The sequence below is a fragment of the Ruegeria sp. N11 genome (genome assembly GCF_056531525.1).
Genome location: NZ_JBQFLX010000022.1, coordinates 1 through 86,341 on the forward strand (window position 1 = coordinate 1; position 86,341 = coordinate 86,341).

The 86,341-nt window shown below is 57.1% G+C and carries 67 protein-coding genes and 2 pseudogenes; 37 read left to right on the forward strand and 32 right to left on the reverse strand.

Annotated elements, in window-relative coordinates; all coding sequences use genetic code 11:
* The first annotated feature begins 226 nt into the window (after nt 1-226).
* Together ACR0J8_RS19785 and ACR0J8_RS19790 are read left to right on the forward strand one after the other, a co-directional pair.
* The gene (locus tag ACR0J8_RS19785) at nt 227-2,248 is read left to right on the forward strand and encodes an acyltransferase family protein (protein ID WP_480891786.1); all 2,022 of its coding nucleotides are present in this window, start codon (nt 227-229) and stop codon (nt 2,246-2,248) included.
* 37 nt (nt 2,249-2,285) lie between these two features.
* Nucleotides 2,286-3,959: a hypothetical protein gene (locus ACR0J8_RS19790; protein WP_480891788.1), complete on the forward strand. Its 1,674-nt coding sequence runs from the start codon at nt 2,286-2,288 to the stop codon at nt 3,957-3,959.
* Here the strand turns inward: ACR0J8_RS19790 and ACR0J8_RS19795 are convergent.
* Entirely contained in the window at nt 3,956-4,360 is a 405-nt protein-coding gene (locus ACR0J8_RS19795; protein ID WP_480891790.1) for a GtrA family protein, read from the reverse strand. The two genes, ACR0J8_RS19790 and ACR0J8_RS19795, sit on opposite strands and share 4 nt — an antisense overlap.
* A 29-nt stretch (nt 4,361-4,389) precedes the next feature.
* The gene (locus ACR0J8_RS19800; protein WP_480891793.1) at nt 4,390-5,520 is read right to left on the reverse strand and encodes a right-handed parallel beta-helix repeat-containing protein; all 1,131 of its coding nucleotides are present in this window, start codon (nt 5,518-5,520) and stop codon (nt 4,390-4,392) included.
* A gap of 585 nt (nt 5,521-6,105) precedes the next feature.
* On the opposite strand from ACR0J8_RS19800, the gene ACR0J8_RS19805 reads away from it, so the two are divergent.
* The 3 genes from ACR0J8_RS19805 to ACR0J8_RS19815 all read left to right on the forward strand — a co-directional run bounded on the left by ACR0J8_RS19805 (nt 6,106) and on the right by ACR0J8_RS19815 (nt 10,831).
* Nucleotides 6,106-8,190 (forward strand): right-handed parallel beta-helix repeat-containing protein, encoded by a 2,085-nt coding sequence (locus ACR0J8_RS19805; RefSeq protein ID WP_480891796.1) that lies wholly within the window; start codon nt 6,106-6,108, stop codon nt 8,188-8,190.
* Between the two features lie 314 nt (nt 8,191-8,504).
* The gene (locus ACR0J8_RS19810; protein WP_480891799.1) at nt 8,505-9,854 is read left to right on the forward strand and encodes an O-antigen ligase family protein; all 1,350 of its coding nucleotides are present in this window, start codon (nt 8,505-8,507) and stop codon (nt 9,852-9,854) included.
* A gap of 47 nt (nt 9,855-9,901) precedes the next feature.
* Nucleotides 9,902-10,831 carry a sulfotransferase domain-containing protein gene (locus ACR0J8_RS19815; protein WP_480891802.1) on the forward strand — a complete coding sequence of 310 codons (930 nt, stop codon included), beginning with the start codon at nt 9,902-9,904 and terminating at the stop codon, nt 10,829-10,831.
* 7 nt (nt 10,832-10,838) lie between these two features.
* Here ACR0J8_RS19815 and ACR0J8_RS19820 read toward each other — a convergent pair whose 3' ends face one another.
* The 5 genes from ACR0J8_RS19820 to ACR0J8_RS19840 are packed head-to-tail and all read right to left on the reverse strand — an operon-like array spanning nt 10,839 to nt 16,039.
* Complete coding sequence (locus ACR0J8_RS19820) at nt 10,839-11,519, reverse strand: polysaccharide deacetylase family protein (protein ID WP_480891805.1); 681 nt, start codon at nt 11,517-11,519, stop codon at nt 10,839-10,841.
* A 1-nt stretch (nt 11,520) separates the two neighbouring features.
* Nucleotides 11,521-12,543, reverse strand: a complete 1,023-nt coding sequence (locus tag ACR0J8_RS19825) for a lipid II:glycine glycyltransferase FemX (protein ID WP_480891807.1) — start codon at nt 12,541-12,543, stop codon at nt 11,521-11,523.
* The gene (locus ACR0J8_RS19830) at nt 12,543-13,487 is read right to left on the reverse strand and encodes a sulfotransferase (protein ID WP_480891810.1); all 945 of its coding nucleotides are present in this window, start codon (nt 13,485-13,487) and stop codon (nt 12,543-12,545) included. Before ACR0J8_RS19830 ends, ACR0J8_RS19825 begins: the two co-directional genes overlap by 1 nt.
* Nucleotides 13,484-14,476, reverse strand: a complete 993-nt coding sequence (locus ACR0J8_RS19835) for a glycosyltransferase family 2 protein (RefSeq protein ID WP_480891813.1) — start codon at nt 14,474-14,476, stop codon at nt 13,484-13,486. Before ACR0J8_RS19835 ends, ACR0J8_RS19830 begins: the two co-directional genes overlap by 4 nt.
* A 24-nt stretch (nt 14,477-14,500) precedes the next feature.
* On the reverse strand, nt 14,501-16,039 hold the full coding sequence (locus ACR0J8_RS19840; protein WP_480891816.1) for an oligosaccharide flippase family protein: 1,539 nt from the start codon (nt 16,037-16,039) through the stop codon (nt 14,501-14,503).
* A 354-nt stretch (nt 16,040-16,393) separates the two neighbouring features.
* On the opposite strand from ACR0J8_RS19840, the gene ACR0J8_RS19845 reads away from it, so the two are divergent.
* On the forward strand, nt 16,394-17,656 hold the full coding sequence (locus ACR0J8_RS19845) for a nucleotide sugar dehydrogenase (RefSeq protein ID WP_170682279.1): 1,263 nt from the start codon (nt 16,394-16,396) through the stop codon (nt 17,654-17,656).
* Nucleotides 17,649-18,899: a glycosyltransferase family 4 protein gene (locus ACR0J8_RS19850; protein WP_170817315.1), complete on the forward strand. Its 1,251-nt coding sequence runs from the start codon at nt 17,649-17,651 to the stop codon at nt 18,897-18,899. Before ACR0J8_RS19845 ends, ACR0J8_RS19850 begins: the two co-directional genes overlap by 8 nt.
* Nucleotides 18,900-18,912: 13 nt before the next feature.
* Here ACR0J8_RS19850 and ACR0J8_RS19855 read toward each other — a convergent pair whose 3' ends face one another.
* The 7 genes from ACR0J8_RS19855 to ACR0J8_RS19885 all read right to left on the reverse strand — a co-directional run bounded on the left by ACR0J8_RS19855 (nt 18,913) and on the right by ACR0J8_RS19885 (nt 29,122).
* A complete protein-coding gene (locus tag ACR0J8_RS19855) occupies nt 18,913-20,013 on the reverse strand; it encodes an acyltransferase family protein (RefSeq protein ID WP_480891820.1) in 1,101 nt (366 codons plus the stop codon).
* A 44-nt stretch (nt 20,014-20,057) separates the two neighbouring features.
* Nucleotides 20,058-21,650, reverse strand: coding sequence for a hypothetical protein (locus ACR0J8_RS19860; RefSeq protein ID WP_480891822.1), 1,593 nt, complete (start codon nt 21,648-21,650; stop codon nt 20,058-20,060).
* Between the two features lie 168 nt (nt 21,651-21,818).
* The gene (gene xrtD / locus ACR0J8_RS19865) at nt 21,819-23,438 is read right to left on the reverse strand and encodes a VPLPA-CTERM-specific exosortase XrtD (protein ID WP_480891825.1); all 1,620 of its coding nucleotides are present in this window, start codon (nt 23,436-23,438) and stop codon (nt 21,819-21,821) included.
* A gap of 131 nt (nt 23,439-23,569) precedes the next feature.
* Nucleotides 23,570-25,162 carry a hypothetical protein gene (locus tag ACR0J8_RS19870; protein WP_480891827.1) on the reverse strand — a complete coding sequence of 531 codons (1,593 nt, stop codon included), beginning with the start codon at nt 25,160-25,162 and terminating at the stop codon, nt 23,570-23,572.
* 12 nt (nt 25,163-25,174) lie between these two features.
* Nucleotides 25,175-25,792: a polysaccharide biosynthesis/export family protein gene (locus ACR0J8_RS19875; protein WP_480891830.1), complete on the reverse strand. Its 618-nt coding sequence runs from the start codon at nt 25,790-25,792 to the stop codon at nt 25,175-25,177.
* Between the two features lie 104 nt (nt 25,793-25,896).
* Complete coding sequence (locus ACR0J8_RS19880) at nt 25,897-28,350, reverse strand: tetratricopeptide repeat protein (RefSeq protein ID WP_480891833.1); 2,454 nt, start codon at nt 28,348-28,350, stop codon at nt 25,897-25,899.
* Between the two features lie 82 nt (nt 28,351-28,432).
* Entirely contained in the window at nt 28,433-29,122 is a 690-nt protein-coding gene (locus tag ACR0J8_RS19885; RefSeq protein WP_480891835.1) for a sugar transferase, read from the reverse strand.
* Between the two features lie 669 nt (nt 29,123-29,791).
* On the opposite strand from ACR0J8_RS19885, the gene ACR0J8_RS19890 reads away from it, so the two are divergent.
* From ACR0J8_RS19890 to ACR0J8_RS19905, 4 genes are all read left to right on the forward strand, one after another.
* Nucleotides 29,792-30,649 (forward strand): ExeA family protein, encoded by an 858-nt coding sequence (locus tag ACR0J8_RS19890; protein ID WP_480891838.1) that lies wholly within the window; start codon nt 29,792-29,794, stop codon nt 30,647-30,649.
* Nucleotides 30,650-30,710: 61 nt separating this feature from the next.
* Nucleotides 30,711-32,192 (forward strand): GumC family protein, encoded by a 1,482-nt coding sequence (locus tag ACR0J8_RS19895; protein ID WP_480891841.1) that lies wholly within the window; start codon nt 30,711-30,713, stop codon nt 32,190-32,192.
* Nucleotides 32,193-32,223: 31 nt separating this feature from the next.
* Entirely contained in the window at nt 32,224-33,060 is an 837-nt protein-coding gene (locus ACR0J8_RS19900) for a CpsD/CapB family tyrosine-protein kinase (RefSeq protein ID WP_480891843.1), read from the forward strand.
* The gene (locus ACR0J8_RS19905; RefSeq protein ID WP_480891847.1) at nt 33,041-33,925 is read left to right on the forward strand and encodes a glycosyltransferase family 2 protein; all 885 of its coding nucleotides are present in this window, start codon (nt 33,041-33,043) and stop codon (nt 33,923-33,925) included. Before ACR0J8_RS19900 ends, ACR0J8_RS19905 begins: the two co-directional genes overlap by 20 nt.
* Before the next feature lie 67 nt (nt 33,926-33,992).
* On the opposite strand, the gene ACR0J8_RS19910 is transcribed toward ACR0J8_RS19905, so the two are convergent.
* The gene (locus tag ACR0J8_RS19910) at nt 33,993-34,535 is read right to left on the reverse strand and encodes a VPLPA-CTERM sorting domain-containing protein (RefSeq protein WP_480891850.1); all 543 of its coding nucleotides are present in this window, start codon (nt 34,533-34,535) and stop codon (nt 33,993-33,995) included.
* Nucleotides 34,536-35,202: 667 nt separating this feature from the next.
* Here ACR0J8_RS19910 and ACR0J8_RS19915 point away from each other — a divergent pair.
* From ACR0J8_RS19915 to ACR0J8_RS19930, 4 genes are read left to right on the forward strand one after another with little or no spacing between them, the layout of a single operon-like run.
* Entirely contained in the window at nt 35,203-36,177 is a 975-nt protein-coding gene (locus ACR0J8_RS19915) for a UDP-glucuronic acid decarboxylase family protein (protein WP_480891957.1), read from the forward strand.
* Nucleotides 36,174-37,667, forward strand: coding sequence for a hypothetical protein (locus tag ACR0J8_RS19920; protein WP_480891853.1), 1,494 nt, complete (start codon nt 36,174-36,176; stop codon nt 37,665-37,667). The genes ACR0J8_RS19915 and ACR0J8_RS19920 overlap by 4 nt, the downstream gene beginning before the upstream one ends.
* Nucleotides 37,664-38,689 (forward strand): glycosyltransferase family 2 protein, encoded by a 1,026-nt coding sequence (locus ACR0J8_RS19925; RefSeq protein WP_480891856.1) that lies wholly within the window; start codon nt 37,664-37,666, stop codon nt 38,687-38,689. Before ACR0J8_RS19920 ends, ACR0J8_RS19925 begins: the two co-directional genes overlap by 4 nt.
* Nucleotides 38,673-39,602 (forward strand): sulfotransferase domain-containing protein, encoded by a 930-nt coding sequence (locus ACR0J8_RS19930; RefSeq protein ID WP_480891859.1) that lies wholly within the window; start codon nt 38,673-38,675, stop codon nt 39,600-39,602. The genes ACR0J8_RS19925 and ACR0J8_RS19930 overlap by 17 nt, the downstream gene beginning before the upstream one ends.
* 26 nt (nt 39,603-39,628) lie before the next feature.
* Here the strand turns inward: ACR0J8_RS19930 and ACR0J8_RS19935 are convergent, their stop codons facing one another.
* Both ACR0J8_RS19935 and ACR0J8_RS19940 read right to left on the reverse strand, forming a co-directional pair.
* Nucleotides 39,629-41,107, reverse strand: a complete 1,479-nt coding sequence (locus ACR0J8_RS19935; protein ID WP_480891861.1) for an NAD(P)/FAD-dependent oxidoreductase — start codon at nt 41,105-41,107, stop codon at nt 39,629-39,631.
* Nucleotides 41,108-41,398: 291 nt separating this feature from the next.
* Entirely contained in the window at nt 41,399-41,683 is a 285-nt protein-coding gene (locus ACR0J8_RS19940; RefSeq protein WP_480891864.1) for a hypothetical protein, read from the reverse strand.
* Between the two features lie 95 nt (nt 41,684-41,778).
* Between ACR0J8_RS19940 and rfbF the strand changes: the two genes are divergently transcribed.
* Genes rfbF through ACR0J8_RS19965 form a run of 5 tightly spaced genes read left to right on the forward strand, consistent with a single transcriptional unit; the run spans nt 41,779 to nt 46,145 of the window.
* Nucleotides 41,779-42,552, forward strand: a complete 774-nt coding sequence (rfbF, locus tag ACR0J8_RS19945) for a glucose-1-phosphate cytidylyltransferase (RefSeq protein WP_480891867.1) — start codon at nt 41,779-41,781, stop codon at nt 42,550-42,552.
* Complete coding sequence (gene rfbG / locus ACR0J8_RS19950; RefSeq protein WP_480891870.1) at nt 42,549-43,628, forward strand: CDP-glucose 4,6-dehydratase; 1,080 nt, start codon at nt 42,549-42,551, stop codon at nt 43,626-43,628. The genes rfbF and rfbG overlap by 4 nt, the downstream gene beginning before the upstream one ends.
* A gap of 5 nt (nt 43,629-43,633) precedes the next feature.
* Nucleotides 43,634-44,866, forward strand: a complete 1,233-nt coding sequence (locus tag ACR0J8_RS19955) for a methyltransferase domain-containing protein (protein ID WP_480891873.1) — start codon at nt 43,634-43,636, stop codon at nt 44,864-44,866.
* A complete protein-coding gene (locus tag ACR0J8_RS19960) occupies nt 44,866-45,756 on the forward strand; it encodes an NAD-dependent epimerase/dehydratase family protein (protein ID WP_480891875.1) in 891 nt (296 codons plus the stop codon). Before ACR0J8_RS19955 ends, ACR0J8_RS19960 begins: the two co-directional genes overlap by 1 nt.
* The gene (locus ACR0J8_RS19965; protein ID WP_480891877.1) at nt 45,753-46,145 is read left to right on the forward strand and encodes a GtrA family protein; all 393 of its coding nucleotides are present in this window, start codon (nt 45,753-45,755) and stop codon (nt 46,143-46,145) included. Before ACR0J8_RS19960 ends, ACR0J8_RS19965 begins: the two co-directional genes overlap by 4 nt.
* 67 nt (nt 46,146-46,212) lie before the next feature.
* Here ACR0J8_RS19965 and ACR0J8_RS19970 read toward each other — a convergent pair.
* The 8 genes and pseudogenes from ACR0J8_RS19970 to ACR0J8_RS20005 all read right to left on the reverse strand — a co-directional run.
* Nucleotides 46,213-46,525 (reverse strand): annotated as a pseudogene (locus ACR0J8_RS19970) (Tn3 family transposase); the annotation flags it as partial.
* A 280-nt stretch (nt 46,526-46,805) separates the two neighbouring features.
* Nucleotides 46,806-47,540 (reverse strand): glycosyltransferase family A protein, encoded by a 735-nt coding sequence (locus ACR0J8_RS19975; protein ID WP_480891879.1) that lies wholly within the window; start codon nt 47,538-47,540, stop codon nt 46,806-46,808.
* A gap of 13 nt (nt 47,541-47,553) precedes the next feature.
* The gene (locus ACR0J8_RS19980) at nt 47,554-49,065 is read right to left on the reverse strand and encodes a glycosyltransferase family 4 protein (RefSeq protein ID WP_480891881.1); all 1,512 of its coding nucleotides are present in this window, start codon (nt 49,063-49,065) and stop codon (nt 47,554-47,556) included.
* A gap of 124 nt (nt 49,066-49,189) precedes the next feature.
* Nucleotides 49,190-50,107, reverse strand: a complete 918-nt coding sequence (locus tag ACR0J8_RS19985; protein WP_480891884.1) for an NAD-dependent epimerase/dehydratase family protein — start codon at nt 50,105-50,107, stop codon at nt 49,190-49,192.
* Between the two features lie 51 nt (nt 50,108-50,158).
* Nucleotides 50,159-51,088: a class I SAM-dependent methyltransferase gene (locus ACR0J8_RS19990; protein WP_480891887.1), complete on the reverse strand. Its 930-nt coding sequence runs from the start codon at nt 51,086-51,088 to the stop codon at nt 50,159-50,161.
* A 29-nt stretch (nt 51,089-51,117) separates the two neighbouring features.
* The gene (locus ACR0J8_RS19995; protein ID WP_480891889.1) at nt 51,118-52,581 is read right to left on the reverse strand and encodes a class I SAM-dependent methyltransferase; all 1,464 of its coding nucleotides are present in this window, start codon (nt 52,579-52,581) and stop codon (nt 51,118-51,120) included.
* Between the two features lie 596 nt (nt 52,582-53,177).
* Nucleotides 53,178-55,223 carry a hypothetical protein gene (locus tag ACR0J8_RS20000; RefSeq protein ID WP_480891892.1) on the reverse strand — a complete coding sequence of 682 codons (2,046 nt, stop codon included), beginning with the start codon at nt 55,221-55,223 and terminating at the stop codon, nt 53,178-53,180.
* Nucleotides 55,220-56,191 (reverse strand): glycosyltransferase, encoded by a 972-nt coding sequence (locus tag ACR0J8_RS20005; protein ID WP_480891895.1) that lies wholly within the window; start codon nt 56,189-56,191, stop codon nt 55,220-55,222. The genes ACR0J8_RS20000 and ACR0J8_RS20005 overlap by 4 nt, the downstream gene beginning before the upstream one ends.
* Nucleotides 56,192-56,607: 416 nt before the next feature.
* Between ACR0J8_RS20005 and ACR0J8_RS20010 the strand changes: the two genes are divergently transcribed.
* The 8 genes from ACR0J8_RS20010 to ACR0J8_RS20045 all read left to right on the forward strand — a co-directional run bounded on the left by ACR0J8_RS20010 (nt 56,608) and on the right by ACR0J8_RS20045 (nt 68,306).
* Complete coding sequence (locus tag ACR0J8_RS20010) at nt 56,608-57,807, forward strand: arylsulfotransferase family protein (protein ID WP_480891897.1); 1,200 nt, start codon at nt 56,608-56,610, stop codon at nt 57,805-57,807.
* A gap of 83 nt (nt 57,808-57,890) precedes the next feature.
* Nucleotides 57,891-59,144 carry an arylsulfotransferase family protein gene (locus tag ACR0J8_RS20015; RefSeq protein ID WP_480891900.1) on the forward strand — a complete coding sequence of 418 codons (1,254 nt, stop codon included), beginning with the start codon at nt 57,891-57,893 and terminating at the stop codon, nt 59,142-59,144.
* Nucleotides 59,145-59,324: 180 nt separating this feature from the next.
* Nucleotides 59,325-61,361 carry a B12-binding domain-containing radical SAM protein gene (locus ACR0J8_RS20020; protein WP_480891903.1) on the forward strand — a complete coding sequence of 679 codons (2,037 nt, stop codon included), beginning with the start codon at nt 59,325-59,327 and terminating at the stop codon, nt 61,359-61,361.
* A gap of 93 nt (nt 61,362-61,454) precedes the next feature.
* Entirely contained in the window at nt 61,455-62,645 is a 1,191-nt protein-coding gene (locus ACR0J8_RS20025; protein ID WP_480891960.1) for a PepSY-associated TM helix domain-containing protein, read from the forward strand.
* 60 nt (nt 62,646-62,705) lie between these two features.
* Nucleotides 62,706-64,163, forward strand: a complete 1,458-nt coding sequence (locus ACR0J8_RS20030) for a lipopolysaccharide biosynthesis protein (RefSeq protein ID WP_480891906.1) — start codon at nt 62,706-62,708, stop codon at nt 64,161-64,163.
* 173 nt (nt 64,164-64,336) lie between these two features.
* Complete coding sequence (locus ACR0J8_RS20035) at nt 64,337-65,308, forward strand: NAD-dependent epimerase/dehydratase family protein (RefSeq protein ID WP_480891909.1); 972 nt, start codon at nt 64,337-64,339, stop codon at nt 65,306-65,308.
* Between the two features lie 9 nt (nt 65,309-65,317).
* Complete coding sequence (locus ACR0J8_RS20040; protein WP_480891912.1) at nt 65,318-66,784, forward strand: glycosyltransferase family 39 protein; 1,467 nt, start codon at nt 65,318-65,320, stop codon at nt 66,782-66,784.
* Nucleotides 66,777-68,306 carry a GMC oxidoreductase gene (locus ACR0J8_RS20045; protein WP_480891915.1) on the forward strand — a complete coding sequence of 510 codons (1,530 nt, stop codon included), beginning with the start codon at nt 66,777-66,779 and terminating at the stop codon, nt 68,304-68,306. The genes ACR0J8_RS20040 and ACR0J8_RS20045 overlap by 8 nt, the downstream gene beginning before the upstream one ends.
* A 13-nt stretch (nt 68,307-68,319) precedes the next feature.
* Here the strand turns inward: ACR0J8_RS20045 and ACR0J8_RS20050 are convergent, their stop codons facing one another.
* Both ACR0J8_RS20050 and ACR0J8_RS20055 read right to left on the reverse strand, forming a co-directional pair.
* A complete protein-coding gene (locus ACR0J8_RS20050; RefSeq protein WP_480891918.1) occupies nt 68,320-69,432 on the reverse strand; it encodes a formylglycine-generating enzyme family protein in 1,113 nt (370 codons plus the stop codon).
* Between the two features lie 42 nt (nt 69,433-69,474).
* Nucleotides 69,475-70,719: a glycosyltransferase gene (locus tag ACR0J8_RS20055; RefSeq protein ID WP_480891920.1), complete on the reverse strand. Its 1,245-nt coding sequence runs from the start codon at nt 70,717-70,719 to the stop codon at nt 69,475-69,477.
* Nucleotides 70,720-70,974: 255 nt separating this feature from the next.
* Between ACR0J8_RS20055 and ACR0J8_RS20060 the strand changes: the two genes are divergently transcribed.
* Nucleotides 70,975-72,120, forward strand: coding sequence for a glycosyltransferase family 4 protein (locus ACR0J8_RS20060; protein WP_480891923.1), 1,146 nt, complete (start codon nt 70,975-70,977; stop codon nt 72,118-72,120).
* A gap of 13 nt (nt 72,121-72,133) precedes the next feature.
* Here ACR0J8_RS20060 and ACR0J8_RS20065 read toward each other — a convergent pair.
* From ACR0J8_RS20065 to ACR0J8_RS20085, 5 genes and pseudogenes are all read right to left on the reverse strand, one after another.
* Nucleotides 72,134-72,490, reverse strand: a pseudogene (locus ACR0J8_RS20065) (formylglycine-generating enzyme family protein); the annotation flags it as partial.
* A gap of 474 nt (nt 72,491-72,964) precedes the next feature.
* Nucleotides 72,965-73,159 carry a hypothetical protein gene (locus tag ACR0J8_RS20070; RefSeq protein WP_480891926.1) on the reverse strand — a complete coding sequence of 65 codons (195 nt, stop codon included), beginning with the start codon at nt 73,157-73,159 and terminating at the stop codon, nt 72,965-72,967.
* Nucleotides 73,156-74,787 (reverse strand): GMC oxidoreductase, encoded by a 1,632-nt coding sequence (locus ACR0J8_RS20075; protein ID WP_480891929.1) that lies wholly within the window; start codon nt 74,785-74,787, stop codon nt 73,156-73,158. The genes ACR0J8_RS20070 and ACR0J8_RS20075 overlap by 4 nt, the downstream gene beginning before the upstream one ends.
* A 3-nt stretch (nt 74,788-74,790) precedes the next feature.
* Nucleotides 74,791-75,711, reverse strand: a complete 921-nt coding sequence (locus ACR0J8_RS20080; RefSeq protein WP_480891932.1) for a glycosyltransferase — start codon at nt 75,709-75,711, stop codon at nt 74,791-74,793.
* 97 nt (nt 75,712-75,808) lie between these two features.
* Nucleotides 75,809-76,873 (reverse strand): Gfo/Idh/MocA family protein, encoded by a 1,065-nt coding sequence (locus ACR0J8_RS20085; RefSeq protein ID WP_480891934.1) that lies wholly within the window; start codon nt 76,871-76,873, stop codon nt 75,809-75,811.
* 144 nt (nt 76,874-77,017) lie between these two features.
* Between ACR0J8_RS20085 and ACR0J8_RS20090 the strand changes: the two genes are divergently transcribed.
* The 8 genes from ACR0J8_RS20090 (at nt 77,018) to ACR0J8_RS20125 (ending at nt 86,124) form a co-directional block, all read left to right on the forward strand.
* Nucleotides 77,018-78,106 carry an NAD-dependent epimerase/dehydratase family protein gene (locus ACR0J8_RS20090; RefSeq protein WP_480891937.1) on the forward strand — a complete coding sequence of 363 codons (1,089 nt, stop codon included), beginning with the start codon at nt 77,018-77,020 and terminating at the stop codon, nt 78,104-78,106.
* Nucleotides 78,107-78,173: 67 nt separating this feature from the next.
* Nucleotides 78,174-79,349: a glycosyltransferase family 4 protein gene (locus tag ACR0J8_RS20095; protein ID WP_480891940.1), complete on the forward strand. Its 1,176-nt coding sequence runs from the start codon at nt 78,174-78,176 to the stop codon at nt 79,347-79,349.
* Between the two features lie 485 nt (nt 79,350-79,834).
* Complete coding sequence (locus ACR0J8_RS20100; protein WP_480891942.1) at nt 79,835-80,752, forward strand: glycosyltransferase family 2 protein; 918 nt, start codon at nt 79,835-79,837, stop codon at nt 80,750-80,752.
* Nucleotides 80,753-80,765: 13 nt separating this feature from the next.
* A complete protein-coding gene (locus ACR0J8_RS20105) occupies nt 80,766-81,728 on the forward strand; it encodes a lysylphosphatidylglycerol synthase transmembrane domain-containing protein (protein ID WP_480891945.1) in 963 nt (320 codons plus the stop codon).
* Nucleotides 81,725-83,164 (forward strand): protoporphyrinogen/coproporphyrinogen oxidase, encoded by a 1,440-nt coding sequence (locus ACR0J8_RS20110; protein ID WP_480891948.1) that lies wholly within the window; start codon nt 81,725-81,727, stop codon nt 83,162-83,164. The genes ACR0J8_RS20105 and ACR0J8_RS20110 overlap by 4 nt, the downstream gene beginning before the upstream one ends.
* A gap of 3 nt (nt 83,165-83,167) precedes the next feature.
* Nucleotides 83,168-83,932: a polysaccharide deacetylase family protein gene (locus ACR0J8_RS20115; RefSeq protein WP_480891951.1), complete on the forward strand. Its 765-nt coding sequence runs from the start codon at nt 83,168-83,170 to the stop codon at nt 83,930-83,932.
* A gap of 222 nt (nt 83,933-84,154) precedes the next feature.
* A complete protein-coding gene (locus ACR0J8_RS20120) occupies nt 84,155-85,525 on the forward strand; it encodes a nucleotide sugar dehydrogenase (protein ID WP_480891954.1) in 1,371 nt (456 codons plus the stop codon).
* Between the two features lie 395 nt (nt 85,526-85,920).
* Nucleotides 85,921-86,124 carry a hypothetical protein gene (locus ACR0J8_RS20125; RefSeq protein ID WP_170616960.1) on the forward strand — a complete coding sequence of 68 codons (204 nt, stop codon included), beginning with the start codon at nt 85,921-85,923 and terminating at the stop codon, nt 86,122-86,124.
* Nucleotides 86,125-86,341 lie beyond the last annotated feature (217 nt).

The following is an 86,341-nucleotide window of genomic DNA, read 5'->3' on the forward strand; positions in this document are numbered from 1 at the left end:
GCCGGGCCGCGATGTCTATGCGCTGGAGGCGGACTGGCTGGCCTATTGGGCCGCGTCAGGGCGCCCGCAGATCAGAAATCCGCAGCGGGCCTTTCTGGGATATGTGGCCAAGCGGGTCGCGGGGCGGGACTAGAAGATCACCTGCGGACCATTTGCGGCTTTGCCCCTTGAACTTGATTGGACCTGAGAACGGAGATAACTAAAATCATCTGGTTAAGGAATATGTGTGAGTAATGTGTCTAAAGGTTTTTACAGACCGGACATAGATGGGCTTCGTGCCGTTGCCGTTGTTCCTGTGGTTCTGCATCATGCCGGAGTTGCGGGTGTTCCCGGCGGGTTTGTAGGCGTAGATATTTTCTTTGTGATTTCGGGTTTTTTGATCACCAGTATTCTGGCGAGTGAAATTCAAGAAGGCCGGTTTTCAATCCTGTCATTTTATGAACGCAGAGCCCGCCGTATTCTTCCGGCGCTTTTCGCGGTTCTTGTGGTCTGTCTGGTGGTGGGTTGGTTCCTTTTGTTGCCGGACCAGTATGACGATCTAGCCAAGTCCACAGGTGCGACACTGCTGTTTGTGTCGAATGTCTGGTTCTGGCTGGATGCGGGCGACTATTTCGGACGCGGGGTCGAACTGGCCCCGCTGCTGCATACTTGGTCTCTGGCGGTCGAAGAGCAATTCTATCTGTTCTTTCCGCTTTTGCTGTGGGGGCTGGCAAGATTCTCACGCCAGTACTGGATTGGTGCCATTGCGCTAATTTCCTTTTTGTCACTGGGTCTTTCGACTTGGGCCACCACGGCGCACCCTGTTGGGAATTTCTATCTTTCACCCACGCGGGTGTGGGAGCTGGGGATCGGGGCCTTGCTGGCAATCGGTGCGTTCCCGGTATTGCGCCGCCCGGTCGCGATCGAAGCGGTTGCCTTGTTCGGGCTGATCATGATTGCAGGCAGTATCCTGATAATCTCGGACCACACGCCCTTTCCCGGCTTGATGGCGGTACCGCCTTGTCTGGGGGCCGCGTTCCTGATCTGGGCAGGGATGCACGGCGGATCCATGGCCACCAGAGTTCTGAGCCTGCGCCCGATGGTCTGGGTCGGGTTGATCTCCTACTCGCTCTATCTGTGGCATTGGCCTGTTCTGGTTGCCGCACGGGTGCAATACGGCCGGGTTGACCTGTCAACCGGAACGGCACTGATATGTGTGGTCCTATCGGTCCTGCTGGCAACGGCAAGCCTTTTTCTGATCGAGCGGCCCTTTCGGGTGTCCGCGATCAAAGGCGGATATTCGAGGTGTGCCATATTCGTGGGGGCCGGAACCGGGGTCGCGCTCATACTGGCAGCTGCGGGAACGCTCGTTCTGAAAGAAGGGTTTCCCGATAGAATACCGCCCGATTTGGCGCAGGAGTTGAACAGGTTTAAAACCCCGCATGACTTGATGTATGGGTGCATAGGATGGTCCGAAGACCAAGACCCCTGCCCGATAGGCACCGCCCCCGGGGAACAGAGTGTGGGCCATATTGTCGTATGGGGGGATTCCCATGCCGGCGCTTTGCTGTCCGGCATCGATTTATGGCTTACAGACCACAACATCTCGGGGCAGGCCTTTGTCAAGCTGGGTTGCCCGCCTTTGATGGGTATACGCCGCGCCGACATGCCAGCCGAACACGCATGTGACGTCCACAATGAAAACGTGATGAGCTATATCGAACAACGGCCCGATGTTGATGCGGTTGTCGTTGTGGCGCGTTGGGCGTTGGTGACCGAAGGGGTCCGGGCGCCAGGCGAGTCTGGCAGGTCCGCCCATCTTGCGGCTGCCGGGAAACCGCCGACGGGTATCAAGAACAACCCAATCCATGTCGCACAGGGGTTTGAGCGCCTGCTTCAGCGGTTGAAAGATCATGATATCGATGTTGTGGTCGTTGGAACCATACCAGAGATCGGGTTCAACGTCCCCAATGCTTTTGCGGCCAGCATCGCCTTTGGAACAGAATTGCGCACGCCGCCGACACGGGAAGAGTTTGATCGCCGCAACGCCCGCGCTTATGCGATCCTGTCCGAGGGTAGCCGGAAATTCGATGCAATCCTGGCAAGACCGGCGGATGTTCTGTGTGACGCATCCTGCCGCATCCTGATGGAGGGTGAGCCGATTTACATGGACGATGATCATCTCAACCAGGCGGGCGCGAACTGGCTTGTGGCCGCGCTGCTGGAGCCGCATCTTTCGCACATCTTTTCTGACAAGCAGGAACCCTGATCCCGTGTCTGAGTTTCAGGAAAAACAGAGGATACAAGTGTCTAGCAAGCTCTGGATCGGGGTGATCGCATGTGCTGCGCTGGCCATCGGCCTATTTGCTTTTGCCGCAATCGGGACACCTGTGGGGCATTCCTTTGGTTTCAACTTGAGCTGGACAGTGGCCTTTTCAGAAGCTCTCGATACCGGTGCTCTCTATCCTCGGGTATTGCCGGCGCTGTGGGATGGGGTCGGCGGGCTCGATTTCTTCTTTTACGCACCCTTTCCTTTTTATGTAGCCGCGGGTCCGGCGCAGTGGCTGTGCCCCGGTTGCAGCCCACAAGTTCTGTTCGGCCTGACCGGAGGGCTGTTGTGCTGGCTGTCAGGTGTGTCGTTCTGGGTTCTGGCACGGCAATTCCTGCCCCCAGTGGCTGCCCTGATCGCGGCTTTCATCTGGGCGCTGGCCCCCTACCACCTGGGTATTGACTGGGTGGTCCGTCAGGCGGCCGGAGAATTTGCGGCATACGTCTTTGTTCCTCTTGTCTGTCATGGGGTGCTTGTGGCTCTGTGTGATCACCGGCCCGCATGGTCCTTGCCGGTCGGGCTTGCTGGGCTGGGCGTCAGCCATCTTCCGACTCTGTTGCTGGTTGTGCATGTTCTGGGGATCGTCGTTGCCGCATGGCTTCTGGTCCATCGCACCCCTTTTATCCGCGCGCTTGTGATCCTCGTGATGATGGGTGGGGCTGGTGTTGCGGCCTCTGCGGTTTATTGGATGCCAGCGCTGGTTTTGCTGGGTGATGTGTCGCCAGAGGGGCTCTACACGCCAGTGCTTGTGCCCGAAAACTGGTTTCTGATCGGGTTCGATACATTGCCGGACAGCAAATACAGAATTGCCCTACTACTCTGTCAGGTGACGGCCTGCGCGGTTGCGGGGCTGGCTGTTGCAGTCACGGAAGGCGAGGCCAGAAAACAGCTAGCTATCTGGGCTCTGCTGCCAGCGGTGCTGGTTCTTGCGCTCAATAGCTCGTTGTCGCGGGTGCTTTGGGAAAACTGGGTGATTGCAAAGATTCAGTTCCCATACCGGCTGACCGTCATGTCCGATCTGGCGCTGGCCCTTGGGGCGGGGGCGGTCGGCAATGCCTTTCTGTCCGGGCGCTGCACTCGGTGGCAGTGCCTGCTCGGGGCGGGATGCCTTTTGATACCTTTCGCAATGGTGGGCCTGTTGATACCCGACCGTATTGCCCGGGGTATTGCCGCACGGGGGCAACCCGTGGCCATGATTGGTGCTCCGGAATATCTGCCGCCAGCGGTCTTCGATCCGCTGGCAGAGCGAACCGGGGCTGTGGGTGACCCGATCTGGGCGTTGCCGCAGCATCTGCTGGATTTCGTGGAAAGGATCGAGGACCCGGCATCCGGGTTCGCCAAACCCCTGCCGGATGGGCCACGCCGGTGGCAGGTGCCTGCCACTTCATCCGGGCAAGGACAGCCTGTACAGGTTGCGCTGATATATTGGTCTCATATGCAGGCCATGACTGCGGATGATGCACCTTTGACGCTGTCCTGGGACCCTGAAAGCGGGTTCGTGACATTCGATGCGGTTGGGATGGATGTTAGAATTCTGCTGCCTTGGCATTGGAGTGAAAAAGGCGGTGCTGCTCTTACCGCGCTTGGCCTGATAGTCGCGTTGGTCTTTGGCCTTGGCGTGCGCAGGGTGCCGATGCGGGAGGAGCTTTAACCAGGTCTGCGAAAGACCCAGAGGGTTGAGATCACATAATTGGCGATAAAAGATGCGCCAATCGCCACCAGCAGGATGAACCAGAAGGGCAGGGGAGTGGTATAGGCCAGTCCCTCCACCACGGCGAGACGTATCGCTAGCGAAGATAGCACCGCCAGAAAATACTTGCCATATCCCCTGATAGAGATCGTGCTTTGGCTGGTGTGTTCATAGCTGACAATATTGTGGCCGCAGTAATTGATGACCGAACCCAAGATAAAGCCCAGGGTTGAGGCAAGAGTGTAAGTTGCGGACAAGGCGGAAGCCAGAAGCAGCGCCAGCAGGTAGTCAGCGACCGTTCCCAGAGCGCTGATACTGAGAAACCGCAAAAGCAGGCGTTTGTCCTTAAGGTCCGAAATCACGACGGTGCGGTTTCCAAAATATCATCCATTCAGCGGCGGGTCGGGTAGTTTTTGACAAGCGTAGAACCAGCGCCAAGGCGATCGATCTCGCTGCCGGGGCGGACACCGTATTCATGGAAGCCGTTGGCCGCACCGGTCGCGTAGACGATGAACTCACGATCATAGAACCCGCGTGCGGAAGGGGACAGATCCTGAATGACGGCGTTGTTCAGCACGGTCCAGTCGCGTTGGTTTTGGTAGCCGGTGATTTCACTGACGGCGTTTTGTTCGATCACGACCGAGGTCGACGCCGATACGTTGATGCGTGGGATCGTAACCTTGCCACCATTGAGCAGAGGGACCCTGATGATGGAATTCTTGCGAATGGACAGATCATCTACGCCATGAACCGAAATGCCGTGAAGATGGGCGTTATAGATGACATTGTTTTCAATCAGGATGTTGCGATGGCGCAAAAGCGGGTCGCTTGTATTTTTCCCGCTTCGGCCCATGAAGATGGTCTGCGTGTAATCGCCGGCCCCCATGTCGAAGATATTGTCCCGGATCACGATATTGCTGCTGCCGGTGTTCGTGGTCCGCATGAGCTGGATCATGTCGCGGTGATCCCGGCCGCTGCTGGCGCGAAAATTATGCAGCCTATTACCTTCGATCACCACATCATCAATGCCACTGAAGGCCATCCCGTCGGCGCGGATTTCATAGATCTGGTTCTGCCGGATGGTGAGATAAGTGCTGTGCACCGCGGTGATGGCCCGCATCCATTTGCTGAACACGCTATCCGAAATGGTGATTTTGGAACTGTCGCGTACGAACAGTCCGCGCCCGTGCCCGATCCCGGCGCTGTAATCCCCGTCGAAAACCGAATTCGAGATTGTAATGCCGTGGCTGTTTCTGATCTCGAAGCGGATGACGTGGTTCTTGTCGCCTGGTGTGAACGTATAGTCGAATACGATTCCGTCGAATGTGATGTTGCTGGCGCGGGATAGGCGCAACTCGGTCAGGCAGGCGGGTGACAGCGGGTTAGCAGACCGGACGGTCACCGGCTTTTTGAACGTCTTCTGGAGTCTTAGGGCACCATAATTCCCACCCGCCAAAAGGAATGTTTCGCCGCCACGGGCACTTTTGATTGCGGCAGACAACGCTCCGGCATTGTCGATCATCTGGCCGCCTTTTGCGCCCTGCAGGTTCGCAGTGATCTGTATGCCCCCACAAGCCGGGGCCGCTCGCAGCGATGTTGTCAGGGCAAGCAGAAGAAGACAGGCGCAAGGTAACAGGCCAACGGGGGAGTGTGTGCTTCGCATAGGCAACCGCTCTTCGTGATGCTGGTAACAGAAGAATCCTACGGGCAAGCAAAAGCCTTGTCCATAACACGATCTGGCTCGCTATTCAGGGGATACTTTGCAACTTGACGTAGCGGTATAGGGCAATTCACCGCCGATATTTGTTCGGGATACGCGGGCACATGCCTGAATAGTGGCAATTTTATGTCCATTGTTGCAGCAGGGGAATCAATTCGCCAAACCCTGAGTTACCGCTAAGGGAAGGGGAACAATTCCCGGTAACGAGTATCAGCTTCACTCGGAAATGAAGGCGCAAGGACGTTATTGTCCCGATGCAGGCAACAATTTCCAAACATAGCCATATTTCGGCCCCTCTGTCGCCTTCGTGCGACTGTTCCTTCTGTCCTGGGTGAGCGGGATTCTTGTGCGCTGCCACTCACAGCGCCTATGCAAAAAGGTGAAAAGATGTCGAAGACAATCGTTGTAACCTCGGCGGCGGAGCTGAACCAGGCTCTGTCTCAGGCACAAGGTGGGGAAACAATCCTGTTGGAGGCGGGCAACTATGGCCGCCTGAACATAAACACGCAATATGCGTCAAACGTTACAATTAAATCTGCGGACCCGAATGCGCAGGCTGAAATCTCTGAGCTGCGGGTGAACGGTGCCTCGAATATCTCATTCGACGATGTGAAGTTCGACTACACTTTCAACGGAGAGTCAGCGAGCCACAGACCGTTCCAGATTCAGAACAGCTCGAATATTACGATCACAAACTCGACGTTCGATGGGGATGTCGCGTCGGGTGTATCTACGACGGCTGATGGCTATGGCACAGCGTATGGCCTTTATATCCGTAGCAGCTCAAGCGTTACCGTTGACAACAACGAGTTCTTCGAGTGGCGGGTCGGCGTGCATGCCGGTGCCAACCAGGATGTTGCGATCACGGGCAACAACATCCATTCGATCCGCGCCGATGGCATGTATCTGGATGGCAATCAGGGCATTCTTGTCGAAGGCAACTATCTGCACGACTTCAAGCGCTCGCTGAATTCCGGAGATCATGGTGATTTTATCCAGTTCTCCAAGATCCTTGGCCCAAGCAGCGACATCATCATCCGCGAGAATGTCATCGACATGGGTTCCGGTGATTATGCTCAGGCCATCTTTATGGGGAATGCGGGTAAGGATCCCAATGACCCGGCCCTGTTCTACACCAACGTTCTGATCGAAGATAACATGATCTACAATGCGCATACGCACGGGATTTCCTTGAGCAGCGCGCAGGATGTGACAATCAGCAATAACACGGTTCTGGCAGTGCCTGGCCTGTTGAACGGCGGTGTGTCGATCCCGGCGATCAGAGTTGGCAGCACGTCACAGAACGTCACGATCGATCATAACGTGACATCTGACATCATTGGTTATAACGGTCAGTCCAGCTGGAATATCAACAGCAACGTGCTCGTTCAGAATACGGATCCGAACGCGGCGAATTACTATGATGATGTGTTCACGGTTTACGCCACAGGGGCGCAAGACGGGTACAATCAGTTTGGTGTGAAATCGGGCAGCATCATCGATACGATGGGCGCAGGTTCGGATCTGGCACATCAGTTTCCACTGTCATACGACAATTGGGTTGGCACCAGCACAACCGGATCGACGGGCGCGAATACTGGTGCAAACAGCCCTGGTACAGGCGCGACCAACCCGGATTCTGGATCGACGAACCCCGATAGCGGAGCCAGCAGCCCGACCACTCCGGATGTAGGGTCGACCAATCCGGACACAGGCGCAACGCAGCCCGATGCCGGAACTGGCGGTTCAGGGACGACCAGCCCGGACGTGGGCACAACGACTCCCGATACCGGTACCACTGCACCAAGCACGGATATCGGTGCGACCAATCCGGACAGCAGCACATCCAGCTCAGATTCGGGTCCGGCTTCCGCGATGGTCTTCGATGACTTCGTCCTCGATATCGCGAACTTGCCCGGAAGTGGCCAGGCCGCTCTGAAAGGGGACACATATATTGCCGATACCGGATCGGGACCGGCGCTTCAGTTCGATGGCAGAGACGACTACGTAAAAATCGGTCGCGTTACCGAGGTCGAGGATTCGGCGCAAGTCGCCTTTTCGATCGATTATGCTCGGGATGAGGCGGATGGCAGCAAACAGCGCCTTGTCTGGAATCACACGAAAATCGGCCTGACCTTGTCGGGTGACGGGGTGATCGCCCATGTCGCCAATAAGGACGCCGAGTTCAATAAGGGCTTCTGGAGCGGTGATATCGGGTTGAACGACACCGAAACGCACACGATCACCCTTTTGGTAGATGAGAACGCAGACCGTCTGCAGGTGATTGTAGATGACAAGATTGTTATTGATGAAACTGGTGTTGATTTCGACTTTACCGGTGGCCGTGATCGCGGCTGGACGCTCGGAACCGCATGGGGCCGTGATGTTGATGGTGAAATCAGTGCCTTCGCCATTGATAACGAGGTTCAGTTTGTCGACACATGGGTTCCGGATGATGTGTTCATTGCCTAATGGCATCCTTGAACAATGAGCAGTTTCCCAACGGAATGTTGTGACGGGGCGTACAATATGCGCCCCGTCTTTTATTTCTTCACTGAGGCCACATAGGGTGTTTGCGGCGCGGCCTTTTGGAATACGATGGGCACGGTGTATGCGGACAATTAGTGCCAAGGCCGGTATTGGCAGGACACATCAGCCTTCAGTGCCAGAGATATTAGATGAAAACCTTTTTGGGTGAGTTAGAATAAAACGCGATTTGTGTACCGGGTGTCGGATTGAGCAGTACCCGGATTCCATGATTTGAAACCAAAGGCAGACGAAGTGCAGTGGTAGCATCGGCAGAAACAACAAGAACAGTGCACGCCTCGGAGGGACGGGCCAGGGCGAAACGTACACCGTTTGTCATTCCCCTACTGTTTCTCGGGTTTGTTCTACCGTTCTATTTCGATGTTGCGGGTTTGCAGATCGGGACGTACCGCCTTGTTCTGCTGATCTTCATCATCCCGGCCCTGATCCGCTGGCTTGATGGCTCGGGTGGGTATTATGCGCCTGACTACATGATGCTTATTTATGCGGTTTGGGCCAGTCTTGCGCTGTTGCATAATCACGGTTTTGTGCGATGGGAATTCATCGGTATTGCCTTTGCAGAAACGATCGGCCCCTATTTCATTGCGCGCTGGATGATCCGGGATGCAAATGCATTTCGCACTTTTGCTCTTTGGATGTTCATCCTGATTTTGTTCATGTTGCCATTCAGCGTCTATCAGACCCTGATGGACAGGTCTCTGATCCTTGAATACTTCGCCAAGATCGGGAACGTCGCCAAAGTTGTATATGACGAGCCCCGCCTGGGCTTGTACCGGGCACAGGGATCCATGCCGCACCCGATCCTGTTCGGCATTTTCTGCAGTGTTGGATTTTCGCTGACCTGGTATGTGTTGGGGTACGACAAGGGGCTGGCCTACAAGGCACCTCGTATCAGTGTTGTTCTTGCGGCAACGTTCACCTCTTTGTCGTCCGGTGCATGGCTGTCGGTCGCGGTGCAGATGGCGTTGATATCCTGGAAGGTTGTCTTTTCCGCGTTTAAGAAAAAGTGGAACCTGCTGCTGTATCTGTTTGCCGGGTTTTATGTCCTAGTCGACATTGTGGCGAACCGACCGCCGGTGCAGTTGTTTGCAGCCTATATGACGCTGAACAGCAAATCCGCCTGGTACAGGATTCATATTTTCAACAACGCCTCGGATGACGTTCTCAACAACCCCATTTTCGGGATCGGGCTGAACCCGTTCAGCAGGCCAGCCTGGATGGTGGGCAGCCTCGATAACTTCTGGATGGTGGTGGCATTGCGCTATGGCTTGCCAGCGCTTTTTCTTCTGATTGCCGTCCTGATCGTGGTTCAAGTGAAAGTCGGTCGGGCCAAACTTTCCGACCGACTGGCAAGTTATCGGCTGGGATACCTCTTTGCGTTGACAGGGTTTTGCATCGCGGCCATTTCGGTGCACCTGTGGGAGGCGACATTTTGCCTTTTGATGTTCATGCTGGGCGCCGGCCTATGGATGCTCGATGCCGAAGAAGACACGGACCAGCCCGACGCAGAAGCGCAAGGCACACGTCCACGGCGGGTCAGATATACACGGTTCGAGTCCACAGAAACGCCATCAGACGAGAAGGCGTGACTGCGGGTGTGCAGTCCGCAGGAAGTTGTACAAAGGGAAATTGACGAGTGTCAACTCAGCCAGAAAAGATCATGACGGACGCCGGGATCGGGCGCAAACCAAAGCGATCAATCTTTCGCAAGGCTGTGACCCAGCTTCCCATCTCGTTCCGCAAGAATTACGGCCTTTTTAAAAACCCCGAGCTATGGCGGATAATGCCACTGTTTCTGGCTTGCCGAAAAAGCGCAAAGGGGGCGGGGAAACTTCAGCACAAGATTTTCGTCGGAACGCACCACAAGGCGATGACGACCTATTTCAAAGCTGTGCTCAAGCTGCTGGCTTTTGGTCTGGGGGAACGGTTCGAAGATATCTCGCGGCAGGGGCCGAAGCCGAAGACAAAGGTCTTTCTGTCCATACACAGCCAGACGCCTTTGTCCGGTATCGGGCCTTACAAGGGTATTCATATCATGCGCGATCCACGCGACATGATCGTGTCGTCCTATCACTACCATCTATGGACGAACGAGCGTTGGGCGCATGTGCCCGACGAAAACGGGCGGACGTATCAGGAAAAGCTGCAGGCGGTAGACAAGACCGAAGGCCTGTTCATGACAATCCGACATTTCATCTTCTTCAGCCGCGAAACTCTTGAAAACTGGAATTTGGATGACCCGGACATTCTTGAGGTTTCCTATGATGACCTGATGGGCGATCAGCGCGATGCGCTTTATGCCGAAATGTTCACCTTCCTGGGGCTGACCGGCAAGACGCATGAGTTGGGCGTTCGCCTGATGCGTCTGTTTGAAGCCGGAAAACGCACCAAGGTCTCGGCCACCAAAACCAACGAACGTGCGCATATCCGCAGCGGGCGCAGCGGGCAGTGGAAGAATGAGCTAGAGCCCGAGCATCTGGCCTATATCGAACAGGAGCTTGGGCATATTCTGGACAAGTTCGGATATGCCCGTTCGTCCGTTGAAGGATCGAAAGACGCTGTTTAGGCAGTGGTCAGCGCAGCGGAAATATCCGTTTCTTGATCATGCCTGCCGCGCGGCGCAAAAGTCGGGCAGGGGGCATCTGCGCTGCGAATATCGCGTCAATCTCGGCCTCGGTCATATCCCCGCGAAACGAGGTGCGGGGACGCAGAAAAGCGGTGTCGTTCATATAGCCTGTGTCGCTCGAAAATGCCGTGCCATAGCCGTTCCGGCGCAGGGCGCGCAGAACACGGGCATTGTATTTGCCAAACGGTATTCCGGCCTCGGTCACCGGGTGACCGCATAACACCTGCAGGTCGTCACGCGACTGGACGATTTCCCGTTCAAGTGCCGTTGTATCCATCTCGCTCCAGGCAACGTGGGCGATCCCATGACTGCCTACACGCATCCCGGCCCGCAGAAGGGCTGTGACATGCGCGCGCGCCAGTGATCCGGGCGTGTCCAGCCGCCCCGTCAGAACAAAGAAACGTGCGCTCAGGCCCCGCTGTACCAAGGCGGGCAGGGCGATCTCGTAATCCGACTGATTGCCGTCATCAAAAGTCAGAACGAATGCTGACGGATCGGGGTTGGCCACCACCCGGTCCAGGATGTCCGTGAATTGTGTCTCTGATAGCCAATAGGGCGCCTCGCCATCCTCCAACATGCGTGCCGGAGTGCCTATTCCGTGAAAATTGAGACCAATTCGCCGGGCCATATCAGGGTTTCAGCCTTTTGTGCAGCGTTTCAGCCAGATTGACCAGGCCCGCACCGGGCCCGTTTGGCCAAGCCTCATACGGACCGGATGCGGTGGTCTCCGAACCGCCAGTGCGCAGTTTGAACCGGGTGACGCTTGGATTTGCCTCAGCATCGATTCCGCCCAGATCAAAGCATTTCGCGCCCCGTTCACGGCAATACAGTATGGCCTGCCACATCAGGTAGTGCCCGGCATTGAGCTTTCGCCCGGCTTCGGATGTGGCCCCGAACAGGTAGGTCGCGGTTGGACCGGACATACCGATGGTCATTGCACCGATATCCTCGCCATCCCTGCGCGCAATCAGCACGTTATGGTCGAAATCCGGCCCCGCCAGCCCATAGTAGAATTCCGGAGGAATGTCGGGCTGAAACCCCTTGGTGGCGCGGACCTGTTCATACAGGCATGAAAAGCGATCTGACAGGTCCTGGAGCGGACCCGTTTCAAGCTCTAACCCCGCTTTCAGCGCATTCCGCAGTGGATTGCGCCACTTGCCATGTAGGGCGCCCATCAGACTGTCATCGTCCTGATCCGGGTTGATCAGCACTGTCTGATATGGGGCCGCCCGCTGGGTCGGCGCAAATCCAGCACCTGTGACGGCGTCTTCTGACGGTGAGGCTTGTACCGGAAACCGCAAACGCAAGGCATGGCCCGCGGCATGCGTGTGATCGCGAAGTTTGGAGAGAATGAATCGGATCACGGCGGGCTCGGGGTCCGGCTGCCCTGCCATCCGTGTCAACGGTCCGGCCGCAATCCAGGCGAAGCCCCGGTTCAGGACCGGCACTTTCTTGATCCTCAGGCAAGCAGCGGCCACCGGCCTGCCCTGCGCATCGTACACGGCCACAAACTCGGCTGTTGCACGGATACGGCGGGCGGCGGCCTGCGCATAGGTCAGGCTTTGCTCATAGGTCAGATCATCGAACAGACCACTCAGTTTGGGCCAATCCTCGGGCGCGACCGGTCGCAGGGAAAGTGTTTCATCCGCCATCAGACCACCGCCCCGGTTTCCGGGCGATCAAGAAAAGCACCCATGACGGCCTCATCTTCCGCAGACAGAGCCTTGGATGGGTGCAGGGTGAAGGTCGCGGGCACAGGGTCTTGGTTCAGGGGCTGGGCGGGGATTTTGTGATCGGTCAGAAATCGGGCGACGTCGCTCAAGACGCTTAGAGGGCTGGCACAGAGGGTGGCGTAGTTGACCCTGAACAGTCGGCCCGATCCGACATGGTTGCAGTCGCGCTCAATGTCCTGGGCCACGCCTGTGACCTGGCGGCAGGCGCGTTCGATATCCGTATCGCCCGCGGCATTTGACGGGCGCACAGACCACCATTCTTCCTGATCCCGCTGAGGCCCTTTGTTGCGCCGTTGCGCACGGATGATGGATCGGGCGGTGTCCTTGGCGTCACGCTGGACCTCAAGGAACAGGCAGCCGGGGAACAGGGCATCCAGCAACCGCACACGGTTTGAATGCATCACGTTCTTGTTGATGAAGGGGGCCGCAGACAGGCGCGACATTCCGGCCAGTGTCGATCGGATTTCATCGACCGGCAAATCTGCGATCTTGCTCTCATCCACCCAAGGCCCGTCTTCCAGCCAGCGCTGCCAGATCCACCCGCCCTCGTTCGGGGCGGCCCAGCCTGAGATATGACCATAGTCGCTCTGATATGCCGGTTTGTGTGGTGACAAGAAAGGTTGCCCCAGTTTTGTGGCGGCCAGCGGTGTCTTGTAGAACCGATGCGCCAGATTGGTGAAATAGGTAAATCGGAACTGCGTGATCATGAGTTCGTAAAACAGAGAGGTTCCCGACCGCGGCGCTCCCAGAATGAAAATATGGGACCATTTCGCCTCGGGCTGCCGGGCAAGCATTCGCGCTTCAAGCGGAGACAGAACGGTATGCACCGTTGCGCGCAGGGCGGATTTGGCCAGTGCCTTCATGCCGCTATTCCGGCACTGGGTTGCGGCGGGGTCTGTCCTTTTGGCTGCCTGAACATGGCGCCAAGCAAAAACGCAAACCGCGCGCGCCAGGCTTGCGCCTCTTTATGGCCGGGCCGGATCAGGCTAAGGGGTAGAAACCAGACGGCGCGCAACAGGTCTGCCAGCACCATAAGCCCGGTTCCCAGCCATGCGACCACGGGGCCCCGTGTAAACCGCAGGAATAGGATGTGACCCTTGGCGATTTCGACGGATTTCCACGGCGATGTCTGACCGGTTGAGACGGCTCCATAGTGCATGAGGCGCACATCGGGATTGTAGCGCACTTTCAGACCGGCCTGTCGGACCCGCCAGCACCATTCGGATTCCTCGCTATACATGAAGAACCGGTCATCCATCATGCCGACTTTTTCAACGACCTCGCGCGAGATCATCATGAAGCATCCGGCGACAACCTCGACATCCTGTGCAGTATCGCGCGCCAGCGAAGCATAGCGCTGATCCCCGAACAGCCGGCTGCGCCGCAGGATGCGGTTTGGTACCACAAGGCCCCAGAACAATTTGCTGAGTGACAGCTCACGAAACAGGGTCGGCTGCTGCGTCCCGTTTTCAAGCGATACATGTCCGCCCAGAATGCCAATGTCCGGATTGTCCTGCATATATGCGACCGCGCGTTCAAGCGTATCGTCATAGACCAGCGCATCGGGATTGAGGACAAGAAGATAGCACCCGCTGGCACGCCGGATGCCGACATTGTTGCCCCACGCGTATCCCCCGTTATGGTCTGCGGCCAGAACCTTTATCTGCGGAAAGGCCGCGCGTAAGACCTCGACGCTGCCATCCTGTGAATCGTTGTCGACCACGATCACCTCAAGGTTCAACTTGCCCGGATGATCCAGAACCGACTGTATCGCCTTCGATGTCACGTCATGGGTCTTGTAGTTCACAATGATGACGCTGAGATCAGGCCGAGGTGTCGCGGCGTGTTTCATGATCCGCAACGTTCCCTTTTTTCTTCAGTAAAAAACATGTTTGCGCATTCTCCCGGCCAGTCTGAAAGCGGCGCTTTCAACGCCTTCCGGCCGCTTGGACAGGTGCCAAAGCAACAAATGTGTACCGACATATGCCCCGACGCCCACCAGGACCTTCACGATGAAACGCACCCGCAACAGAGGTAGATCGTCAAATGACTCATAAGCCCAACCGATCACCTCGGTACTGCCATAGGCGCTGCCGACGAACAGAACGGCGGCGATCATGACCAATGTCGAGACGAAAGAGCGCCAGGCAACGGTCAGGGGGCCGGTCACGGTGCGTTTGCCATAGCGTTTTGCCAGAAACAGCGTGGTCATGATGGCAGCGGCACTGCCAGCACCGGCTCCCGCTAGCGCGCCGGTAAAGCTGTATTGCACACCGATCCACATAAACAGGCAGACAATCGCTAGCAGGAAGGTGTTGCGCACAAGCAAAATCTTGGTGGACCCCTCGACAAAAGAGGCGGATTGGACATTTTCCTGCAAGGTTTCCAGCGCCTTGAGAGGGGCCAGAACCCAAATGACTTGTGCAGCCCCCAGCCATTGCGGGCCCAGAACCACGATGACAATGTGGTTGGCCACAAGCGCCATCCCAACCGAGACGGGCAAGACGATTGCCAGCAATAATTCGTTCAGCCGGTTAAACGTCTCATCCTGCCGGTTGGTGTTGCGTGAAATATCCGCAAGCCCAGGATACAGCACACGCTGCAGCGGAGCGAACAGTTGCGTCGTGACAAGCGCGCTCAGGCGACTTCCCAGCCGAAAAACCCCGGCATCCGAAAGCCCCAGCGTCGCTCCGACAATAAGCTGTGGCATGTTTCTGGAAAAGAACTGGGCGACCAGGGCACCGGTGGACCAGATGGAAAAGGAAAAACAGTCTCTCCAGCGCGATAGGGATAATCGCGGCGCCATTGGGGCAAAGCCGAAGGTCCAGATGCAGCGCGTGGTCAATGCGCAGAAATTGGCAACCACGATGGCCCAGAAATCCCCCCAATGCCAAGCCAGACTGATTGCAATCGCCGAGTATATGATCCGGCTCAAGGTTTCTTCTCCGGCGGCGAAGCTGAAGCGCAGGTTGCGTTCGTACAATACGAAACGGGGGCTTTTGAAGGCGATGATCAGCGACAGCGCACACAGAAGCGGTGTCAGGGGTTCCAATTCAGGCAGCCCGATGACGGCGACAAAGGGTTGGGCTGCGTAAAACAGCACTCCCGCAGCGACGCCGAGGATCACCTGAAAGGTGAAAACCGTCTCGAGATGTTGATGCGTGGCGTCGTCGAGCCGAATGAGAACATTCGAGATCTGCCGCTGCATCATCTCAAGAAAAGCGGTGGCAACCAAGAAGTACGCCGCGATCCCGAAATCCGTGGGGGTCAGGAGCCGCGCGGTGATCACCAGTGTCGCCAGACCCAGTACCTGGCGGAACAGGCTGGAGGCCAGCAATGCCGTGGCCCCTACGGCAAGGGCCGCGCTGCGGGAGGAGGTGTCGGTATTCCGCGCAGGATCGGTTGGCTGTTTCAAGTTCCTTAACTTTCCATACTCGCAACAAACAGTGCTATGGCGCGCCAGTGTTTCCAAATTACGTCTTATTGGGCCCTCGCAACAGCCGAAAACCATGATTCTGGAAACCCGACCGGATGGCTATTTGCTACCCGGATAGTGCCTTTTTACAAGTGGCTCGCAACGGTTTTGTTCCATTTGTCAAAAGGCGTCTATATCTCGACTCTGCACGTTGAATTCCGCGGCAAATTATACTTTCAATTGGTGTTATGAATTGGACACTATTTGCGCGACATTGCCAAGTATGTGTAGATTTGTAGGTCTTTTATTTTCGGCCCGGGTGTTGGGTACTGGGTTTTAAAATGGTGTAGCAGTATGAAGATTGCGATTTTTGGCCTGGGGTATGTGGGGTTCACGGCAGCCTGCTGTCTGGCCCGCGAAGGGCATGAGGTGGTCGGCGTCGATGTGAATGCCGACAAGGTTTCCGAAATCAACGCCGGGCAGCCTCCGATCAAGGAACCCAAGGTGGCCGATCTGCTGACGGATGCGCTTGGCCGGAACCTGATCCGCGCGGTGGTTGAAATGCCGGACCTGTCCGATGTCGATCTGGCCATCGTCTGTGTCGGCACGCCCAGCTCGACCGACGGCTCGCACAACATGAATTTCGTGGCCGAGGTGACACGCCAGATCGCCAGGGCCGTCTCGCCCGACCGCGCGCGGCCCCTGACGGTGGCCTATCGCTCCACCTTCCGTCCCGGTACCGTCCGCCAGCTGATCGAGCCGATTTTCCGCAGCACTCTGGGCGACAGGACCGCGCAGGCGGTCGAGATCGTCTATAACCCGGAATTCCTGCGCGAGGCGTCAGCGGTGGATGATTTCTTCAGCCCGCCCAAGATCGTTGTCGGCACAAGTGACGGCGGCCGGTCCGAAGTGATGGATGAGATGCACGAAGGTCTGGATGCGCCGGTTTTCTACACCGCCTATGAAGAGGCCGAGATCACCAAGTTCGTCGACAACACCTGGCACGCGACCAAGGTGGCCTTTGCCAACGAGGTTGGCCGCATCTGCCAGCAGATGGGGGTTTCGGCGAAGACCATGCACGAGATTTTCGTCTCGGACACCAAGCTGAACATCTCGGCCTATTACACGCGGCCCGGGGGGGCGTTTGGGGGGTCCTGCCTGCCCAAGGACGTCCGCGCGCTGCAGCATATCGCGGGCGAGGTGGGCGCGCATACGCATCTGATCGACAGCCTGCTGCGCACCAACGAGGCGCACAAGACCCATCAGGTGCAGAACATCATGGCACGGTTGCCCGAAGGGGGCCGGGTCCTGATGGCGGGGCTGGCCTTCAAGGCCGAGACCGACGATCTGCGTGAAAGCCCGAATGTCGACATCGCCCGCCGGCTGCTGCAGGGGGGGTATCAGTTGTCGGTCTACGACCCCGCCATCAGGCCCGCCGATCTGCGCGGTCAGAACCTGGGCTATACCTTTACCCACCTGCCGACGGTGGGCAGCCTGCTGGTCGATCGCGCCACAGCCGAGGCCGGGCCATGGGACCTGGTGATCGGCTCGAACCGGATCATCAACGAGCTGAACCTGGGTGATACAGAGGTGGTGCGAACCTATGAATATGACTAGCCCCCCGCCCGCCGTTCAGCCGGTTTCGTTCGAGGAGCTGCGCCAGAGCCAGCCTCTGAAAGGGCTGAAGGTTCTGATCGTGGTCGAGAACCTGCCGGTGCCCTTCGACCGCCGTGTCTGGATGGAGGCGCGCACGCTGGCCGCCGCAGGCGCACTGGTCTCGGTCATCTGTCCCACCGGCAAGGGGCATGAGGAACGTGTGTGGGAAGACGAGGGCATCAAGGTCTATCGTCACCCGCTGCCGTTGGATGCCAGTGGCGCGCTGGGGTATCTGCTGGAATATGGCGCGGCGCTGTTCTGGGAAAGCTGGCTGGCGCTGAAGATCAAGTTCACCCGTGGGTTTCACGTCATCCATGGCTGCAACCCGCCCGATCTGATCTTTCTGGTGGCGCTGCCCTTCAAGCTGTTTGGCGTGCGCTATCTGTTCGATCACCACGACATCAACCCCGAGCTGTATGAGGCCAAGTTCAACAAGCGCGGGTTCTTCTGGAAGCTGATGAAGACGTTCGAGCGGCTGACTTTTGCCTCGGCCCGGGTGTCGATTGCCACCAATGAAAGCTATCGCAAGATTGCCATCGAACGCGGCGGCATGGCGCCCGAGGATGTCTTTGTCGTCCGTTCCGGCCCCGACCTCAGCCGGTTGCAGCACCTGCCGCCGAACCCCGCCTGGCGCAATGGTCGGAAGTATATGGTGGGTTATGTCGGTGTGATGGGGGATCAGGAAGGTATCGACCTGCTGCTGGAATCTGTGGCGCATCTGGTGCAGGTGCAGGGCCGCGACGATATCCAGTTCTGCCTTGTCGGCGGTGGCCCCAGCCTTGAGAAGCTGCAACAGCAATCGGTCGATATGGGCCTGTCGGACTACGTCACCTTCACTGGCCGGGCCCCGGACCATGATCTGTTCGAGATCCTGTCGACCGCCGATGTCTGCGTGAACCCGGACCGGGTGAACGAGATGAACGACAAGTCCACCATGAACAAGATCCTCGAATACATGGCGTTCGAAAAGCCCATCGTTCAGTTCGACGTGACCGAAGGGCGGTTCTCGGCGCAGGAGGCTTCGCTTTATGCAAAGGCCAACGATCCGGTGGATATGGCGGACAGGATCGCCGAATTGCTGGCGGATGATGAACGGCGGGCCGTCATGGGCCGCTATGGCCGCGCCCGGGTCGAATCCGAGATGGCCTGGCCGCATCAGGTGCCCGCGCTGATCGCGGCCTACAAGCGGATCTGGAAGGGTTAGGCACGCGCTGCGCCTACTTTGCGACCTGTTTTGTCTTGACCGGTTTCGGTGGCTTTTTGCGATGGCGCAATTTCATCGCCGGTGCTTCAATTAGGTGCCAGGACAGCATTGCGCATATCAGGGTGAAGGGCAGGGAAAGGGCGATGTTGATGGCAGGTGTTGTCACACCAGATTGTGCCACTAACTGCTGGATCGGAAATGCATAGATATAGACGCCATAGGAGTAATCGCCCAGCCGATTGTATACCAAAAGCCGAGGAGTTTGGGCGTAACCGAAAAAGAACACTGCATAAGACAGGAAAATCGCAAATACGGGTAGGAAGAGGGGTGTGAACCAGGCGGCAACTATTATGGCTGTTGCTCCTGCTAGTATTGTCCAGGACAATGGTATGCTGTGACGAAAGACATAGAAGGTCATCCCGGTCAGAAACGGCAACCCCAGACGCGCGAGCTGTTCGATGCGCGGGTTCAGCTCGAAGACCATCGTTGCAGAATAGGCGCACAGAAAGACAAATGTCAGCCCGGAAAAGACTTTGCGGGTTCTAAGCAGGCCAAGTATTCCGCAGAGGAAAACACCGGTGTAGCAGGTGACCTCGTATGACAGCGACCAGAGCGAGCCGTTGATCCCGCTGCCGCCGGGGTTGTCAACGAAGACGCCGGGCAAAGTGTATTTCAGGTTGAACAGCAGAATGTTTCGAATGAAGTATTCGCCGGTTGCAGCCCAGTAGACGGAAGGGGCCGCTTCGGTCAGCCAAAGCCCGGCAACCAGAATGGTAACAACTAGTACTGTGGCAAGCGCGGGAAACAGGCGCAGGGCCCGCGCGGTCAGAAACGACTTGGTTGAGGGCGTCCGGTCAAAGCTGCGTGTGATGAAAAAACCCGAGATAGCAAAGAAAATCCAGACGCATACGGTGCCCAGAGCCACTCCATGCAGCAAAACCTCTAATGGCTGGATAGCACCGGCTCCCCAACTCAGAGGATAGGCATGGGACACCAACACCCCGGCTGCGGCAAGGATGCGGATCAGGTTGAAATTGTTGTCGCGCCCGCCTGATCGGTCAGCAATGAACTCAGCCGTTTGCCCGGGGGCGGTGCACATAAATTCTGCTTTCATCTACAGTTTTCCTAGGCTGGCCCTATTCTGAACCGGGAATGCGGCTATTGCGAGGCACTGCGCTGATACAATGTCCATGGTGCGCTTGCGGCAAGGATATTGAAACCCTGAACCGGCATACGGAAGGAGTCCACCGAACAGACGACAACAGTGTCTGCTTTTGCCTCCGCCAGAACAGCCAATACGGAGGGCACGAGGGGATCGGTCTCTGCGTTGATCTGCTGAGTGGCCGCCATTACGTTTCCGAGCGCGCCGATGATGCGAATGGGTTGCTGGGTGGGGTTTGAGAAAGTGGGAATTGCCGTGCCGTTGAAGACCATCAAAAACGGCAGGGGCATGCAGCTAGAGGCGACGGCCCCGGGGTCTTCTGTCCCCTCAAGATAGATGCCGGCCCCCAAGGCACCTGTGTCATGGAGGGCCATCGCGTCCAGATAGGCTGAATAAACCTTGCCATCCTGATACCAGCTAACGCTCAGTACCAGATTGCGCACCAGCAGCAGCGCGGCAACCGCCATGAGTGTCGCCTGCCGATTCGACGCTTTGACTTCGGGGTTCAGAGAAAGACTTGCGGCTAGAAGTGCTAGTAACAAAAGCGGGATACGTTCGCTGAGATGTCCGACCCCGAAAAGGTTTGGTGGAAGGATCAGGGCCAGAACCATGCAGAATGCGCAGGCAAGTTTCATGCGCCGGTCAATCTTCCAGACACTGAACAGCAAGCCGCAGATCAGCATGCCCCATAAGACGATGCCAAGGCCATAATCTGCGATGCGCCAGGTGGTTTCCGCGACACGCAAAATACCGTCGATTCTAAGAGAAATCTCTGTGCTCAGACGCTCTGCCAGAGTTCCTTTTTCAGCATGTGCCAGAAGGTTGGTAATCGGTGTTGTGACACCGCCGCCTGCCGTCTTTGTCTTCAAAAACAGCAATACCGGTGCGACGCTGATCAGTAGCAGCCGCCCGGCTCTGCGCATGACTGCCGGTAAAGTTGTCTGCCCTGCCTGATGGGCCAGCGACAGCTCAACCGCGCCAAGCAAAAGCCCCCAAAGGGCAAAGGCCAGGCCATGAATAAAAAACAGGATCAGCCCCAGACCGGCCGCGCCAGTTAACTGACGAGTGGGCCGGTCTTGCGTTGCGACCCAGTATCCGATTGCGCCCAAAAGAACGCCCAGCCCAAGTAGGAAATTCGAAAACCCCCAGATCAGAATGTGGTTATAGGCTACCAGACCGGCCAGCAATACGTTCAATGCCGTGATCCTGCCATGCAGGACATGTGCAAGGTAAAGTACTCCGGAAAAAGGGGCTGCAATGATCAGGCCAGCGATCAGCTTGGCACCAAGCAGCGGCTCGAACACTGTCATGATTCCGACGCCCAGAATGTCGAGGCCGAGATTGGGCAACAGTTTCCAGGCGGCCTCATAGTTCTGTTGCAGTGCGCTCCAATCCGACAGATGTGCAAGGATGTAATATCTGGCAATATGCGCGTAGAAATCCGTCAGCGGCAAGACGGGTGTCAGTAAAAGTGGGATAAGGCTGACCAGCACGACCAGCACCAATGTCGAACGCAGGCAACAGCCCTGCGGGGCGGTTTCCAGATCCTTTGCAGGCTCATTTTTTTCCTGTAACAGAATTTGGGTCATCGTGTCAGTTCATTGTATTCTATTCGGTGCGCATCGGCAGTTTTGGTGTCGCCTGCCGTTGGTCAGCCGCACAGGGCTGGTCGAAATATTGGGTAACGGTCGGAGATCGGGGTTTCCTTAGGTGTGAACACGAGAATTTCGGTTAATATGGTTGCGATGATCCATGTTTTAGAACGGCACGAATTGCGGCAGCCGGTTCAGACTGGGTTTCATGAACCGCTGCAGGCGCGCGTCGGCCTCGGCCTCGGTTTCGCCGGGTTGAATCGGGGTCACAAAACGCACCAGCGCGCCATCGGTGCGCCCCATGGTAAAGCCGTCCTGAACCACACTCATCTTGGCGCGGAAATCGTTGACCATGCGTTTGCCGCGCTGTTCGAACCAGTAATAGACCAGCTGCTTTGAGAGCTCTTTCTGGATCACCGCGCGGTTGACGGTGAAGCTGCCATAGGGCGTGTCGCCCGGGTTGATCTCATAAGGCTCAAGGCTGAAGATTTCCCAGCCGCCCACCGGCAGGCAGACCTCGGGCGAATGGATGCCGTCTCCATCGGTCTGCTTGTTGTAGAAGGCCACGAACATGTTCACGAAATCACCCGATCCGCTGTCGATATAAGTGGCATGGAGATAGTCGCTGGCACCCAGCGTCCGTTCGACATTGGGATCAAGGCTGGTGGTCGAGCCGGACCACTCGCCCAGCTGGCGCGGATAAAGAACAAAGGGATCCCGCTCGATCGGTTTTACTTCCGAGGCGGGCCGCAGGGTCCATGCGGTCGAAACCGCAAGCGTCAGAAGGGCGGCGATGGCCAGTGCCACCGAGGCGCGGATGCCCAAAACCCGCAATGCGACGGTGCCCAGCCCCTGGGTGTCCAGATCGATTGTGTCTGCAAAGGGCTGCGGGTTCGGGGCCAGACGCTGTAGCCCGATGGCCATCAGGAACAGAATGGCCACGCACAGCAGGAAGATGATCCAGCCTTCGAAGAAATGCATGAACCCTTCGGCCTGCTCGATGCCGTGCTGATTGACCAGAACGCCAATCACGCCGATGCGGACCGAGTTCATCAGCACGGTCAATGGCGCGGCTGACACCAGCAGAACCACCTTGTGCCAGATCGGGCCACGATAAAGCAGTGCAAAGAGGTACGAGAAGCTGAGGATCGGGAACAGGTAGCGCAGTCCGGAACAGGCCTCGGCCACCTGCAGCTTGTAGACGCCCAGATCGATGATGTTGCCTTCGATAAAGACCGAAACGCCCGCCAGTTGCACGAACCAGACGCCAAGCTCGGACGAGATCCATTGCAGGAAGATCGTGAGCTTCCAATAGACGAACTGCGGCAGGGGCAGCATGAACACCAGATGCAGCACAGGCAGCTGATGATATTTGCCCCGCTGCCAGCCGAACACGGTCAGCATGACGCCCCCGGTCCAGATGATCATGGCATAGGTGACGATATCGGGGATGCGGGCCAGATTGCCCAGAACGGCGATGATCAGTGCGGCTGCGATCACCAGCACACCGGGCCAGCGGTCATGAACAACCGGATTGGGTGGCGGCATATCCCGCAATTCGCGCAGGAACAGATACAGCGAAATGATCGGGATCAGAGGGCCATGGCTGTATTCCGGGGTGCTCCACGCGGCCCCCAGCGAGACGATCCCGATCCAGAAGATGGGCATTGATCCAAGCAGCAACAGGGCAAACCAGAACAGCCCGGCAGAGCTTATGGCCGGCAGTCTGCCCCGGGCCGCCTCAAGGAGATTGCCGCGGCTGTCTTTCGAATCGAAACGATGCATCACAGATTATCATGCATAATAAAACATGCCCCGAAATCATGACGGCCCGGGCTCCCGCGATTTTGATCCGGAGCCGAAACAATAAGTGATAGCCGGCGCCTTTGTTGACGGTGTGACCCCGGCCCAGGAAATCAGGGTCTGAGGGTGAACCGCCGCCCAAGTGTCAGGAAGACCGAATTCGAGGTCGCCTTAAAGCCGTTCTGGTCGTCCATCTCGTATTGATAACCCAGATTGACCGCCCAGTCCCTTGAGATCGCGCGCGTATAGGAGGCATTGAACGTGCCGCGCTGTCTTGGATTGGCCGAACCCGTCCCTTCGTCTTCCTGATCAATGAAATTGACGCTGAAAGACAGGCCGGATACCGGGTTGATGAAATAGTCATAGGTCAGGAAAGCCAGGGTTTGCCGGGTTTCCACACTTTGTGTGCTGGTGCCGACCCGGCGCTGGATCGTTGCGGCAATCCGGGAGCTGGCCAACAGATAGCTGTAGTCGATCTGACCGATCGGCGTCACCTCGTCAAACGGCCCCCGGGTGGCGCCGACATTGAAAGCAAATACTCTGTTGCCTTGCTGGTAGGCTCGGCCGAATGTGGCATTCGTTCGAGAGCCATTCACGCCGAATGTCTGATCAAGAAAAATATCCGCGGTTCCGTCTGGCAGTATCTTGTTCCAGCCGAAACTCCAGACATAATCTTCCGTCACATCGCTTATGTTGGTTGCGCGTTGTGTGTCGTCAACCTGGCTGTAACCGACATTTGCACTGACACTGGTGATGGGCGAAATATTATATGTTGCGCCAACCGATACGACGGTTGTCTGCCGGTCGGTCCGGACGTTATCTTCAGCCACAAAATCCCTGTAATCAAGGGTCAGGTTCCCCTGTAAAGTTGGAGAAAACCGAAACAGTGCCGCGGCCGTATAGTTGTCGGACCTGTTGTCGAACAGGTTCGGGTCGATTGTGTTCGTATAGCTGCGTTCGCGGTGATCATAGGTGAAACGGAATCCCAGGGGATCGGTCAGACCGGTCTCCCAATCCAGATTCCCGCGTGTGTTGACCTGATCGCCGATGGTACCAATGACGTCAGAGGCATCGATGACACCGTCCAGGTTGGTATCCGTCAGTGAGCGGTTGAAGGCCAGATCCCTCTCGCGGTATTCAGCCTGCAGGCCAAGCCGGCTGTTGGCGCGGGTCCGCTGATAGACCAGCCGTGCGAGTGGATCCGAAAAACTGGATTCCGTTCCGATGATCGGTTCATTGGCAATCCGGTACAATCCCGACAGATCGAATCTCAGCGTTGAATCCGAAGTCTGGTTCAGGACCCCCAGCGCCAATGTGTTTTCCCACCAAGTGGTGGATCCAAGCGACGGATCGGTCAGGCGCAGGTTGTCGTCATGCCTGAGCGAGGACAGGTAATCCAGTGTGACGGTCAGGCCGGCTCCGGTGCCGGTCTGCTGACCCGCTGCCGGCAGGCCAACCTGCCGCGCGGGGTTTCTCAGCGCCTGCTGTGAAATAAGCTGCTGGCTGGGCGATTGCTGTGCAAGTGTCGAAGCGACCGTCGACTGTTGCGCGGTCGTTTGCAGCGTCGAGGCCTGAGTCTGCTGCGTTGTTGTTTGTTGCGTCGTTTGCTGTGTCGAGGCCTGTTGCCCGACCGCTGGTGTAAGTGAAATTATAAGAGCCGTCCCGCCCCCCAGCATGGTGGACAGCCTGAATTTCGATTTCCCCACCTGTATCAGCCCCTATTCGAACAAGCGGCGTGATGGCACGACAACAACGTCTCCGGGTCTAAGCACTGTATTGCCTTTGATACCACTGCCCGAGCCATTGTAGTTATAAGTATACTTGTTCATCACGCCTGTTTTACTGTCAGCCCGACGCAATTCGATGCGTTTGCGAGCCGCGAAATTGGTCAGGCCACCGGCCTGCGCCAAAACCTGAAGAATGGTTGTGCCTTCGGTCGCCAGATGCTTTCCGGGTATGTTGACTTCACCCATGATGAAAACATCAATGGTCGGTCCGGATGCGGCCAACCCACCCTGCAACAGTGGAGGAGGCGCCAGCGACGCGATCGAGACAAAGACGGTTGGCGGCGCGTTGAAATTCGAAGACAGCGCCGATGCAAGAGACGAACTGAGGCCGCTGGTCGATTGACCGGCTGCCCGAAGCGAGCCGGCAAGCGGGAAATTGATGGAACCATCCGGGAGCACCAGAACGGTTCGGTTCAGCGTCGGATCTTCGAGAACTTCAACCTGCAGCGCATCGCCCGGCTGGATCTGGTACGAGCCCTGCGCCCATGCCCCGGCCGCCACAATCATGGCGGCGATGAAAGCGATCAATGGTCCTGTTACTGTCCGCATATTCAAATCTCTCGTTTTTTTCTTTTATGCCTGTTCGTGGGGCCTGAAACAATCCTTTACGCGTCCGACGGTCATGAGATGCGGCAGAAATGCTGCGGAATCGATCATTGCCCCGCTGTATTCGCAATGTTGAGCCGATCAATTTCCACATCCAGCCCCGGGGTCACATCCAAGGCGGCTCCAGTTGCTTGAGCGGCCCTGAACGTGCGCAGGGCATCGTCAGTCCGGCCCGCGGCCGCATAGGCTTTGCCCAGATGGTACAGGACCACCGGATGATCGGACATGGCCCGCATTGCGGGTTCGAGATATGAGATCGCTTCTTCATAATTGCCCAACCGGTATGCAACCCAGCCATAAGTGTCCTGAAAAGCGGGAACGCGTGTGCCGCGTAGTCGCCGGGCTAGCCTCTGCGCCTGTTGCAGGCTTACTTCGTCATTGCGATGGGTGGTCAGAAGGCTGGCCAGATTGTTGGCCACGACATCCGAGCGGTTGCTGAGTGGATACAGTTTTTCATAGACCGTAATCGCCTGATCTAGTTCGCCCGCACGTTCATGCTCTGTGGCCTGAAGCATCAGGAAATCTGGGTTTTCCGGTAAGACCTCCAGCGCTTCTTTTAGAACGATGCGCGCCCGTTCCGGCCGGTTTCGTTCCTGCTGAAGCAGGAACAGCGCCAGCCAGACCCGGTCTGTTTCGGGGTGGTCGCTCAGGATTGCGCGATAGAGTTGCTCGGCCTCGTCAAACCGGCCTTCGCTGGTCAGCGCGCGGGCTTTGACAAGCCGCAGGATCAATGAGTTGGGATCTTCCTGCAGCAGGTTGTCCAGATGTTCATTTGCCCCTGCGATATCATCCTGGGTCAGCATCAGCCTGACCAGCGCAATATCGGCGTGCAGACCAAATTCGGGATCATTCGCCAACTCACTCAGGAAGTCTGCCAGCTCATCCGTCCGCCTCTGCGAGGCCAGCATCTGTGCCTTCAACTCCTTGGCTTGCCGCAACGCGCCGGCATCGTTCAGGCCGTGAGCCGCGGCCAGGACCGTATCCAGCCGGCTCCAGTCCTGCATGTTCAGATAGACCTGCCCCAATTGGATCAGCAGCCCTGGGTTGTCGGGGTTCTGGCGCAAAGCCTCAATCAGAATGCTTTCGGCAATTTTCAGATCGTCGCCTTGAATGAGAAACTCGGAATATCTCAGCGTTTCGTCCGGCGCGCTCTGCGAGACCTCGACCGCAAGTGCCAACATTTCCCCCATCAATTGCCGGTCGCCATTGCGTTCATGCGCCCGCGCCATGAGCAACATCAACTGCGGATCCTGGGGGGCTGCGCTCAGGGCCTCGCGCAAAAGCAGAATTGCGTCGCCGATATGATCCTCTTCTATCAGCAAAGCCGACTTGAATTTTGCCGCATCCGTCTGCGTCGGATCTTCGGTCAGCACTTTCTCGATCAGGGTGCGCGCGTCTTCTGGCCGATCGACCGCATATAGCATGCGGGCGTATTCTACTTCGTTCTCGCGGGTTTGGGTGGTGCGCGGCGCATCTTCAAGCAAGTCCTGCATCTCGGCGATTGCCACCTGCGTATCTCCTGACAGAAATTTCAGCGAGGCACGCATGGTCTTGAAACGAGAGACATCGGGCCCATCTGAGGCAATGATCGCGTCCAGTTCGGAAATGGCTGCATCAATCTCGCGATGTTCGCTCAGGAACGCAACAAGCCTTTGAACCTCATCCGAATTATCGGAACTGTTATCTATGTCATCCCGCAAAATCTGTTCCGCGGCGTCCAGATTTTTCTGTGCGACATGATGCTCGAACAGCATTCGAACAACACTCGTATCCTCGGGGAAAATGCCCATCATCTGTCTGAGTTGTGCCTCGATCTCGGCTGGTTGGCCCAGCTCCTGCAACACCCGGAGCCGGATCACATACAGGTTGGCCTCTTCGGGCGAGAAAGTCAGGGCGGTATCGACCTGCTCCAGCAGTTCATTCCACTGCTGTGTACGCAACAAATGATCGACGAAAATCTGTCTGGCCGTGAGCAATTCCGGATGGGTCTCCAATATGACCCGGGCGTTGAGGATGGCTGCGTCAGCCGTCCTCATGTCTCCGGCCTGAACTGCGTTGGTATAGGCCAGCGTGTTGTTCATGGCCCGGATTTCGACATCCTCAGGCGCAAGAGCGGATGCCCGCCCCAAATGGCGTCGCAGATCTTGCCAATTCCCCAGCCGCAAAGCCATTTCCGATAGCGCACGATGCCCTTCCAGATTGTCGGGGTATTGCTCGACTAAAAGCAAGTACTGGCTGTACGCAGCGGGAATATTGCCGCGTTCGCGTTCCAGCCGGGCGAATGTCAGGCGAGCTTCCTTGTGCTTGCCGTTCAGTTTGAAGACATTTTTAAATTCGATCAGCGCGCGCTCCACATCCCCTTGTTCCAGATGTGCCATACCGGCCTTAAAATGCGCCTCGGCACGCTCTTCGGCCGAGTCGCACGCGCTTAGAAACAGGGATAGAGCCAAAAAGACAACCGCCAGGCAATTGCCTCTCGAGAATCCGGTTTTTTGCAGCATTGCCATTCCTGCCACTCTCATTGAGCCCAGCGACGAAAGATTGCGTACTTGGCTCGATTAAACCCAGCAGTAAACCCTAGCGTCAACAGCCTGTGCCGCGCAGAACGACCGAAACCGTTCGCATCAGGATCGAAAGATCGGAGTAAAAAGACATGTTTTTCCAGTATTCGGCGTCGTGATGGGCCCGCTCGGCGAACGATGAATTGTTGCGCTTGGAAACCTGCCACTGCCCCGTGATGCCGGGCAGCATCGAATAATACTGTTTGCCGGGATACAGTTCCTGCTGGTTCACCATCATCGGGCGGGGGCCGACCATGGACATCTCGCCGATAAGCACGTTCCAGAACTGCGGCAGTTCATCCATCGAGGATTTCCGCAGGTAAGTGCCGAATTTGATGATGCGCGGGTCATTGCGCAGTTTCTGGTTCCGGTTCCACTCCTCGCGCGCCGCAGGATCGTTGGCGAGGTGCTTTTTCAGCACCGCCTCGGCATCCTGGACCATCGTGCGCAGTTTGAGCAGCCTGAACACCTTGCCGTTCCGGCCAACCCGTTCCTGCCAGTAAAACGGTGCAACCCCCTGGCAGGCCAGGAAGATCGCGAGAAAAAGAATCAGCGGCACGGCAAAGGGCGCGGTCAGCAGCACGAACGCGATGTCAAAAATGCGCTTGCCCGTGCTTCTGTAGAACCCCGGACTATTTGTCGGGGCCGACATAACTGCAATATTGTGGTAGCCCGCGCCAGCGTTGGCCACCTCTTTCGAATGACTTGTCACTATTTAAACCCCCAGCACACACGAATACCCAAGAACCACCTACACAACTCAGGAACTAACTACGCTCGACCTCAACTTATATACAAAAAACTTTATATTTTTATGTCGGTTGCGGTTTCGCCTTCACACACTGCATCAGGCAGACACCCGCAACCAAGTGTTAACAAATTCCAGTCAGCTTGCAAAACATTAATCTCGCGCATCAGCTCCCCTTGCCGTGCGATCATAAGTGGCTGAAAGGGGCATCCGGTGCCAGAATTTTTCTGCAATCCGGCGCACAGAGTTGAAGATTTGTTTACCAACGCTGAACAATGCGAAGGTTTGAGGGGTTTTGGTCTGGAATCGGGTCAATCAGAGGTCGCGGAACGGCTCAGATCATCAGTTTGCAGGGGGCTGCCGCGCCGTTTGTTTTGAGCAGGTTTTCAAGGGTTTCAGGGAAACAATCGCCCTATATGTGACGAATTGGATCAGTAGGTGGGTTAATTTACGGCAAGTAGGTATTAGTGGTGCCCCCTGTCTTGATTTTGTGGCAGGGTAAGAGCCAAGTATTATTTGTTCATGTGATTATGTGTGTTGCGTAAAGGTTTGCCGGTGGTTCAGAGTGCGTATTGGAATGTTCTCCAGGGGGGCCGTATTAGTTTTGACAAGGCAGAAGGCAACCGTGGTGCAATGGCGTCCAGCGATGGATTTTATCTAGATTTCTTCGGGCTTGACCGGCGGCCGTTCACGTTGCTTCCGGACCCGGGATTCATGTATTGGTCGCCCCTGCACAAACGGGGCTACTCGATCCTGCAGTTCGGCGTCATGAGCTGTGCGCCCATTACCGTGCTGACCGGAGAGATCGGTGCCGGCAAAACAACGCTGGTCCAGCATCTGCTCAGCGAAATGGAGCAATCCATCACGGTCGGGCTGATCTCGAATGCGCAGGGCGGCCGGGGAGAGTTGCTGCAATGGGTGCTGCACGCGCTGGGGCTGCCGATCGAGGAAAACACGACCTATGTGCAGATGTTCCGCGAGATACAGGACTTCCTGGTCTCGGAATATGCCGAAGGGCGGCGCGTGGTTCTGATCTTCGACGAAGCGCAGAACCTGACGGTCGAAGGGCTGGAAGAGATACGCATGCTGACCAATATCAATGCAAACACGGATGAGCTGATCCAGCTTGTGCTGGTCGGGCAGCCCGAGTTGCGCGATATGGTTCTGGACCCCAAGATGCGACAGCTGACACAGCGGGTGGCGGCCAGTTTTCATCTGGAGCGCATGGATCAAGCCTCGGTCGAGCGCTATATCAGGCACAGGATGAAGATTGCCAGCGGGTCAGGCGAGGAATTCACGGAAGAAGCGTGCAGGATCGTTTTTGAACAGACCCGCGGCGTCCCGCGTCTTGTGAACCAGTTCTGTGATTTCGCCTTGCTTTATGCCTGGACCAATGAAACGGACAAGGTGAGCGAAGACGTAGTCAATCAGGTGATCCAGGACGGTGTTTTCTTTGGTGGCAATTCGCTTGAGAAGGAGCTGACAGTCTGAGATGGGCATGGTTCGTTATTACTTTTCCATATTTTTGAGGCGGCTTCCCTACTTCCTCATCGTGGTTATTATTGTTTCGGCGGCTTCGATCTCCATCGCTCTGAATTTGCCTCCGACCTATGTGTCGCAGATGCGGTTGATCGTTGAATCGCCGCAGATCCCAGGCAATCTTGCGTCCAGTACCGTGAACACCACAGCTGGCGAACAGCTGCAGATCATCGAACAGCGCCTGCTGACGCGCCCAGTTCTTCTGGATATCGCGCGAAAGCACAAGGTTTTGGAAAATCAGGGCGAGGCAAGCCCAGACCAGATAGTCGATGTCATGCGTTTGAATACGCGTGTGGGCATCAGTGCCGGCCAGAACCAGGCCAGCCTGATGACGATCACCTTTGATGCGCGATCCGGGCAGATCGCCGCCGGGGTACTGAACGAATATTTGACAGAGATTCAAAAGCTAGACGTATCCTATCGCAAGAACCGCGCGTCGGATACGCTCAGTTTCTTCGAGAACGAAGTTGATCGGCTGGGCAAAGAGCTGGATATGCGCAGCGCCCGGATTCTCGAGTTCAAAAGGGAAAACTCGGGCGCCTTGCCCAGCAGCCTGCAGTTCCGGCTGGCGCAGCAGGGGGCGTTGCAGACCAACCTTGAACAGATGGATCAGCAAATTTTCTCGCTCAAGGGTCAGCGTGAGAATCTGTTGGAAATCTACGGTTCCACCGGTCAGATTGTCGGCGTTGCGCAGCAGAACAAGACGCAATCTCAGGTACAGCTGGATCAATTGCGCAACCAGCTCGATACGCAGCGGGCGATCTATTCCGAAACCAATCCGCAGATCAAAATCCTGCGCGCCCGGATTGCCAAGCTGGAGGAAACAGTGGCTGCGGAACAGGCCACCAACGTGGCGTCTACCAATCCGCAGACGGGCAACTCGGCGCTTGATCTTCAACTGGCCCAGCTCGACAGCCAGATCGAGGCGCTGGAGGACCAAAAGGTCCTGTTGCAGGAGCGTCTGACGAAGCTGACGCTGACAATTGACCAGACACCCGCCAATGCGATCGCCCAGGACGAATTGCAGCGCGATCACGACAATATCCAGTCGCAGTATAACAGTGCTGTGAACCGCCTGGCGGCCGCCTCGACCGGGGAACGGATCGAAGTGACGTCCCAGGGTCAGCGCATTTCCGTGATCGAATACCCGGCGGTCCCAAGCTCTCCGGCCAAGCCCAATCGCATGGTAGTGGCTGGCGGAGGCGTCTTTTTCGGTATTGCTTTGGGTCTGGGGCTTATCGTTCTTCTGGAGCTTTTGAACCGCTCTGTGCGCCGCCCCGAAGACCTGATTAACAAACTGGAGGTCTGGCCGATTGCTGCCATTCCCTATGTCCGATCCCGTGGCGAGGTGATCCGGGTTCGCATGGTCTGGTCAGTGGCTATTCTGGCCATTCTGGCCGGTGTGCCAGCGCTGGTCTGGGCTGTGCACACCTATTATCTGCCCCTGGACCTGATTAGCGAAAGGGTGATGGACAAATTGGAGGTTTATTGGTGATTTTTACTCCTGACAATTGGGGGAGGGTGTAATGGATCGTCTTCAGGTGGCCATTCAGAAAGCCCGCAAAGAGCGTGCAAGTCGCCAGAGCGAGCCCCCGCTCGTATTGTCTGAAGGACCGCAATCAATTGCGCCGGAACCGGCAGTTGCACCGTATGAAATCTGGCGGTCCCTGCCAGAGATGAGCATCGAGCCGTCTCTGATAAAGCGCAAACGCCTGATTTCATTTCGCGGCGGCCCTTCGGCTACGCCCTATGACATGTTGCGTACAAAAATGATGCAACAGATTTTGTCCAAGGGCTGGCGCCGTGTGGCGCTGACGTCCCCTTATAGCGGGTGCGGGAAAAGTACCGCCGCCGCCAACTTGGCTTTCAGTCTGGGACGGCAGGACGACTTGCGCACGATTGTGATTGATCTGGACATGCGCCGCAGGGGGCTGGTCGACATTCTGAAGCAGACCGGCGGCCACAGTATGTCGGATGTATTTCAAGGAAATGTGCTCTTTCGTGATCACGCGCGCCGCTATGGGGATAACGTGATATTCGGGCTGAATTATACCGCGACCCGCAATTCGGCAGAGATCTTGCAAAGCCGCCGCACAATCGAAGTGCTGGAACAGATCGAGGAAGAATTCAAACCCGATCTCATCCTGTTTGATACCCCGCCACTATTGGTGAGTGACGACAGTCACGGATTTCTCAAGAACGTCGATTGCGCCTTGTTGCTGGCTGCAGCCGAGGAAACTAGCCTCGATCATATCGATGTGGCCGAGCGGCAACTGGCAGAGCTTACACAGGTTATGGGTATTGTTCTGAACAAGTGCCGCTATATCAGCGGAGCCTTTGGCAATGAACAAGGCTACTACTGAACAATCTCCGTCCGACGCGGTCATCATTCCACACTATAATGACATCCCAAGGCTTGAGCGCTGTTTACAGGCGCTCATGGCCAACGACACCTCGAATACGGAGATTGTTGTGGTGGATAATGCCTCTCCGGTCTCGCTGGACGGCATATGTAACGCTTTCCCCCGGGTACGGTTTGTGATTGAGAAGAAGAAGGGTGCAGCCCATGCGCGCAATCGTGGCGTGGTAGAAACCACCGCGCAGCGGCTGTTCTTTATCGATGCCGATTGTGTGCCAAGCTCTGATTGGCTGACGGTTGGCCGACAGGTCGCAGACCGGGCCGATCTAATCGGAGGGCGGGTGGATGTCTTTGACGAAACCCCCCCGCCGCGCAGCGGTGCCGAGGCGTTCGAGGCGATTTTCGCCTTCAACTTCCGCAGATATATTGAGGTTCAGGGATTTTCCGGCGCGGGAAATCTGCTGACCCGGCGCGATGTGTTCGACGCGATTGGCGGGTTTATCAACGGTGTGTCGGAAGATCGGGAATGGACCATGCGGGCGGTGTCGCGCGGGTATACTCTGATCTATGAAGACCGGCTCAAGGTCAGTCATCCGTCCCGGCAGGACTGGCCCGCGCTCAAGACCAAATGGCGGCGGACAACACAGGAAGCCTATCAGTTGAACGGCGACGGATTGGCCGCACGCCTGCGATGGGCGCTGCGCGGTCTGGCCATGCCCGCCAGTGCGGTGGTACATACGCCCAAAGTTCTGGCAAGCCGCAAGCTGGCATCATCGGGCGAAACCCTGAGGGCTGTCGTGATGCTGGTCCGGCTGAGGTGCACGCGCATGATCTGGATGCTGCGACAGGCGATCGGCGGTAAAATCTGATCTAGACACAAAGAAGGGGCCACGCTCCGGCCCCTTTTTTACCATAACATCCGTTATGACGCTTTGCTTATGTAGCCATCTTGCGGCGGCGCATCAGGCCCAACCCGCCAAGCGCGGTCAGAAGTAACAAACCTCCGGCAGGCAGTGGCACCGCAGCCACGTCAAAGTCAAAGCCGATCTTTCCGCCATTTGACGGAGTGACTGAAGACGCCCACGAGAACACAAGGGTTTGGTTCAGGCTGGTGCTTGCACTGCTGAAAATCGTTTTGATAGTCGTCTGGAAGCCGCTGCCCAGAAGTGCAGCAGTGGCAAATACATTGCCGGGGTTGGCGGTATCTACCCAGCTCATTGTCAGGCCGGTGAACAAGCCAAACACATTGATCGTAACCGATGCGTTTGCCGTCCCTCCCAGGGGATCAACGGTCGAAAAGAAATCCACAGAATAAGTGCCCGGGCCACCGGGGCTTGTAGCTTGGCCAATAAAAAGGCTGTCGGATGTAATGTCATAAGGCCCGCCAGTATCTGTAACCACTGTCAGGGCCTTGGCTGTTCCGGCGATACATATGCTGGCTGCCAATGCGAGTGCCATCGTCTTCAAGGTTCTAAACATCTATTCCCACCCTCGTAACTTACTAATCTGGTGCACCACAAAAAGGTTGTCTTCGACGGCACCCGTTGAGACTGACTTAACGATTACATGCTTATTACTTTAACGCGAGCGTTTTTTCAGAAAATATGGTTTTTTTATGTCCACTTAGGCGATTTTGACACCTCAATCCCCCGCTAGTTCAAGCATTGTTTCCCATTTGCGAACCAATCTTCGAATGCGCTCGTCAGCCTACTGCCTGATTCTTGCTGCGATCGGACATAGGCTCCGGGCGCAGTCGTGACGACAGATCCCGGCTTCTGACCTGCTCGCTCTCGTTTTAGGAATCCAATGGGTTTGGGGCAGATTCTTTTGTCGCGCCGGGAACAATTTCGGCCTGATCGCCAAATTGTTCCGCTCTTCACGAGCGGCAGGTTCCTAGGACTGCACCCTGCCGGGGCAAATCAAAAAACCCATAAAGCTTTTAAGTTTGCCCTTCGTCGCTCAAAAATTTTCGTGTAGCCTAAATCAAGATGTACATACTGAGTACAGGCACTCAACTTTGCAGCCGAATTCTGTATTTATTCGTTTGTAGTGTCTGGACATTTTTAGAAAACCGATACGCGTTGATGCCGGTCGGACTTAACTGCAGAGAACGCTGATGAACGCGCCTGATTTTGATCCCAACGACATGCATCTCGACGCAAAACGGATCCTGGTGACAGGCGGGGCCGGGTTTCTGGGCTCGCACCTTTGCGCCACCCTGCTGGAGCGCGGGTACGAGGTTTTATGTGTCGACAACTTCTTTACCGGGCGGCGCGGGAACCTGCGTCATCTTCTGAGCAATCCCCGGTTCGAGGTCATGCGCCACGATGTGACCTTCCCGCTCTATGTCGAGGTGGACGAGATCTATAATCTGGCCTGTCCCGCCTCGCCGTTTCATTACCAGCACGATCCGGTGCAGACGACCAAGACGGCCGTGCATGGCGCGATCAACATGCTGGGGCTGGCCAAGCGGGTGGGTGCGCGCATCCTGCAGGCCTCGACCTCGGAAGTGTATGGCGATCCGCAAGTCCATCCGCAGACCGAGGATTATGTGGGTCACGTCAATCCGATCGGGCCGCGCTCATGTTATGACGAGGGCAAGCGCTGCGCCGAAACGCTGTTCTTTGACTACAACCGGCAGCACGGCCTGCCGATCAAGGTGGCGCGGATCTTCAACACATACGGGCCTAACATGCACCCCGATGACGGGCGCGTGGTGTCCAATTTCATCATGCAGGCGCTGGCGGGTGAACCGATCACCATCTACGGCGACGGCAGCCAGACCCGGTCCTTCTGTTTCGTCTCGGATCTGATCGACGGGCTGATAAAGCTGATGGAATCGCCCAAGGACGTGACCGGGCCGATCAACCTGGGCAACCCGGTCGAACTGAGCATCCTCGAACTCGCCGAATCCGTGATCCGCCTGACCGGCTCGAAATCGGAACTGGTCCAGCGCCAGTTGCCGCAGGACGACCCTATCCAGCGCCAGCCGGATATCGCCCGCGCTAGGGAACAGTTGAACTGGGTGCCGAAGGTCGCGCTTGAGGATGGGTTGAAGGCCACGATCACTTATTTTCAGCACACTGCAATGGCGGCGGAGAAACCTGCAGAACGGATATGACCCTATCGGTTACCTCTGATAAATCGTCTTGGAGGGCTGGCGCAGCCCTGCTGTTGATCGCGGCGATACTCGCCTGTGTGTCGGCACTGCTGATCAATGGGGGACCGCTCTATTATTTTGACACTGGCAGCTATATCCGGCAGGGCAGTGTCGCTCTGAACACGATCCTACCGCCGGCAAACGAAGGCAGCGTATCCGGCGGAAGCTATGCTGCCGACGAGGATAACACAGCCACCGGATCCCGGTCGCTGATTTATGGCCTCATCATGGCGTCGTTCTTCCGTGCCAATGTCTTATACGCTGTTCCGGTCCTGCACCTTCTGGCCACTTTGTTGGTGGCGTGGATGCTGGCGCGAACGGTCGGCCGATCCCTGGATGGTCTACAAAACACAGCTGCAATGATCTCGGTTCCGCTTCTGGCGGCCGCCTGCACCTCGTTGCCCTTTTATATTGCGTATATGATGCCGGACATTTTTGCGCCGGTTCTGCTGATCGTGATTGCGGTCCTGACAGCCTTTGGGCGAAAGATGCAAATCTGGGAGCTTTTGCTGATGTCCGGGCTGGCCCTGTTCTGCGTTCTTCTGCATCCGTCGCATCTGGCGATTGCGGGCTTGATGATCCCCTTTGTCATTGTGGTCGCGGCCTTTAGCAGGTTGTCGGGGCGCTGGCGCACAACCGTTCTGATGGTGGCCGTTGTTGCCCTCGCGGTTGCCGAGCGCAAAGCTTTTCAGGTCACGGTGGAAACTGCGACAAAGAAGGAGGTTGTCTATACCCCCCATATCACCGCCCGGCTTATCGTTGATGGGCCGGGCATGGATTATCTGAATGAGGTGTGCCCAAACACTGAGATCCCAACCTGCGCCCTGCATGAAGCGCTTTCCTGGTCTGACGACCCACGTCGGATGACACCGTCCCATATCATTTTCGAACGCTCCTCCCGCCTTGGTTCGTTCCGGTTGATGACACCCGAAGATCAGAAGTGGGTTGCCCTCGCGCAACGTGATTTTGCCAAATCGGTGTTTCTGTCCCATCCGGCCTCGACATCGTTGGCGCTGGCCAAGAACGGGTATAGGCAAATCCTGCGCTATAGCATCGTCATGACGATCCCGTCGGATGTGGAAGTGAGTAACGCCCGCCAACTGGCTCGTCTGAGTGACGCACAGCATGATCTGATCCAGAACGGGTTTTTGTCCGAGGACAGGACCTGGATTGAAAGCGCTGATATTCTGCACGGTATTATCTATGCCGCATCCTTCGCCTTTATCCTGATTATTCTGGTAAGGCCGCGCAGCGTGTCGTCGGATATCAAGCTGTTTGCGCTGTTCATCCTGATCGGAATTGCCGTCAATGCGCTGGTTTGCGGCGGTGTTTCACAACCCGCGGACCGCTATGGTGCGCGCGTGATGTGGCTGCTGCCCTTTACTGCGGCCTTTCTTCTTCTTGTTCAGCGGTCAGGACCGCCGCGCGCCACTGCCGGAGACCCCACGTGACTTCAGACCAATCCCTTTCCATCAGCGTGATCATGCCCGCCTACAATGCGGAACATCTGCTGCCCCGTGTCCTGCCCCCCCTGATCGGAATGTTGAACGCCGGCCAGGTGCAGGAGGTTCTGGTGGTGGATGACCAGTCCCCCGACGGCACCGCGGCGCTGGCCCGCGAAATGGGGGCGAGCGTTCTGACCACGCCGGTCAATGGCGGGCCGGGGGCGGCGCGCAATCTGGCCGCCGAACATGCCACGGGTGACATCCTGTGGTTCGTCGATTCCGATGTCATCGCCTGGCCGGACGGGGCCGAACATATCCGCAGCGCGATGTCCGAAGACAATGTCGGGGCGGTGTTTGGCTCATATGACGATGCGCCGGACGGGCAGGCCTGGTTTTCGCGCTACAAGAACCTGCTGCACCGCTATCACCATCAGCGCGCGCAGCGCGAGGCCCGCACCTTCTGGGCCGGCTGCGGCGCAATCCGCCGCGATGTGTTCAACGAGGTTGGCGGGTTTGATGTGAAAACCTACGAAGTCCCCTCGATCGAGGATATCGAACTGGGCTACCGGATCGCGGGAACCGGGCGGCGCATCCTTGTCGAGCCCCGGCTGCAGGGCAAGCACCTGAAAGTCTGGACCATGCGCAACAGCCTGAGCACCGATATCTTCTGCCGCGCCCTGCCCTGGTCGCGGCTGATGATTTCACGCGAGGGGCTGACCGATGATCTGAACACCTCGACCGCCGAACGGTTACGGGCCGGAATTGCGGGTATGTTGCTGCTGTCAATCCTGGCGCTGCCATTCTGGCCGGCGACGTGGCCCCTGCCCCTGCTGTTACTGGCAGCGGCCTTTGTCGCCAATTTCGATCTGGTGCGCGCCATGTCAGGGCATGGCGGGCCGTGGTTTGCGTTCAAATGCCTGCTGTATCATCAGGTTTACTACGTCTATTCTACCAGCGTCTATGTTTGGTGCCTGTTCGAGTATCATGTGCTGAGGCAAAAGCAGAAACTTCATGTCACACGCACTTGATGCCTTGTCCAAGCTGCGGCTGCCCGACTTTTTGATCATCGGTGCGGCGCGCGCAGGAACCACCGCGCTTTACAGCTATATGCGGCAGAACCCGAGCATCTTCATGCCCACCTCCAAGGAGCCGAATTTCTTCGCCTTTGAGGGCGAGACGCTGACCTATACCGGCCCCGGAGCAGATTACGTCAACAACTCGGTCACAGATGTCGAGGCCTATGGTGCTCTGTTCGCCGAAGCCCCGGAACACTCTGTCTGTGGCGAGGCGTCGCCGCTCTACCTTTACGCCCCCAAGGCGCCCGAACGGATTCACAGCCACATCCCAAAGGTGCGCATGGTAGTCATTTTGCGCAATCCGGTCGATCAGGCGATGTCGCATTACATGTATGCGGTGAAACAACGGATTGAGCCGCTGGAGGATTTCACCGCCGCGCTGGAGGCAGAAGAGGAAAGACTGGCCGCCGGGTGGCAACCCCTGTTCGGCTATTCCCGCTATCCGCTGTATGCGCAGCAACTGACTCGGTACTTCGACATGTTCGACCGGGATCAGTTCCTGATCCGCACGTACGAAGAGTTTCAGGCCGATCCACAGACTGTCATCGACGACATTACAGGTTTTGTGGGTGCAAAGCCCGGCTTCAGCCCGGATATGGCGGGGCGGGTCAATGCGGGTGGTGTTCCGCGTAGCCGCATCTTTCAGGATTTTCTGATGAAGCCAAACCCGATCACCGGGATGATCGCCCGTGTAATGCCGCTAGAGACCCGCCGCAGAATCCGGGATCGTCTGTCGGAAATGAACCTCAAACGCGATACGAACATGCCAGCTCGGGCACGTGAAATTCTGCAAGACCGGCTTGTCCCCGAAATCGAAAATCTTGAGCAACTTCTGGATCGCGACCTGAGCGCCTGGAAACACTGACGCTCAGATCCGCAGCAAGGCCGCGTTTATGCGATCTTATTTGTTTTTCCACCCATCATCTTTTTCTTCTCGGGCTTGACCTCGAATTCTTCGTGGTACGAACGTTCGACATTCACGTCCCAGACATCGTTCTCTTCGCCCAGAATATTGCGTGCGGCATACATCGCTGACAGCATCGAATGGTCCTGATTGTTGTAACGATGCAGGCCGTTGCGGCCGACGGTCTGAAAATTCTCGAACGTCTTCAGCCAGTCGCTGACCGTTCCCAGTGCGTCCTTGTATTCGGTATCGTATACCGGATAGGCCTTGGGCTGCCGGATGACCGCAAAATCAACGACGTCGCTGGCCTTGGCCAGACCAAGCTGCTCCAGCTCTTCACTGGCAAGCTTTCTAAGGTCTTCGTTTGAGGATGACCACAACCCGTCATCCTTCTGACAGAAATACTCCATGCCGATCGACGCGGTGTTCTGATCCGGCAGCATTTCCTTTGACCACGCCCGGAAATTCTGAATACGGCCTACTTTGACCTTGGGGCTGTGGATATAGATCCAATTGTCCGGGAACGGATCAGCATGGTCCAGGATCAACGTCACGATCAGGAAGTCGCGATAGCGCAGGCGATCGGCAGCCTCAAGCACCTCGGGCGGCGGCGGAGGATCAAACGCGTGGATCAGGTCACGCACGGCCATCGAGTTGATGAATTCGGCTCCCTCAACCCGTTCGATATGTCTTTCGCCATCTTCGGTCCAGTGGCGCACGTCGATCGAGGTCACGCGGTTGCCATCACGGTTCACCTTCACTACTTCTGACCGGGTTTCGACGCTGCCGCCCTTTTCCCGGATCAGATCGCGGGTCTTTTCCCACATCATGCCGGGACCCAGGCGCGGATACTGGAATTCCTCGATCAGGCTGGCGGTGTCATTGGCCCCCGAAATCGCATTCCAGACGGCCTTGGGCAGGGACAGATTCTTGATCCGCTGCGCGGCCCAGTCGGCCTGGATTTCCTTGGGTGAAATCCCCCAGACCTTTTGCGTGTAGCTATGGAAGAAGTGCATGTACAGCCGCCCGCCGAACCGGTTGATCACCCATTCCTCAAACGTATCTTCCTGCGGTTTGGGCCGGATCTTCCATTTGATGAAGCTGCCGATGATCTTGTAGGTCTCATAAGGACCGATATTGCCCAGGGCGTTGAAGATGCGCAGCGGGTAGTCGTAGAATTTGTTGCGATAAAAGATGCGGCTCAGGCGCTGAACGGTGATGAAATCGTCGCCCATCACTTCATGCCACATGTCCTCGACTTCGCCGACTTTAGTGAAGAACCGATGTCCACCAATATCGAAACGATAGCCCTTGTGAGTCTCGGTCCGCGAGATGCCGCCAACCATGTCCGAAGCTTCGTAGACCTGAGGAACGTGGGTATCGCTTAGTTTTTGAAGCTCAAAAGCTGCGGTCAGACCCGCCGGTCCACCGCCAATGACAACGACTGGAACAATATCTTTTTTCAAATCACTAACATCCATACCAAAACTCTTGCTTCAGGCTACTAGACGTTGCCGTCAATTCACACCAAAATCTACGAAACCTGAAAATTTGCAGTGGAGCAAAAGCCGCTCCTGACGTGAACACCCTTAAATGGCCCGTCTACTGCACCGTGGCCTCATCTGTGTTACACTATACATATGAGGCCCGTCTCCGGCGTGGCCCTGACTTAACTCAATCAAAAAATATGTCTTGAAACCTCAAACGGCCAGGTCGCGCCCTGTTTTCTGGTGCAATTTATGTCTTTGAATTCAGTGTTATAAAGCGGTGATAACTGTCCATGCCGCATTTTGGCCCGGAATAGATGTGGTCGCGTCCACAGGCGAGCGAAACCACAAAGCGCGGCGCCTTTTCACATCCCGATAGATCATTTTCTGAACGCAAAACACCATGGTTGGGTGCGGTTGATTGATTTGCAGCACCCGGGCAACAATCTCGCGTTCTTTGTCAAATTGTACGTGTTTTGACATCCCCACCAGTGGGGAACCATCGTGCAGCAAAGCTTGGTTCGATGAATCTTGACATGCACCGGGCGCTGCCATCCTACTATAGCCGTGTTTGATTGTAGCAAGGTTGCTTAACTGAGGCTCGCGGCTGGCGAAAAGCCGGCTCCGTTTGCGTCTGAGGAGCTGTTTTTATGAAGTGCGTTATTCTGGCCGGGGGCCTTGGAACCAGGCTGAGCGAAGAAACCATCAGGATACCGAAGCCGATGGTCGAGATCGGAGGAAAACCGATCCTCTGGCACATCATGAAAATCTACGCCGCACATGGCATCACCGATTTCATTGTCTGCCTGGGTTACAAGGGCTATGTGATCAAGGAGTATTTCGCGAACTTCTTTCTGCACAGTTCGGATGTCACGATTGATCTGGCCACCGGCCGTCTGGAAACCGCCAACAGCAAATCCGAATCCTGGCGCGTGACGCTGGTCGATACGGGTGAAAACAGCCAGACCGGCGGCCGGCTTGGCCGCGTCATGCCACTGTTGCAGGATGAAGAGGCTTTTTGCCTGACATATGGGGACGGTGTCGGAGACATAGATGTCGGCGCAAGCATCGCGTTCCACCGTAACCACGACAAACTTGCGACAGTTACCGCAGTTCCGCCCCCGCGACGGTTCGGTCAACTGGAACGCTCCGGCGATCAGGTTCAAAGCTTCAGCGAAAAACCCGTAGGTGATGGTGGGTTGATCAATGGCGGCTTTTTTGTGCTGTCACCGGAAGTCGGAAAATACCTAGGCAGCGACACAACCGCCTGGGAACGGGAACCCCTGACCGGCCTGGCCCGCGATGGCGAGCTGATGGCGTTTGAACATAAAGGGTTCTGGCAACCGATGGACACGATCCGCGAACGCCACGAGCTTGAGGAGTTCTGGGCCAGCGGGCAAGCCCCCTGGAAGATCTGGGAATGACGGCGGCGGCCTTTGCAGGGCGGCGGGTTCTGGTGACCGGCCATACCGGTTTCAAAGGGGCGTGGTTGTCGGCCTGGCTGTCGGCGGCAGGTGCGAAAGTGACGGGCTATGCCCTATCACCGGAAACCGAACCCAATCTGTGGTCCCTGCTGGATCTGCCGGAAGTTCGGTCAGTGACGGGCGATCTCAACGATCGCGAAACGCTCGACAAGGCCATCGCCGAGGCGGATCCCGAGTTCGTATTTCACCTTGCAGCGCAATCGCTGGTCCGCCGGTCTTACCGCGCACCGGTCGAAACTTTTGCCAGCAACGTACTTGGTACGGTTCAGGCGCTGGACGCGTTGCGGGCCGCCCCCAACCTTCGGGCCGTGGTCGTTGCCACCTCGGACAAGGCCTATGAGAATGTCGAACAGAACCGGGGCTATCGTGAGACCGACCCGATGGGCGGACATGACCCCTATTCTGCCTCGAAAGGTGCGACCGAGATCGCAGCGGCTGCGATGCGCCGCAGTTTCTTCTCAGATCATGCGGCCAACGCACACCCGGCGCAGATCGCAACTGCCCGCGCCGGAAATGTCATCGGCGGGGGCGACTGGGCCGAAGACCGGCTGGTGCCGGATATCGTGCGTGGATGCCTGGGGGGCGATGGCTGTGTCCACCTGCGCCATCCCAACGCCATTCGCCCCTGGCAACATGTGCTGGAACCGTTGCGCGGATACCTGATGCTGGCGCAGGCACTGGACAGAAATGCAGATTTCGCCAGCGGCTGGAATTTCGGACCGGACCGGGACGATGAACGCCCGGTCATTGATGTTGCCCGGGCAGTCGTCTGCGCATTGGGTCAGGGCCGGATCGAAGTCGATCCGGATGCCGCCACTCTACACGAAGCCAGCATGTTACGGCTGGATGTAACGAAAGCCCGGACCGGGCTGGGCTGGCACCCGGTCATGAGCTTTGAGGAAACCGTGGTCTTCACGGCCGATTGGTACGCATGCTGGGCCCGTGGCCAATCGGCATCAGAACTATGCCACGCACAGATTGCCGCCTATGAAACACTGAGTCAGAGACAGGGATGAGAGATATGCCCGAACCGCACTGCCGTCATTGTGATGCTCCGTTGGGGCTGACCCTTGTCGATTTGGGACTGTCGCCGCTGGCCAATTCCTATGTCCGCGCGGACCGGGCCGACACCCCCGACGCAACCTATCCCCTGCATACGCGGGTCTGCACCAATTGCTGGCTGGCACAGGTTGATGATGCGGTCCCTCCAGAAAATATCTTCTCGCAAGACTATGCATATTTCTCTTCGTTCTCGGACAGTTGGCTGGCCCATTGCAAGGCTTACGCTAAAAACATGACCCGGCGCTTCGATCTGGACCAGGACAGTCTGGTGGTCGAGATCGCCTCGAATGATGGCTATCTGCTACAATTCTTCGTCGCGCGCGGCATTCCGGTTCTGGGGATCGAGCCCTCGGCCAATGTTGCGAAGGTTGCTGAAGAAAAGAACGTGCCGACCATGGTTGAGTTCTTTGGCAAGTCACTGGCAGAGCGACTGGTAGCGGATGGCAAACGGCCCGCCCTGATAGCCTCGGCCAATGTTCTGGCGCATGTGCCCGATATCAATGATTTCGTCGGCGGGATTGCGACCCTGTTGCATGGGAACGCGGTCTACACGGTCGAGTTCCCGCATCTACTGAACCTTATTCAACAGGTTCAGTTCGACACCATCTATCACGAGCATTACTCTTACCTATCCCTGCTGACGGTCGAAAAGATCTTTGCCAAGGCAGGATTGCGGGTTTTCGATGTCGAGGAACTGCCGACACATGGTGGATCACTCAGGGTTTTTGCCTGCCTTGAAAGCGCAAGCTACGCCGAAGGGTCCGGTCTGGCCAAGGTGCGCGCCGACGAGGCCGCCGCCCAGATGGACCGACCGGAAGGGTATATGAATTTCACCGCCCGGGTTGAACAGGTGCGCGACGGGTTGCTGGATTTTCTGGAAACTGCCAAGGCCGACGGGAAAACCGTTGCGGCCTATGGGGCTGCGGCTAAGGGCAACACGCTGCTGAACTATGCCGCAATCGGGCCCGATCTGATCTCTTACTGCGTTGATCGCAACCCGGCCAAGCAGAACACGCTTTTGCCCGGCAGCCGAATCCCTGTGCATCCAGTCGAAGCGCTCAGGGCTGATCCGCCCGATTTCGTGGTGATCCTTCCCTGGAATATCAGGGAAGAAGTCATCAGCCAGCTGTCGGACCTGCGGGACCATGGCACGCGTTGGGTGACAGCTGTGCCGGACATCAGGGTAAGCTGATGGCCCGGGTTCTTCTGACCGGCACCAGCGGTCTGATAGGGCGCGCCACCCTGCACGGGTTGACTCGGGCCGGGCATGAGGTGATTGCCATCACCCGCAACGGCACTGCTGAAGCCGCCAGTCAAGTCATCACATGCGATCTTCTAGCCCCGAACGAGACCTCGAACGCAATTCGCCAAGCCCGCGCGACGCATCTGGTCCATCTTGCCTGGCATGACGACCCCAAAGACCGCTGGACTTCCCCCGCCAATCTCGACTGGATGGCCGCGACATTGCATCTGGTGCGTGAATTTGCCCGGCATGGTGGGCAAAGGGTCCTGTGCGCAGGCAGTTGCGCGGAATATGACTGGTCGGCTCCGGAGTTGGCCGAGACCACACCCTTGCGCCCCCATACCCCCTATGGTGCGGCCAAGGCTGGCACCGGGCTGGCCTTATGTGCGGCGGGGCCGGTTCTTGGTATTTCAATCGCATGGGCGCGGATTTTCTTTGTATACGGCCCGAACGAGCCCCCCGGTCGCCTGCTTGGCGACCTGATCGGCAATCTGAGCCGGGGCGAGGCGATAGACTGCACCGACGCCAAACAAGAGCGCGACTTTCTGCATGTAGACGATCTGGCCCGTGCACTAACACGTCTTCTGGCATCCGATGTCACAGGCGCGATCAACATCGCCAGCGGCACGGGCATTGCGGTGCGAGAGTTGATCGAAGAGGTTGCGGCGCAGTTGGGGCGCCCCGATTTGATCCGATTGGGCGTAATCTCGCGCGCCACACATGACCCCGATCGTCTGACCGCCAATGTTGTGCGGTTACGGAATGAGGTCGGATTCACTCCGAAACATGATGTGGCATCCGGGGTTGCGGCTGTGATCGCGGAAACGAAAAAGGGATGAAGACAAAGCTTTCAGATCAGAAATGGGCCTTCTTTCGTTTTGTGGCCGTGGGCATTGTTAACACCGGCTTTGGCTATCTTTTGTTTGCCTTACTGCTTGCTGCGGGCCTGTCTGCGCAGCCTGCCCTGGCCTGGGCTTTCGCCGGGGGCGTGCTTTGGAATTACATCACCCATGCCCGGTTGGTTTTCGGCACCAGCGGCGTGGCCCGGCTGCCGGTCTATGTACTGGCTTACTTAGGTCTCTATGGCATCAATGCGCTGGGTCTGCAGGCGCTGCTCAAGGCCGGCCAGCCACCGATTGTGGCGCAGGGGCTGTTGGTTCTGCCTGTCGCTGTACTGGCCTATATCGTGATCGGGCGGGTGCTGACCGGTCGCTTTCCCTGGTCGTAGCGCATAGACCAGCCTCTATTTGGGGTAGATTCCGGTACGGGGTAGGATAGTATTCTAAGATGATCAGTCATCGTTTTGGCCATCTGTATTCACCTGTCAAAAGAATATGCGCCCATCCTAGCGGTGAGATATACGACAGACGCTCTGGTGGGCAATCTCGACCATCGTCCATTCTTGCAGTGACGGCGCGCGAGATGATCCGTATTCCAATAGATGATGATTGCGGCCAGTAGATTTAAGCCTGCCATCCTGTAATGCTGACCTTCAGCCGTTCGATCCCGGATTTCACCTTGCCTGCCAATGCGCAAAGTGTTCTTCAAGGCGTGATGCGCTGCACCCTTGTTCAAACCAATCTGGGCGTGGCGCGGCATATCGGTGTCAGCCTAGATGCACCTTTCACCTCAATCAGCTCGGCAGGTTTCAGCATTTCGCCCATGTTCGGGACAATATCGAGTGTCCGCGTATTATTAGTTTTGGGGCGGTTTGAGCCTAGCAAGGTGCACCCGTTACCTGTAGCTTCTTTCAAAGCTAAGATTGAACCCATGTTGGAGGCAAGGTTTTGTTTTTCGATCCAAGCGATCGCCGCCCCAAAACTAATTGGTCCTGACCCTAAGCCTAGTCGCCGGCTTACCGGTCCACACATTACAATGCGGTGTGGGTTCAAATCCAAGGTTCTTGGAGTCTAAGGATTTCTCCGTTGCCTAAAGGTGCCCGAATTCCCCCAATTGAATTAACCTTGCTCATCTGAGAACCAGTCCTTGCGCGTTTGAAATGCATTGTGTTGGGAACGGGTTTGTGTGGAATGCCCTTGGTGATCGTAACTGCATTCCAGTGCCAATCTTCATGGCCAAATCCTCGGGTAAGGTCGTTAGCTATAAAGGGGGTTTCCCGATAAATCTGGGTCTTGGCAAAGCTGAGGGAGTCCCAATAGTTACTCCAATCCAGATATGAAAAGTCGAATTCGGAACTTTCTGAATCCATGTGCCAAAAAAGAAGCCTATGGTATCCAAATACCATATTGCAGGCAGAATGATGTACTGCATCAGGACGTTTCTGTGCAGCGGCCAAAGCATCCGAAATCCAGTTCTCTGACCAAAGGTCATCGCCATCTAAAAAACAGGAAAACTCTCCCATAGCCGCCGAAGTACCGTTGTTGCGCGCAAGACCGGGATCGCCCGTGTCACTCTCAACATATCTCGCGGTATCACCAAGGGCACTCCTCAATACATCGCGGGTCAGATTGTCGGCACGATCAAGAACCACGACAATTTCGCATCTGATATTTGTATTCTCAGCCGCTGCGACCGATGCTTGAAGACTGCGCGCTGCCGGCCCTGCAAGTAGGCCTTCGCGGTGCGCTGTTATGATGGCTGTTACATCAGGTTGATCGGTCATGGAAGTACTGGCCTTAGAGTGAATCTATTGAATCTACAAATGCCTGCATCGAGTGCCTTTCACGTACGCGTTGCTGAAGCGCACGGCCACGTGCGACGCGCCCATCCGGGTCACCAATCATGGCGCGAATTTGAGCGACATAGTCGCTAGCACTTGCGAACTCGGGGATAGGCCAGCCAGTTTCATCGTCGATAAGCTCGGGCACACCGCCAACAGCGCTGGCGACCATTGGCATCCCAAGTGCGCCCAATTCAATGAGGATTGTCGGCAACCCATCCCATTCAGAGGTGTATAGCCAGCCATCACAGTCAGCCAAAGGCAATTCGTTATAGTCTGAAAAAGGGGGATTGAGACTAAGGTTTTTAGGAAGCATCCGAGTGGATGGTGGTTTGTCGAGAACAGCCTTACCCCAACAGAGAAATTCGACATCCGGCATCGCGCGTGCAATTTGCGCGACCAGATCGAAACGCTTTTGCCGATCAAGGCGCCCTGCCCACAGAATACGGGCACGGCTGCGCTCCGGTTCCGATAATGGTCGTTCGGACACTGGTGGCTGCGTGCTGTCGGTCTGGGCTGGCGTATAGATGGTCTTCAGCCTGTGCACTTCGGTTTCTGGTACGGCAAACCGGTTTTGAAGAATCTCAGAAAGGTAGCGTGTATCTAAAATCGCCGCATCAAGATAGCAGAATATATTTTGGAAGAACAAAACTGGATAGCCCGTTTCATTCCCGTTCGGGGTTCGATCAGCGCAGAAGTAATAGGCATAAAGATTGAATTGACTGGCAAGTTGGGCACCGAAGGCCACCATCGTCTCAAAAGCAAGACGGCTGTTGACATTGAAAACCTGGGGAGCCGCAACTTCGGTCAGGATCACATAGAGCGCAAGACGAGGATTTTGCATATCTTTCAAATTCTGAGAAATATCAACGGAATCAACATCTTTAGGATACCAATGCGGGCAATCCCAATGGGTATCGTCCGTTCTCAGAATCAGAACTTTTTTAGTCTTGGCAAGAGTGCGAACCAAGATGGCGGCCACCAAATCCGCGCCGCCCATACGCCCGGCGGGCATGAGGATAACGGCATCATATCGTGTATTTGGTATTGTTTTGGTCACTTCACGCATTTTTATGTATTCGTGATCCCCGACAGGCAGTTCCAAGTTGTATTCTTCGCCTGTGAGTTCCCCCACCTCGGGATCGATGGCGCGGGCCCTGGCAATCAACCCCAACATATCGTCGGACATGTAGAATTTGCTAACCCGGGAAAAACGCTTTCGGGGGGAGGCTACTTGATCGTTCCGGTTTTGGCTTTCCGCATTGATCTGATGATTTTGCGCAACTTTAAGCTGTTTGGCCCGAAAACGCCTTTTCCTCAAAGAACGGCGCAGCCTTCGTGAAAAATCACGCGGAAAATATTTGATCTTCTTGCCCAATTGCCGAAACAACCAAGATGAACTCGTAGAGTTTCGTTCAAAATTCGCAAGCTTGGCATAAAGCTGTTCAATTTCATCCGACTGGGGCATCTACAGTCCGGTCCTATTCATCGGCCAATGAAAATGGTGTGTTGCACAATATAAGATTGATTAGTGTTCTTCACACTTCGCATACGATCCATCGAACAACACACTTGTTTACCGTATCTGTGCATTAGGTGGAAGCCTTTCTAAACCATTGCCAGGTCCGCTGCATAGCTCGGTCAAAATCTGCCGATGGGGCCCAATCGAAGAAATCCTTTGCGCGAGAAATATCTAAAACAGAATAAGGCACGTCGATTTTCCGACTTGGTTTGAAAACCGGATTAAGCGCCACCCCGGTCACACGCGCGATCGAGTCGATCACTTCAATTAGAGATCGGCCCTTCCCCGAGCCCGCATTAACGGCGCCGCAATGTTCCGTTTCGGCAGCCTTCACGCATAGATCGGCCAGGTCTGTGACAAAAAGGTAGTCCCGCACGACGCTCCCATCACCCCAGATTTCAATCGGCTGGCTTTCCTGAGTGCGTCTTAGGAATGTGGAAATGACACCTTGAACTCCGGTATGGGCTTGACGTGGGCCAAATGGATTAGCCGCGCGAATTGCGATTGGCTTAAGCCCATGGCTTTTATGATACATGTTAAGATATTGTTCGATTGCGACTTTTACGATGCCGTAAGAGTTTATTGGGCAAAGTGGATGGTCTTCGGGAATGGGGTGGCTGGGTGCAGGTCCGTAGACTGTTCCTCCAGAAGATAAGTAAACCAAACGCGCTATCCCAAGAGAATTCATCATTTCGATCAGGCCCAGAGTCCCAATCAGATTTCCCGACACGTCCGCCTTTGGGTCTAGATTGGCCGTACTTGGAAAAGTCGTGCTTATAAGATGAAAAACCACATCTTTGCCATTTAGGGCCTCGGCCATTGTCATCTTGTCCTGAAAGTCACCCAGAATGTATTCTACACCGGGCAAAGGCGCGCGAAACTTGTCAAGCGTCCGATCAAACACCGTCACAGTGTGCCCACCAGCCAACAATGTGTCCACAACATGAGAGCCTATGAAACCATTGCCTCCCAACACAACAGCGCGCATGAACTTTCTCTCCTATTGGAGGTCCTGCCGTTCGGCGAGACCACCCATTTCCTAAATCGGTTTCCGCATCAGCATTACATCTTGAAAGCTTGGATAACGCCTGTGCAGTTCCAACAAGTCCAGCAAACGTGTCCAGCGGCTGGTCAAGTAGTCGGACTTGTAGAAGACATTTGAAGAATAGGACCGTTCTGCCAAGTAACGAAACACCATGCGGTCGCCTTGGAAGTTCCGATTGGAATCCAATCGCGATGGAGCATCCGGATGCTCCATTGTTGGGCGCCAGAGCGGCCAGTCTTCGTCCATATCAGCAAGCGTATGTTCGGTGTGGACCGTAAGCCAGGCAATGCCGCCTGGCTTGAGAACACGTCGAATCTCAGCCAGCCAAGCTGTTTCGAGTGCCTCGATGTGAGTAAAGACGCTGTAAGCAGTGACTGCATCCAGAGAACTATCTTCAATCGGTAGTGATGGAATGGAGTGGTTCTGAAACACAGAACAGTTGAGAGGAAGATGCGCGTTACACCATTCGACATGGAGACGATTGATATCACAGCCGATGGCTCTGCAATCGGGATTCTCCAGTGCCAGATGGCGGAGCACTCGCCCTGAAGCACATCCGAGATCAAGGCACGCGTTTAGTTTACCAGTGCCTAAGTTTTGCACCACATCCGCCAAAAGCCGGGCGTCCTGCAGGCCACTTGCCCAATAGCTGAAGTGATCTTTACCATAATACCCTTCCCGGTCATTTATGTCTGGGATCGGATAATGATCTCGTTCAAGCGCGGCCTCATAGTTCAAATTGGTCCACTCACTCACTCTGGAGTCGTTCGCAAGATGATCGCTAGCTCGTGCCAGAAGTTTAAAGGCTGGTTCGACATCGGAATTCAGCGTTACAAAGTTTTCCCAGATATTGGGCACTGGTACAGCCGGCGGTGAGGAGCTTTTGCGGCTCAGTGATTTGATTGCTTGGGAAATACGTTTCACTTGCTCACTCGTCCCTTTATTGCTTCGGGCTATTCTGCGGCGAAATACTTCTGCAGATGTTCAGACCATGGGTAAGGCACGTTCGGATCAGGCGTATGATCTGGAACCGTGACATTTCCACGCCACGCCACCCCCAATATTTGCATCGTGTTAATTAATCGGGTCTGAAACCCGGCCTTTCGAAATACGTCAAGACCAGCTTCGACATGTGGCGACATCAGGTCATGGAATACAACCATTGAATCGCGCGCTAGATGTGGAAGAACAGCGCGCGCATCATCCCGAGGGGCGTCGCCATCATGATTGCCGTCGATAAACGCAAAAGACCATGGCTCAGAAGCTGACTTTCGAACCGCATCGATGCACTGAGGGGACGGCTCTGCCCAAAGCGCATAACCGTTTGATCCGGGAGTTTTGTCCAGAACATTGCGAACATCCCAGTCGACGGACGGGATTGCAAAAGCAGGATCGACACAATCCAGGCGTAAGCCGGCAGCCAGAAGGTGGGCAGCGGTCCAGCCATAGTAGGTGCCAATTTCAATTCCGCGTTTACCATCAAACTGTCTGGCGAACGTATAAAGACAGGCGGCTTCTTCAATCGAAGCATTTCCTGTCACATAGCCTTTGTGCCGATCATCAAAACGCCAAATATGGGGGGTTGCGCAACGCAGATAAGGCCAGTTTACCTCCCAAGGATTACCGGGAATGGCGTGGGGGAAAAGCGGCTGTAGGTCCGGTGGATCCATCCCTGGAGGAGTATAGTCATACCTGTCAATTTCGATGTTTGCGGCTGGTTCGACTTTGATCGAGCCCCGACCGGTGTAGTCAATTACCCATAGCATCGGGCGTTGATGACCGGTTTCTTCAGGTTTGCCAAAATACTCTTCCACGGCCTTCTTGGCTCCTTGCCAATGACCATAATCATCAATGATCATGACGCCACCCTGCGATAGGCGTGGATAGAGGTGTTCAAGCTCAGCAAGAGAACTGTCATAAAAATCTGTATCAAGTCTCAGTAAAGCTATGTGTAGAGTTTGCGTTTTAGATAGTGTTTCGCAGACGTTGCCTTCAACGAAGCGAACCAAACGCATGTCATATCCAGTGCTTTCAAAAGCGGCTCGAACCTGCTCAAGCGGGGCTTCGGCTTTGACGAGTTTAGCGATTTCGGCGCCACTTTTACCAGCCATGAGGACCGATGCATGGTCGCCGTCGATGTCGATATCCTCGGGTCCAGGATCGGACATACCCGAAAAGGTATCGAAAAGCACAATTTCGCGCAACACGCCGCGTTGCTTAAGGGCCAGGGCGATCAGCATTGCTGAACCGCCTTTCCAAACTCCACACTCAACGATGCAACCCGGAATATTGTTATCGACAACAGTGTTAACAGCGCACCACAAAGCGTAGCCACGTTCACGGCTGGTCATGGTGAAGTCTTTTACGGTTTCCCATGCTATGTCGAACTGAGGGTCTACAATTTTCAGGTCAGACATGCCAGGTAAAATTCTCCAACCAATTCATTGAAGCTTTCAGTAACTATTAACTGTAACATGGTAAAGTAGAAAAACTCGCACTAATTGCGTGTGTGATACGCTCTTGGCTCGCAGGATGTTGGGATTTCAAAACCAAGCGGATCTGGCACGGTTTGACGCGATGTCAACCCCAAAGAGCTAACCAGATTGGAACGGACCGCAACCCGGTCCAGATGTCAGCCATGCCAAGACGAAAGGCGGCGGATGACAACTCACCCAGCACCCGCGCATGAATATCCAGCGCTGTCACCGGATCAGCTTACACCCGTACAACTCCATCCAGTCGGATATGGATCGCGGCTCCCGTATCAACCGATGGGTGTTTCAACTCAATTTTTCGGGCTGAACACCCTTGTAACAATGCCGGACCGCACCTGGTTGCTCGGTAATCTCCATCAGTGTTCCGAAAATATCTAAACAAGTGGCCTCAATCCCGTCCAAGAAGGACGGCAATTCAGTGACTGAAGTCTGAATCACCGTCTATCAGCCTGTGAATCTCGCGCTCGTGTTCTTGCTCATGTTCCTTAAAACGATCTTGCCCCTACCGGAGCAGACCCCTATTTATCAACGCTTACATAGACCACATCGCGCCCGGGAAAGGCGGCAATCGTGGCCTGATTGGCCTCGGGGCCCAGATCACGGGCATAGATTGGTCGGTCTGCGGACAGGAACGGGTCAAGCCGATAGAACGCCAGACCGATATCGCCGGTGGTCGAGACGATCACCAAAGCATTAGTCAGGTTTTCACGCGCCTCAAGATCCCGAATTTCCGAGGTATACCCAAGGTAGTCATGGTATTTTGCGATGCCCCGCCAAGATGTGAAGGCAGCCAGAGACACACTGCACAACAAAAGCAACACAACCGGGAATCGCTTTTGCGCAACCTCGGATAACCGACTCTTGACCTCCAGAAGGCCCGCTGCAGACAAGGTCAGGAAGGGCAACGCCGCCACATACCAATACCGCGGACCAATGAAGAACGTGCCGGTATACCAATAAAAGAACATGATCCCGACAACGGCGACCATCAGGATCAGCATGGCCTTGTCAAAGCCCGTCAGACGCCGCGACCACAGCAACGCGGCCCACAGGGCGGTCAGCGATCCAAAGGTCCAGCCCATGAGTTCGAAATTCATGAACGCAAACCCGTTGAGTGTGTTCAGCAGGCCTTCGGCCGGGCTGTGCCCGGCCCAGACATCCAGCGCCAGCCAGTCTCCGGCTGGAGGGCCGATATCGGGACCAAACCCGAACGTATTTCCCGCTCCGGGCCAGAGCCGGTTGATATAGTCGGCCTGAGGCGTCAGCAGCAGATCACCCGTCGTCGCATAGTTGAACAGCAAAAATGCGGAACCTGTCATAATGCAACCGAGACCATAAAGAATGGTGCGGGGAATGTTGCGCCGGAAATCACACAGCAGCCAGGTCCCTGTCAGACCGCCAATCAGAATGCCCTCCAGCGGACGCGTGGTGAATAGCCAGCCCATTGTAAGACCCGCACAAAAGGCCAGAGCGACACCACGCTCGGATCTGGGTGCGGCGGGTTGCAGCAAAAGCCACCACCCCAGCAAGGTCAGAAACAACGCCGCAGCGTGGGTCATCATCGACGCGCCGATGGCCAGAACCCAGGGTGAGGTCGCCATCAACAGCCCGACGATATCGGCGCGCGCTGGCCCAATTTTCTGGCGCAAGATCCCATAAGCCAGCCAGACTGAAGCACCTGTCAGGGCCGGGTTCACGATCCAAGGCAACCCGATCAGAACACCAAGGCTGAGAATGCCCGGCCAACCCGGCGCGGTCACCGACAACCAGCGGTCGCCACGGATGTCGAACAGGTAATATTCCAGTGCCGGCTGCGACTCGGGCGGGGGGGCAGGAACGGTCAGCATACCGCCAGCAAATGTCCGGGCCTGAAACAGATAGGCGACCTCATCCTCGACATGCGGCATGCGATCAAAGGCAAACCAGGCCAGAAGCGCGCTAGCCACAAAGGCAAAAACCGCAAGCCCCAATGGGGTCAGCCGGGGCGCGTGCAGTGGTCCTGCAACAAAGAACATAGCCAGCACAGTTGCCAACTGCATGACGGATATCATCCCGCCCGCGATATTTTGCTGGAGATAAGGGATGTAGTGACCGTAGACGATGTAATTGGTGGGCGAGACGGAAAAAACTGTCACCAACAGAAGCAGGATCAGAATCCGGCCATATCCGAAATCCCTCAAGCCCTGGGTCGCCTGAGCAGACCAACGGGTGACGAGAACATAGCCGGTCAGCATCGCTTGCCCCGCCAGAATGCCCAGCATCACAAGTGTTGTAATCTCGGTGGACAGGTCCAGCTTTGGAAACCACAACGGCTGTGTCATCCACAAACGCGCGGCACTGCCCAGCAGGAATAGAGCCGCCAAAGCGGCAAACAGCGCGTAGCCCTGCTGGGCAAACCTAGCGAAAATCAACACACTGATGCCCGCCATGATCCCCATCCAGACAAACATCTCGCTCTGTGTGGCGTTGGTTTGCATTGTGATGGCCGCATCGGCAGTCCCGCCAGCGCATAAGACAAAACCAGTGATCAGCGTCAACAGGCGCAGAAAGGACATGTCGCTCATGCCGTGGATTTGGCTTCGGATATGGCGGACGGTTCGATATTGATCTTTTCCTGTTCAATCACGATCGGACCGCCGCGCACCTGGTTATGGATCGAGGTGATATATTCCCCCAGCATCCCAATAAACAAAAGCTGCACACCCGACAGGAAAAACAGGGATACGATGATGGTCATGGTGCCACGTGGCGCCTGATCGGGAAAGATCAGATACGCAATCACCGAAAAGATCGAAAACAGGATGCAGGCGATGGCGATCACCAGTCCGCTGAGAGTACAGAACCGCATCGGCGCCCGGGTGAAGGCAAAGATGGCATTCAGTGCCTGATCCGTCAGCGCCCCCACGTTGTGCTTGGACAAACCGCGTTTCCGTGCCTTCCACGTATAAGGCACGATGACCCGGCTAAACCCGCAGGATGCGATAATCCCGCGGATATATGGGTAGTGATCGTTATGCGCCAGCACCGCATCCAGAACGCGCCGGTCGACCAGTTGGAATTCTCCGACATTTGGCTCCATCTCGACATCCGACAGGCGGTTGATGGTGCGGTAAAAAAGCTGGCGCGCGGTTCTGAAGAAAAAACCTTCCTCGCGCGTGTTCCGGGCTCCGGCCACCACATCGTAACCGTTTTCCCAGAGCTTGACGAATTCGGGGATCATCTCAGGCGGGTCCTGCAAATCCACGGGCAGCAGAACCACGATGGCATCACCCGTAGCATAACGCAGCCCGTTAAAGGTGGACCGGAACACGCCAAAGTTGCGGGCATTGACGATAACTTTGACGTTCAAATCTTGTTCGGCGATCCCGCGCAGAACCTCGACGGTACCGTCGCTCGACGCGTTGTCGATGAAAATATGTTCGTAGGTGTAATCAGGCAGTTCATTTTCGAAGAGAGCCTTCACCGTGTCGTAACAGACAGCGACATTGTCTTCTTCATTATAGCACGGCGATACGACGGAAATGGTTTTCATGGCACAATCTGGAAGGGAACTAGGGACACACTCAAAGGAAGTTCTGACAGTCTGCCAGCAATGTAACTGAATCCCTTTTGTCGCGGAAGCATTTGCATGGCGCCATCCCCCGCTTTGATCATATGGTGCGGCTTTTACGCCGTTTCCACCTGGGCATGGCGTCTTGAGCGATCCTGTTTTCTGGACAGTCTTTAGTTTTCGCCCGCATTGTTGGCACTATTACATGATTTCAAGATCGGACGTTACCTGTTTTAACATTCTGAAACGCGAACATTTGACTGCGAACCCCTTCACCGATAACGATAAAGCAACACCCTATTGGCTTTGCGCAACGCATAACCTTGTTTCAACATTCTGCGCTGATTTGAGTGCCCAGATGACCCAGACCGCCGTTTTTAACCAGTTCAGGGGTTGTTATGAAATATGGATCCATTCTTTCGGGCTGCCTGCTACTTTTACTGTTCGCCTTGAGCATGTGGACCACCCATAAGGACTGGAACCCCTATCAAGCGTTAATGGATGCGCGCAACATCTGGCGGTCGGTGAACGCCACGGGAATGATCCTGCCTACGGGATCGTTTCGCAAACGCCCGGACTGGACGGCCGATACGCGCTGTGATTTGACTGCCCCGGATAAAGCCTCCCCCGGATATCTGACTGCCACCCGGACGCACACGCAGGACCACAGCTATGTCGTGGAACTACTGGGTGAGACCGGAGAACTCCTCCATTCTTGGCCGGTAGATCACTCGCGAATGATCAAAGACAGCGAAAACAGCTCATTTGTCCACACCACCGCCGAGTTGCCTGACGGGCCGCTTCTGACACCCTTCAACGAAGCGATTGGCATGGACCGGATCAATGCCTGCGGAAACCCGGTCTGGCCCCGTGACTATCAGCTTTATCACCACTCGCTGCACCCGGACGAGGCCGGCAGGGGCTATTGGACTTGGCAATCGAAAATCTGGACCGGCGGTCACGACCAGTTCATGTTGCGATTTGATGTCGAAGCGGGTGAAACGCTGGAATCGATTAATCTTTTCAGCGACGCCAAGCCGGATCAGCCGGAACAGTGGCTCTTGCTGCTCGTGCCCGGAGACTCTCAGTTCAACCGCGACACCAAGGAATACGCAGTCAAGGACATCCTGCATCCCGATGACGTCGAGCCCTTGCCCGCTGCGCTGGCCCCAGCCATTCCCATGTTCAGAACCGGCGATCTGCTGATCAGCTTCAGAAACATCAACTTGGTCGCCCTGATTTACTGGCAGACACACAAGATCGTCTGGACGCGCTACGGCCCCTGGCACAACCAGCATGATGCCGACTGGCACAGTAACGGGACGATCACTTTTTTCTCAAAAAAAAACGGCTGGGGCCGCATCAACATTATCGAAATCGACCCCGAACAGACCCACGATCTGTTACATGGGTCCGGCCTCAAGTTCGCTTCCTTCATCAAAGAGCAGCATCAACGCCTTCCCAACGGGAACTGGCTGATCGTATCCTCAATGGAGGGCCGAGTGATCGAAATCATCGCACGGGCGCGCCAGTGCGGGAATTCAACAACTACCTTGATGAGAACTACAACGGGATCGTCTCGCATGCCGAGAGACTAGCCCCCTATTATTTTGAAACAATGTCGCACTGCGCCCGATAGGCGTCCCGCAAACAAGTACTTGCAACCAATTAAGAGGTTATCATGAAATACGTGTCGATCCTGTCGGGCTGTCTGTTACTTCTCTTGTTTGTCTTTGCGCTCGGCATGTGGACGACGCACAAAGGCTGGGCACCTTATCATAAACTTATCGAAGCCCGTAATATCTGGCGATCGGTGAAAGCCACCGGCGAAGTCCTGCCCGAAGGTTCGTTCCGCAAGCGCCCGGGTTGGGCGGCAGACACGCGCTATGTCGTAACCGAACCAGACAAAGTGGCCCCCGGCTACCTGGCCGTCACCCGAATTTCCACGGATGACCACGGCTACCTCGTTGACCTGATGAACACAGAGGGAGAAATCCTCCACACATGGCCCGTTGATCATTCGCATATTGTCGAAAGCGGTGAAAAAAACGCCTTCGTTCATGCAACTGCAGTGCTTCCTGACGGATCGGTTCTGACCACCTTTGATGACGTGGCCGGCATGGGCCGGATCGACGCATGCGGCGATCCGATATGGACCCGTGACGATCAGGTGTATCACCACTCTATGCGCCCAGATGAGCCAGGTGAAGGATATTGGACCTGGCAATCGAAAGTTTGGGACGGCGGACACGATCAGCGTATGTTCCGGTTCGACACCAAAACAGGTGAGACGCTGGAAGCGATTGACCTGATCAGCGACGTCATGTCGGACCGGCCGGACCACTGGCTTGCCCTGATTGTCCCCGAAGGTTTTCAATTTGAACGCGAGGCTGCACCGGAAACAATCGAAGATATCCTGCATCCCAATGATGTTGAGCCTCTGCCCGCGGCCTGGGCTGACGCTTTTCCCATGTTCGAGGCCGGAGACCTCCTGATCAGCCTCAGAAATATCGACCTCGTCGCCGTGATCGACAGGGAAACACATGAGATCATATGGGCACGCTACGGGCCATGGCGCGATCAGCATGACGCAGACTGGCAGCCGGACGGCACCATCACTGTCTATTCAAATAACATCCAAAGGTTCCGGACCACTATCGTCGAAGTCAATCCGCTGACAGGCGAAACCCGCGACCTGTTCCATGGAACAGGTTTCAAATTCGATTCGTTCATCATGGGTCAGCATCACCGTCTGTCGAACGGCAACTGGTTAATCGTGTCACCGATGGAAGGCCGCGTCATAGAAGTCACCGCGACCGGTGAGCCCGTTCGTGAGTTCAACAACTACCTCGACGAAACCTACAACAAGGTCATCACGCATGCAGAAATCCTGCCCCCAGACTATTTCGAGACGATGCCACACTGCGCACGTTAAACGGATCTTCTATTGAGGCAAATGTAGAAACAAAGTGGAAGTATTCTATACTTTGTGCAGATGTCATAAGATATGGTCAGGGAAATTGGACAGAGGGCTGCTTCATACAATAGCCTTCTCCAATCTGCCTGCGTTACGCCGTATCCGGTTAATTGGGTTAGCGATATAAGGGTTTTTTTGATGCGTATTTATCTAGCCGATTTGGGCCACAACCTTGTGACCGCCACGTCGGACACCTATCCGTTGGGCGTCGGTAATCTGGCTACATATGCCAGCGCTTATGCCAAATCGAAAACACCTGTTCAGGCAGAAATCTTCCGCGATCCGCAAGAGCTGAAAGCCGCGATCGACACGGCCACCCCGGACGTGGTCGGCTTTTCCAGTTACTCCTGGAACCACCATCTGGCCCTGTCCTTCGCCGACTATGTGAAAGCGGTCGATCCCGGCATCCTGACCCTGATGGGCGGACCCAACTTTCCGCTGACCGAGGAAGAGCAGGAAAGCTGGATCCGGACCATGCCGCAGATCGACATGCATGTGCGCGGCCCGACCTATGAAGGCGAGCGCGCTTTCCTGAGCACGCTGCAACGTTTCATCGATGTCGGCGGTCGCCGCGAAGGCATGTGGGAAGAAGCGGTCGACGGCGCGCTTTACGTACATCCCAACACCGGAGAAATCCTGCGCGGCGGCGAACCGCCCCGCATCCGCGATCTGGACGAAATCCCCTCGCCCTATCTTGCCGGGCTGATGGACAAGTTCTTTGACACCGGCCTGTTTGCGCTGATGCAACTGGCGCGGGGCTGCCCGTTTACCTGCGCGTTCTGCAATTCGGCGGTCAAATCGAACTCGAAAGTGTTCCGTCATTCGTTCGAGCGGACCAAAGCCGATCTGGATTACATCGTGGCCCGCATCAACCATGCCAGCCCGCTTTGTTTTGCCGACGACAATTTCGGCATGTACCTGCAGGATGAAGAGGTGGCCGATTATCTGGGCCATCTGATGGAGAAATACGACTGGCCCAAATACATCCGCACGACCACGGGCAAGAACCGGGGTGACCGGATCATCAAGGTGATGCGCAAGGCCAAGGGCCGCTTGCCGATGACCTCGTCGGTGCAATCCCTGAATCCGGAGGTTCTGAAGAACATCAAGCGCGACAACATCAGCCTGGATACCTATACCGAGGTGCAGCAGGAACTGCACGCCAACGGTATGCAATCCTATGGCGAACTGATCCTGTGCATGCCGGGCGAGACCCGGGAATCCTTTATGGACGCGGTGGATCAGCTGATCGAAACCGGTGTCAGCCGGGTGGCCGCGCATCAGCTGATGCTGCTGCATGGTGCCCCGCTGGCCAACCCGGACAGCCGCGAGAAATTCGGTTTCAAGACTCGTCACCGTGTGGTGGCACGCTGTTTAGGCAAATATACCGCTGATACAGTGGTCGAGACCGAAGAGATGGTGGTGGAGTCGGAACATTTCTCGTTCCAGGACTACCTGGATACGCGGGTTTTTCACCTACTGCTGACGATTTTCTACTATGAGGACAATTTCGACGAAGCCTTTCGGCTGGCCAAGGCCAACGGCATCCGACCATTTCAGGTCGTCAAATATATGCAGGAAATCCTCGGCGAAGCGCCGCAGGAACTGCGCGATGCGGTCGCGGGCTATCTGGAAGAGAACCAGGCCGAGCTGTTTGAAACCCGCGCCGACTGCGTTACTTGGGCCAAGGAAAACTACGACGATCTGATCAGCGGGGAACTAGGTGGCAACCTGCTCAGCAAATATTCGATGATCGGTCGGTTCATTGTTCTCAATGAAGCGATCGGCTTTTTGAAACGCTCCATTTCAGATCTTCTGGGGCCGGGCAATCAAAATGCGCAGGCCATGCTGGATTCGATCATCAGTTATTATGACGCGGTGATGCTGCATGTGCCCTTCACCGACAATCTGGAACGCGAACCGGTCTGGACTTCGCAATTCGACGTCGAATCCTGGCGGGCCGATGATTATGCCGGATCGCTGAGTGATTACAGGTTCGATGCCCCCCGCGACTTCCAGACCAAGGTCGATACGCGCATCAAGGCAACGCTCTTGTCGCGGATCGAAACCTTTGGTGAGCACGCATCGGGGCTGGGCCGGTTTACGCGGACGATGTTTGCCAATGATTTCCGGCGCAAGCTTGATACCGCCAGCCAGAGCCACGCCGCTGAATGATCAGAAGTAAAAACCCGCGCCAGCCTTTCTGGTTGGTTGACAACTACCGGAACAGGTCGGATTTTGTTCCCTCTTACAAGGGTTTTTGCGCGTATGGGTCGTCAGTTTCGCAATTTGACATTCACAGTTCATACATGGCTGGGTTTGCACTTATCGCTGTTCATGGCATTCCTGTTTCTGACCGGGTCCGTTCTTGTCATTGCCAGCGAACTTGAGCTGATCTTCCTCCCCAATGTCTGGACCGCCGTTCAGGATCAGGACAGAACGGCCAGCTTTGGCACCATCTACGACACGGTCAAATCTATCGAACAGGTCCGAGCGATCAACGTGATCGAAAAGCACCCCGGCGCATGGCTGGCCGACAAGGTCTATGTCGGCACTCCTCAGGGCGCAAAAGTCGTTTGGGCGGACCCCACAAGCGGCGCTGTCGTCGAGACCACTCGTGTGTTCGGCTTCCGCTCGGTGCTCAGGGACCTGCACGATAACCTTCTGCTGGATCATCGCATTGGATATCTGCTGGTTTCGGGGATCTCAATCTTGATGCTGGGTCAGATTGTCTCGGGCCTACTCAGTTACAGAAGGTTCTGGAAAGGATTCTTCCGCGCCCCATCCGACCGGTCAGGCAGGCGCGGATATTTTGGCGGATTGCATAGGTTGCTAGCGGTCTGGTCCGCGATCCTGATGCTGCTGATCGCCATTACCAGCTTTGTGTTTTTCCTGGGCGGTTTAGGGATCAGCGGACACACGGCCGCCCCCGGCCCCGCGCAGGACCGCACCGAGGTTTTGCCCGCCGGGTTCGGTGGCGTACGTATCGATCAAGCCGAGGCCATCGCCCGCACCGCCCTGCCCGGTTTCGATCCCTCTGTCATGGTGCCACCCCGCAAACCGCGCGACGGGATCATCTTCTCCGGCTCATGGGATGGCGGGCCGGCTCTGATGGGGGCGGCCCGCGTTGTCATCGATCCGGTCACGATGGATGTGATCGTTACGTTGACACCTGCCGACAATACCGGCGTTGCTCGTTTTAAGACGTTGGTCGACAAGCTGCATTTCGGAACCTGGGGAGGATTGTTTTCTAAACTGATCTGGGTTGCCTTTGGTCTGGCCGGGTTTGGTGTGGCCTTAAGTGGTATGTTGACCTTTGCCGCCCGTCAGGCGGGACCCACCCCGGACAATACCGGCACGATACGGCGGGTTTGGTCCGGGCTTGGTCTGTTCCGATGGGCTTATGTCCTTTTGATGTTGGGCATTTTTGCCGCCGCGCTCTATCACTACGTGTTGTGATCCTGCCGCCGATGCTTAGCCGGATTGGAGTGTCATCTATGTTGAAGCGACTAGATAGCGATGTCATTTGAACGGAAATTCACCAAGGGCGTCGCCTGGATGTCGGCTGGCGGTTGGGTTGAGCAAGCCATCAACTTTGTCATATTCGCAATGCTGGCCCGGCTTCTGGGGGTCGAGACATTCGGTATTCTGGCAATGGGCGCGGCCTTTGTCCTGCTGCTGGAATTCCTAGTACGGGAATCCGTCGCTGAGATTTTGCTGACGAATGAAGCGCTGTCGCCCCAACGTCTCAACTCAGTGTTCTGGTTGCTGGTGGCATTTGGTGTGGGGTTGGCGGGCCTACTGTTTGCCACGTCAGGGCCGATCGCGACATTTTATGGCGAAACACAGGTCGCCCCGCTTATTGTCGCCCTGTCACCAACCGTTCCCATGATCGCGCTAGCGGCGGTTCCGGTTGCCTTGCTGCGGCGCAAGATGCACTTTCGCGCGCTGGCCCTGCGCGCGGTTTGTGGCGTCATTGCAGGCGGGGTGGTCGGGATCGGCATGGCGCTTTCGGGCTTTGGTGTCTGGAGCCTTGCAGGGCAGCGCGTCACCCAAGTTGGCGTCAACGCGATCATGGCCTGGGCGGCGGTCTCGTGGCGCCCGGGCCTCAGCGTATCTTTTGCGCATATCGGTGAGGTTTTGCATTTCGGACACCGCATCATCGGCCTGCGCGCGGCGGAACTGATCGCGGTTCAGATGCCATCGGTCATCATCGGGGCCACGCTTGGCCCGACACAGGCGGGGTTGTTTTCAATCGCCTGGCGGGTGGTCGAGATTGCGTCTTTTCTGGTGACCACCCCGTTGCGCATGGTGGCGCATCCCGCCCTCAGCCAGGTCATGCGCAACGGCGCAAACGCGGCTGCGTTGTTGCAGGACATCATGCGCATGACCGGGCTTGTGGTCTTTCCCGCCTTTGCCGGTCTGGCCGTTCTGGCCGAGCCGGCGCTGACGGTTCTGTTCGGGCAGAAATGGGCTGCGGCGGCCCCTGTGCTGAGCATTCTGTCGGTCTTCGGGCTGTATCTCTGCATCGAGAAGGTACAGCAAACCTATTGTCTGGCAGCAGGCCGGGTTGGCATTCTGGCTCTGCTGGCCTGGTGCGAAGTCGGGTTGAGCATCGCCCTTATCTATCTTGCCGTGCCCTTCGGGCTTCCGACCATTGCGGCGGGTTTTGTGACCGCGTTTCTGATTCTTTGGCCCCTGCGGTTTCGCAACCTTGCCGTCATTGCTGGCCTCAAGGCCGGCACATTTGTGCGCCTGCACATCGCTCCGTTTCTTCTGGCAGCCGTCATGGCGGTCGGCGTTTTTCTTACCAGCCGCCAAATGGCCGAAACCTCTGAGTTGATAGTGCTTGTAGCGGGCACCTTATGTGGCCTAATCCTGTTTACAGGGCTGGCAATTCTATGCCTGCGCGACAGGCTGGAATTGTTGCGTTCTTTAATCCGCCCGGCGGCCCCAGTCCCCGAACAGTCCTCATAAAGTGTGCCGCTGCAAAATGTGCAGGAACATCCCTTATTGTTTCTCGCTAAATCACAATATGCAGATCGAAATTCCATTCGGTCGCTACATGCGATCAGGGAATATAGATGCGCTCAATGCAACGTGTTATAAGCGGGGCAATTGGTTACTCTGAGTAGGTCTGGCGAGTACAAATGCATATTCTGATCACGGGCGGCGGCGGGTTTATTGGCTCACATCTTTCTGAACGATTGATCCAGGATGGCCATAAGGTCACGGTTCTGGATGATCTTTCCACCGGGCAGATGTCCAACCTTGCGACGATTGCGGATCACCCCGCGTTCCGTTTCGTCGAGGGCAGCATTCTGGACCGCGCGCTGGTCGCCAAGCTGGTCGAACCCGCCGATGTGGTGTTCCATCTTGCCGCTGCCGTCGGAGTCAAACTGATCATGGATGAGCCCAGCCGTTCAATGCTGACCAATGTTGCTGGTACGGAAAACGTTCTGGACGCAGCTTTGCGAAAAGGGGCGCATACATTCATAGCGTCTAGCTCGGAAGTTTATGGGAAAACGACGAAATTTCCGTTCCAGGAAAACGATGACCTAACCATCGGGGCGACCAGGAACCTGCGGTGGTCTTATGCCTGTGCCAAAACTCTGGACGAATTTCTGGCATTGGCCCATGCGCGCGAATCCGGCCTACCCGTCACCATCTTGCGGTTTTTTAACACCACTGGGCCACGCCAGACCGCGCGCTATGGCATGGTTCTGCCCAACTTCGTAAAATCCGCGCTTGAGAATGCCCCGTTGATTGTACACGGCACAGGTGAGCAGTCGCGCTGCTTTGGACATGTGGCGGATGTCGTCGAGGCCATGTGCCGGCTGATGAACACGCCTGCGGCCCGCGGCGAAGTCTTCAATATCGGCACAGATCAGGAAGTCACGATCCGAGGTCTAGCCGAGCAGATCATCAAGGCGGTTGGATCTGCCTCTGACATACAACTGGTGCCGTATGATCAGGTTTACCCTGCAGGGTTCGAGGACATGCAACGGCGTCTGCCGGATGTGTCAAAACTCGAACGCATCACCGGGTTCCGCCCGATGCTGCCCCTGAGCCAGATCATTGACGATATCGCCAGTGAAATGCGTCTTCCGATGACAGCATAGAACTCTGCCATGCAGCACAGTGTGTTCAGGTCTGTCGATTATTTCTGGCTGGTGGCTATTCTGGCACTGGCCGTCACGTTGCGCCTGATCGGCCTTAACGCGCCGCTGTGGTATGATGAGATCGTCACAATCCAGTCCTATGTGAGCGGCCCATGGGCCGACATAATGCAGGGTTATTCGATGAACAACCACTATCTGTTCACCCTGCAATCCAAGCTTTCCGCATCTCTGTTCGGCGACCAGATCTGGGCCTACCGTCTTCCGGCCATGCTGTTCGGAACCGGTACCGTCCTTGCCATCTGGTGGCTTGCCCGGGACGTGGCCGGGGTGGCCGTGGCACATGTCTCGGCCCTGTTGATTGCCCTGTCCTATCATCAAGTCTGGTTTTCCCAGAACGCCCGCGGCTATACTGAACTGGCCTTCTGGAGCACCCTGGGCATGATTTTCTTCCTGCGCGGGGTGAACGCACCACAGCGCGGTATATGGATCGCCTATGGCCTGGTTCTGGCGGCAGCTGTCTTTACACATCTGACCGGAGCGTTTTTCTTTGCCGCGCAAGGGCTCGTCTGGCTTGTCCTTGTCATCACGCTTGCCGTGAAGGGGCAGTTGCCCCGCGATCTGGTTCTGTCACCCTTGATCGGCGCCGCTGTCGGGTTGTTGCTGCTCGCCGCGTTCTATGCACCTGTGATCCCGGATGTTCTTAACACCGTGAGAACGGTGTCAAAGACATCCGCAGTTGATCTGATGCAAGAATATCAAAACCCGATCTGGACCGTGTTCGAAGGGGTGCGGACCGCGATCGGCGCCGCAGGTGTTCTGCCCTTGCTGATGGCATTGGCCATGGTGACGGTGTCCTGCATCGGGGCTGCGGCAATGCATTGGCGGGCACCGCTTTTTGCCCCCATGGTACTGGCCCATATCCTACTGTTGCTGATTTTTCTGCTGGCTTTGGGCATGCGCATCTGGCCCCGATTTTTCTTCACCGATATTGGCTTCATCCTAATCCTGATCGTGGCTGGCGTCTCTGCCTGCACGGGTTTTGCAGGCCGCATCATCGGGCGGCTCGAGCTTGGACGGTATCTATTCATTGCCACATCCGCTGTGATGGTGCTGATTTCGCTCGTCCTGATCCAGCGCAACTATGCGTCCCCCAAACAAGACATGGCGGGGGCCTACAAAATGGCCGAAAGCATCAGGACAGCCGAAACAGGCGTCTACTCTGTAGGCCATAGCGGCCCCTTGTTTACAGGTTTTTTCAAAGCCGACTGGGGCAATCTGATGTCGCAGCAGGATTATGACAAAGCGCTGGCCTATCCCGGGCCGGTTGTTCTCGTTGTACCGTTTCCGACGCGCTCACACAGGATGATCCCGACATTACGAGACGATATCGGGCCCGTTTTTGAACTGGTCCATCGGTTCTCCGGCACTCTGGGGGACGGAGACATCCTTGTTCTGAAACGCCGCGGGTATGACTGATCTGGTTATTGGGTCCGGCCCGTCCGGAGTCTCGGTCGCCAGTGCCCTACTGGCGCGGGGTCGGCAGGTGCTGATGCTGGATGGAGGGCAGGTTCCGGATCGGCAGGCCGCCGCACGCCGGGCAGAAATGGCCAGCATATCACCGGCTGAGTGGTCACAGGATATGCTCACCAATTGGCAAGCCCCGCAGTTCCGTGCACCGCCGCGACAAATTCGCCGGTTTGGCTCGGACTTCGCGATGGAACCTGCCTCAGAGACCCTCACCAAGGCAGAGGGGTTCGGATTGCGGGCCTCGCGCGCCGAAGGCGGGCTGTCAAATCTGTGGGGGTCAGCCGTTCTGCCCAACCGGGCCGAAGATATCTCGGACTGGCCGATAAACACCGACGATCTCGCCCACCATTACAAGGCCGTGGCAGAGTTCATGCCGGTCAGCGGCCGGCGCGACGATCTGGAAACCGTTCTACCCGTCTTTTCCATGCAGGGCCGAACAGCGCTGCCTCCATCGCCTCAGGCTGCCCGGCTGTTGGAGAAGCTGGATCAGAGAAAATCGGACCTCGTAAAGCTGGGTGTTCACGCCGGTACCGCCCGGCTGGCGGTAGACCCAGCATGCAAACATTGCGGCCAGTGTCTGCATGGCTGTCCATGGGGCTATATTTGGTCTGCCAGACATACGCTTGCCAATCTGCGCGATCGGTCGGGTTTCAGCCATCGGTCCGGTGTTGCCCGCCGGTTCGAGGAAACTTCGGACGGCGTAACCTTGACACTGGATGACGGCGAAACCCTAAAGGCCGACCGCCTCTTTATCGCGGCAGGCGTACTGGAGACGGCTCGGCTGATTTTAGCGTCGGATTCCGGCCGCAGCCGGGTTCTAACCCTCAGGGACAGCCAGCACTTCTTTCTGCCCAGCCTGCACCGATGGCGCGCGCCACGTCAGCCGGATCGAGTGCCGTTTCACACGCTGCCACAGGCCTTTGTGGAACTTGCCGATCCGGGCATATCCCAGCGTCTGATTCATGCGCAGATCTATACCTGGAATGAATTCTACGCGCATGATTTGATTTCCACCTATGGGTCCAAACTGCCCGGCTCGGCCCCGCTGTGGCGCGCCTTGGCGAAACGGCTGATCGTGGCACAGGTGTTTTTGCATTCCGAGCATTCAGCGCGGATTGATCTGTCGCTTGCGCCGGACGGGCGTCTGACCCCTTCGATTGTCCATAACCCCGATACCGGGCATATCATGGCTACCGTCAAGTCTCGACTGGCCAAAGCGTTGAATACAGCAGGGCTTTCGACCCTGACCTTAGCCGCCCGCCTTGGAGAGCCGGGTTCGGGGTTTCATGTGGGCGGGTCGGTTCCGATGTCATCTGATCCCGGCTCAGGGGACGCGGATATTCTGGGGCGGCCCAAAGGGTTGTCCAGGGTTCATGTCGTTGATGCCTCAAGCCTGCCCAGCATCCCGGCCACAACCATCACCTTCTCGGTCATGGCCAACGCCCATCGCATCGGGACACTGGTCCCCTGAGATCATGGCCCGGTCAGTCCAGTTCCCGCACCAGACGGATCACATGCCCATGACCCCGGTTATAGTAATGCGGGCCGGCGCGAAACGCAGAACGGTTCTGCCATGCCGCTACCGCCGGACCGCCTGCGCGAATTGTCCGGAACTCGCACTCTTCGTTCTCGACAAAAGCAGAGCCGTCGATCTTTACGGGGTCATGGTAATCTTCGAAACAGTCCTCGACCCATTCGAACCCATTGCCGTGCATGTCATATAATCCAAACCCGTTTGGCGGATGAAGGCCAACGGGACCCGGCCCGCGTTCGGTCCATATGGACGAGCAGTTGACGCAAGCGGCGTTGTTCTTGCCGATATCGTTTCCCCATGGAAACCGGGTGACTGTGCCCGCTCGGGCGGCATATTCCCATTCCGCGTCCGTTGGCAGGCGATAGGTCTGGCCGGTTCTGGCGCTCAGATATGCGGCATAGGCCTTTGCATCGCTCCAGTCGACGATGGTCATGGGTTGATCGGGCCGATAATCCGCCCCCAGGTCGGGAGAGTAAGGTTCGCGCCCGGTGATCGTCTGCCAGTCCGGGTCCGCCTGGGCCTGCAGCCACTGCCCATAGGTGATTTCATAGCGCGAAAACGCCAGAGGGCGCGGGATTCGGGCAAGGCGTCGCGGACCTTCCCTGTTGGCATGCTTCAACTGGCGCCGAAGCGGCGGGTAGCTAAAAAGATGCATAAACCGCCCCTTCTCAAAAATCGGAGAGCCAAGCAGAAAGTAACCCCGGGGAATCTCGACCATGTCCGGGCAGTCGGCACAGTCGCGGAAAACACGCCCCGGTTCGACCGTCTCATCCCCGGGCTGGCGCAGAGGAAAAAACTGGGCGGTTGCGAAAAGGGCTGCGCTTTGGATCCCCGACAGATCCGGCTCGGGCAGTTCCTCGTGCTCTTCGGTTTTCCGTAAGGTGGTATTGAGATCGCGCACCGCCGTATTGGCGATCACGACCGTCGCAACAACGACGACCGCAAGCAGTGCAATCAGCAGAACCCCGAACAGCATTGTTCCAAACAACCGCAGCGTCCATCGGACGATACGCCCAAGCCAGGACCCGCCATCCCGAGTGTTCGAAGCGTTATTGAGCTGCATAAAAATCCCCCCTTACGGCCCGGCAACTTTGTAATTGTCCGACTATCCGGTTCCGGTTTCAAAGGCCCCCGCCTCCAGCGCACGGGCCAGCGCCTGATTTCCATTCTCATGCGCCGCGCGTGCCAGCGCTGCACCATAGGCTTCAAGCACCGGGGCTTCATGCCAGATGTCCACGAAAGCCTTGCGTGCAGCGGCTGCCTGCGCCGCGCGGCGATCCGGCTGATGCTGCAACGCGCGCATGGCGGCGATCAGATCGTCCCGGGTTTCGAAAAGCGATCCGCCCCCTGCCCGTTCGACGATCTCGGGGAACGGCCCCAGGCGGCGGGCGATCACCGGGGTTCCCAACCGGAAGCTTTCGATCAGGATGATGCCAAAGGTTTCATAGCAAACCGACGGCACGATCAGCCCAATGGCACCGCGGTAATAGGCATTGAGCTCCTCAGGCGTCTTTCGGCCCAGGAATTTGATCCGGTCATTGCCCGCAGCCTGTTTTTTCAGCTCATCCGCGTAGTCGCCATCGCCCAATATCAGAAGGTCGGCATCCGGGTAGCGGTCGAAGGCCGGGAACACGTCCTGCAGCCCTTTGATCTTTTCCAAACGTCCGACAAACAGGAAATAGGGACGCTCATGCGTGGCCGGTTCCGGCAGCGCGTCCTGGTCGAGATCGGGCAGGAAATAGGGCAGCACCTGCATGTCCTGACGCAATCCGAATTCGCGATGCTTGGTCTGGCTGAATTCGCTTTTGGCGATGATCAGATCCATATGATCCAGCGCCCGGTCCAGCGCGCCGGTATACCGCCACAGCTGCGGCGGGCGTTTATAATTCAGCACACAGCGCAGGCACTGGCGATCCTCGCACAGCTCGCGCCCATGCCGCCACAGAACATGGGTGGGGCAGACCAGCCAATGTTCATGCGCCTCATAAACCTTCAGCCCCTCGCCCATCGGCAACAGGCCGGGTCCGCCGATCAGCGAGGTGTTGTTGTGCCAGATGATATCCGGCTGCCGCTCGGCCAGTATCTCGCGGATACGGGCGGCATGGACCACCGGGCGGCCCAGCTGTTGGGTCAGCAGGTTCGACATCATCCCATTGCGGTTGCGCAACCCGATCCGCCGCACCCCGTCAGGTGGCCCTTCGGGCTGGAGCTTGCCGCCCAGGATCAGATAGCTGTCTTCGTCATGCACCACCGTCACATCGTGCCCCCGCGCCACCAGCGCCCGGGCCATGCGCTGAATACCTACGGCGTCGCCACCGAAGGAAAAGGGCGGGTAAAATGTGGTGAACATCAGAATGCGTAAAGACTTCATTCGCGCAAAACAGCCAACCGTTAAATCCGGGGCATATGACAACAGTATTGTGTCGGCGAAAAGACGCAAGCACCACTTTTAAGGCGCCTGTTGCACAGGACCCGCGACCAGTGTTGCGCGATGGTTGCAATTTGCCGGCAATACTGCCGCTGTGTTTGGGAAGCTGGCAAACCGGCCGGGGGTTAACTATGCTTTCCCCAAATCAAAACCCTGTACACAAAGCATTTCTTCACCGTGCCTTCCCGTTCAGAGACCGTTCCCTCCCCCCCTCTGCGTGTTCTTGAAATAGCCACGCGCTATGGCGCAGGCGGGATACAGAGACATGTTCTGGACCTGCGGGACTGGTTGCGCGGGCGCGGGCATGAAATATTTCTGTCCGGCACACCCGATGTCTGGGCCGGGCCAGGTAAAAACCCGGGCTTTCTGGAATTGCCGACACGCTATGTTGCGGCAGATGGCGGATCAACATTGCGGCGTATCAGATATGCCCTGCAATCTGCCTGGCGTCTGCGGCGCTGGTTGTCCCAAAACCCCGTCGATCTGATTCATTGTCATGAATCGGCACCGGCACTGGTCGCTTTGATTGCACGGGTCGGGATAGGGACCCCTATTGTCATCACCTATCACGGAGCGGCACCCGAGCGTATTCCGTCGTTCTGCAAAATCGCGCGCCATTGCGACATGGTCTTCACCACCAACGAATATTCCGCTCGGGACTTGGAAAAGTTCGGCGGCGTGTCCCGTGAGCACATTCGCGTCATCGGGCTTGGCCTGCATCCCCCGCCCGCGAACGCCCCTGAAGAAATCGCTGCCCTTCGGAACAAGCTTCTTGGGGACGGCACGCATCTGATCGTCACAATCGCGCGGCTGACCCATCAGAAAGGCATCGACACCCTGATCGATTGCGTCGCAAGATTGAAACAGAACCGCCCCGGTTATCGCTTCGTGATCGCCGGAGACGGCTCCGAGGAAGACAAGCTGCGCAACCTGGCCCGTAAAAAGCAAGTGGATGACCGTTTGTTTTTTGCGGGCCGGACAGAACGCCCGCATCTATATCTGCAGGCATCGGACCTGTTTTTGCTGACCTCACGCTGGGAGGCCAAACCGATTGCCATCGCCGAGGCGTTTCAGGTTGGCAAACCTGCCGTTGCAACCGCCTGTTCCGGGGTATTCGAGCTGATCGACGATACTGTCGGAGCAATCGCCCCAATAGAAGACACGGCTGCAATCTGCGAGGCCATTACAGGCATTCTGGAAGACGAGCCGAAATATTCAGAGATGGCACACGCCGCTTTGGTGCGCAGTCGCGAGGATCAGTTCGATCTCGACTATCAACATCGCAGGTTCGAGCAGGCGTATCTTGATCTGATCGGGCGCTAATTCGCAGGTGGGGTCATCTCGCGCACCATACGGATGGCGAACCCCTCACCCCGGTTGTAGTAATGCGGGCCCACCCGGAACGCGCGCTTGGCGCAATATCCTGCGCGCCGCCGCCGCGAATGGTGCGGAATTCACAATTCTCGTCAGGGACATGCGGCGCGGCGGTCACTTTCACCGCATCATGGTAGGGTTCAAAAACATCCTCGACCCATTCATGGCCGTTTCCGCTCATGTCATGTAAGCCGAACCCGTTTGCCGGATATTGGCCTACCGGGCTGACCCGCATGTCCGCCAATAGGTCCGAGCATCCAATGCAGGCCCCGTTGTTCTGGCTGGTCTCGTTGCCCCACGGATAACGGGTTACGGTTTCGACCCGCGCCGCTTATTCCCACTCCACATCAATCGGCAGGCAATATATCTGCACAGTCCTTACGCTGAGTTACGCGGCATATGCCTGTGTATCCTCCCAATCGACCTGCAGTGCGGGCTGGTCATCCCGATGATTGGCGCCCGGATCGGGCATATATGACGGACGTCCGGTAATGGCCTGCCAATCCGGGTCAGCCTGCGTCTACCGCCCCTGATCAAAGGTGACCACATGGCGCGAAATCTGAACCAGCCGTCTGGGTCCTTCGCGGTTTGCAAATTTCAACTGCTGCCAGATCAAGGGGGGTTGTAGACATGCAGATGGCGATCTTCTTCGGAAACAGGCGAGCCAAGCAGGAAGTAAACCGGCGGCAGCACGGCCATTTCGGTGCGATCGCTGAACACCCGCCTCTGGGCAACCTGACCAGCACAGCGGCAAAACCTGTGATGTTCCCAAAAGAGCAACCTTTTGGAGCGCCTAAATTGGCGGAGAGGGCAGTTCGCTCTGGCCTTGTGCCGCAGCCAAGGCGGTATCGAGGTCCTTCCGGGCGGTCCACGCGACCAGAACCATTATCCCAGCCAGCAGCTCAAGACCTACAAGCAGAAAAGCCACGATGCAAATAAGCCCACACAGTTTTCCCCGGCGCGGTTCGGTCACCTGAATACTGGTCATATGTCGCGCTCCCGTTCTGCAGTGACTTTCTCGGCGATCCGCGCCCCTGCACGGGCTGACAGGGCCATGATGGTCAAGCCCGGGTTCTGGAACGGATTAGTCGGAAACGACGCCGAATCCGTTACATGGACATTAGGACAGTCATAGACTTCCAGATCGCCGTTTAGCACATACCGGGTAGGGTCATCGCCCATACATGCCCCTCCGGTTTCGTGGATCGACGACCCCGGCTGCAAAGCCCCGTCGGCGGTATAGACCAGCGGTCCGGCCAACTTATACGCCAGTTTCGAGACCAGGCTTTCGCGCCCCAGCGGATCATCGGGCAGACCGAAAGTTTGTGAGACATCCTTCAGCGTGTCGTTCATGTCCTGCACCATCGCGCGCTCATTGTCGGAATGGCGCAGCGTGACCTTCGGCGCGGGAATGCCCCACGCATCGCGTTTGTTCGGATCAAGCTCGATCCGGTTTTCGGCACGCGGCAGGACCTCTCCGATCGCCATGAAAAACCACCCCGGTTCAATCCGTCCGACGGATCCTAGAAGGGAATAGCTGCGTAGAAATCCGCAATCCTTACGCCCACCACGATTGCGGAACCCAGGGATATAGATGCCGGACTGTGCGCCGAAATCGTAGGGGTCGTGATCGGAGCCCAGCCCTTCAACCTCGGGCAGGGTTCCGGCGCGAAAGACCATCAGGTGATCTGACAGGTAATGCCCCAGATTGCCCGATGAATTGCCCAAGCCCTGCGTGTGCTGCGGCCCGCGGGAATTAAGCAAAAGCCGCACGGATTCGATAGTCGAGGCGCAGACCGCGATCATTCGCGCCGTCACGGTGTGTTCCTGCCCGCTAACCGCGTCGATATAGCGAACGCCGGTCGCCAGACCCGTTTGCGCGTCGGTTTCGATCTTTGACACCACTGCCTCGCTGCGCAGCTCGAAATTCCCGCTCGCCTGTGCCGCCGTCAGGGGCAGAGGTGTCCGCGCGGGCACGTGGCGGATGATCCGGCAGGTGGTGGCGGGACGATCCGGCCATTTCCGCGCCAGCTCGTCCAAGAGCGTGCGTTCGGCCCTGGTCAGCGGATGTGGGGCATCATAGATGCCATCGGGCAGGTTTTCGATCTGCGCCGCCTCGCCCGCTACACCCAGAAACTGTTCAACCCGGCCATACCAGGGATCGAGATCGGCATAGGAAATCGGCCAGCCGTCGCCGAACCCATCCTGTTCGGCGGCCTTGAATTCGTGATCCGAAATGCGCAGTGCGTTGCGCCCCCACAGATGCAGCCGCCCGCCCACCTGGCGGGACCGGAACCAGTTGAAATGGGCCCCGCCCGACGTGGTGTAAGGGTTCTGCCGGTCATTGACGAACAGATGCCCGGTCAGAGGCGTGAAGGACATGCAGCGCGCTTGCACATGCTGCCCCCGTAGGATCGCCATGACACGGCTGAGGATGCTGACACGGGACCCGCCTGCATGGTTGCTGTCGGGAAAATCATCCTGAGGGTCCAGCGCGCGCCCGGCCTCCAGCATCAATGTCCGGCAGCCGCGCTCGCTTGTTTCTTTCGCAACCCATCCGCCGGCTGCGCCGGAGCCAATGACGATGACGTCGTATTCTGGTCCGGTTGCCTGCATCGCTCAGGGCCGCCGCGTGACGTAGCCCCAGACCTCGCCACAGGTCCAGGCGATGGTCAGGATGATGATATAGGGCAGCGCTGTCAGGTATCGCAGAAGCCGCCCCTTGCTCACCTGCGTCAGGCCATGGCGCACCCACAGAACCGGCGGGATCAGCGGGCTGGACAGGATGTAGGCAAGCCGTTTCAGGCCACTTATATGCATCGCCCGGATATGGCCGAACAGTCGCCCCCAGTGAAACCGCTCGGGCAGCAGCTGGCCCAGCCTTGCCGGAGGGCGGATATGATCGACAACCAGTTCATTGGACAGCAACAATTCTTCACCCTGTTCGATTAGGAACCAGTGAACGACCGGCTCGCGAAACCGTTCTTTCCACAGATGGCGGGTCGCCTCCAATGCCTTCCGGCTATAGGTCACATTTACGTCCGAAACCCATTCCGCCGGGCCGCTGTTAAACGGCAAGCCGTAGCGGCCAAAGTCGGTCACATAGAACGCCCAGTTCAGCAGTGAGACCGGTTCCTTACAGTCGATGGCCCCGCCAATGACATTCTTGCCCGTTTCCGCATGCAGGCGCATGACGGTGCGGGCCCAGTCGGGGTGCGGATGCCCGCGGTCTTCGAGAATCGCGATCACGTCACCGGTAGCGGCAGCCAGCCCGGCCGCGCGTCTGCGGTCAAAAAGCTCATGCTGACCTGCCTCGGACGTTATCGGACGGGCAGGCGTGATGACCCCAAGGTCCAGAAAATTTACATCCGGAAACTCTACTGCGTATTCGGCGGCCTCTGAGACGCTCGCATCATAAGGTACAATGAGTTCCAGCGACGGTGGGTCTTCAAATGCGGTAACAGAAAGCAAAAAGTCGCGCAGGTAAGAGCCGCCATCGACAATAGTCACGACGATGGAAAGCGTTGGATGATCTGTCACCGCAAGCTCCTGCAACTGGAAAAACCCTGCCTCTTCAAGGCAGATACTGACAAGGCCCGGTCGGGATTCCAAGCGCCGTCTGGAAACCAATCAGATGTCATGCGGCCATGTCCCCCAGCGCATCAAGCCTGACCGGCTGGCCGGTTGCACTGCTTTCGCGCACCGCATCCGCAACCTCGATCGCCCGCAGGGCGGCGTGGCCGTCGGAAATGCGCAAACCGGTCTGGCCCGCACAAAGCCCGGCAAATTCCTGCAACTCATCGGCAAAAGACAACAGTGCCGTGGATCTCCAGGATTTCAGCTTTTCCCGCAGCATGATCCCGGGATAGCGGCGGTGCTGGCGGGTGGGCTTGCCACCCGGACGATCCATGGTGATCAGCAGTGTCTCCATCGGTGCATAAGCGCCGCGCACCATGCCCTTACTGCCATATACCTCGACCTGGCTTTTGTAGCCTTTCCAATCTGTCCAGGTTGCCTGATAGATCGCGGGAATACCTCCGGGACTTTTAAAGATCGCTATCGCATTGTCTTCGGAGCCCGGCTCATTCCAGACCTTTTCGGTGGCAACTCCGTAAACGCTGGTGATTTCACCCAGCATATGGCGGGCCATGTCGGTCATGTGAATCCCCACATCCCACAGCGCGCCACCGCCTGAAATCTCGGACTTGTACTCCCAGTCATGCACGAATTTCGTCAGACCCTCATGCCCGCCATAGATGCGCACATGATCGACCTCTCCGATCTGGCCCGATTCGATGACATCCTTCACATATGAGAAGGCCGGATAATATCTCATGTTGAACCCACCGCCCAGGGCTATGCCCGCCGCCCGGGCTGCTAAAACGATTCTGCTGCTGGCCTCGGCCGTGGTGGCCAGCGGCTTTTCCGCCAGCACATGCAACCCCCGCTCGAACGCGATCAGGCACAAAGGTTCGCGCACATGCGCCGGGGTCGAAATAATGACCGCATCCATACCGACATCAAAAAACCTGTCCGCGTCGGTAAAGGCCGGCGCACCACTGGCCACAGCTTCGGCCCGGGACATATCCGTATCCATAACGGCGGCAAGCGTGGTGTCGGGATTGTCGATAATGGTCTGCACGCGCATCTGCCCGATCTTGCCGGCTGCGCCGATCACACCGATCCTCATAAAACTCCTCATTCAAAAACCTAGGGGTGTTACACCCCGGACATCTATAACAGCAGATCATCTGTTAGCGGAGTAGCATGCGCAACCACCCTGCGCTAGGCTCCTGAGGCGCAACGATTTCATACCTAGGTTTGAATTGAAGAGGGATTGGCAACAGTGAACTTCACAGGTTCGGAAAAATTGCAGGGGCAGGCAGTCTTTGTCACCGGCGCGACAGGGTTTCTTGGGGCGCGGCTGGTTCCAGCCCTTCTGAAAAACGGAGCACGGATAACGACCCTGTTGCGCAGCCGTCATGGCGCGAAAGACCTTGAGGCAAAGGGCGTCACTGTCGTCACTGCAGCTCTTGGTGATAGGGTGGCGATTGCAGAGACCCTGCGCGGCCACGACATACTGATGCATCTGGCCTATGATGTGCGGGCCACTTCTGAGAAGAACCTGTCGGATTTTGCCGCATTATTCGGCGCAGCACAGGACGCTGGCATCGGAAGGATCATCCATACCAGTTCCATCGTGGTTTATGATGTCTGGCCCAACGAGGATCTGGATGAAACCAGCCCGGTACAACACCCAGGCGGCAGCCCATACCGTCAGGCCAAGCTCGAGATGGAGAAACAGCTGATGGCCGGCCCCGTCCCGGCAGCCATCCTTCAACCCACCTTGATTTATGGGCCCGGCAGCGCCTTGTGGACCGATCAGCTGACGGAAAATCTTGCTACCGGAACACAGATCCTGCCGCGGCCCGAGGGCTTGTGTAACGGTGTTTTCGTCGATGATGTGGTGCAGGCCATTCTCCGGGCGGCGGTCCTGGAGGATCTGGGTCAGGAACGCTTTGTCATCTCGGGGCTTGAACCGATTGCATGGTCCGACCTTTTGTCGGGCTATTCCCGGATCATCGGCAAAGGTGATCTGCGATATGAGCCTTATCAGACCCTTTCGGACCGATTGGGGCCTGAGCCCGTTCATGATGCGGATCCCGAGACCATTTCGACTGCGGCCCGGATCGGAGCGCTTGGCCGTACACTGCTGGGGCGGGACCGGTTCGAAGCGCTGGTGCGCGCCATCAAAAGGCGTATGGCGTCAGGCGATGGCGCAGCCTATCCCGACCGGCATCTGCTGGAACTTTTTGCCGCCAAAGGCAGTTGCAGCATCGCACATGCACAGGCGCGGTTGGGTTACCAGCCCGACTACCCGCTTGAAAAAGGCCTGGCAGCAACAGCAGACTATTTGCAAAATCGGTTTGGCTGACGCCATGCCCATTATTTGAAACGCAACCCCATGGCCCGAATTTCAAGGCCGCTATCAAGGCAAAAGCATGCTGCATATCGGTGTAGACGCCAGCTCCTGGGAAAATGAACGTGGCTTTGGACGTTTCACCCGCAATCTGATCCCAGCACTGGCCGCGCGGCAAACAGGGTTCCGCTATACGCTGCTGTTCGATCAGGAGCCTACGCGGCCTGTGCCCGAAGGTGTCGATATCCGGATCGCTGGATCGGACAGGTCAATGTCAGAAGCCTCCTCCGGGACCTCGGCGCGCGGCGGAGCCGATCTGATCACCATGGCCCGGTCCACACAGCGGATGGACTGCGATCTGTTCTTCTACCCAGCGGTATATTCCTATTTCCCACAACTGACCCGGCGGCCCTCAGTGGTGTGTTTTCATGACACCATTCCCGAACGGTTTCCCGATCTCATCTTCCCCAAGAAGCTGAACTTCCGCCTGTGGCAAGCGAAATGCTGGCTGGCCAAGAAACAGGCGACGCGGGTGATGACGATATCGCAGGCGTCCGCCAAGGATCTGGAACGTATCCTGCGCATTCCCGCAGATCGCACCGACATTATCACCGAAGGGGCAGAGCCAATTTTTCGGCAAATTCACGACACGCAGCTTCTGGCCCAGACGCGTCAGGCATACAACATCCCGCCCGATGCCCCTTTGCTGGTCTATGTGGGCGGCTTCAATCGGCACAAAAACGTGTTGCGGCTGATCGAGGCGATGCCTGAAATCCTGGCACGCATGCCAAATGCGCGTCTGGCCATCGTTGGGCGCACCACCGGCGCGCGGTTCTGGGACAATGTCGAAGACCTCAAGGCCAGCGCCGCTGCCGATGCGGCGCGCTCGGAAAGCATCGTCTTTACCGGCGAGATCGACGATGCACATCTTGCCGCCCTGCTGAACGCATCCGACGCGCTGGTATTCCCCTCGCTCTGGGAAGGATTCGGCCTGCCTGCGCTCGAGGCGATGTCCTGCGGCACCCCGGTTCTGTCCTCGGATCGCGGCAGCCTGCCCGAGGTGGTGGGCGATGGCGGGCTGTATTTCGACCCTCTGTCCAGCCAGGCACTGGCGGATCAGGCCATCCGGCTGCTGACCGAACCTGGCCTGCAAAACGATTTCTCGCAAAAAGCCCTGGCACAGGCCACAAACTTTAGTTGGGACAAAGGCGCGGAATTGGCCGAGGCAAGCTTCATGAAAGCCCTTGGACGTATTTGACGCTTTCGGCGAGCCCAAAGCGAGGAGGAGCACAAATCTGTTGCCGTTTTAGACACGCAAAACACAAAATTGGAGCTTCAAGCACGCTTGTTCTGGACTTCATGCCGCGAAAACCCAGAATGGGCATACGTGATTTTCCGATTGATTGGGTAACTGTTCATATGTTGCGATATTCTGTTTTAGAAACATTTCTCTGTCTTCTCGCTGCACGGAATATTATCGGCCGCTGAGCCGCGATATCCGCTATGATCCGGGCCAGCCCGCCGCGCAGCACCCATCCGCCCTCCCGCAGAAAAGAAGAATCGAAACTTAACGGCTGATCGTTCGAATTTTGCCAAATTTACAAGATATGTTCAGTTTGAACCGGTTTGAATACCATGGAACTGCAAAGATCAGGAGGCCCGCCCTTTTAGTGAAATAGAATGTCGGTGCCCCGAGCTTTGAACAGATTTTGAGATAAGGGATCGCTCACCTCGATGAACAAAATGACTGATACATCCACATCAAGCGGAACCGCCGCCGGAGAGCTGGCCGTACCGGACACATCGGGCATGAGCCTGAGCGTGGTCATCCCCGCCTATAACGAGGAAAACGCCGTCCGTCATACCGTCGAGGATGTGCGGGCGCATCTCGAACCGCTGGGTATTCCTTATGAGATCATCGTGGTCGATGATGCCAGCCAGGACAACACCCGCGCCGAGGCCAAGGCCAGCGGTGCCACCGTCACCTATAACGACGTCAATTCCGGCTATGGCGCCAGCCTCAAGCGCGGTGTGCGGATGGCGCAGCATGAATATGTGGCCATTCTCGATGCCGACAGCACTTACCCCGCGCGGTATCTGCCAGGCATGCTGGCCATGTGCCGCGATCAGGATATGGTCGTGGGCGACCGGGGGGCTGCGATGAAGAACGTGCCGCTGTTGCGCAGACCGGCCAAGAAATTCCTGTTCGCCTTCGCCTCGTTCCTGGCCGAGCGCAAGATCAACGACCTCAACTCGGGCCTGCGCGTTTTCCGCAAATCCGAGCTGATCCCGTTCCTGCCGCTGCTGCCGCAGAATTTTTCCTTCACCACCACCATCACGCTGTGCATGACATCGAACGGCAAGCGGATGATCTATACGCCCATCGAATATGGCAAACGGGTGGGTAAATCGAAGATCCGGCCGATCGACTTTCTGAACTTCATCATCCTGATCCTGCGCATCAGCACACTGTTCAACCCGCTGCGCGTTTTCATCCCGCTGGGTCTGGCGTTCTTTGTTCTGGGCGTGGTGAAGCTTCTGATCGACATCACGTACTGGAACCTCAGCGAAACGGCGGTGTTCTCGTTCCTGGCGGCGATCATGATCTGGTCGCTGGGGCTGATCGCCGACATGATCTCGCGGCTGCATCTCAGACCGTGAGGTGAGCGGCAGAATGCTCTCTGACCCAAATCAACGACGCTGGCTGATCCGGGTGGCCGGGTCGGTTCTGGTGCTGGCGGTCCTGTTCTGGATTCTGCCCGCCGATGCCATCGTGGCAGCGCTGAAGGCGATCCCTATCTGGGTATTTGTCTGCGTGCTGATCCTGTTCCTGCTGGCCCATGTGGGCGCTGCATTAAAATGGTGGCTACTGCTGGGGCGCGGGTTTGCCGCCCAGCTGGCCGTCCGGGCACATTTTGCCGGACTGGCCGCAAATCTGTGCCTGCCGGGGGCAATCGGAGGTGACACGGTGCGCGCCGGTCTGGCGCAGGCCGCAATGAAGGACGGCGCGCAGGTTGTCGCGGGTGCGACCGTGGATCGGCTGATCGATATGATGGCGCTTCTGACGCTCTCTTGTCTGGGTCTGGTCCTGACACTGGAAAGCGCCGAGGGTGGGCATGCGATCTGGCCGGTGGTGCTGGTGCTGCTGGCGGCGCTGGCAGGCATGGTCGCTTTGCCGCGCCTGCTGCCCCTGCCCTGGCGCTATGTACCGTCGCTGCCCGGCAAGGGGTTTGCCCATCGTCTGGCCGATGCGCTGGCCGGGATGGGGCGCAAACCCGGCACATTGGGCATCGCCTTTATCGCATCGGTTCTGATCCAGTTGTTGCTGGTCATGCTGGCTTGGTGGCTGGCCGTGGCCGCTGGTGTCGATGTGGCGGCCGGGCCATGGATATTTGCCTGGCCGCTGGCCAAGATCATCGCGGTCCTGCCCGTGTCGCTGAACGGGCTGGGCCTGCGCGAGGCGACGCTGGCTGGATTTCTGGCCCCCTTCGGCGCCAGCGCCCCGGCGGTGGTGGCTGCCGGGCTGGTCTGGCAGGTTGTGTTGTTTACAGCGGGCGGGTTAGGCGCGCTGGTTCTGACCATGTCCGGGATGCGGTTCAGCGCCCCGGCAAATTCCCAAAAGGAAAAGTGCAAGTGACGGATGTTTCCCGACCCGAAGGGGGCGACAAGCCTCATATCATCATTCTGGGTGCCGGACCTGCCGGTCTGGCCGCAGCCCATGCCCTGACTGGCCAGGCCCGCATCACGGTGATCGAACGCGCCGCCATCGCGGGCGGCAACTCGGCCTCGTTCCCGATCGAAGGCGTGATCTGCGATTATGGCTCGCACCGGTTTCACCCGGCGGCAGAGCCCGAGGTGCTGCAGGACGTGAAAACACTGCTGGGCGACGATCTGCTGCTGCGCCCCCGGCACGGGCGTATCCGGCTGGGCGGCAAATGGATTCACTTCCCGCTGAAACTGACCGATGCGCTGATGCGTCTACCCAAGCCCTTTGCGCTGTCGCTGATCCGCGACATGGTTCTGAAACCCTTTCGCCGGAAAAGCGCAGGACCCGAGACGTTTTCCACCGTGCTCTATGACGGGTTGGGTCCCACGATCTCGGAAAACTTCTATTTCCCTTACGTACGAAAGCTTTGGGGGCTGGACCCGGACAAGCTGGCAGTCACTCTGGCCGAGCGCCGGGTCGGTAGCGGCTCGGTCGGAAAAATCCTGATGAAAATGCTGCGCCTGATGCCGGGCCTGCGCAATGAAACGGCGGGGCGGTTCTTTTACCCGCGCAAGGGGTTCGGACAGATTTCCGACGCCATGCTGCACAGTGCCCGCGAAAACGGTGCTGAATTCCTATTCGAGACCGAAATCACCCGGATCGAACGCGACGGCGACCGGGTAACCGGGCTGACCATTCAGGGTGAAAACGGCGAAACCAGGCTGGATGGCGATCTGATCCTGTCCACCATCCCCCTGACCGGACTGATACGCATGATCGACGCGCCGCCCGCCCAGGTGGTTGAGGCCGCCCGTGCTATCCGGTTCCGCGGCATGATCCTGCTTTATCTTATCCTGGAGGCCGACCAGTTCACGGAATTCGACGCGCATTACTTCCCTGAAACATCAATCCCCATCAGCCGGATGTCTGAACCCAAGAACTACTCGGCCAGCTCTGATCCAATGGGTGTTACCGTGCTGTGTGCGGAACTGCCCTGCGACCCTGATGAAAAGTGGTGGAACATGTCGGACGAAGAACTGGGGCACGAGTTCACCGGCTGGCTGGGGAAGCTTGGCCTGCCGGTTACCGTGCCGGTGCGGCGCTGCGAAACCCGCAGGCTTGGCCATGCATACCCCGTCTACGACGTCGATTACCAAAGCCGGTTCGACACAGTGGACCAATGGCTACTTGAGCTTGACGGGCTTCTGGTCTTTGGCAGGCAGGGCCTGTTTGCCCATGACAATACGCATCATGCATTTGCCATGGCCTACGCGGCCACTGATTGTATCGGCCCTGACGGGCAGGTCGACCGTGCGAAATGGAGCACCTATCGCGACGTCTTTGCCACCCATGTTGTCGAGGATTGAGCAGTGACCACACCACAGTTCGATATCCTGATGTATCACTCGATCTCGGATGCCCCGGGGCCAACCTCGATCTCGCCGCAGGTTTTTGCCGCACAGATGCAGGCCTTGGCCGAATCCGGATTACCGATCGTATCACCGGATGCCTTGGCCGAGCCCCCCCGGGGCCGTTCGGTCGTCATCACATTCGATGACGGGTTTTGCGATTTTGCCACAGTCGCGTGGCCCATCCTGCGCGATCACGGCTTTCGCCCGATCGTTTACCTGCCTTCAGGATGTATGGGACAACCGGAGGACTGGTCTGGCTGCAACGCCCCTCCGCGCGCGCTGATGAGCTGGGACCGGGTCGCGCATCTGGCCGCAGAAGGCGTATTCTTCGGCGCGCACAGCATCACGCATCCCAACCTGACCACCCTACCTGCAGATGCCCTTGAGGACGAGGTTGCCCGGTCAGGGCAGGACATCTCCGACCGACTTGGTCACCCCATCCGCCATTTCGCACCGCCCTATGGTGCGTCTTCCCCCGAAGTCCGGCGCTGCATCGCCCGCCATTACGCTACATCCGTCGGCACACGGCTGGGCGTGGCCAGGGCAAGCTGTGACCTTCACGACCTGCCCCGGCTCGAAATGTTCTATTTCACTGATATCGCCCGCTGGCGCGCGCATCTGGCCGGGCGTAGCAAGGCTTATCTGGCCCTGCGCCAAAGCCTGCGCCAATTGCGTGGCACCGTCAGGAACGGTATTGGGAAAATCGCAATACCCCGCCGCTAACGGTGGAAAACCGGGTCTTCACCCTGGAACACGCATTAACAGAATGATGGAAATGGGCGCATTGTCTCAAATCGTCAAACAGTCTCGAACGACCTCTCTGGATTCCAACAAATCTATTGGCTTTGTCTGTCAGACCCTTCATCTTGTTGTCGAGACCGAACCTGTTTTCCCGGGCAGCCCGTCAGTTGATTTCAGTCTGACTTTGCACGACCAGGATAGATTATGAACTGCGAAACCTCACATCATCAGTCCCTCAGACAACGTATTGCGGCGCGCGACGCGCGGGTTGCCGTGGTGGGGCTGGGCTATGTCGGCCTGCCGCTGGCGCTGACCGCCTATGACGAAGGGTTCGACACCACCGGCGTCGACCTCAACCCCGACCGGGTTGCGCGGATCAATCAGGGTGATCAGGTCATCTCGTATCTGGCACAGGACCGGATCGCGCAGGCGGTGAACAGCGGGCGCTTCCGCGCAACGCAGGATGCCGCTGCGCTGACTGACGCCGATATCGTGCTGGTCTGCGTGCCGACCCCGCTGACCGATGCGCAGGATCCGGACATGCGCTTTGTCGTGGCTGCCGCGCAGACCATCGCGCAGCATCTGCGCCCCAGTCAGATGGTGGTGCTGGAAAGCAGCGTCTGGCCCGGCGCCACGACCACGCTGGTTCAGCCCATCCTCGAGGCGGGCGGTCTGCGGGCAGGGTCCGATTTTTTCCTGGCCTTTTCGCCCGAGCGGGAAGACCCGGGCAATGACAAGTTCGATACGCACAGCATTCCCAAGGTGGTCGGTGCCGACGATCCGCTGTCGCGGCAACTGGTCGAGGATTTCTACCGCGCCATCGTCACCAGCGCGGTGCCGGTCAGTTCAGCCGCAACCGCCGAGGCGGTGAAGCTGGTCGAAAACAGTTTTCGCACCGTCAATATCGCGCTGGTCAACGAGTTGAAGACCGCGCTTGAAGCGATGGACGTGGATGTCTGGGAGGTGATTGAGGCCGCGGCCACCAAACCGTTCGGCTTCATGCCCTTCTATCCCGGCCCCGGCATTGGTGGGGCCTGCATCCCGGTGTCTCCGGCCTATCTGGCCTGGCGCGCCGCGGATGCAGGATCTGATACGCCGCTTATCAATCTGGCCCGCACCAGCAATGACGCGGTACCCGAGATGCTGGCGGCCCGGATGGCCGCGGAACTGACCGCGCGCAACGGGTCTGCGCTGGCCGAAACCGGGCAGCCCCTGACCGGGCAGCGGATTTTGCTGATGGGCATCGCCTACAAGCGCGATGTCGAGGATACCCGCCGCAGCCCGGCTCTGGTCCTGCTGGACGAGTTGGAAAAGCTGGGGGCCGAGGTGGATTACCACGATCCGTATTTCCCCTGCCTGCCGGAAGGCGGCGAATACCCGCAGCTGGCCGGGCGGACCTCGCAGCCGCTGACGGGTGAAGCCCTGAAACGCTATGCCGCCGTGGCCGTCATCACCGATCACAGCGCGCCGGATTACGATCTGGTCGCACGCGAGGCGGCATTGGTGTTCGACACCCGCAATGTTTTCGAAAAACAGGGAATCCGGGTGGCGGACGGGCGTCTGGTAAAGATGTGATCAGCCCGGCCATATCCCGGAAACCGGGATCGCAAAAAAGGCGGGCGGACAGGGAATTAGGCCCCAATACACCCGTTTCGGCGTGTTTCGGACCCATGAAATCGCGCCAATCGGCGGAGCTTTGCACGTTTTGAGGGTTTGGGCGACCACGGATTGCCGCCATAAAATTTTTGCGAAATAGTGCACCCAACATTCCAATGTCTGCAAACAGGCAGTGTCGAACGAGTAGTTGGGGCAAAGCCCCGTCAGGTAAAATAACCAAATTTTAACCCAAGGTGGTTCACAGTTTTGCCATGATTCCGGCGCGGAATCATACCGGGCACTCACCCGGTGGCACAACTACGGCCACTTTGGAAACTGACGCGGCCAAAACCAATGCCGGAGGACCGGATAACATGATGGGAATTCTCGGAATAGCTGTCCTTGTCGGCCTGGGTGCCAGTGGGATTGCTTTGTACTCCGGTATGTCCGTCCTGATGGTGCTGGGGATCTATATGCTGTCAGGCTGGGTGTTCATTCTTGCGGCTGGCCTCGTGATCTTCGCCATCAGGTCTTTCAAGCCGCAGACGCGGGAACAGGATCACGCCTATTCGGGCTGAGCACCTGTGACACCCGGGAAACCGCCGGGACATCTTTCATTGCTGTTGCAAATGCATGGCAAGGCGCCCGTAATTCCGCGCGCCTTAGCCCCGCCCCGCGACCCGCTTGGCCACATATCCCAGAAAGGCCCGCTGCGGATTTCTGATCTGCGGACGCCCTGACGCGGCCCAATAGGCCAGCCAGTCCGCCTCCAGCGCATAAACATCGCGGCCCGGT

Excerpts from the sequence above, each read along its gene's own strand:
- ACR0J8_RS20040 (WP_480891912.1), top strand. The coding sequence starts at position 65,318 with ATGCAGCACAGTGTGTTCAGGTCTGTCGATTATTTCTGGCTGGTGGCT.
- ACR0J8_RS19995 (WP_480891889.1), bottom strand. The coding sequence starts at position 52,581 with ATGTCTGACCTGAAAATTGTAGACCCTCAGTTCGACATAGCATGGGAA.
- ACR0J8_RS20015 (WP_480891900.1), top strand. The coding sequence starts at position 57,891 with ATGAAATACGTGTCGATCCTGTCGGGCTGTCTGTTACTTCTCTTGTTT.
- ACR0J8_RS19820 (WP_480891805.1), bottom strand. The coding sequence starts at position 11,519 with ATGGCCCGGCGAATTGGTCTCAATTTTCACGGAATAGGCACTCCGGCA.
- ACR0J8_RS19875 (WP_480891830.1), bottom strand. The coding sequence starts at position 25,792 with ATGCGGACAGTAACAGGACCATTGATCGCTTTCATCGCCGCCATGATT.
- ACR0J8_RS20120 (WP_480891954.1), top strand. The coding sequence starts at position 84,155 with ATGAACTGCGAAACCTCACATCATCAGTCCCTCAGACAACGTATTGCG.
- ACR0J8_RS20100 (WP_480891942.1), top strand. The coding sequence starts at position 79,835 with ATGACTGATACATCCACATCAAGCGGAACCGCCGCCGGAGAGCTGGCC.
- ACR0J8_RS20025 (WP_480891960.1), top strand. The coding sequence starts at position 61,455 with ATGGGTCGTCAGTTTCGCAATTTGACATTCACAGTTCATACATGGCTG.
- ACR0J8_RS19915 (WP_480891957.1), top strand. The coding sequence starts at position 35,203 with ATGCATCTCGACGCAAAACGGATCCTGGTGACAGGCGGGGCCGGGTTT.
- ACR0J8_RS19940 (WP_480891864.1), bottom strand. The coding sequence starts at position 41,683 with ATGGCAGCGCCCGGTGCATGTCAAGATTCATCGAACCAAGCTTTGCTG.
- ACR0J8_RS19880 (WP_480891833.1), bottom strand. The coding sequence starts at position 28,350 with ATGCTGCAAAAAACCGGATTCTCGAGAGGCAATTGCCTGGCGGTTGTC.
- ACR0J8_RS19980 (WP_480891881.1), bottom strand. The coding sequence starts at position 49,065 with ATGCCCCAGTCGGATGAAATTGAACAGCTTTATGCCAAGCTTGCGAAT.
- rfbG (WP_480891870.1), top strand. The coding sequence starts at position 42,549 with ATGACGGCGGCGGCCTTTGCAGGGCGGCGGGTTCTGGTGACCGGCCAT.
- ACR0J8_RS19955 (WP_480891873.1), top strand. The coding sequence starts at position 43,634 with ATGCCCGAACCGCACTGCCGTCATTGTGATGCTCCGTTGGGGCTGACC.
- ACR0J8_RS19805 (WP_480891796.1), top strand. The coding sequence starts at position 6,106 with ATGTCGAAGACAATCGTTGTAACCTCGGCGGCGGAGCTGAACCAGGCT.
- ACR0J8_RS19800 (WP_480891793.1), bottom strand. The coding sequence starts at position 5,520 with ATGATCGACAATGCCGGAGCGTTGTCTGCCGCAATCAAAAGTGCCCGT.
- ACR0J8_RS20075 (WP_480891929.1), bottom strand. The coding sequence starts at position 74,787 with ATGCAGGCAACCGGACCAGAATACGACGTCATCGTCATTGGCTCCGGC.
- ACR0J8_RS19930 (WP_480891859.1), top strand. The coding sequence starts at position 38,673 with ATGTCACACGCACTTGATGCCTTGTCCAAGCTGCGGCTGCCCGACTTT.
- xrtD (WP_480891825.1), bottom strand. The coding sequence starts at position 23,438 with ATGCATCGTTTCGATTCGAAAGACAGCCGCGGCAATCTCCTTGAGGCG.
- ACR0J8_RS20035 (WP_480891909.1), top strand. The coding sequence starts at position 64,337 with ATGCATATTCTGATCACGGGCGGCGGCGGGTTTATTGGCTCACATCTT.
- ACR0J8_RS19890 (WP_480891838.1), top strand. The coding sequence starts at position 29,792 with ATGGCGTCCAGCGATGGATTTTATCTAGATTTCTTCGGGCTTGACCGG.
- ACR0J8_RS19985 (WP_480891884.1), bottom strand. The coding sequence starts at position 50,107 with ATGCGCGCTGTTGTGTTGGGAGGCAATGGTTTCATAGGCTCTCATGTT.
- ACR0J8_RS20085 (WP_480891934.1), bottom strand. The coding sequence starts at position 76,873 with ATGAGGAGTTTTATGAGGATCGGTGTGATCGGCGCAGCCGGCAAGATC.
- ACR0J8_RS19975 (WP_480891879.1), bottom strand. The coding sequence starts at position 47,540 with ATGACCGATCAACCTGATGTAACAGCCATCATAACAGCGCACCGCGAA.
- ACR0J8_RS20050 (WP_480891918.1), bottom strand. The coding sequence starts at position 69,432 with ATGCAGCTCAATAACGCTTCGAACACTCGGGATGGCGGGTCCTGGCTT.
- ACR0J8_RS19965 (WP_480891877.1), top strand. The coding sequence starts at position 45,753 with ATGAAGACAAAGCTTTCAGATCAGAAATGGGCCTTCTTTCGTTTTGTG.
- ACR0J8_RS19860 (WP_480891822.1), bottom strand. The coding sequence starts at position 21,650 with ATGACCCAAATTCTGTTACAGGAAAAAAATGAGCCTGCAAAGGATCTG.
- ACR0J8_RS19960 (WP_480891875.1), top strand. The coding sequence starts at position 44,866 with ATGGCCCGGGTTCTTCTGACCGGCACCAGCGGTCTGATAGGGCGCGCC.
- rfbF (WP_480891867.1), top strand. The coding sequence starts at position 41,779 with ATGAAGTGCGTTATTCTGGCCGGGGGCCTTGGAACCAGGCTGAGCGAA.
- ACR0J8_RS20030 (WP_480891906.1), top strand. The coding sequence starts at position 62,706 with ATGTCATTTGAACGGAAATTCACCAAGGGCGTCGCCTGGATGTCGGCT.
- ACR0J8_RS20055 (WP_480891920.1), bottom strand. The coding sequence starts at position 70,719 with ATGTTCACCACATTTTACCCGCCCTTTTCCTTCGGTGGCGACGCCGTA.
- ACR0J8_RS19845 (WP_170682279.1), top strand. The coding sequence starts at position 16,394 with ATGAAGATTGCGATTTTTGGCCTGGGGTATGTGGGGTTCACGGCAGCC.
- ACR0J8_RS19855 (WP_480891820.1), bottom strand. The coding sequence starts at position 20,013 with ATGAAAGCAGAATTTATGTGCACCGCCCCCGGGCAAACGGCTGAGTTC.
- ACR0J8_RS20010 (WP_480891897.1), top strand. The coding sequence starts at position 56,608 with ATGAAATATGGATCCATTCTTTCGGGCTGCCTGCTACTTTTACTGTTC.
- ACR0J8_RS20045 (WP_480891915.1), top strand. The coding sequence starts at position 66,777 with ATGACTGATCTGGTTATTGGGTCCGGCCCGTCCGGAGTCTCGGTCGCC.
- ACR0J8_RS19835 (WP_480891813.1), bottom strand. The coding sequence starts at position 14,476 with ATGAAACACGCCGCGACACCTCGGCCTGATCTCAGCGTCATCATTGTG.
- ACR0J8_RS19830 (WP_480891810.1), bottom strand. The coding sequence starts at position 13,487 with ATGAAGGCACTGGCCAAATCCGCCCTGCGCGCAACGGTGCATACCGTT.
- ACR0J8_RS20005 (WP_480891895.1), bottom strand. The coding sequence starts at position 56,191 with ATGAAAACCATTTCCGTCGTATCGCCGTGCTATAATGAAGAAGACAAT.
- ACR0J8_RS20125 (WP_170616960.1), top strand. The coding sequence starts at position 85,921 with ATGATGGGAATTCTCGGAATAGCTGTCCTTGTCGGCCTGGGTGCCAGT.
- ACR0J8_RS20095 (WP_480891940.1), top strand. The coding sequence starts at position 78,174 with ATGCTGCATATCGGTGTAGACGCCAGCTCCTGGGAAAATGAACGTGGC.
- ACR0J8_RS19920 (WP_480891853.1), top strand. The coding sequence starts at position 36,174 with ATGACCCTATCGGTTACCTCTGATAAATCGTCTTGGAGGGCTGGCGCA.
- ACR0J8_RS19910 (WP_480891850.1), bottom strand. The coding sequence starts at position 34,535 with ATGTTTAGAACCTTGAAGACGATGGCACTCGCATTGGCAGCCAGCATA.
- ACR0J8_RS20070 (WP_480891926.1), bottom strand. The coding sequence starts at position 73,159 with ATGACCAGTATTCAGGTGACCGAACCGCGCCGGGGAAAACTGTGTGGG.
- ACR0J8_RS20105 (WP_480891945.1), top strand. The coding sequence starts at position 80,766 with ATGCTCTCTGACCCAAATCAACGACGCTGGCTGATCCGGGTGGCCGGG.
- ACR0J8_RS20020 (WP_480891903.1), top strand. The coding sequence starts at position 59,325 with ATGCGTATTTATCTAGCCGATTTGGGCCACAACCTTGTGACCGCCACG.
- ACR0J8_RS19825 (WP_480891807.1), bottom strand. The coding sequence starts at position 12,543 with ATGGCGGATGAAACACTTTCCCTGCGACCGGTCGCGCCCGAGGATTGG.
- ACR0J8_RS19850 (WP_170817315.1), top strand. The coding sequence starts at position 17,649 with ATGACTAGCCCCCCGCCCGCCGTTCAGCCGGTTTCGTTCGAGGAGCTG.
- ACR0J8_RS19905 (WP_480891847.1), top strand. The coding sequence starts at position 33,041 with ATGAACAAGGCTACTACTGAACAATCTCCGTCCGACGCGGTCATCATT.
- ACR0J8_RS20000 (WP_480891892.1), bottom strand. The coding sequence starts at position 55,223 with ATGAGCGACATGTCCTTTCTGCGCCTGTTGACGCTGATCACTGGTTTT.
- ACR0J8_RS19900 (WP_480891843.1), top strand. The coding sequence starts at position 32,224 with ATGGATCGTCTTCAGGTGGCCATTCAGAAAGCCCGCAAAGAGCGTGCA.